Here is a 115,343-nt window from a genome sequence, read left to right on the forward strand (position 1 = left end):
GACAAGCGCAATGGCGGCAATATCGTCAATACAGGTTTCATTGTCGGTGATGCAGGGGTCATCGTTATCGACACTGGGCCGTCCAGGCTCTATGGCGAGGCAATGCGCGCGGCCATCTCCCGCGTCACTGACCTTCCAGTGACCAAGGTTCTGCTCACTCACCATCACCCCGATCACGTACTGGGCAACCAGGCGTTTGCTGATGTGCCGATCGCGGCGCTGGCTGGCACCACCGAGCTGCTGCGCGAGCAGGGCAACGCGATGGCCGAGAACATGTATCGTCTGGTTGGCGACTGGATGCGCGGCACTGAAGTCGTGTTGCCAAGCGAAACCGTTGAGTCGGGCACGCTGGAAGTCGCTGGGCGTTCCCTGCGCTTGCTGGCACTGCGCGGGCATACCGGCGCCGATCTGGCCATTCTCGACGAGCGCAGTGGCGTGCTTTTCGCTGGTGACATTCTCTTCTTCCAGCGCGCCCTGACCACGCCGAACAGCCCCGGCTTGGACGTCTGGCTGGACGATCTGACGACACTCGAGGCGTTGCCCTGGAAACGGCTGGTTGCCGGTCACGGCCCGGTTGCCGACGATGCCGAGCCGTTCCGGCAGATGCGGGATTACCTCGGCTGGCTGGACGGCCTGCTACGCGATGCGGCGAGCAGCGGGGCGGACATGAATGAGGTGATCCAGAGCCCGATACCCGAGCGTTTCGCCGGCATCAGCCTGACTCGTTTCGAGTTGATCCGGAGCGTCAGCCACCTGTATCCGCGCTACGAGGTCGACGCGCTGCAGCGCGTCGACCAGTAACGACGTCACTGCAGCTCCAGCTGATCACCGCGCTCCTGCTGCCAGTCATCCAGGCTCGGGGCAGCCGCTTCGCCGTCCATGCGATGAATGATGGTGAAGTAGTCCTGCTTGAAGCGGTCCTGCATGATTTCGCTGCGATTCCTGACCCGCACCGCATAGATGCTCTGCACGTTCTGGTGGTCGAAGTCGCGCCAGTACTGCTCGTCCTTGAGTAGCTGGTAGCGGTGGTTTTCCACGGCCGCGATCACCGCTTCGGCATCGATGCTGCCGGCGCGTTGGGCAGCGTCCGCCCACTGCCGGACGATGCCATAGGCTGAGGCAGCGGTACTGCCCGGATACGCCTGATGCTGAGCGATGAATCGATCGGCAAACGCCTGGCCTTCGGTGCTGCCGACCAGCTTCGGCACGCGCCAGGTCCAGGCTTCTGTGCCGATTACGTGCTCCATCACCAGCGGGCCGGCCTGTTCGACGATGCTTTGGGTCAGGTTGGGCACGATGATCTGCATGCGTTTGCCGAGTTCCAGGGTATGCGCCAGACGCATGGTCTGCACCAGATCTTCGCCAAGCAGGACGATCACCAGAACATCGGCGTTACTGGCGGCGGCTTTCTGCAGAGCAGCCAGGTAGTCGCCGCGCCGTGCGCCGCGCTCGGCGATCTTCGAGTAGCCATGGCGGGCGCGGTCGCGGCTCTTGGTCGCCTCGCGCAGTGCCTGCTCCATGCTGCGACCCCATGCGTCGTCGAGGCTGACGTAGTGATAGCGCCGGTTGGGCATGTGCCAGCTGAGGTATTCGCCGAGCACGCGAGCGCTCATCCAGGCACTGTTGGACTCGCGGAACAGATGGCGATGCCCGTCGCGCCCGGTGATTTCGTTGGCGTAGCCGAGCGTGGGGAAATAGAGCAGCCCGAGTTCGCGCGCTCGCTGGCCAGCGGCAAGGGCCTCCTCGCTATTGGCGCCGCCGAACACCATCGCCGCGCCCTGGTTGGCGAAGCGCTCGATATTGGCTTGGGCTTTTTCGGGGCGGGCGGCGGAGTTCAGGCTGACCAGCTGCAGCTGCCGGCCAAGCAGGCCGCCACGTCCATTGATTTCATCGACCGCCAGCAGGGCACCGCGGCTCAGCTCCAGTCCTTCGGATTTGTAGTTGCCGGTACTCGGGTAGTTGAGTCCGATGCGGATTGGTTCGGCTGCATGTGCGGTTAGGGCAGTAAGCAAGGCAAGGGCGATAGCGAGGGAATGGCGAAGCATGGCTCGTATCCTTCTGAGCGAGGGGACGTCCGTTTTAGGGGCTGGGCCAGCACAGCGGAATAGTCTTTTCCGGCCGGATGGCTGCGACTTCGGTGCCGCTCTCGACCCATACGGCCCTGAAAAACTGCGGCTTCCGCCGTCCACGGCGGCGTATTGCTACCAAGGGAGTAGGAAAATCGGTACTGCGGGCAATTGTTGCCAAAGCGGGGCAAACCAAGAATCAACCCCAGACCGGGAAAATTTCCCGGCATAACAATGAACCCGCAGAGGTAGCCGCAATGAAGCACACCGGTCTTCGCAAGCCCTTCGCCTTGACGGCGCTATGCGCCGCGGTGGCGATGTCCAGCCTGCACGCCTGGGCCGTAACCGACCAGGAAATCCTCAACGACGCCAAGTCCACCGACCAGATCGTGACCAACGGTATGGGCTTGCAGGGCCAGCGCTACAGCACGCTGGACGCGTTGAACGCCAATAACATCAATCAGTTGCGACCGGTTTGGGGCTTCTCTCTGGGTGGTGAAAAGCAGCGCGGTCAGGAAGCGCAGCCGCTGATCAAGGACGGTGTGATGTACATCACCGGTTCCTACTCCCGCGTGTATGCGGTCGATGCGCGTACCGGCAAGGAACTGTGGCAGTACGATGCTCGCCTGCCGGACGGCATCATGCCGTGCTGTGACGTGATCAACCGTGGCGTGGCGCTGTATGACGATCTGGTGATCTTCGGCACGCTGGACGCCAAGCTGGTCGCGCTGAACAAGGACACCGGCAAGGTCGTCTGGAAGAAAACCGTCGCCGACTACAAGGCCGGTTATTCGCTGACCGCAGCTCCGCTGATCGTCAAAGGCAAGCTGATTACCGGTGTGTCCGGTGGCGAGTTCGGCGTGGTTGGCAAGATCGAAGCCTACAACCCGAAGAACGGCGAACTGCTGTGGACCCGTCCGACGGTCGAAGGCCACATGGGCTACGTGTGGAAGGACGGCAAGAAGGTCGAGAGCGGCATCTCCGGCGGCGAAGCAGGCAAGACCTGGCCGGGCGACCTGTGGAAGACCGGCGGGGCAGCTCCGTGGCTGGGTGGTTACTACGATCCGGACACCGACTCGCTGCTGTTCGGAACCGGCAACCCAGCACCGTGGAACTCGCACCTGCGTCCTGGCGACAACCTGTATTCCTCCTCGCGCCTGGCGCTGGACCCGAACGACGGCTCGATCAAGTGGCATTTCCAGACCACGCCGCATGACGGCTGGGACTACGACGGCGTAAACGAGCTGGTTTCCTTCGACTATCAGGAAGGCGGCAAGACCATCAAGGCTGCCGGTACCGCCGACCGCAACGGCTTCTTCTACGTACTCGATCGCACCAACGGCAAGTTCATCCGTGGCTTCCCGTTCGTCGACAAGATCACCTGGGCCAAAGGCCTGGACAAGAACGGCCGGCCTATCTATGACGATGCCAACCGCCCGGGCTCGCCCAACGACGCTGGTGCACAGGGCAAGACTGTAACCGTGGCGCCGTCGTTCCTTGGTGGCAAGAACTGGATGCCGATGGCATACAGCCAGGACACCGGGCTGTTCTATGTGCCGTCCAACGAGTGGAGCATGGACATCTGGAACGAAGGCACCGCCTACAAGAAGGGCGCGGCTTACCTGGGTGCCGGTTTCACCATCCACCCGCTCAACGACGACTACATCGGCGTGCTGCGCGCCATCGATCCGAAGACCGGCAAGGAAGTCTGGCGCTACAAGAATTACGCACCGCTGTGGGGCGGGGTGCTGGCGACCAAGGGCAACCTGGTGTTCACCGGCAACCCGGAAGGCTACCTGATGGCCTTCGATGCCAAGACCGGCAAGAAACTCTACGAGTTCAACACCGGCTCGGGCGTGATCGGCTCTCCGGTTACCTGGGAAATGGACGGCGAGCAGTACGTCTCCGTTCTCTCCGGCTGGGGCGGTGCAGTCCCGCTGTGGGGCGGCGAGGTCGCCAAGCGGGTGAAGGAATTCAACCAGGGCGGTATGGTCTGGACCTTCAAGCTGCCGAAGGATCAGGTCGCCAAGCGCTGATAGGCCTGTGTGGTGCGGAGCCCGGCAACTGCCGGGCTCCGCAAACGAAGAACCCCGGTCGTCGTGGCCGGGGTTTTTTCGTTTGCGCTTTCAGGCCTGCCGATAGGCGCTCGGCGTGACGCCGACTTCGCGGCGAAACACCTGGGAAAAATGACTCGGGCTCGAATAGCCCACCTCCAGCCCGATGTCGATGACACTGCGTTGCGTTTCGATCAGCAGTTGTCGAGCGCGCGCCATGCGCAGGCCGATGAAGTACTGCGACGGCGAGAGCCCGGTGGCACGTTTGAACATCCGGCTGAAGTGGTACTCGCTCAGCTCGGCGCTGCGGGCCAGCCTGGTGAGGCTGAAATCATCGGCGAGCTGCGCATTCATTTCCTCGACGACACGGCGCAGCTTGTAGGCTGGCAAGGCGTTGCTGCTCCTGATGGCGCCTTGTGGGTCCCGATAGTGGCGCAGCAGATGCATGGCCAGCGTTTGAGCCAGGCCACGCAGGCAAAGTTGGCTGGGCGTGCGTTGATCGAGCAACTCACGGCGCATGCTCTCCATCAGCCAGTGAACCGTTTCGTCCCTTGCGCCGGAAACATCCAGCAGCGCGACCGCTGAGCTCTGTGGTCCGAGCAACTCCCGTGCGGCCTGCTCGATTAACGGTAGGCCGAGATACAGGTGCATCACCTCGAAGCGCTCCCCTTCAAGCGTCTGCCAGCGCATCTCGTATGGCTCTTGGGTATCGGTCAGAAAGAAGTCGCCGGCCCTGACGGTTGCCGCGCTCCAGGGGCCATCCAACACGCGTTCCTCGACGCGGGCCGTACCGGCCAGCACCAGCACCAGTAGCGGCTCTACCACCGCGGGGACCCGAATAGGCTCGGTGATGGTGCGATGGCTGAAGAGCTGCACGACCACATCCTGCAACGGCGGCAGCGCGGTCAAATCAGCATCTCCGGGCAGGTGATCGCGCATCGACTGAGCGGTGGCGCGCCACGTATCAGGCACGGGTGGGGCGTCGGACGACCGAGGCACGGCGTGCTCCCTGGATAACAAGTCGGCGTCGATAGGTTAGCGCAGGCCCTCGCCAGTGGCGGGCAATGCTGCGCGCAAAACTCCGACAGCCAGCGCAAGCGTGCGAAAGCCGGGCCTGCAGCACTGAGGGAGACTGAACCCGTCAATAACGAAGGCGCCCCAGACGTCGCCGTAACGGGAGAAGAACACCATGACCGATTCCAAGCACCCAGTTATCCAGGAAGTCGAAGGCAAGGTTGCGCTGGTCACTGGCGCAGCCAGCGGCATTGGCAGGGCCATCGCCTTGCTGCTGCACGAGCGCGGCGCAAAAGTTGTCGCTGAAGACATCAATCCGGCGGTCGAGGAACTCGCGCGGCCAGGACTGGTGCCGTTGCGTGCAGATATCACCGAAGACGGTGCCGCCGAGCGTGCGGTCGGAATGGCCGTCGAACGCTTCGGGCGTCTGGATATCCTGGTCAACAACGCCGGCATCATCATCAACAAACTGGTGGTGGACATGACCCGCCAGGATTGGGATCGCATCCAGGCGGTCAACGCCACGGCGGCGTTTCTACATTGTCGTGAAGCGGTGAAGGTGATGATGCCCAACCGTTTGGGGGCGATCGTCAATATCGCTTCCTATGCGTCCTATTTCGCCTTCCCGACCATCGCTGCGTACACGGCCTCGAAAGGCGCGCTGGCGCAGCTGACCCGCACGCTGGCGCTGGAGGCGATCGAGCATGGCATTCGAGTCAATGCCATCGGCGTAGGCGATGTGGTGACCAACATCCTCAACGATGTGGTCGAGGACGGCCCGGGCTTTCTCACGCAGCATGGGCAAGCCGCACCCATCGGGCGCGCGGCGCAGCCGGAGGAGATCGCCGAGATCGTCGCCTTTCTCGCCTCGGAGCGGGCCAGCTTCATGGTCGGCTCGGTGGTCATGGCCGATGGCGGCATGACGGTCACGGCCGGCTGAGGCCCAGAAACACGAACCCCGCCATTAGGCGGGGTTCGGTGCTTTACGTAGACAGGCGCGGGATCAGTCTTCCAGCGAGCCCATCGCGGTGGTGTTGAAGCCACCGTCGACGTAGAGGATTTCACCGCTGATACCCGAGGCCAAGTCGGAGCAAAGGAACGCACCGGCGTTGCCGACTTCGTCGATGGTGACGTTGCGGCGCATGGGCGTTTGCTTCTCGTTGGCAGCCAGCATCTTGCGGAAGCTGGCGATGCCGGAGGCGGCGAGGGTACGGATCGGACCGGCGGAGATGCAGTTCACGCGAGTGCCTTCCGGGCCGAGGCTGCCGGCCAGGTAGCGAACGCCGGCTTCCAGGCTGGCCTTGGCCATGCCCATGACGTTGTAGTTCGGCATGGTGCGCTCGGCGCCCAGATAGGAGAGGGTCAGCAGGCTGCCGTTGCGGCCCTTCATCATCTCGCGACCAGCTTTGGCCAGAGCAACGAAGCTGTACGCGCTGATGTCGTGGGCGATCTTGAAGCCTTCACGGGTGGTGACTTCGGTGAAGTCGCCGTTGAGCTGGTCGCCCGGAGCGAAGCCGACCGAGTGCACGATGCAATCCAGGCCGTCCCACTTTTTGCTCAGTTCTTCGAATACGCGGGCGATCTCTTCATCGTTGGCAACGTCGCAGGGAAAGCACAGCTCAGGGCTCGAGCCCCAACCGGAAGCGAATTCCTCGACGCGACCCTTGAGCTTGTCGCCCTGGTAGGTGAAAGCCAGTTCTGCACCTTCGCGATGCATGGCCGCGGCGATGCCCGAGGCAATCGACAGTTTGCTGGCAACGCCGACGATCAGTACGCGCTTACCGGTGAGAAAACCCATGTGCTTGTCCCTCTTCTGGTTGTTCGGCAGTGCCGGGCGCCATGAAGGCGGATTCCAGCAGCTGCTGTGTATACGGATGTTGCGGTGCCGCAAAGATGTCAGCGGCCGCACCTTGTTCCACCACCTGGCCCTGCTTGACCACCATCATCTGGTGGCTCAGCGCCCTGACCACCGCCAGGTCATGGCTGATGAACAGGTAGGTCAGGTTGTACTTGGCCTGCAACGAGCGCAGAAGCTCCACCACCTGTCGTTGTACCGTGCGATCGAGCGCCGAAGTCGGCTCGTCGAGTAGTATCAGCGCCGGCTTCAACACCAGAGCCCGGGCAATGGCAATGCGTTGCCGTTGTCCGCCGGAAAACTCATGGGGGTAGCGATGCCGGGTTTCCGGATCGAGACCAACCTCCACGAGCGCCTCAATGATTGCCTGTTCCTGCTCCTTGGCATTGCCCATCCGGTGGATGTGCAACCCCTCGCCAACGATCTGCCCAACCGACATACGCGGGCTCAGGCTGCCGAAGGGGTCCTGAAAGACCACCTGCATCTGCCGGCGCAACGGCCGTACCTGGCGCTGCGACATGCTTTGCAGGTGCTGGCCCTGGAAGCGTATCTCGCCGCGACTACCCAACAATCGAAGGATAGCCAAACCCAGGGTGGACTTGCCGGAACCGCTTTCGCCAACGATGCCCAGCGTCTGCCCCTTGGGCAGGCTGAAGTTCACACCATCGACTGCCTTGATGTGATCGACGGTGCGTCGCAGCAGGCCCTTCTTGATCGGGAACCACACGCGCAGGTCGTCGACCTCAAGCAATGGCGGCGCTTCCTCGACTGCCACCGGGCCGCCGCTGGGCTCGGCCGCGAGCAACTCCTGGGTGTACGGATGCTGAGGCGCACGGAACAGATCTTCACACAACGCCTGTTCGACGACGCGACCGCGCTGCATGACACATACGCGATGGGCAATGCGTCGAACCAGGTTGAGATCGTGACTGATCAGCAGCAGCGCCATGCCCAGCCGAGCCTGCAATTCCTTCAGCAGTTCGAGGATTTTCAGCTGCACGGTGACGTCCAGCGCCGTGGTCGGCTCGTCGGCGATCAGCAGCTCCGGCTCGTTGGCCAGCGCCATGGCAATCACCACTCGCTGGCGTTGCCCGCCCGACAACTCGTGCGGGTAGGCACGGATGCGCTTGCGCGGCTCGGGGATGCCAACCAGTTCCAGCAACTCCAGCGTGCGGGCGGTCGCCGCCTTGCCACGCAGACCCTTGTGAATCTCCAATACCTCGTTGATCTGCTTGCCCACGGTGTGTAGTGGGTTGAGCGAGGTCATCGGTTCCTGGAAGACCATGGCGATGCGATTGCCGCGGATCTTACGCATGGCCTTTTCGTCGGCTTTGAGCAGATCCTGGCCATGGAACAGGATCTGCCCCTGCGGATGCCGGGCGAGCGGGTAGGGCAGCAGGCGCAGGATGGAATGTGCGGTGACCGACTTGCCCGAGCCGCTTTCGCCGACAAGGGCCAGGGTCTCGCCTTTGCGGATATCGAAGGTGACACCCTCGACGACTCGCTGGACCTGCTCGCCAGTGACGAACTCGACGGCCAGGTCGCGGACCTCGACCAGATTCTCGGCTATCGGTTGTTCGGCCATGTTATTTCCTTGGGTCGAAGGCATCGCGCGCCGCCTCCCCGATGAACACCAGCAGGGTCAGCATGATTGCCAGCACCATGAAGGCGCTAATACCCAGCCAGGGCGCCTGCAGGTTGGCCTTGCCCTGGGCGACCAGTTCACCCAGCGACGGTGAACCGGCCGGCAGGCCAAAGCCAAGGAAGTCCAGAGCGGTGAGCGTGCCGATGGCGCCGGTAAGAATGAACGGCATGAAAGTCATGGTGGAGACCATGGCATTGGGCAGGATGTGGCGGAACATGATCGCGCCGTTCTGCATGCCCAGCGCACGGGCAGCGCGCACGTATTCGAGGTTGCGCCCGCGGAGGAATTCGGCCCGTACCACATCCACCAGGCTCATCCAGGAGAACAGCAGCATGATCCCCAGCAACCACCAGAAGTTCGGCTGCACGAAGCTGGCGAGAATGATCAGTAGATAGAGCACCGGCAGGCCGGACCAGATTTCCAGCAAGCGCTGCCCGACCAGATCGACCCAGCCGCCGTAGAAGCCCTGCAGCGCGCCGGCGATTACGCCGATCACCGAGCTGATCAGGGTCAGCGTCAAGGCGAACAGCACCGAGATGCGGAAACCGTAGATCACCCGGGCCAATACGTCGCGACCCTGGTCATCGGTGCCCAGCCAGTTCTCCAGCGACGGCGGCGCGGGCGCGGGCACCTGAAGCTCGTAGTTGATGCTCGAGTAGTTGAACGGAATGACCGGCCAGACCATCCAGCCGCCCTTTTCGGCGATCAGTTCCTGGATGTACGGGCTTTTGTAGTTTGCCTGCAGCGGAAACTCGCCGCCGAAGGCCGTTTCCGGATAACGCTTGAACACCGGGACAAACCATTCGCCGTCATAACGCACCACGATCGGCTTGTCGTTGGCGATGATTTCCGCGCCAAGGCTGAGTACGAACAGCACGAGGAAAATCCACAGCGACCACCAGCCACGCTTGTGCGCCTTGAACAGTGCCAGTCGACGCTGGTTGAGGGGGGACAACTGCATCTCAGGCCTCCCTGCTTTCGAAATCGATGCGCGGGTCGACCAGGGTGTAGGTCAGGTCGCCGATCAGCTTCACCACCAGGCCGAGCAGGGTGAAGAGGAAGAGGGTGCCGAACACCACCGGATAGTCGCGGTTGATCGCCGCCTCGAAGCTGAGCAGCCCAAGCCCGTCGAGGGAGAAAATTACTTCGATCAGCAGCGAACCGGTAAAGAACATGCCGATGAAGGCAGCCGGAAAGCCGGCGATGATGATCAGCATCGCATTGCGGAACACATGGCCATAAAGCACGCGATTCTTGCTCAAGCCCTTGGCCCGTGCCGTGATCACGTACTGCTTGTTGATCTCGTCGAGAAAGCTGTTCTTGGTCAGCAGTGTCAGGGTGGCGAAGTTGCCGATCACCAGCGCGGTGACGGGCAGGGCCAGGTGCCAGAAATAGTCGATGATCTTGCCGCCGAGGCTCAGGTCGTCGAAGTTGGCCGAGGTCAGCCCGCGTAGCGGGAACCAGTTCCAGTAGCTGCCGCCAGCGAACAGCACGATCAGCAGGATGGCGAAGAGGAACGCCGGAATGGCGTAGCCAACGATGATCGCCGAACTGGTCCAGACGTCGAACTTGCTGCCATGCCGCGTAGCCTTGGCGATACCCAGCGGGATCGACGCCAGGTACATGATCAGCGTGCTCCACAGGCCAAGCGAGATCGAGACCGGCATCTTCTCGATGATCAGGTCGGTCACCTTGGCATCGCGGAAAAAGCTTTCGCCGAAATCCAGCCGCAGGTAGTTGCTGAGCATGATCCAGAAGCGTTCCACCGGCGGCTTGTCGAAGCCGTACAGGCGTTCGATCTCGGCCACCAGCTCGGGGTCCAGGCCCTGCGCACCGCGGTAGCTGGTGCCGGCGACGGCAACTTCCGAACCGCCGCCAGCGATGCGGCTGGTGGCGCCTTCGAAGCCTTCCAGCTTGGCGATTGCCTGTTCAACCGGGCCGCCTGGTGCGGCCTGGATAATGATGAAGTTGATCAGCAGAATGCCGAACAGCGTTGGGATGATCAGCAGCAGGCGGCGAAAAATATAAGCCAGCATGCTTAGCGCTCCGCCTCGCCGTTGTTGGCTGGCGTGCTCGCGCCAGCTTCCTCGGCTTTCTTCGCTTCCACCGGATCGGCGACCGGAGCCTTGGCATCGGGCTTGCGCCACCAGGTCATCAGGCCGATGTCCTGCTTGGGTGTCACCTGCGGATGCGCCAGGTGGTTCCAGTAGGCCACGCGCCAGGTCTTGATATGCCAGTTCGGTACCACGTAGTGGCCCCAGAGCAGCGCGCGATCCAGCGCGCGGGTATGGGTAACCAGTTCCTTGCGTGAGTCGGCACCGATCAGGCCTTCCACGAGGCTGTCGATTGCCGGGTCCTTGAGGCCAATGAAGTTGCGGCTGCCCGGGTTGTCCGCACTCGCCGAGTGCCAGTATTCGCGCTGCTCGTTGCCGGGTGAATTGGACTGGCCGAAGCCGCTGACGATCATGTCGTAGTCGCGCGAACGGAGGCGGTTGATGTATTGCGACACGTCGACCCGACGAATTTCCAGTTCGATGCCGAGATCAGCCAGGTTGCGCTTGTAGGGCAGCAGAACCCGTTCGAACTCCGCCTGCACCAGCAGGAATTCAAGCTTTACCGGCTTGTCCTGGGCATCCAGCATTCGGTCGTTCTCGACCTTCCAGCCTGCTTCGGTCAGCAGTCGGTACGCCTGGCGCTGCTGTTCACGGATCACACCGTTGCCCTCGGTATGCGGCAGTTCGAATGCCTTGTCGAACACCTCGTCCGGAATCTTGCCGCGCAGCGGCTCGAGCACCTTCAGCTCGTCCGCGTCCGGCAGGCCGGATGAGGCCAGCTCGGAGTTGTCGAAATAGCTGCGGGTGCGGGTATAGGCACCGTTGAACAGCTGTCGATTGGTCCATTCGTAATCGAACAGCAGCCCGAGAGCTTCACGTACGCGGCGGTCCTCCAGTTGCGGGCGGCGGATATTGAAGATGAAGCCCTGCATCCCGGTCGGGTTGTAGTTGCGGATCTCGTCCTTGACGATGCGTCCGTCCCGGACCGCGGCGATGTCGTAGGCGGTGGCCCAGTTCTTCGCACTGGTTTCGAACCAGTAGTCGAAATGGCCGGCCTTGAAGGCCTGCAGTGCGACGGTGTTGTCGCGGTAGTAATCGAAGTTGATACGGTCGAAGTTATAGAACCCGCGATTCACCGGCAGATCCTTGCCCCAGTAGTCCTCGACCCGGGCGTAGCGGATCGAACGCCCAGCCTGGATTTTATCGACCCGGTAGGGGCCGCTTCCCAATGGGACCTCCAGGCTGCCGGAGCTGAAATCACGATCCTCCCACCAGTGCTTGGGTAACACCGGCAATTGCCCGAGGATCATCGGCAGTTCACGATTGCCGGCGTGCTTGAAATCAAAGCGAACCCGTCGCGGGCTTTCGGCGACGACCTTCTCCACGTCGGCGTAATAGCCCCGGTAGTGCGGTGCGCCCTTGCTCATCAGGGTTTCGAAGGTGAACACCACGTCCTCGGCCTTCACCGGTTCGCCATCGTGAAAACGGGCTTGCGGCCGGAGATGGAAACGCACCCAGCTATTGTTCGGGCCTTTTTCGATCTTCTCGGCTAGCAGGCCGTAGACGGTAAACGGCTCGTCCAGGCTGTTGGTGGTCAGGGTGTCATAGATCAGGCTGATGTCGTCAGCGGCGACGCCCTTGTTGATGAAGGGATTGAGCGAGTCGAAACTGCCGAAACCGGCCTGTCGCAGCGTGCCGCCTTTCGGCGCGTCGGGATTGACGTACTCGAAATGCTGGAAGTCGGCCGGGTACTTGGGCTTCTCGTCATACAGCGTCAGGGCATGGCGGGGCGCAGCCTCGGCGAGGGTCGCCATGCAGAGCAGGCTCAGCAGGCCGGCGCGAAGCAGCGGAAAGCGCACGCGATTGTTCATTTGGTCTTCTCCAGGCTCTTCAGCCACCAGGCGCGCAGACCCAGGGTATAGGGCGGCGTGGTGACATGGGCGAACCGATTGCGGTACGCCAGGCGGTGGTTACTGATGAACCAGTTCGGAATGGTGTAGTGGTTCCACAGCAGCACCCGGTCGATTGCGCGGGCGGCTGCGACCTGCTCGTCGCGTGTTTGCGCGGCCAGCAGTTTGGCAATCAGGTCGTCGATGATCGGGTTGGCGACACCGGCATAGTTGCGGCCGCCTTTGACGTCGACCTGACTGGAATGAAAATACAGGTGCTGCTCGATGCCTGGGCTCAGGCTCTGCACCAGCGTCATCAGGATCATGTCGTAGTCGTAGTGATCCAGCCGTTGCTTGTACTGCGCGCTGTCGACCGTGCGCAGGTTGGCCTGGATGCCGATGCGCGCGAGATTCTCGACGTAGGGCTGAAGGACGCGCTCGAGCCGCGGGTTGACCAGCAGGATCTCGAAGCGCAGTGGCTGCCCGGCACCATTGAGCAGGCCGGCGTCCGAGGCTTTCCAGCCAGCTTCGGCGAGCAAACCCAGCGCACGACGCAGCGTTTCCCTCGGGATGCCGCGACCGTCGGTTCGCGGCAGTTCGAACGGCTCGGTAAACAGCTTGGCCGGGAGCTGTTTGCGATAGGGGGAGAGCAGTAGCCACTCGCCCCCCTCAGGCTTGCCGGTCGCGGTGAAGTCGCTGTTGGGGTAGTAGCTTTCGCTGCGGCGGTAGGCGCCATAGAACAGCGCGCGGTTGGTCCACTCGAAATCGAACATCAGGCCCAGGGCCTCGCGCACGCGCTGGTCGGCGAACGTCGCGCGGCGGCTGTTCATGAACAGCGCCTGGGTCTGGGTGGGAATCTGGTGGGGAATCTCGGCGCGGATGATGTCGCCTCGCAGCATGGCGGGAAACTCGTACCCGTTGGCCCAGTTCTTCGCCTGGTGCTCGATATAGAAATCGAATTCAGCGACCTTGAATGCCTCGAATGCCACCACGCTGTCGCGATAGAACTCCACGTCGACACGGTTGAAATTGTACTTGCCCTGGTTGACCGGAAGCTTGGCGCCCCACCAGTTGCGCACCCGCTCGAACACCACCTGACGTCCGGGCTGTACATGGGTGATGCGATAGGGGCCGCTGCCCAGCGGCGGTTCGAAGGTGGTGGCCTTGAAGTCGCGGTTCTTCCAGTAATGCTGCGGCAGTACCGGTAGTTCGCCGAGGCGCATGACCAGCAGAGGATTGTCCGGCTGCTCGAAGACGAAGCGGATGCGATGGCGATTGAGGATGTCGACGCGCTTCACGCCTTGCAAATTGGTGCGGTACTGAGGGTGACCGTCCTTGACCAGCAGGCGGTAGGAAAAGGCGACATCGTAGGCGGTGATCGGCTTGCCGTCATGGAAGCGGGCTTGCTTGCGCAGGTTGAAGACCACCCAGCTGTTGTTATCGCTGTACTCAACGGATTCGGCGATCAGCCCGTAGCTCGAGGCGGGCTCGTCTCCGGACGGATCGTAGATACCGGTGCCGACCATCAGCGGCTCGTTCAGCTCGCTGATGCCGTACTGCAGGAAGCCCGGTGTTGCGCTTGGGCTGGTGCCCTTGAAGGTATAGGGATTGAGCGTGTCGAAGGTGCCCGATGCCATCAGTTTGATCCGGCCGCCCTTGGGCGCGCGCGGGTTCACCCAATCGAAGTGGGTGAACGAGGCTGGGTACTTAAGAGTGCCGAACTGCGCATAACCATGGCTTTCGCTGATGGTGGCGAGGGCGGGAAAGCTCAAGGCCAGGCAGGTCAGTAACAGTAGCAGGGCTCGCATCAGACGGGGGATCCGATCCTTGGCGCTTACGGGCTTCTCGGGCCGGTACAGTAACAGCTTGTATGCGCTGGAAAAAGGCCGGGCAACTCGGGCAAACTGCGGGTCATTTCCCGTAATGGCATTGTGGAGCGACGACCTCTTGGATGTACGTGCCCAGGGTCTGCAGGCGTGGGTCGACCGCCTCAATCAATCGGAACTGCCGGCGTTGGCGTCCGTGGTCAAGGATCTGCAACGCCTTGCCGTACATGAGCACGCCTCGGTACAGCAGCTCGCCGACGTTCTACTGCGTGATGCCGCGCTGACTTCCAAAGTGCTCAGAGTCGGCAACAGTAGCTACTACAACCCCTCGCAGGAAACCATCAAGACGATTTCCCGGGCGATCGTGATGATCGGCTTCGAGAATGTGCGCCTGATCAGCCTGTCGGTGACGCTGATCGACAGCCTGCTCGAGCGCGCCCCGCGGGAGCAGTTGCTGGAGCTGCTCGCCCGCTCGTTTCACGCGGCGGTGCAGGCGCGCAATATCGCCGGCTACGTGCTGTCCCGCCATGATGAAGAAGTGTTCATCGCTGCGCTGCTTTACAACATTGGTGAGTTGGCGTTCTGGGGCTGCGGGGGCGAGCAGGTCGATGAGCTGGCCGTCCAGCTGGCGCAACCGGGCGTCAAGGCTGATGAGGCGGTTCAGGCGGTCTTGGGTACGAGTTTTCGGCAGCTCAGTCTTGGCCTGGTTCGGAGTTGGAATCTGGGCGAGCTGACCAGTCTCGCTCATAGCCAGCTGGCCAGCAGCGATCCGGCGGCGCGCGCGGTAGCGTTGGGCGTGCAGATCAGTGAAGCCGCGCTGGGCGGTTGGGAGTGCGAGCGGATGGCGGCACTGACCAAGGCCGTCGCTGACTTCACTGGGGTAGAGGAGGCTGACGCGCTGCAGCAGATTCTCGCCAGCGCCGATGAAACCGTGGAGGTAGCCACGACCTTCGGGGCTAGTCGTCTGGGCAGGCTCATTCCCAGTACCGACCCGGAGCAGATTCGCTTGCAGCAGGCTCAGCGTCAGGCAGCCTTGTTGCAGCCGAATCTGCTACTGCTGCAGCAATCGTTGCAGGATCTTGGCCTGATGGCGATGGGCGGAGGCGATGCCGGGATAATTCTGGATACGCTGCTTAGTGGCTTGCACCACGGCGTCGGGCTGGAGCGAGTCATGGTGGCCGTGCTGGCTGATCAGCAGACACGTTTCAAGGCTCGCTGTGCCATAGGCGAAGGCACTGAGGCCTGGTTGCAGGAGTTCGTGATGCCAGCTGAACAGCCCGAGCAGCCGCATATATTCAGCTATGCGTTGCGCCATAGACAGGCGCTGTGGATGGGCGTGCCGGCCAGTTACAACCTGGCAGATCTGGTGACCCAGCCGCTGCGTCAGTGCTTCGGCAGTGGCATGTTCTTCATCGCGCCGTTGATGGCCGGGCCTCGCGAAATCGGCGTGATCTATGGCGACTGCAGGCTTTCCGGGCGAGCGCTGAAACACGAACAATTCGTTGCGTTCCAGCGCTTTACCCAGTTGACCGGTCGTTGCCTGGAGTCGCTGAGCAAACGGCCGGTCAACTGAGTTTCGTTGTTCAGTTCGGAAGATAGAGCGTCAGCAGCTGGCCAGGTCGCAGCACTTCGGTGCCTTTGGGATTCCAGGTCTTCAGATTGGTCAGCTGCACGTTGAAGCGCTTGGCGATCTGGTAAAGCGAATCGCCTTTCTGGACCTTGTAATAGGTCGGCGAGTTGTCCTTCTTCGCCGGCGTACGGGTTGCCGGACCTTGCAGGAACAACGCCTGGCCAACCTTCAGCTGACTTCCGGAAAGCCTGTTCCAGCGCTGCAGATCGCGTACCGACACCCGTTGCGCCTTGGCGATATCCCAGAGATTGTCACCTGTCTTGACCCGGTAGGTTCGCGGAGTCGACGCGGGCTGTCGCGCGACGGCGTGCAGCAGCTCACGTGAGGCTTTCGCGTCGCTGCTGGTTGGCAGGCTGAGGACCTGGCCGACGCGTAGCGTATCGCTCTTCAAGCGGTTGACGTCGCGAATGATGTTGACCGTCAGGTGATGCCGGTTGGCGATGACACCCAGCGTGTCCCCTGCGCGCACCTGATACTGCTGCCAGTCGACCAGGTCCTGCGGTTTCATCAGTGCCAGGTTGGCTGCCAGCATCTCGGCCTTTTCCATCGGCACCAGAAGCTGTTGCGGGCCGTCTAGCGTGATGCGTCGGGTGAAGGCGGGATTCAGTTGATACAGCTCGTCCTCGTCCAGGTCGGCGAGCTTGGCCACCCGCGCCAGATCCATGCGCTGCTTGAGCGCGATCACCTCGAAGTAGGGTTCGTTGGCGATCGGGTTGAGGTTGATGCCGTAAGCCTCGGGCGCCTGGATCAACTGCGACAGCGCCAGCAATTTGGGCACATAGTCGCGGGTCTCGCGTGGCAGCGGGAGGTTCCAGTAATCGGTTGGCAGTCCCAGCTTCTGATTGCGCTCGATCGCTCGGCTGACCGTGCCTTCGCCTGCGTTATAAGCCGCCAGGGCTAGCAGCCAGTCGCCGTTGAACAGGCCATGCAGGTAGCTCAGGTAGCGTAGCGCAGCATTGGTCGACGCAGTGATATCGCGGCGGCCGTCATACCAGCTGGTTTGACGAAGGTTGAAATGCCGACCTGTCGAGGGGATGAATTGCCAGAGCCCGACCGCATGGGCAGGGGAGTAGGCGAAGGGATCGTAGGAGCTTTCGATGATTGGTAGCAGCGCCAGCTCAAGCGGCATGTCGCGCTCTTCAAGACGCTCGACGATGTAGTGGATAAACGGACTGCTACGCTCGCTGACAACTTCGATGGACTTTGGACGGCTGGAGAGCAGCAGGCGCTGTTGCTCGATGCGCGGGTTGCTGTCCAGATGCTCCTGCAGCTTGTAGCCCTCGCGGATTCGCTCCCAGATATCTTCGTGTTCGGTGATGGCGGTGGTGTCGTTCAGCCAGATGGGTTCTTGTGCGACAGGTGTGGTTGCGCGCCTTGTCTGCTCGCGGGTCTCATCGCGCACGGCATTGCTCTGACAGCCCGCTAGGGCGACGCATATGGCGAGAGCCAACGCCCGACCAGAGGCTGCCAAGGCGTCCGTTTCGTGGCGTTTCTTGGGAGCTGGCGGCATTGGCTGGAATCTTCCCGGGAAACAAAAATTCGGGGGATTCTAGGAACGCACCCTGGTGGGGTCAAGTTTGCAGGCTCCGTTTCGGGAACCTGTCGAGCTTGTCAGAAACGGTCTTTCCACGCCCGCAAAGCCGCGAAAACCGCGACTTCATCCTCTAATCTGCGGCCGCAGTGCTCGCTTGCGGCCTGTTGGACAGCCTCAACGCTGCTGCGCAGAAAAGGGTTGGTAGCGCGCTCGATGTTCATTCGAGTGGGTAGGCTGAAGTGGTTCTCTTCACGCAGAGCGGTTACCTCGCGCACGCGCTGCTGGATCTCCTGGTTATATGGCTCCACCGCTTGGGCGAAGCGCAGATTGCTCAGGGTGTATTCATGGGTGCAGTAAACAAGGGTGTCGTCCGGCAGACTGGCCAGACGTTGCAGCGATGCGAACATTTGCTCGGGTGTGCCTTCGAAAAGTCGGCCACATCCCGCCGCGAACAGCGTGTCGCCACTCAGCAGCCAGGGCTGCTCGGCATCGCTGTGAACGTAAGCGATATGCCCGAGGGTATGCCCCGGAACCGCGATCACCTCCAAATCCTTATCCAGCACGCGGATGCGCTGGCCATCGCTCAGTGCTTCATCGCGTGCGGGAATGTTCTCGGCTGCCGGCCCATAAACGCGGGCACCTGTCTGCGTCTTGAGTCGTTCGACACCGCCAACGTGGTCGTGATGGTGGTGGGTAATCAGGATATCGCTGAGTCGCCAGTCCAGGTGATCCTGCAGCCAGCTCAGTACCGGTGCGGCGTCACCTGGGTCTACGGCGGCACATCGTTGCGTTGCATCGTCTTGCAGCAACCAGATGTAGTTGTCGGTGAAGGCGGGGAGTGCTTCGATCTTCAACATGGGGCGGGTCGCCAAGCGAGGGACAAAGGCGCATCCTAGCAGTCCGATGAAAAAGTTGAACCCGAGCGAACGCTGCGCCGCGCAGAACCGCACCGCGAACGGAGCCGAGCGATGAACGATCAATCGTCCACCCAGGCCAGCGACCATTGGCTGTCCATGATCAATCAGGCATCCGACTGGTTTGCAGGACCGCTGGGCCAGCAGCTGCTGGCTCAGGAAAAGCGTGTGCTGACCGAAGAGCTTGCGCGTTGTTTCGGCAGTTATCTGGTGCATAACGGCCCATTCAGCGGGGAGCCGGTGCAGCCAGAGAGCATCAAACGCAGCGTCCGCCTGGGTGCGCCTTTACCCGGGGTGGAAATTCATTGTGAGGAGCAGGCCTGGCCGCTCGGCGAGCATGCCGCCGATGTCGTGGTGTTGCAGCATGCCCTGGATTTCAGCCTTTCTCCCCACGGGCTGCTGCGCGAAGCGGCACGTGGAGTGCGCCCAGGCGGGCATCTGTTGATCGTCGGGATCAATCCCTGGAGTGCCTGGGGGGTGCGCCATCTGCTGTCACGCGAGGTATTTCGCGAAGCCCGTTGTATTCGCCCATCGCGGGTTGGTGACTGGCTGAACCTGCTGGGATTCGCGCTGGAGAAACGCCGGTTCGGATGCTATTGTCCGCCGCTTTCTTCGAGCGACTGGCAGGCGCGTTTGTCGCGGCTGGAGTCGATTGGACAGCAGTTGCAGGCGCCTACTGGCGGCTTCTATCTACTGGTGGCGCGCAAGCTGATGATCGGCCTGCGACCCTTGCGCCAGGAGCGCCGCGAGCGGATGGGCAAGTTGTTGCCGATGCCAGTGGCCAAGATCAGTCGCCGCGACGCCGAACAGCACCGGCTGCCTTGAAGACCAACTCTGCCGGCAAACCGAGTAAGCGATCGAAATGAGTGACGACTGGGTCGAGATCTATACCGACGGCGCCTGCAAGGGCAATCCTGGCCCCGGCGGCTGGGGCGCACTGCTTATCTATAAAGGCGTCAAGCGCGAGCTCTGGGGCGGCGAGCCGGAGACTACCAACAATCGCATGGAGCTCATGGCCGCCATTAGCGCGCTCGCCGAGCTGAAGCGTTCGTGCAAGGTGCGCCTGGTAACCGACTCACAGTATGTGATGCAGGGCATCAATGACTGGATGCCCAACTGGAAGAAGCGCGGCTGGAAAACGGCAAGCAAGCAGCCAGTCAAGAATGCCGATCTATGGCAGCAGCTCGACGAGCAGGTCAACCGCCATCAGGTGAGCTGGGAGTGGGTTCGCGGTCATACCGGGCACCCCGGTAACGAGCACGCCGACCTGCTGGCCAACCGCGGTGTAGTGCAGGTAAAACGTCAACCGATTGTGTAAGTGAGCGAAGCAACATGCGCAGCGTAGTGCTGGATACCGAAACGACCGGCATGCCGGTGGCCGATGGCCACCGGATCATCGAGATTGGCTGTGTCGAAGTGATTGGCCGCCGCCTGACTGGACGGCATTACCACGTCTATTTGCAGCCTGACCGCGAAGTGGACGAGGGGGCGATCGCCGTTCACGGCATCACCAACGAGTTTCTCGTCGACAAACCGCGTTTCCGTGATGTCGCTGATGAGTTCTTCGAATTCATCAAGGGCGCACAGTTGGTCATCCATAACGCGGCGTTCGACCTTGGCTTCATCAACAATGAGTTTGCTCTGCTCGGTCAGCAGGAGCGCGCCGACATTGCCGAGCATTGCTCGGTACTCGATACCCTGTTGATGGCGCGTGAGCGGCACCCTGGCCAGCGCAACAGTCTCGATGCGCTGTGCAAGCGCTACGGCGTGGACAACTCCGGCCGGGATCTGCACGGCGCTCTGCTCGATGCCGAGATTCTGGCCGACGTCTGGCTGACCATGACCGGCGGGCAGACGAATCTGTCTCTTGCCGGCGACGGCGAAAGCTCCGATGGTGGACGGCAACAACCCACTCCGATTCGTCGGCTGCCGGCGGATCGGCTGCGCACCAGGGTCCTGCGTGCCAGCGAGGAGGAGCTTGCTGCGCACGTTGCGCGCATGGCTGCCATCGAAAAAGCAGCGGGTGCGACCCCGTTGTGGGTTCAGCTGGAAGGCTGATCCGGAGTCCCGTCGTCTTTATGCGCTGTTGCTTTGCTGCGGACCCTTCTACCCTGTAGATGGATCGTCCGCAGAGAGTGCGCATGTACAAAGACCTGAAATTCCCCATCCTCATCGTTCACCGAGACATAAAGGCTGACACCGTCGCCGGTGAGCGAGTACGTGGTATCGCTTCCGAGCTGGAACGCGACGGCTTCAATATCCTGCCCACAGCCAGTTCGAACGAGGGGCGCATCGTCGCCTCGACGCACCACGGGCTGGCCTGCATCCTGGTCGCGGCGGAGGGCGCTGGGGACAACCAGCGTCTTCTGCATGACGTGGTGGAGTTGATCCGCGTCGCCCGTCGCCGTGCCCCGCGCCTGCCAATCTTTGCGCTGGGCGAGCAGGTCACCATCGAAAACGCGCCGGCCGAAGCGATGGCCGACCTCAACGAGTTGCGCGGCCTGCTGTACCTGTATGAAGACACCGTGCCGTTCCTCGCGCGCCAGGTCGCGCGCGCCGCGCGCAGTTACCTGGATGATCTGCTGCCACCATTCTTCAGCGCGTTGGTCCGGCATACCGGTGAGTCGAATTACTCCTGGCATACCCCCGGTCACGGTGGCGGTGTTGCCTACCGCAAGAGTCCGGTTGGCCAGGCCTTTCATCAGTTCTTTGGGGAAAACACGCTGCGCTCGGACCTCTCGGTTTCGGTGCCCGAGCTCGGTTCGTTGCTTGATCACACCGGGCCGGTGGCGGCGGCAGAAGCCCGTGCGGCACGCAATTTTGGCGCTGACCACACCTTCTTCGTGATCAACGGCACCTCGACGGCGAACAAGATCGTCTGGCATTCGATGGTCGCCCGGGACGATCTGGTACTGGTCGATCGCAACTGCCACAAATCGATCCTGCACGCGATCATCATGACCGGAGCGATACCGCTTTACATGAGCCCGACGCGCAATGAGCTAGGCATCATCGGCCCGATTCCGCTGGAGGAGTTCACCCGCGAGTCGATCCAGGCCAAGATCGCCGCCAACCCGCTGGCGCGAGGCCGGCCGCCGAAGGTCAAGCTCGCGGTGGTGACGAACTCGACCTACGACGGGCTTTGCTACAACGCCAACCTGATCAAGCGCACCCTCGCCGACAATGTCGAGGTGCTGCATTTCGACGAGGCCTGGTATGCCTATGCGGCGTTTCACGAGTTCTACGATGGTCGTTACGGCATGGATACCCGCGAGCAGGGGCCGCTGGTCTTCACCACGCATTCCACGCACAAACTGCTGGCGGCGTTCAGCCAGGCGTCGATGATTCATGTGCTCGACAGCCAGACACGGCAGCTCGATCGCGACCGCTTCAATGAAGCCTTCATGATGCACATCTCCACGTCGCCGCAGTACGGGATCCTCGCATCGCTGGACGTAGCGTCGGCGATGATGGAAGGTCCGGCCGGCCGCTCGTTGATTCAGGAGACGTTCGATGAGGCGCTGAGCTTTCGCCGGGCGCTGGCCAATCTGCGCCAGCACATCGATGCGGACGACTGGTGGTTCAGCATCTGGCAGCCGCCACTGGTCGACGGCGCTGAGGCGTTGGTGACTCCGGACTGGCTGTTGGAGCCGACGGCCGACTGGCACGGATTCGGCGAAATCGCCGACGATTACGTGCTGCTCGATCCAATCAAGGTCACGCTCGTCACGCCCGGCCTCACCGCATCCGGCGCGCTGGGCAAAAGTGGCATTCCGGCGGCGGTAGTCAGTAAGTTTCTCTGGGAGCGCGGTCTGGTGGTGGAGAAGACCGGGCTGTACTCGATGCTAGTGCTGTTTTCCATGGGCATCACCAAGGGCAAATGGAGCACGCTGCTTACCGAGCTGCTGGAGTTCAAGCGCCACTATGACGCGAACATACCGTTGGTAGAGGCTCTGCCTTCGATTGCCCGTAAGGGTGCGGCAACCTACGCCGGAATGGGCCTGCGCGACCTCTGCGATGCCCTGCATGCCTGCTATTGCGAGAACGCCACGGCGCGAGCCATGCGCAGAATGTACACCGCATTGCCAGAGCCCGCGATGACCCCGGCACAGGCCTACGACAAGCTGGTTCGCGGCGAGGTGGAGGCGGTGCCGATCGAAGCGCTGGAAGGGCGCATAGCGGCGGTCATGCTGGTGCCGTATCCGCCGGGTATCCCGCTGATCATGCCGGGTGAGCGCTTTACCGGGGAGACCCGCTCGATTCTCGATTACCTTCGCTTCGCCCGTGATTTCGCCGAACGCTTTCCTGGGTTCGATGCGGATGTGCACGGCCTGCAACACGAAGTCGGGGTTGGTGGTAGTTCGTACACCGTTGACTGCATCCGTGAATGAGCGTTGGGTCAGCGACGCGGCCCTCTACCGCGGCATGAGCGGGTCGACTGCCGGCGTGGTCTGTATCACATCGTCTGCATCGACATTCACTCGTTCTGGTGCCAGTTGTTATAGTTGCCCACCGTCGTGCGGCCTGTCCGCCATGACGCCACCCATGCGCCCTTGCTGTCGAGGATGATAGCGTGACCGAATACAAAGCCTTCCGTGTAGAGTTGGCAGACAAGATTGCCCGCGTCGTGATCAACCGACCCGAGAAGATCAATGCGATGGACGCCGCGTTCTGGTCGGAGATCATCGATATCTTCAACTGGGTCGATGCCACCGACGAGGTGCGCGTCGTGGTCCTCAGCGGGGCCGGTGAGCATTTCTCTTCTGGTATCGATCTGCAACTGCTGGCTTCTGTCGGCAGCCAGCTGGGCAACGATGTCGGGCGCAACGCCGAGCGGCTGCGGCGCAAGATCCTTTCTCTGCAGGCCTCGTTCAACGCAGTCGATCACTGCCGCAAGCCGGTCATCGCGGCCATTCAGGGCTACTGTCTGGGCGGCGCCATCGATCTGATCTCGGCCTGCGACATGCGTTACAGCACTGCAAGCGCGAAATTCTCGATCAAGGAAATCGACATGGGCATGGCCGCCGATGTCGGGACCTTGCAGCGTCTGCCGCGCATCATCGGCGATGGCATGATGCGTGAACTTGCCTTTACAGGGCGCACAATCGACGGTGAAGAGGCACGCAGCATCGGTCTGGTCAATCGCACCTATGCCGACCAGCAGGCGCTGATGGACGGCGTTTTGGAGCTGGCTCGCGACATCGCCCGCAAATCACCTGTCGCGATTCGCGGCACCAAGGAAATGATCCGCTATATGCGTGATCATCGTGTCGACGACGGCCTCGAGTACATCGCCACCTGGAATGCGGCCATGCTGCAGTCGGCGGATATCAAGGTCGCCATCGCTGCCCATATGAGCAAACAAAAGCCGGACTTTGCCGACTGATGCGCCATCACACGTTTGCGCGGGAGGCGCACTAGGCATGGTTACTGGAGCTACTTCACTCGGTCTGGTACGTGACGAACTGTTCGCCACCATGGAAGAGGCCGAGCAGAGCCTTGAACACTTCATCATCGATCGCAATAACGGTGGCCTGCTGCAGCAGGCCGTGGAAAACCTCAAGCAGGTGCGCGGCACGCTCAACCTCATCGAGCTGACCGGAGCCGAGTTGCTGGCGCAGGAGATTCTGCAGCTGGCGACCGATATCCCCGTTGGTGCCGGGGAAGATCGCGACGTGCAGTTGGCCGCGCTGAGCAACGCGCTCTATGTCCTGCGACGCTATCTGGAAAGCGTCGACGCCAGCCGGCAAGAAATTCCCGAGCTGCTGCTTCCAGCCATCAACGTGCTGCGACAGGCTTGTGCACAGCCCGCCTTGCCGGAGAGTTTCTTCTTCAGCGTTCGTCTTGATCATGCCCGTCCTGCAGTGGATGTCCCGGCCCGATCCGGTGCTGCGCCAGTTGCCGAGGCACGGCGCTTGCGTCAGATGTATCAGGTTGGATTACTGGGCTTCATCCGTGAAGACAATCTGTCTGCCAGCCTGAAGCTCATGGGTCGTGCACTGACGCGCCTGGATCACCTGTTCATCGAATCACCGGCTAGCCGGCTGTGCTGGATCGGCAGCGCTGCTCTCGAATCGCAACTCGACGGCCAGCTGCTGCCGCGCAAGTCGCGCAAGCAGCTGTTTTCGCGGCTCGACCGCGAACTCAAGCAGGTGCTTGGCAATCCTGCATACGAAGCCCCGCGCAGCCTGCTCAAAGAGCTGCTCTATGTTGTCGCTCTGGCGGATACCCAAGGACCGATCGCCAGCCAGGTTCGCCAGGTTTTCTCGTTAAGCCCGCTGCCATTCACTGACCATCTGCTCGAAGAGGAATCCCAGCGGCTGGCTGGTCCTGGCCAGGCAGTCATGCGTTCGCTGTCTTCGGCAATTCGCGAGGAGCTGGCTAGCCTGAAGGACCTCCTGGATCTGATCGAGCGTGGTACTGCGCAGGCGGAAGCCTATTCGAACCTGCATAACCTGCTCGGCAAGATGGCCAAAACCCTTGGCATGGTTGGTCTTTCGTCTGCGGCCAGTACCTTGCAGGCGCAGCTGGGCGATGTGTCGGGCTGGAGCCTGGCGCATGCGCCCGAGCCGCAGGTTATCCAACGTCTCGCCGACGCTGTGCTCTACGTCGAGAGCATGGTAGCCAGCCTCGAACGTGGCGATCGACGTGAAAGCAAGCCTCAGGTTGCGCGTCCCGGAATGGAGGCGGAAGCCTTCGCCAATCATCAGCTGACCGAGGCGCGTATCGTGGTGATCGACGAAGCGACCGCCGGGCTGGCCCTGGCCAAGCGCGCGATTACTGCCTATCTGGAATCCAACGGTGAAAAGCTGCACCTGGCTAACGTGCCGTTCAGCCTCCAGGCCGTGCGAGGTGGATTACGCTTCCTCGAGCAGGAGCGTGCAGCAGATCTGATAGGCGCCTGCGCTGATTTCATTCAGAAACAGATGCTCGAATCGAATCAGATGCCCCCCGAGCAGCTGCTGGAAACCCTTGCCGACGCCCTGACCAGCCTGGAGTACTACCTCGAAGGCGGGGCGGTATTGCGGCGCGACGATTCGCGCGTAAGCGTGCTTGATCTGGCCAGCGAGAGCGTACGCGCGCTGGGCATGCCGGTAGCGGCCTGATGAGTCTGCGCTGGCAGGCGGCGCTGCTCGACCCCACTTTGCCTGGGGGTTGGGTGGTAGTGCACTGCCGGCAGCAGTTCCTGCTCGACGATAATGGTGCGCTGTTTCCACGGGACTGGCTCAAGCGCCTGGAGCTTCCCGTGTTGAGCGAGCAGGGGCTGGGACATTTTGACGGGCAACCGGTTTTTCTGTTCGAGCTTGAATTCCCAGCCGATGTGCCCGGCGCACGCTGGCAGGGCCTGCGCCAGTTCATGCAGGGCGACGATCGGGACCTGTTTCAGCTCCTTGGATACGCCACGCAGATAGGCACATGGGCGAGTCAGCATCGTTTCTGCGGCAGCTGCGGTTCGCCAATGCAGGCGCGAGCCGGCGAGCGAGCGATGTACTGCCCGGCTTGCGGCGTTCAACACTATCCAAGACTGTCTCCGAGCATGATCGTACTGGTCACGCGCGGCGATGAGCTGCTGCTGGCGCGTTCACCGCGTTTCGCTCCAGGCGTCTACAGCACCCTGGCAGGCTACGTGGAACCTGGCGAGTCAGTGGAACAGTGCGTCGCGCGCGAGGTGCGTGAGGAAGTCGGTGTATCCATTCACCCGCCACAGTATGTCGCGAGCCAGGGCTGGCCGTTTCCGCATTCGCTGATGCTGGGGTTCCATGCCGAATATGCCGGCGGCGAAATCGTGCCTCAGCCCGAGGAGATCGAAGATGCGCGCTGGTTTCCCATCGATAACCTGCCGGCGTTACCCGCTCGCCAATCCATAGCCCGCTACCTGATAGAGCTGTATCTGGCTCGTCGGTTAGGCCGTCCCGACCCAGTGCTGCCAGGCTAGACGCAGGCTCATCGCCAGAACCACCAGAATGAATATCGGGCGGATGAACTGAGAGCCGCCACGGATCGCTGTGCGCGCGCCGAAATAGGCGCCGGCCATCAGTGCCAGGCCCATACCGATGCCAAGTACCCATGCTACGTGCCCGCCGATCACGAACACGCTCAAAGCCACTGCATTGCTGACGAAGTTCATCGTCCGCGCAACGCCGCTGGCCCTGAGCAGGTCGAGCGGGTAGAGCAGCATGCTGCTGACGGTCCAGAAGGCGCCAGTCCCGGGGCCCGCCACTCCATCGTAGAAGCCTAGCGAGAGACTCTGAGGCCACTGGCGCTTGCGTCCGATGACCAACGCATCGCTACTGGGTTTTGCGGGCATGTGGCTGAACAGCAGATATATACCGCAGGCAGAAACCACCAAGGGCAGCAGCTGGTTGAGCCAGCTTGCGGGCATGAATTGGGCGAGTGCTGCACCTAACGCCGCTCCAATTGCAGTGCCCACAAGCGCGCGGCGCCACATCTCAGGCTCGAATAGGCGACGTCGATAAAACGTATAGCTGGCGGTGGCTGAACCGAAGGTGGCGCATAGCTTGTTGGTACCCAGCACCAGGTGCGGAGGCAGTCCGGCAGTCAGCAAGGCCGGGATGGTCAGCAACCCGCCGCCACCGGCAATGGCATCGATGAATCCGGCAGTGAAGGCTACGGCGAACAGAATCACCAGAGTGGAAGGGTCGAGCGCGAGCTCAAGCGCGAAGGGCATGCGGGTCTCGGTGGGCTGAGTGACAGCGGAGGATAATGCGGCTATTACGCTGGCGGAAGGGAAGATTGAATGACTGGCATCCAGCTCTGCGAGAAGAACAACGTCAACCCGTGACCCCCGTCCCATGCCGGCCCTGGCTGTGCTGATGGCAGCTGCGGATAATGTCGCACCCAATGAAAAGGATGCTTGGCTATGCAATATCTCGGGCTCGCGATCGTGATCGCGCTACTGGCTGTGATTGTCCTGCTGGTGGCGCTGCGCTTGCTGCTAGGGGGGAGTTGGCTGATGGGCTGGTTGCGCGGCACCTGTGGCTTCGCGGTTCTCGCGCTGGCCGGGCTGATCGGCCTGATTGGCTACGACATCAGTACCTATGCCTCGCTGCCGAGTGAGCAACCGTTGGTTACGCTGACGTTCCAGGCGCAGGGGCCGCAGCGCTACGAAGTCCGTTTGGATCAGGGCAAGGAGACGCGCACGGCGATTCTGGAAGGCGACCTCTGGCAGCTCGACCTGCATATGTTGCGCTGGAAAAGCCTGGCCGAACTGATCGGCCTTGAATCAGGCTATCGACTGGAGCGGCTATCCGGACGCTATCTCGCAGTCGAGCAGCAGAATCTCGCGCGTTATGGTCGCGTTGAGCTGAGCGAGAAGCCCTTGGGCGTGGATATCTGGCAATCGCTGGAGCTCGGACAGCGTGACATGCACCTGGTCGATGCGCAGATGCTGCGCGTGGATTACATGCCGATTGCCGATGGAGCTGCTTACATTGTAGAGCTTGCGCCGACCGGACTGATCGCGAAGCCGGCAAACGCAGCGGCGACCGAGGCGCTGAAGAACTGGTGAACAAGAAGGGAGCCTTACGGCTCCCTTTTTTCGCTGCATCTTTCTTTTGTCGCAGAGCCTGTCAGGCCAGATAACCGCCATCGACGTTGAGCGAGATTCCCGTCGTATAGCTAGACGCGTCGCTGGCCAGGTAGAGAACTGCACCGGCCATTTCGCTCGGTTGGGCGACACGGCTCAGCGGAATATGCTGAAGTGCCATTTGCAGAATCGAGTCGTTCTTGACCAGCGCCGAGGCGAACTTGGTATCCGTCAGGCCCGGTAGCAGCGCATTGCAGCGAATGCCGAACTGCGCGCATTCCTTGGCGAAGGCCTTGGTCATGTTGATCACGGCGCCCTTGGTGATCGAGTAGATACCCTGGAAGTTGCCCGGTGTGACTCCATTGATGGAAGCGACGTTGATGATGCTGCCACCACCGTTTTCGCGCATCAGCTTGCCGGCCTCGATAGACATATAGAAATAGCCGCGGATATTCACGTCGACAGTCTTCTGAAAGGCCGAGACGTCGGTATCCAGGACGTGGCAGAACTGCGGATTGGTTGCGGCATTGTTGACCAGGATGTCGAGTCGGCCGAACTGCTCGCGGATTTGCGCGAATACCGCCTGAATCTGTTCCATCTCGCCGATATGGCAGGCTACCGGAGTGGCCTTGCCGCCTTCAGCAACAATCGCATCTGCAACTGCCTGGCATCCCTCGATCTTGCGGCTGGATACGATCACGTGGGCCCCTTGCTGCGCGAGCAGCTTGGCGATGGCCTCGCCGATACCGCGGCTGGCGCCGGAAACGAAGGCGATCTTGCCGTCTAGGTCGAACAGGGTGGTTTTGGACATGGTCGTTCCTCTTTTCTTGTTCGTTCCCGTGGTGGAGCACGGGGCTTTGGGTTGGCTTCAGAGCTTCGATTGCCCGATCACTTGCAGTGCCTTTTGCTCGAGCAGCTTGTTCATGTGGATGAACTGGGCAAAACGCTTGTCCTGCGTCTGGCCATGATAAAAGCGGTAGTAAATCTGCTGGACGATTCCGGCCAGCCGGAACAGGCCGTAGGTGTAGTAAAAGTCGATGCAGGGAATCTCGATACCGGCGCGCTGTGCGTAGTAATCGACGAAGCCCTGGCGGGTGTGCATGCCAGGCAGGTGGCTCGGCTGCCGACGCATCGCCTGCATGGGCTGTGGATCATCGGCCTCGATCCAGTAGGCGAGTGTGTTGCCCAGATCCATCAGCGGATCACCAATCGTGGTCATTTCCCAGTCCAGTACGCCAATGATTTCCATCGGGTTGTCCGGGTTCAGGATCACGTTGTCGAAGCGGTAATCGTTGTGAATGATTCCGGGCTTGGGGTGATCGGCTGGCATCTTGTCCTTCAGCCAGGCCTTGACTGGCTCCCAGGCGGGCGCATCCGCGGTCAGCGCACGCTCGTAACGCTCGCTCCAGCCTTCGATCTGGCGCTTCACATAACCGTCCGGTTTGCCCAGATCCCCGAGGCCGCAGGCCTGGTAGTCAACATTGTGCAAATCGACAAACTTATCGATGAAGCTCTCGCAGAGCGCGCGCGTCTGCGCCACATCGAATTTCAACTCTGCAGGTAGTTCCGAGCGCAGGATGATGCCGTTGACCCGCTCCATGACGTAGAACTCGGCACCTATCACCGACTCGTCGGTGCAGTACACGTAGGCCTTCGGGCAGTAGGGGAAACCGTCGTTGAGCTGGTTGAGGATGCGGAATTCACGGCCCATGTCGTGGGCGGACTTCGCCTTGTGGCCAAAGGGCGGGCGGCGCAAAACCAGATCCAGCTCAGGGTACTTCAGCAGATAGGTCAGATTGGAGGCACCACCGGGAAACTGCGAAATCTGCGGCGTACCCTCCAGTCCAGGAATGTGCGCCTTGAGGTAAGTGTCGATCACCTCGACCGGCAGTTCTTCGCCTTCTCGGACTCGCGTGGTTTGATCTGTAAGCGCCATTGTTATCCCTTCTGCTTATGTTCGGTGCCCAAGATGATTCGGTAATCTAATGCTCGCTGTTCCACAGACCAAGCGGCGTTGGCCGTTATTGGCCTGAGTGTTGCCGGTCAATCAAGGTGCCTGATTCGCTCGCGGAAAGTTCGTCTGCATAAAAAAACCGAAGTCTGAGACTTCGGTTTCTGGTGTCACCTGGCAGGCTCGCCTGCGGCTCAGGCTGGGAACAGTTCGCTGAGCTTCAGGGCCAGCATCATGTCGCCTTCAGCGCGCAGCTTGCCGCCCATGAAGGCCTGCATGCCATCGGTTTCACCGCTGACGATGCCCTGCATGGTTTCGCTGTCCATGATCAGGGTGACATTGGCGTCGCTGGATTCGCCTTGCTGCAGATCGCAAGTGCCATCCTTGACTACCAGGTAGTAGTTCTCGGCATCGGTGATATTGAACTGAAACACCAGGTCCAGGCCGGCAGCGGCACTGGGGTTGAACTTCGACTGCATGCCTTTGAAAGTCTCGGCGACGTTGCTCATGAGGGTTTCCTTTTTTGGTCGTTATGGGTACGCAGCTCGAGGCCGCTTGGGGCTGGGCTCATCTATGGGTGACGAGCTCCGGATTCTTCAGAAGTTGCAGGTGCGCATGACTATTGAAGGAGGCGAGCGCGACATCGCGCTCACGAAACTTCAGCAGACTGAGTGAAGTGTTGACGATCTGCCAGTTCATCTCGAACGCCTTGACCGGCGGTACGCCGATGATCAGCTGTAGCAGCGCGGTGATGGTTCCGCCGGATGTGAAGATGGCAATGCGATCCCGCTTGCCGGCGTGCTCGAGTACGCGCTCCAGGCCGCCGCGCACGCGGTCGAGAAAGTGCTGCCAGCTCTCGAGTTCTTCCTTTTCATGTTCACCGGAAATCCAGCGATGCACGACATAGTTGAACAACCGCTGAAACTCGGCCCGATGGTCTGCGGCGTTGCGCAGGATATGCATCGCGTTTGGCTCGACCTTTAGCAGATCGGGCAGGTGGGCGCGGATAACCGCATCGGCATGAAATTCATTGAAGGCCGCGTCGATTTCGAGTTCCGGCTGGGTGCTCAGTCTGGCAATCGTGGTGCGTGCGGTGTCCTGTTGACGCTCAAGTTCGCCACTCAGACAGCGATCGAAGGTCACATCAAGTTGCGCCAGGTAGTCACCAAGCGCTTCGGACTGACGATAACCGAGAGGAGAGAGCACGTCGTAGTTTTCTGCGCCGAATGACGCCTGACCATGTCTGATCAGGTAGATACTGCCCATGCATGCTGCTCCGGCCGGCACTGTTTTTCGCGAGGGTAGGGACATCGTTCCGGAGTGTCAACGATAATTCGAACGTTTGTTTGAATTGCATGCGCTAGCCCAGCCCAAGGCCCATCGGTATGCTGGCGGCTTGCTGCCGAAGGGTGTCTGTCGGCAACCGGAACACACCGAGAGGTAATACGTGGAATTTCTTGTCGATTACGCCAGCTTCCTGGCCAAGACCGTCACGCTGGTGGTCGCAATCGTGATCGTGCTGATCGCTCTCGCTTCGATGCGCCGAGGGCGCAGCAAGCAGGGCGGTGGCCATCTCGAAGTGCACAAGCTCAACGAGTTCTACAAATCGATGCGCGAGCGCCTGGAGCAGGCCGTGCTGGAGAAGGATGCGTTCAAGGCATTGCGCAAGCGCGAAGCCAAGGCTGCCAAGCAGAACAAGAAGCCGGAAACGCCCGCGCGCGTGTTCGTCCTCGATTTCGATGGCGACATCCGCGCTTCGGCCGTCGACAACCTGCGCCACGAGATCACCGCGCTGCTGACGATGGCAACGCCGCAGGACGAAGTGGTCCTGCGCCTGGAGAGCGGTGGCGGCATGGTGCACGGCTATGGCCTGGCCGCGTCACAGCTGGTGCGCATCCGCGATGCCGGCGTACCGCTGACAGTCTGTGTCGACAAGGTGGCAGCGAGCGGCGGCTACATGATGGCGTGCATCGGCAACCGCATTCTTACTGCGCCGTTCGCGATCCTTGGCTCCATTGGTGTGGTAGCCCAGTTGCCGAACGTTCATCGGCTGTTGAAGAAGCATGACGTGGATTTCGAAGTGCTCACCGCGGGCGAGTACAAGCGAACTTTGACCGTTTTCGGTGAGAACACCGAAAAGGGGCGGGAGAAGTTCCAGGAAGACCTGGAAACTACCCATGAGCTGTTCAAGAACTTCGTCGCCCGCTATCGGCAGAACCTCTCGATAGACGATGTTGCAACGGGGGAGGTCTGGCTCGGCATCGCTGCGTTGGGCAAGCACCTGGCGGACGAGCTGAAGACCAGTGATCAGTACCTTGCCGAACGGGCCCAGGAAGCGGAACTGTTCCAGCTGCATTACATACAGAAGAAGAGCCTGCCGGAGCGTTTCGGCATGGCGGCCAGTACGGTTATGGAGCACGGCTTGCTGAAAGGCTGGAGCCGGCTGAACGAACAACGTTTTTGGCAATGACAAGGGGACCGCGATGAGCAGCTTCAAGGCGCTACAAGTCAGCGAGGTGGCCGACGGCCGTTTCGAATCCAAAGTCGTCGAGCGTGGTATCGATGAGCTGCCAGCCGGTGAGGTGCTCATCCGGGTGCGTTATTCCTCGCTGAACTTCAAGGACGCTCTATCTGCGAGCGGCAACCGCGGCGTGACGCGGTCCTACCCCCATACGCCGGGGATCGATGCGGCGGGCGTCGTGGCTTCGTCGAGTGTGGGCGAATTCGCCGAAGGCGATGAGGTGATCGTCACCGGCTACGACCTGGGCATGAACACCGCCGGTGGTTTCGGTCAGTACATCCGCGTTCCGGCTGCCTGGGTGATCAAGCGGCCTCAGGGCCTGTCACTGCGCGATGCGATGATCCTAGGCACAGCTGGACTGACCGCGGCGCTTTGTGTCGACAAGCTCGAACAGGCCGGTTTGGAGCCGGGTGATGCGCCCGTGCTCGTGACCGGAGCCACGGGGGGAGTTGGCAGTATTGCGGTCGCGCTGCTGGCCAGTCTTGGTTATAAGGTCGCGGCAGTAACCGGCAAGGCTGATCAAGCTGCTTTCCTCACTCGCCTGGGTGCCAGTCAGATCGTCGAGCGCTCCGCATTGCAGGCAGGTGTGGAGAAGGCTTTGCTCAAGGAGCAGTGGGGCGGGGCGGTTGATACCGTCGGTGGAGACATCCTGTTCAACGTGGTCAAGTCGCTGCAGCGTGGTGCCAGCGTAGCCTGTTGCGGGCTCACTGCGGGTACTCATTTCCAGGCTAGCGTTCTGCCCTTTATCTTGCGCGGCGTCAATCTGCTGGGTGTGGACTCGGTGGAGATCCCTCTGGTGGTCAAGGCTTCCATGTGGGACAAGCTGTCGCTGCAATGGAAGTTGGTCAATCTCGAGGATCTGACGCACGAGATCGCTCTTGAGCAGCTGCCAGAGGCGATCGAGCGCATCTTGGCCGGGGGCCAGGTAGGTCGGATATTGGTACGTGTCGATTGAGTTGCGCCTGCTAAGCGGTTTATCGACGCGATAGTGGCAATGAATTTCCTCGGAAGCGGCAATTGGCGGAAGCTAGCGCCAGTGCTGTTCGCAACCGAGGAAATCGTTCATGAAGAAGCTTGCCGAGAAAATCAAACAGATCGCTTCTGGAAAAAAGGCCGTAGAGGTTACCGCTCCGGTCGAACACCCTAATTTCTGGATGTATCAATGAAGCAATAAAAAGCCCGCCTATTGGCGGGCTTTTTATTTGCCGGTTCGACTGGGCTGGTATCAGCCCTGACGGCGCCGGAACAGCGGGCGCTCGTCATCCGCCGCAGCCTGATAGGTCACTGAAAAGTCCTTCAACCCTTCCAGCGCGTCGACCGGATCGCGGTCTGCACGAATGGCAAAGGCATCGAAGCCGCAGCGACGCATGTAGAACAGTTGGTCACGCAGCACGTCACCGATGGCGCGAATTTCGCCCTTGTAGCCATAGCGCTCACGCAGCAGACGGGCACTGGAATAGTGGCGGCCATCGGTGAAGCTCGGGAAATTCAAGGCGATGACCTGGAAATGCTGCAGATCGTCGGCGATTTCTTCGACCTGTTCATGCGCATCGAGCCATACGCCGAGGCCGCCATCACGGGCTTTCAACGCATGGGCGTGATCTAGCCACAGATGCAGCGGAACGATCAGGTCGTCGCTATTGCACAGGTCGTCGAGCGTCTGCTCCTTGGGTAGCAGGTGCCAGGTTTCGTCGACCAGCTGATCGTTCTTAATGATTCGCTGCATAGACGCGCTCCTTGAAGGGATCAATGCCGATGCGGCGGTAAGTGTCGATGAACTGTTCATCTTCGGTACGCTGCTCCACGTAAACGTTGATGATCTTTTCGATCACGTCGGGCATCGAGTCCTGGGCGAAGGATGGGCCGAGAATCTGGCCGAGGCTCGCGTCACGGCCGGAACTGCCGCCCAACGAGACCTGATAGAACTCCGCGCCCTTCTTGTCCACACCGAGGATGCCGATATGGCCGATATGGTGGTGGCCACAGGCGTTCATGCAGCCTGAGATGTTCAGGTCAATGTTGCCCAGGTCAAACAGGTAGTCGAGGTTGTCGAAGCGGCGCTGGATGGATTCGGCGATCGGAATCGACTTGGCATTGGCCAGCGAGCAGAAGTCGCCGCCAGGGCAGCAGATGATGTCGGTCAGCAGGCCGATGTTCGGCGTAGCCAGACCCAGCTCGCGCAGTTCGTGCCAGAGCTCGAACAGCTTGGCCTGCTCGACGTCGGCCAGGATCATGTTCTGCTCGTGGGAGTTGCGCACCTCACCGAAGCTATAGCGATCAGCCAGGTCGGCGATGGCGTCGAGCTGCTTGTCGGTGACGTCGCCAGGTGCCACGCCAGTGCTCTTCAGCGAGAGGGTGACTGCCGCGTAACCGGGCTTCTTGTGCGCGACCACGTTGCGCTGGCGCCAGCGGGCGAAGCCCGGATGCTCGACGCCCAGTTGGGCGAGGGCCGCGTCTTGATCTTCCAGCGCCTTGTATGCCGGATCGACGAAGAACTTGCTGACTCGCTGAACTTCAGCTTCGGTCAATGTTGTCGGACCGTCCTTCAGGTGTGCCCATTCGGCATCGACGCGCTCGGCGAACACTTCCGGGGTCAGTGCCTTCACCAGGATCTTGATGCGGGCCTTGAACTTGTTGTCACGACGGCCATAGCGGTTATAGACCCGCAGAATGGCGTCTAGGTAACTCAGCAGGTGCTGCCAAGGCAGGAACTCGTTGATGAAACTGCCGACAATCGGGGTCCGGCCGAGGCCGCCACCAACCGAGACGCGGAAGCCAAGTTCGCCAGCCTCGTTCTTCACTGCTTCCAGGCCGATGTCGTGTACTTCGATGGCGGCGCGGTCGCTGACCGCACCGTTGACGGCGATCTTGAACTTGCGCGGCAGGAAGGCGAATTCGGGGTGGAAGGTCGACCACTGGCGGATGATCTCGCACCATGGTCGTGGATCGATCAGTTCGTCCTTGGCGACACCGGCGAACTGGTCGGTCGTGGTATTGCGGATGCAGTTGCCGCTGGTCTGGATGGCGTGCATCTGCACGGTGGCCAGCTCGGCGAGAATCTCCGGCACGTCTTCCAACTCAGGCCAGTTGAACTGCACATTGGTCCGGGTGCTGATGTGCGCGTAGCCCTTGTCGTAATGACGCGCGATCTCGGCCAGCTTGCGTACCTGGGTGGAGGAGAGCAGGCCATAGGGCACGGCAACGCGCAGCATGGGCGCGTAGCGCTGGATGTACAGGCCATTCTGCAGACGCAGCGGGCGGAATTCTTCATCAGCGAGTTCGCCGGCCAGGAAGCGGCGGGTCTGGTCGCGGAACTGCCGGACCCGATCCTCGATGATGTGTTGGTCGTACTGATCGTAAACGTACATAAATGTCCTGTTTTCAGGCTGTCTACAGCATTCGCGCGCACGGCCGCGCACCCAATTAGGGAGGGCGGCACGATACCAGCTCGTGGTTATGCGCAAAAGTGAAGTTTGGGAATATGTTTAGACTAAACCAGTCGAAATTGGCTTATAGCCGTGTGCGCTTGAGCAACCGCGATACGTGGTCTTAACTCGGTAAATGCAGGCTATCGATGTAATCGAACTGTCAGAGGAGAAGTCCCGTGAGAAACGACCAGCGCGACAGTGTAGTGGACGCTGCGGCGATCTTCAGCTTGATCATGCTTGCGGTAGGGACCGCGATATTCTGGGTCAGCCATCAGTAGCGACCATCAGCCGACTAGGTACAGCACCAGTTTGACCAATCCGAGGATCAGCAGCACGAACAGCGCGGTGAAGCCTACGCCAAGAATGATGAAGTGGCTGGGTTTGCCGTGGCTGAAATCGCGAGCCCTGTTCTTGCCGCTCTGCACGCCCAGCGCAGCCGCCAGTACGCTGCCAAGCATCTCACGTAGCGTCAGGCTTTTTTCCTGCTCATCTTTCATGGCTGCCTCGGATGGGGACTTTTTCGAAGTCTAGCCGAGCGTGGCAAAGGTGATCGGGCGGAAGTGAAAGAGAGGGGGCGCGAAGAGTCGCGCTTGGCGGAAAGCCGGGACCGGCCTGTCGTGTCCGGCCCCGCTATCGTTACTCGGCTTGAACAGCGATGGTTTTCGCACCATCGGCAGAGCCCGGCTGCTTGGGCAACGAAAGGCGCAACACGCCCTTGCCGAATTTCGCATCGATCTTGTCGCGGTCTACGCCTTCAGGCAGCGCAAAGCTGCGCTGGAAGCTGCCGTAGGATCGTTCGGAAAGGTGATAGCCGTCCTTCTCTTCCTTGTGTTCCTGGCGCTTTTCGCCCTTGATGACCAAGCTGTTGCCGACCAGTTTTACCTCGACGTCCTTCTCATCCAGGCCGGGTAGTTCCGCAGTGATCTCGAAGGCGTTTTCCTTCTCGACAACATCCACCACCGGCATGCGGCTGGGACCGCCTTGCCACAGCGGAGTAGTCTCCATGCCATGGCGGCTGAAAGGCAGATGCCAGGGCCGTTCGAAATCGTCGAAAAGTAGGTCTACCTGTCGGCGCAGGGAGTCAAAGGGGCGCCAGGGCTCCTGGGGCGCAGACGTGATCTTCTTTTCGTCCGTTGATACGGGCGGTTTGTTCGAAGCCTCGTTCATTTCGCAAACTCCTGGGAAGCTCGTGAAGTTAACAGCGCATTCAGTTTTCACCCGCTGTACAGAACCCGGTTTGATTCTGATCAACGGCGGCCCCACTAATTTGGCGATGCCGCGCAAGCGGCAAGGACTCCTGGGCACCTTTGCTCAAAGGCTCTGCTTGAACCAGTCCCACAGCCCCAGCGAGAAGCCTGGGAACAGATTGATGCCCAGAGCGGACTTGAGCAGATAAAGAATCACCAGGCCGACCAGGCCGGAGAACAACAGGAATACGGTAGCCAACGCTGCCTTGGCGATCAGCGAGAGGTTTTGTTGCGGGCGCGTCAGGTTTCGCTTGTTGCGCCCAGCAACGATCGCGAAGTAGTAGCGATCGCTCCACAACCGTATGGTGCCGCGCAGATCGACCCGATGCCTGACCCAGGAGCGCGCGCCAAATACGCTGCGTAGTGCGTCGAGCTGCTCTTCGCTGAAGGATTCACGCAGATGTTCCGGCAGGCGCTGTTTCAGCCCCCGAATGAACGGGTCCTGATCAACGGGCAGGTCCGAATAGGGCTTGGGGTAGGGCGTGTGTTCTTCATCTACTTCGGGTGACGGCATTGCGAGGTCGCTCCGGTAAGGCGCGTCAGAGCGCGGCGAGTGTGGTGGCCAGCTGGTGGAAATGGGGGCGGTGTTCCGGTTGCTCGGATAAGCACTGGTTCTGTAGTTCGAGCAGGGTGCCACGGCGCCGGTCGCCATCGAAGCCAGGGCAGCGTTGCAGCAATTCCTCCAGCAGGCAACCGAAGGCGCGGGATTCGATGCGCTGCAGTGCGCGTCCGGTGGTGCTTTCCGGCTCGAAGAAGGATGCCGCCCCGAAATCGCTAAGCAGGCAAGTGCCCTGAGCATTGACCAGCAGGTTGTGGGCGTAAAGGTCGCCGTGCAGGATGCCGCGCTGGTGCAGGTGTGCCACTGCGGATGCCGCTCCGCGGGCGATGCGCAACGCCTGATCGAGGCTGAACGTAAGATCATCGGCATAGCAGTCACGCGTGCAGCTGGCCAGGGAAGGCGGACCAGCCAGTGGCTGGAAGGCCGGCTCGACCAGATCCATCAGTAGCCCCGGCGTTTGACCCGACTGATCAGCCAGCGGCCCGGCAACATCGATCAGGTTTGGATGGGCGCCAGCGGCCACGCAGGCGGCCATCTCGCTATGGGGTAGGCCATCACTGGTGACGTGGCCCTTGAACTGTTTGGCAGCCATCTGCTTGGGCGGCTGTCCGCTCTGCTGCCACTCGGCACGGTAGATGATGCCGGATGCGCCCTGGCCCAGCTGCTCATGCAGGACGACCTGCTCGCGCGGGATCGCCGGTAGTGAGTGGCGAGCGAGGCTGATCGCTTCGTTGGCATCGCTGAAAGAGTTGCCCGCAGCGGCCAGCCAACTGAGTCGTGGCAGCGTCAGCAGCCAGGCGGGCAGCGCTGGCAGGCGGTTGGCGGCGATGCGCAGCAATTCCAGGTTGACGCAATTGGCCAGCGTATCCGGCAGCGAAGACAGCTGATTGCCAGCGAGCATCAGTTTTTGCAAGCGTCGGCAGGTGTCGATCTCGTCAGGTAACGCTTGTAGCTGGTTGTCGGTGAGGATCAGCCAGCGCAACGCCGGCGGCAACGCGGCGGCGGGCAGATGGCGGATCTGGTTGGCCTTGAAGCCGATCATCTCGAGCTGCTCGCAGTCGCCGAGGCAATCCGGCACCTCGGTGAAGAGGTTGTCCGAGCAGAACAGGATGCGCAGCTTGCGCAGGCGAGACAGGTCGGACGGCAGGCTCTTGAGTTGGTTGCCGGAGAGATTGAGTACTTCCAGCGTATCGGCGAGATCGAAGATCGCCTCCGGAAAGCTCTGCAGGCCGGCCGAGAGATCGAGACGGCGGATTCCGGCCAGCTCGCCGCGTTCCAGTTGTTCTAATGTATGCATGCGGATTTGCGCTTTCCTTGCTGTATGAGGCCGAGCGGGCCGTCGATCGTATTGCGCTGGGACAGTGACTCGGGCCTGCGGGTTCAGGCGCCGCGATCAACGCGCCGCTTGCGATCTAGCGCTTGCTCGGCGCGGGCACGGAGCTGGCCGCAACCGCCATCGATGTCCTGGCCGGCCGAATTGCGAACCTTGGTCAACACGCCGCGGCTGTGCAGGTAACGCACGATCTGCACGATGCGCTCGCCATCAGGACGCTGGTATTCGTCGTCTTCCAGACTGTTGTAGGGGATCAGGTTCATCACCGCGTACTTGCCCTTGAGCAGGCGCAGGATGCCATCCATCTCATCCTGGTTGTCGTTGATGCCCTTGAGCAGTGTCCACTGATACTGGATCGGGAATCCGGTCGCGCGGGCGTAGGCTTCGCCGAGGTCGACCAGTTCGTCGGGAGCGATCTGCGGCGCCCGCGGCAGCAGCGCCTGACGCAACGCCGCATCGGTGCTGTGCAGCGACAGGGCCAGCGCCGGCTTTACCCGTTGCTGCGGCAGACGCTCGAACACGCGCATGTCGCCGACGGTGGAGAACACCAGGTTCTTGTGGCCGATGCCGCCGTCGGTGCCGAGCAGGTCGATGGCCTCGAGCACGTTGTCGAGATTGTGGGCGGGCTCGCCCATGCCCATGAACACCACCTTCTTTACCGGGCGGAAGCGTCGGGCGAGGGCGACCTGGGCGACGATTTCGGCGCTGCCCAGCTGACGTAGCAGGCCGCTCTTGCCGGTCATGCAGAACACGCAGCCCACCGCGCAGCCGACCTGGCTGGACACGCACAGGCCGTCGCGCGGCAGCAGGACGCTTTCCACCATCTGCCCATCGGCCAGCTCCACCAGCAGGCGTGCCGAGCCGTCGGCCGCTGGGTGTTCGGAGCGCAGCCGCGCCAGACCATCAATTTCGGCGTTAAGCGCCGGCAGGCCTTCGCGCACGCTCAGCGGCAGGAAGTCCTCGGCCTGTTGCTGGCGGCGGCCCACATCGAGCGGCAGACCCTTGAGCCAGGCACGGGTCATTCGCCCGATATGACGGGGCTTGGCGCCGATGTCGGCGAGGCGTTGCTGCAGGTCTGGGATTCGCATAGGGCGCGCATTCTATCCGGGGTCACGCGGTGAAGCGACGGCAGAACGGCACGATGCCGACCAGCAGGACGGCGAGCAGCGCGAACGCCATGCCCAGCGAGCTGAAATGCGCGACCACGCCCATCATCGCCGGACCGGCGAGGACACCGGCGAAACCGATGGTGGTCGCCACGGTGACGGCCAGTTGCACCGGCATGCCGTCCTGCCGGCTCAAGGAGGAAATCAGCACCGGCGAGACGTTGGCGCAACCCAGCCCGCACAAGCCGTAGCCGATCAGTGCCACGGCCCAGTGCTCGGCAGCAAGGCTCAGGACGATGCCGAAGGCAGCGACCAGACCACCAAAGGCGATGACGCGCGCCGTGCCGAGTGCATTGACCAGCGGGCCGCCAGCGAAACGCGCGATGGTCACCATGAGGGCGAAGGCTGCGTAACCCAGGCCGCCCTTGGCCACTTCGAGGCCTTTCTTTCCGGTCAGGTAAAGCGCGCTCCAGTCCAGCACAGCGCCTTCGGCCAGATACACGACGAAGCACATCAGGCCTACAAGCAGCACGATGGCGGTGGGCCGCACGAACGCAAAGCCGCCGCCCGGCGCACGATTCGGCAGAAAGCCGCGGGCCAGCCCAAGATTCGCCACAACGATCAGCCCGATCATCAGAAAGCTGCCAATCTCCGGCGCCAGGCCGAGGGTCAGCAGGCCGGTGAATATCAGCGCGCCACTGATGGCCCCAAGGCTGTACATGCCATGGAAGTTCGACATCAGCCGGCGACCGACGGCGGTTTCCACCAGCACCGCCTGAATGTTCATGATCACATCGATGACGCCCAGGCTGCCGCCGAAGCAGAACAGTGCAAGGGCCAGCAGCCACATCGATTCGGTCAGTGCCATCCCGGCCAGGGCCAACGCCAGCAGCACGACGCTACACAGCTGCACTGGACGGATGCCCCAGCGGCCTACCAATACGCCGGACAGTGGCATCCAAGTCAGCGAGCCGACGCCAATGCAGAGCAGCAAAAGGCCGAACACCGCATCGGTCATCTCGATGCGTTCGCGCACATAGGGCACCAGTGGCGCCCAGACGGACAGGCCGAAGCCGGCCATGAAGAAACCGCAACGGGTTGCGTTGCGCACGATGGGGGTATCGATCTGAACGGTGTTACGGACCGCAGACATGGGCGGCATTCCTCGATTGACTGATTGACAGCGTGGATGGCAGCGCGACGAGCTGCGTATCACCACAGGGCCAGCAATCCGGTATCGAAGAGAAACAGCAGTCGGCTTCCCGCGGGCAGGCATGAAGAGCAGGGAAATGACGTGCTGGGCATGGACGAGGCAGTTATTGAGCAGACGGGGCAGAGGATACACAAGCCAGCCTGCGGCACAACACAACCCGCCCGCAAGAGCACCCATCAGCATGCCGCTCCGACTTCATCGGGCGCGATTCGCGGGATACGCATGCTATCGTTGTCCGCTTTGTTGCCATGTGCGCTGCCGGAGCAGTCGATGAAGTTCATACACCAGCGCGAGCACCTCAACGAGGACGATATCGTCGTCATCGAATGCTCGCAGACCTGCAACATCCGCCTGATGAACGATGCGAATTTCCGCAGTTTCAAGAACGGCGGGCGCCACACCTACCACGGTGGTGCGTTCGATAAATTCCCGGCGAAGATCGTGGTGCCGAGCACCGGCTTCTGGAACATCACGATCGATACGGTTACCCGGCGGCCGATCAGCGTGACGCGCAAACCGAACCTCAGCCACTCGATCAGGGTCATTCGACGGTCCCCCTCGCGTCTGTAATCGCCAAACTGGACTGTGAGGACAACGAACAGGAAGCGACGTTTTGAACCGCAGCCATCACCCTCATGTTCATGCCGCCAACACCAGTCTCGATAACCGCGCAGCCGAAACACACAAGGGTGAAAGCGGCGGAACCACCCGCGCGCATCTCGGCATGCTGCTCTGGGCGCTTTTTGTCGGCTTGTCGTTTCCGGCGGTGGGCTTGCTCAGTGATGACTTGCCGCCGCTGCTGCTGACCGCCATGCGCTTCGCCATCGCCGCGCTGGTCTTGGCACCGCTGGCCTGGAGCCAGAGCGAAGGGCGGCCGGGTTGGCGCACGATGCTGCTCTACGCTGGCATGGGGCTATGTCTGGCGGGCTTTTTCGGAACCATGTTCTGGGCGGCCCATCGGGTCAGTGCACTGTCGATGGCGACGCTGTTCGTCAGCGTGCCGCTGCTGGCTTACTGCCTGGGCCGCGGGCTGGGTGTCGAACAGCCCGCCGGTCGCCTGCTGGCTATCCTGGCGCTTGGTGCGAGCGGGGCGCTTGGGCTGGCATGGGCCGAGAACGGCGGCGATTTCTCCGGCATGCAGTTTGGCCTGGGCGAGTTGGGTTTCTTCTTTGGCTGTGTCGCTTCGGCGTTGTACCCGGTGCTCAGCAAATGGGGGCTGGCGAACGGTACTTTGCCGCGACAGGCAGGGTTGCGCACCTTCTGGAGTCTGATCGCGGGTGCTGTCCTGATCGGCCTGATGGGCTTTATCTGGGAGCGCCCTGCGGCCTTGCTGCGCATGAACCTGCTGGATCTGCTGCTGGTGTCCTACCTCGGCGTTTTCTCCAGCGCCATGACCTTCTTCCTGCAACAGCGAGCGACATCCGTTCTCACGCCCGGTGCGGTCACGGCCTACAGCTACCTGGTGCCTTTCGTCTCGATGTTGCTGCTGTTCTTCGATCAGCCGGCCCGCATGGGTGTGCACTGGTTGCCAGGCAGCTTGCTGGTTGTGCTTGCCATCGGCCTGCTGCTCCGTCGCGACCGTCAGTCCTAGGGCTTTTCGCCTAGCAGCGCGCGGGTGTGTGCAATCGCCTGGCGCTCGCGCTCGGTCCAGCTGCCACCGATCTCGACGAAGGGCTGATCCCGTTGCACCAGCCAGCTGCGACATGCCTCGAAGAAGTCCAGTCGTTCGCTGATATCCGGTTGGCAGCGCTGGCCGTCGGCATGCCACTCGATCTTTTCCGGCGAGAGCAGCAGATGCTGGTGGTAATCCCTCGCCAGTAGCTCCTCCTCGAGCCAGGCGGGGCAGTCGCCGAACAGCGTATGACTCCAGAGCATGTTGCTCAGCAGGTGCGTGTCCAGAATCAGCAGGTGCGGTGCCTGAGTTCTCGCGGTGTCTTCGCGGGCCAGCTGACCACGGGCGATGGCCGGAATATCGGCAAACGTCGTGTCGCGTTGCGTCTGCTCGATGTAGTCACGCACGTATTCGCCGACCAGCACACCGCCGAACGTCTGCAGCAGCCTTTCGGCAAGCCAGCTTTTGCCGGTGGACTCCGGGCCGGTAAGCACCAAGACCTTCATCGAGTGGCCACCTGCGCCGTTCGCCACTCTCGCAGCCCCATGACGGCAAGCCCGGTGAACAGCGCGTAGAGGCCGGCAGTCAGCCAGTAGCCCTGATAGCTGAAGAAGCCAATGAACAGCACATCCAGGACGATCCACAAAACCCAGCACTGTAGGCGCTTGAGTGCCATCCACAGCTGTGCGAGCAGGCTAAATGCAGTCAGGGTGGCGTCGATCCAGGGGAAGGCAGCCGCGGTGAAGTTCGCCATGGCGCTGCCAAGCAGCAGACTGACGAGTATTGCACCGGCAATGCCAATGTACGCTTCGCGACTGCTTGCCCGTGTTACGGGCCGGCCTCCCTCGCCAGTCGCGCCGCGTGTCCAGGTCCACCATCCGTAAAGCTGCATGGCGGCGAAAACACTGTGCAGCAGCACCTGCGAATACAGCCTGGCGTCGAAGAAGAACCAGGCGTACAGCGACACCATGCCCAGGCCGATGGGCCAGCACCATGGGTTCTGACGTACCGTCAGCCATACGGCGATCAGGCCAAGCAGCGAGGCGATCAGTTCTAGCGACGACATGGCGTTACCGGTAGGGCCAAACGAGGGGCGCGATCATAGCGGACGTCGAAGCCCGTTGCTGCAGGCTGCAAAGCGCTTGCGATTGAACAACACGGGTATCGACTGGTCTTGCTAGAGGCAAGGTGCGGCGGGAGGCCGACCAGACCTGAACCAAGCCCCGAGGAGAGGGAATCGATCCTGAATGACCCAGGCAATGGCTGGAAGTCGCGGCGGCTGGCGAATATCGGACTGCTTATGAGTGATGCCGGAGCGCGGCAAGGCAAGAATCGCAATATTCAATTTCTTCGCGGGCTAGCGATCATGTTGGTGCTGCTGGCCCATGCCTCGGTGATGCTGGTCGGCGCGGAGGCGGACTGGTGGGACGGCTTGCTGCAGCGCTTTCTGCCGGGTATTGGCGTCGATCTGTTTTTTCTCATTTCCGGCTACCTGATGGGCGCGACCTTTCTGCGCAAGCAGCAGGGCTTCGAAGCTGAGGCGGTGTATGCCTTCTACAAGAAACGCATTCGCCGTGTGTTGCTGCCGACCTGGTTCTGGGCGGCCGTGGTGTTGATGTTCAGCGTCGTCGAGCCGCCGCGTGGGGCGCCGGCTTACTCGCTGGACACGCTGCTCGGCGTGACGGCGAGCGCGGCGTTCTTTCTCGCCAATGTCTTCAACGGCCTGCACGAGACGGATTTTGGCTATTTCTGGTCAATCGCTCTTGAGGTGCAGTTCTACCTGCTGTTTCCGCTGCTGCTCCTGCTACGCCGGGCGTTCTGGCCGGCGGTGATAGGCATCGTACTGTGGTTCAGCTTCGCCAACCCGTTCGCGCCAGAGTGGCTGTTCCGGGTGAACGGTTTGTTCATGGGGTTGCTGCTATGGAAGCTGTCGTCGCTGGATCAGTTTCGCGTCGTCGAGCGCGACATCGAGGCGATGACCGCCACCGCCAAAGTGCTGGTGACCGGTCTGGCGGTGGTCTCGGCGAGCATTCTGGCCATCGCCCTGGAGCCGCTCGCCTCGTTTCGCTGGGCGGCGGCGACGCTGGTGCTGGCCGTGCCATTCATGCTGGCGGTCTGTTCCAGCGAGGCGATCTTCGGCGCCTTGTCGCGCCCGTTGGAGACAATCGGGCAGCTGTCGTTCTCCCTGTACCTGTGCCATATCCCGGTCTGGCTGCTGTGCATGAGTTTGCTCGATGACCAGCCGCTGCTGCCGCGCGTGGCGCTTTGCGTAACCATGTCGCTGATCGTTGCTGGCCTGAGCTATCGCTATATCGAACGGCCGCTGATGGAGGGTGCGAAGTCAGCGGCAGCCGCCGGAGAGGGGGCGACTGCGAGTTCAATAGCCGTCGCCCGCGCAGGGCGAGGCGGCTAGAGACGCGTTACTCGTCCTCGTCCTCGCCGCCGATGGCGCTGAGGCACCGCAGGCGGTGCGGGCCTTCCAGCAGCCAGCTTTCGCCGTCGGGTTGGCGCTGGGCTTCCATGATCTGGTTGTAACTGAACTGCCACTGGCGGCGCGTGCGGCCGTCGACCAGATCGATGGTCAGCAGGATGTCTTCACTGGCGAATGGCTGATTGGCCTCCGCGGCGGCGTCGGCATCATCGAGCAACGCCTCGTTCAGTGCGAACTGCCAGGCATGCAGGTCGTCGATGATCAGCATGTCGGCCGTTTCGAGTTCGTCGATCAGCAGCGGTGTTTCGGATGACATGGTGCAAGCTCCATTGAGCGGAACGACGGCGGGCGCTCACAGGCGCCCGCCGCGGGATCAGTTGTCGTAACCCAGGTTCGGCATCAGCCAGCGTTCGCTGACGGCGATGTCTTCGCCCTTGCGCTGGCTGTAGCTTTCCACTTGATCCTTGTCGATCTTGCCTACCGCGAAGTACTGCGCCTCCGGGTGAGCGAAGTACCAACCGCTGACGGCCGCGGTAGGCAGCATGGCGTAGTGCTCGGTGAGCGTGACCTGGCTGATACCGTCAGCATCCAGCAGCTGGAACAGCGTGCCTTTTTCGGTGTGGTCCGGGCACGCGGGGTAGCCCGGGGCAGGGCGGATGCCCTTGTACTGCTCGCGGATCAGCTCCTCGTTGCTCAGCTGCTCATCCTTGGCGTAGCCCCAGTATTGCTTGCGCACCTGTTGATGCAGCCACTCGGCGCAGGCTTCGGCGAGACGGTCTGCAAGCGCCTTGACCATGATCGAGTTGTAGTCGTCGCCCTTGTCCTGATAGGCCTTTGCCAGCTCCTCGGCACCGATGCCGGCGGTGCAGATGAAGCCACCCACATAGTCTGTGATGCCGCTATCTTTCGGCGCGACGAAGTCGGCCAGGGAGAGGTTAGGCTTGGCGTCCGGCTTGATGATCTGCTGGCGCAGATGGTGCAGGGTGGCCAGCTTTTCGCCGCCGTCGCCATACACTTCCAGATCATCGTCCTGCACCTGGTTGGCTGGCCAGAAACCGAACACGGCGCGCGCGCGGATCAGCTTCTCGTCGATCAGCTTGTTCAGCATGGCCTGGGCATCGCTGAACAGCGCGGTGGCCGCTTCGCCGACCACTTCGTCCTCGAGAATGCGCGGGTACTTGCCGGCCAGGTCCCAGGCGATGAAGAACGGCGTCCAGTCGATGTACTCGGCCAGCGTGCGCAGGTCGATATCTTCCAGCAGCTGGCGGCCGGTAAAGCTCGGCTTGACCGGCGTGTAGCTGGCCCAGTCGAACTGCGGCTTGTTGGCGACGGCCTGGGCATAGCTCAGGCGCTCGGTGCGCGCACTGCGGTTGGCGGTGCGCTCGCGGATCATGGCGTACTCTTCGCGGGTCTTCTCGACGAAGGCCGGCTTGAGTTCCTTGGACAGCAAAGTAGTGGCGACACCCACCGCGCGTGAGGCGTCGGTGACGTAGACCACCGCATCGTTGTGGTACTGCGGGTCGATCTTCACCGCGGTGTGGGCCTTGGACGTGGTGGCGCCGCCGATCATCAGCGGCAGGCTGAAGCCCTGGCGCTGCATTTCCTTGGCAACGTGGACCATCTCGTCCAGCGAAGGCGTGATCAGGCCGGAGAGGCCGATGATGTCGCACTTCTCCGCGATGGCGGTCTGCAGAATCTTCTCCGCCGGCACCATCACGCCCATGTCGACAACGTCGTAACCGTTACAGCCGAGCACCACGCCGACGATGTTCTTGCCGATGTCGTGCACGTCGCCTTTCACCGTGGCCATGAGGATCTTGCCCTTGGCTTCCGGCTTGTCGCCTTTTTCCGCCTCGATGAACGGGATCAGGTGCGCGACGGCCTGCTTCATCACGCGCGCCGACTTGACCACCTGGGGCAGGAACATCTTGCCGGCGCCGAACAGGTCGCCAACCACGTTCATACCGCTCATCAGCGGGCCTTCGATCACCTCGATGGGTCGCTTGCATTGCTGGCGGCATTCCTCGGTGTCTTCGACGATAAAGGCGGTGATGCCCTTGACCAGTGCGTGCTCGAGGCGCTTGTCCACCGGCAGGCTGCGCCATTCTTCGGTTTCGGCCTCCTTGACCGAGCCGTCGCCCTTGTACTTGTCAGCGAGCTCCAGCAAGCCTTCGGTGCCGTTGGCGCTGCGGTTGAGAACTACGTCCTCGACTGCGTCGCGCAACTCCTTTGGAATCTCGTCGTAGATCTCCAGCTGACCGGCGTTGACGATGCCCATGGTCAGGCCTGCCTTGATCGCATGGAACAGGAATACCGAGTGGATCGCTTCGCGCACCGGGTTGTTGCCGCGGAACGAGAACGACACGTTGGAGACGCCGCCCGAAGTCAGTGCATAGGGAAGGTTGTCGCGGATGTAGGCGCAGGCCTCGATGAAGTCGACTGCGTAGTTGTTGTGTTCCTCGATGCCGGTGGCGATGGCAAAGATGTTCGGGTCGAAGATGATGTCTTCCGGTGGGAAGCCCACTTCGTTGACCAGGATGTCGTAGCTGCGTTTGCAGATTTCGCGCTTGCGTGCGGCGGTATCGGCCTGACCGGCCTCGTCGAAGGCCATGACCACCACGGCGGCACCGTAGCGCTTGCACAGGTGGGCCTGCTGCTTGAACTGCTCGACGCCTTCCTTCATCGAGATCGAGTTGACGATGCCCTTGCCCTGGATGCACTTGAGGCCTGCCTCGATCACTTCCCACTTCGACGAGTCGATCATGATCGGCACGCGGGAAATATCCGGCTCGCCGGCGATCAGGTTGAGGAAGGTGACCATGGCCGCCTTCGAATCCAGCATGCCCTCGTCCATGTTGATGTCGATCACCTGGGCGCCGGCTTCGACCTGCTGCAGGGCGACTTCCAAAGCCTCGGTGTAGTTTTCTTCGCGGATCAGGCGGGCGAACTTGGCGGAACCGGTGATGTTGGTGCGCTCACCGACGTTGACGAACAGCGAGCTGCGGTCGATGGTGAACGGCTCCAGGCCCGACAGGCGGCAGGCCTTGGGAATGTCCGGAATGGCGCGCGGCGGGTATTTGCTGACCGCCTCGGCAATTGCCTGGATATGCGCCGGCGTGGTGCCGCAGCAGCCGCCGATGATGTTGAGAAAGCCCGAGGCGGCGAACTCTTCGACCACCGCGGCCATTTCTGCCGGGCTTTCGTCGTATTCGCCGAAGGCGTTCGGCAGGCCCGCATTGGGGTGCGCGGAGACGAAGGTCTCGGCCTTGCTGGAGAGTTCTTCCAGATACGGACGCAGATCCTTAGCGCCGAGGGCGCAGTTCAGGCCAACGGAGATCGGCTTGGCGTGGCGCACCGAGTTCCAGAAGGCCTCGGTGGTCTGCCCGGACAGGGTGCGGCCGGATGCATCGGTAATGGTGCCGGAGATCATGATCGGCAGCTCGACGCCTTCGTCCTCGAACACCTGCTGCACGGCGAAGATCGCCGCCTTGGCGTTCAGCGTGTCGAAGATCGTTTCGATCAAAATCAGGTCGGCACCGCCCTCGATCAGGCCGCGGGTGGCTTCGACATAGTTCTCCACCAGCAGGTCGAAGGTGACGTTGCGATAGCCGGGGTTGTTGACGTCCGGGGAGATCGAGCAGGTGCGGCTGGTCGGGCCGAGTACGCCGGCGACGAAGCGCGGACGGTCCGGCGTTTCGGCGGTCTTGGCGTCCGCCACTTCACGGGCCAGGCGTGCGCCTTCGACGTTCAGTTCGTAGACCAGCTCTTCCATACCGTAGTCGGCCTGGGAGACGCGGGTCGCGTTGAAGGTGTTGGTTTCGAGGATGTCTGCGCCGGCGTCGAGGTAGGCCTTCTCGATGGCCTGAATGATATCCGGGCGGCTCAGCAGCAGCAGGTCGTTATTGCCTTTGACGTCCTGCGGCCAGTCGGCGAAGCGCGTGCCACGGTAGTCCTCTTCTTCCAGCTTGTAGCTCTGGATCATCGTTCCCATGCCACCATCCAGAATCAGAATGCGCTCTTTGAGCGCTTGCTGGAGGGCCTGAAGACGGGAGCTGCGAGTGGACATGGGAACTACCTGAAAAAGCTGAGACAAAAGAGCGCGAATGATAGCAAAGCTGCATGCTTTTTTAGCTTCCGCGCTTTTGCATGAAGATTATTCAGGTTGAGCGAACAAGCGGCTGTCGCCTGAGGCGAATAGAATGCAGGTTCACTCCAAGGTATTCGTTTCATGTCCCTCCGTTTGTGGCTCGGCTGCCTGCTGCTCCTGATTGGCAGCGCTGTGCAGGCCGAAGCTGTTTCCTATCAGCGCGATATCCAGCCGATCTTTACCGCCAAGTGTGTCGCCTGCCATGCCTGTTATGACTCGCCTTGCCAGCTCAATCTGGGCAGCGGCGAGGGGGCGTCAAGAGGTGGCCACAAGCTCCCGGTCTACAACGGTGTTCGGGTCAAGGCGCAACAGCCGACCCGGCTATTTCTCGACGCCGAAGGGGAAGCGGCGTGGCGACGCAAGGGCTTTCACTCGGTGCTGGAAGCCGAGGGCAATCAGGCAGCGCTGATGGCGCGCATGCTGGAACTGGGGCGCAGTCAACCGTTGGTGCCGAATGCCAAGCTGCCGCCGGGGCTGGATATTGGCATCGGCCGGGAGAACAGTTGCCCATTACCCGGTGAATTCGACGGCTATGCGCGCAAGAACGCCCATGGCGGCATGCCGTTTGCCGTTACCGGTCTTAGCGACGAAGAGTACACAGTCGTTCAGCGCTGGCTCGAGCAGGGCGCGCCGGTCGAGCATCGGCAGCTGAAGCCGACACCTGCGGAAGCGTTGCAGATTGAGCAGTGGGAGCGCTTATTCAACACTCCCGGCGCTCGGGGCAATCTGGTTGGCCGCTGGCTGTATGAGCACCTTTTTATTGCGCATCTGCATTTCGAAGGGGGGGAGAGCGGCCACTTCTACCAGCTGGTGCGTTCGCGCACTCCCAGTGGCGAGCCCGTCGACCCTATCGCGGCACGTCGGCCCAACAATGATCCGGGCACCCGCTTCAGTTATCGGCTGCGACCAATTCCAGATGTGATCGTGCACAAGACGCACATTACCTATCCGTTGAGTGCTCAGAAGCTGGCGCGAGTCACGGCGCTGTTTTTCGAGGATGATTGGCCCGTCGATAGCATTCCTGGCTACGGCGCCGCTCATCGGGCCAACCCATTCAAGACCTTCCAGGCGATTCCGGCCCAGGCGCGCTATCAGTTCATGCTGGATAACGCCGAGTATTTCGTGCGTACGTTCATCAGGGGGCCCGTATGTCGCGGGCAGATCGCAACCGACGTGATTCGCGACAACTTCTGGGTTTTCTTCCAGGATCCGCAGCACGATCTGTATCTGACGGACCGCCGCTACCGTGAGCAGACCACACCGCTGCTGGCAATGCCGGGGCAGTTCGATGAGATGGGCAATCTGCTGGCGTTCTGGAAGACCTACCGCGTCAAGCGAAACCAGTACGAGCACCTACGCACGCAGGCTTATGCCAACAAGCCAGCAGACTGGGCGCATATCTGGTCCGGCAATGACAACGCCTTGTTGAGCATCTTCCGCCAGCATGACAGCGCCTCGGTGCGCAAAGGGCTGATCGGAGAAATCCCGCAAACACTCTGGTGGATGGACTATCCGCTGCTCGAGCGCACCTATTACCAGCTTGTGGTCAACTTCGACGTGTTCGGCAACGTTTCCCATCAAGGGCAGACACGGTTGTACTTCGATCTGATCCGCAATGGTGCGGAGCTGAATTTCCTCCGCCTGCTGCCGGCTTCGTCCCGCCAGGGGATTCTAAATGGCTGGTACGAGAAAGGCGGGCAGCTGAAGCTGCTACTGGCCTATACCTCGATCGACGCTACAACGCCGTCGCTGCTCGATCTGGGCAAGGCCGACGCCAAGCGAGCGTTTGCCCGTCAGCTGCTCGCGCGCTATGCCGGCATCAATGCAACGCCGGATCCGATCAACCGTTGCCAGGGCAGCCATTGCTTCCGCGCGGGTCAGCCAGCGCTGCTGCAGCGAGCCGAGCAGGCGCTCAGCCGCCTTACCAACCGGCTGGGTGCCGGGTTGCCCGCCATCCAGTATTTGCCAGAAGCCACGCTGCTGCGCGTCGAGGCTGGTGACGGCCGGCGTGAGCTCTACAGCCTGTTGCGCAATCGTGCCCACAGTAATGTGGCCTTCATGTATGGCGAGTCGCTGCGTTGGCAGCCGAGACTGGACACCCTGACGGTATATCCCGGCATCCTCAGCAGTTACCCGAACTTCCTGTTCAACATGCCTGCGGCGGATGTGCCGGCCTTTGTCTCCGCGCTTGAGCAGGTCCGGGATAACCGTGACTTCGAACGCCTGGTCGAGCGCTGGGGCGTACGCCGCAGCCATCCGCGTTTTTGGGACTACTTCACCGATCTGACTCGCTACCTTGAAGAAACCGAGCCAGTTGAAGCAGGCGTGCTCGATATGAACCGCTACGAGAATCTGTGATTTCCGGATTGCGGACCGTTCGGATGGCGCAGGGAACTTGAAAATCGATAGTCCGACTAAAATACTAGGACTTAACCGCGGCAGTGGTTTGGCGTACACTGCGGCGCATGTCTGCGAGGAGTTCTCATGAGCGCGATCACTATTACCGAAGCTGCACACGATTATCTGGCTGACCTGCTTGAGAAGCAGAACACCACGGGCATCGGCATTCGCATCTTTATCACCCAGCCGGGCACTCCTTATGCCGAAACCTGCATTGCCTACTGCAAGCCGGGCGAAGAGAAGCCGGACGACACTGCGTTGGCTCTGAAGAGCTTCACCGCCTGGATCGATGGCACCAGCGAGCCGTTTCTGGAAGATGCACTGGTCGACTATGCGACCGACCGCATGGGTGGCCAGCTGACGATCAAGGCGCCGAACGCCAAAGTGCCGATGGTCAGTGAAGACAGTCCGTTGAACGAGCGCATCAACTATTACCTGCAGACCGAAATCAATCCCGGCCTGGCCAGCCATGGCGGGCAGGTCACTCTGATCGATGTGGTTGACGAAGGCATCGCGGTGCTGCAGTTCGGCGGTGGTTGCCAGGGCTGTGGCCAAGCTGACGTTACCCTCAAGGAAGGCATCGAGAAGACCCTGCTGGCCCGTATTCCGGAGCTCAAGGGCGTGCGCGACGTGACCGACCATACCAATCGCGAAAACGCTTACTACTGATCCAGCGAGCCGTCGAACCCGGCTCGCCGGGCCCTCCAGTGGCATTTCGGACGAAATGCCACTATTTTGCCTCCATGGTGCACACAGCAGCTCTGTCCTGCGATAAGCTCTCGCCCTTCGGTTGATCGGGCAACGAGAGCTCGCACCAGATGTCTGCCATTTCCCTCCTGATCTGTGATGATTCCAGCCTGGCGCGCAAGCAGCTACTGCATGCGCTGCCTGCTGGCTGGCCGGTTACGGTCAGCCAGGCTGCTACTGGCGTCGAGGCGTTGGACCGGATCCGTCAGGGCGATATCGATGTCCTGTTGCTCGATCTGACCATGCCGGAAATGGACGGATATCAGGTCCTCGCTCAGCTGCGCGAAGAGCAGCTCGAGTGCAAGACCATCGTGATATCCGCCGATATCCAGGAAGAGGCCGTACGCCGCGTGCTGGCGCTTGGCGCACGCGCCTTCATCAAGAAGCCGGCCGATCCGGTCCACCTGCGGCAGACGCTGGCCAGCCTCGGGTTGCTGGACGATGTATCCGCATTGATCACCCGGGTCGACGGCGAACGTATCAGCTTTCGCGACACCTTCCGCGAAGTCGTCAATATCGCCATGGGCCGCGCCGCGGCTCTGCTGGCCAGAGTGCTCGGCGTGTTCATCCAGCTGCCGATTCCCAACGTCAACATCCTCGAGGTCGGCGAGCTGCACATGGCGTTGGCCGATGCAGCGCGCGGCGAAAAGCTTACTGCCGTCTGCCAGGGTTACATCGGCGGCGGGATCGCCGGCGAAGCACTGCTGCTGTTCCATGATTCGGAAGTAGCCGACATGGCGCGTCTTATGCGCCGTCAGGATTACCTTGAGATGGAAATGCTGCTGGATCTCTCGAGCCTGCTGATCAGCGCCTGCCTGAGCGGCATCGCTGAGCAGATCGAGGTGGTTTTTTCCCAGGGGCACCCACAGGTACTCGGTCAGCACGCCTCGATCGAAGAACTGATAAGGATCAACAGCGGTCGGTGGAAGAAGACGCTGGCGGTGGAGATCAGCTACAGCCTGGAAGGTCACGATATCCATTTCGACCTGCTGCTGTTGTTCACGGAAGATTCGGTCGAGCTGCTGACCCGCAAGCTCGCCCACCTAATGGATTGAGCATGAGCGATACCCACGAGTTGAACGAGCTTCACTGGTTGCTGGCGATCGTCCAGAGCATCGATGTGGGGGTGGTGGTGCTGGACCGCGACTACCGCGTCGAAGTCTGGAACACCTTCATGGAAAACCGCTCCGGGCTGCAGCCGGAGACTGCGCGCAACCAGAGTTTCTTTACGCTTTTCCCCGAGGTGGATGAGGATTGGTTCCGCCGCAAGGTCGAGAGCGTGATGACCCTGGGCACGCCGTCATTCACCATCTGGGAGCAGCGGCCGTACCTGCTGCGCTTCAAGAACTACCAGCCGATCACCGGGCTGGAAGACTTCATGTATCAGAACACCACGCTGCTGCCGCTCAAGGGCATCAACGGCAGCATCGATCAGGTATGCCTGATCATCTACGACGTCACCGACGTAGCGGTGAACCGGCGCCAGTTGCAGGCGGCCAATGCCGAGCTGCAGCGCCTGTCCAGCACCGATCGCCTGACGGGCCTCTACAACCGCGGGCACTGGGAAGAAATGCTGCGGCTGGATTACGCTCGGCATCGCCGCTATGACAGCCAGGCGGCTTTGGTCATGTTCGATATCGACCATTTCAAGGCAATCAATGACAGCTATGGTCATCAGGTGGGCGACAGCGTCATTCAGCAGGTCGCGGATCTGATCCGGGAGAATCTGCGCGACTCGGATGTGGCTGGGCGTTACGGCGGTGAAGAGTTTGTGGTGCTGTTGCCAGATACTGACAAGCAAGGCGCGCTGATCTTCGCCGAACGGCTCCGGCAGGCGGTCGAGGCGCGCGAGGTTCGCCATGAGCAGTACCGCATTCGCTTCACCATCAGCCTGGGGGTGGCCGATCTCAGCATGCCAACCACCAGCCATGCCCAGTTGATCGAATGGGCCGATTCGGCGCTGTATGTCTCGAAAGCCTGCGGGCGCAATCGCGTTACGCTGCATGAGCATTGACGTCGCTGCGCGGAATCGCTCGGCGCGCTAAGCGGTTCGTTGTTGCTGCAGAAAGTTGAGCAATGCGACTTCTTCAGCACTGAGCCATTTGCGCTTGCGCGCAGCCCTTGGCTTGGCCAGATCGCCTGCGCTGAAGGCGTCCAGGATTGCCGGATGGATATAGCACTGGCGGCAGACCGCAGGGGTGTTTCCCAGCTGGCTGGCGACCTGCTTGACCGTCTCCACGAGGTTTTGCTTGGCAACACTATCAGGCGCGCTATCCAGTTTGCGCAGCCTTTCCAACGCCAGCGCGCTGCCGGCCCAGGTGCGGTAGTCCTTGGCGGTAAAGTCGCTGCCGGTCATTTCTCGTAGATAGAGATTCACATCGTTGGAACTGACGGCGCGCCGTTGGCCATCTTCGTCCAGATATTGAAACAGCTGCTGACCTGGCAGCTCCATGCAGCGGCGCATCAGCCTGGCCAAGCGGCGGTCGCGCAGAGTAACTTCATGCTCAACGCCGCTCTTGCCGCGAAAATGAAAACGGATCGAGGTGCCGCTGATATCGACATGCCGTGTACGCAAGGTCGTCAGCCCATAGGAGCGGTTGTCCCGGGCGTAGCGGGAGTTGCCGATTCGGATCAGTGTGGATTCGAGTAGCGTTACCACCAGCGCCATGACCTTCTCACGTGAGAGCTCCGGGGCGGCCAGGTGCTTTTCCAGCTTCTGGCGCAGTTTCGGTAGCGCCTCGCCGAACTGGAGCATGCGGTCGTACTTGTTGCCGTCACGGATTTCCCGCCAGCGGCTGTGGTAGCGATACTGTTTTCGGCCGCGTGCGTCACGTCCGGTGGCCTGCAAATGTCCCTGCGGATCAGGACAGATCCATACGTCACGATAGGCCGGTGGTATCACCAGCTTGTTGATCCGCTGTATCGCGGCGTCGTCGCGGATGCGCTCGCCGTTCGGCCCGAAGTAAACGAACTTGCCGCGCTGCAATTTGCGCCTGATGCCCGGCTGTGAATCATCGACGTAATGCAGGTCATCAGGCAGGTCAGGTCAGGGCAGAGCAGGGTGCCGGTGTCGCTGCTTTCGTCGGCGGGAACAGGGCGGGTACCTTCGGCCAGTCGCGGAGGCTCGTCCAGCACGGTGTCATTGCGCATGTCGGCGATTTCCCGCTATGGCCTTGCCGGCAGTGCGCCGGCAAGGCGCCTGGATGGGCTAGTTATCCTTTTCGTTGCTGTTGCGCATCAGCAAGCGGATGGCTGCAACCAGCTCATCCACGGCTTCACGATAAAGCTCCGGTTTGGCTTCGGTTTCCGCCTGGTCGGCGTGCTTGCGCGCTGTTTCGAGGTGGTCATTGATCGATGAGTAGTCGCCAAGCATGGTTTGCTCCTGCTGCTGGATCGGAAGGAAAGGGCGCTCGAAATGCTTGTTTCGGCGGCCTTGTAACAACTGACCGGCGACAGTCGTGGCGGTTCGTACCGTGTATCAGCGCGACCTGAGCGTCGAAAGCGCCTTCGACCACGTGGGATTGGAGCAGCGTGGGCATGACTGCGCTTGCTGGCTTTCGAGTGCCTGAGGAAAGCCACAGCGGCTACAGGCATACATTCCGGCCGCGGGGACCTGATGGAAAACCGGCCGGTACTCCGGTGGCAGCACAGATAGTCCGGGGCGCACCGCTTCGGGCTCATGGAAGAACAGGCTGACGTTGCCATCGTTCTCCAGAATGCCGAGCCTGACCTGCCCGAGATGTTCGACGCCTTGCTGGCGCAGCTCCATGAAGAACTCGTCGGCGGAAATGTTCAGGCCATCCAGACTGCGCAATTCATAGATGCCGTCGCGAATGATGGTGACCGGCTTGCCTTCCAGCCAGACGCCGAAGCGCGGGCTGCGGTTCATGAAGAACACGGTCAGGCGATACAGCACCAGTAACGTGGCGAATACCGCCGCCACCGGCAGCAGCGGAACATCGTCGTAGAAGGAGACGTCGCCCGCAGCCGAGCCGAGGGTCAGGATGATCACCAGTTCGAACACGGATAGCTGGCGAATCCCGCGCCGTCCGCTGACCTTGAGGAAGACGAAAACCGCGATGAACGCCAATAGCGCCCTTAGCGAGACCTCCGCAACGAACATCAGCGGAAATTCGTGCAGAAGCATGCGCTGCAGGTCAAAGGGGGTCATTGCGGTTCATCCTTCCGATAGAGCGGGCGCAGACGCAGCAAAGCGCCTCTCCCGGCTCATTCTAGAGCGCTTCGCTACACAAGGCAGGTTGCCAGCCGGTTCAGCTTGCTGGCGTTACGTCGAACTCCAAGTCAATTCCGTCACCGCTGCCGTCGCCTACCACCGAGCCGACCACGGGCTTGTGCGTGACGGTGCGTCCTTCATAGAACTCGCTCAGATGTCGCAGTGCGACTTCGTTGATGTGGTTGATCAGGCCGGGCATCTGGGCGTCTCGCGGCACGATGAAATGCAGTTTGACTGCATGGGCACCAGGCCCCCGTGGAAGGTCGGCGAGACCACAGCTGTGCCATTGATCGTTGACGTACGCTTCTGCGCCTTTCATGAGCTTCTCCTGTTTCGCTTGTTGATGTTGTGACCTTCAAACAGGCGATTGGATCAGTCAGCTTCGGGCTGCATAGAGAACGTCGAGCAAGAAAAAAGGCCTGGAGCGCGCCGCTGCAGGCCTTGGTTCGAGCAACTCATGCTTACTCGGGCATGTGCCACGGCGAGAAATGAGCGCCGTTGCGGCTCAGTTGTTCGCGGGTTTGTTCCAGGGTTTCGCCAAGCTTCACCGGGTCGGTGAACACGCTGCTGGACATCTTGCAGCGGCCGAGCAGACGGGCTTCGTCGCGATCGACGACGGTGATGCTGACTTCGCCATTCCCTTCGGGAAGGGTCCAGGCGACGCACTGGAAGGGTTTGAATGCGCGATCGGTGATCAGAAGGGCTTCATTGATACGCAGCGGGGTGTGCATGGGGCATGTCTCTCTGTGTGATACCCAAAATACCTGCAGCCAAGCTCGTTGGCGTTGGCCTTACATTGCAGTTGATGTACCCAGAGGACTGGCAAGTCACATGCGAGTTCGAAAAAATTTGAAGGCCTTTGCAATTAGCCAAAAGTATAAGGCTGGCGGTTCTCCGGCAGTGGCTCCAAAGGCCTACTTAAGTCGCTGGAAATATTGGAAAAATCGATTTAGGTCGGACGGGTTAGCTCACCGCCGGCGAGTCACGAAAATATTTCGGTGCGACAACCTGTCGCGAGCTGAAACCGCCGTCTGCCGAGTGCCTCGGCTTCACCATGGTGCCGATGCAGGAGAGTAGTGCCTGTTAATGGCACCTTGCGACTCGCCCATGCCGGGCGAGTCGCAGAGGCGATCAAACGCGGAACTGGCTCAGCAGCCGGTTCAGCTGACCGGCAAGCTCGCCAAGCTGCTTGCCGGCTTCACTGGATTGCTCGGCAGCCAGCGTGCTTTCCTGGGCCAGCCCTGCAGCCTGCGTGACGTTCTGGTTGATGTCTTCAACCACGTGAGATTGCTGCAGCGTTGCGCTGGCAATCGAAGCGTTCAAGCCGGAGAGGTTGCGCAGGGCCTGAGCAATTTCACCAAGGCTCTCGCCCGCCTGGCTCGCCTGCTCGACAGTCAGCTGCGAAGCGCGATTGCTTTCCATGATCACATTGACCGCAGCCCCTGAGTTCTTCTGCAGGCGCTCGATCATGCCGTGGATCTCGGCCGTCGATTGCTGGGTACGCTGGGCAAGCAGGCGGACTTCGTCGGCGACGACGGCGAAACCACGGCCCTGCTCGCCAGCGCGGGCGGCTTCGATCGCAGCGTTGAGCGCCAGCAGGTTCGTCTGTTCCGCAATCGAGCCGATGACCTCGAGTACCGAGCCGATCTTGGTCGTTTCGTCAGCCAGCGACTGGATGACGTCAACTGCCTGGCCGATGGTTGCCGAAAGCTCATCGATCTGCTGCAGGCTTGTCTCGATGTTGCGCTGGCCCTGGCCCGCCTGATTCTCGGCGCTGCCTACTTCGCTGGAGGCATGTTCCGCATTCTTCGCCACTTCCTGTACGGCGTAGGTAACTTCATTGATCGCTGTCGCCACCTGCTCCATCTGCAGCATCTGCTGCTGACTCTGCTCGTGCGCCTGGCCGGACAGCTGGCTGAGCGAACGGGAGGATTGGTCCAGTGCCCCTGCAGTCTCGAACAGCTGGCCGACTACGGTGCGCAGCTTCTGCGTGAATCGATTGAAATCACGACCAAGGGTGGTCAGCTCGTCGTTGCCGGAAACGTCCAGGGTGCGGGTCAGGTCGGCTTCACCGCTGGCGATGTTGGCCATGGCCGCCATCGTGTGACGAAGCGGACGGACAATGCTGCGGATCAGAATCGCCACCAGGACGGCCATGATTGCCGAGATCAGCAGGCCGATCAGGGAGAAGCGGGTCAGGTAGTTCCAGAATTCCTGCTCGACATCATCCACATAGATGCCCGAACCGATGATCCAGCCCCACGGCTTGAACAGCTGCACATAGGAGATCTTCGGGACCGGGTTCTCCTCGCCGGGCTTGGCCCACATGTAATCGACCAGTCCGGCGCCGTCGCGCTGGGCGATCCGGACCATCTCGTTGAAGAGTTCCTTGCCTTCGGGGTCCTTGATCTTCGACAGATCCTGTCCATCGAGCTTCGGCTGCATCGGGTGCATGATCATGGTCGGGCCGAGATCGTTGATCCAGTAGTAGTCCTGACCGTCGTAGCGCAGCAGGCGGATCTGTTCGATGGCTGCCTTTTGGGCTTCGGCAGTCGTCATGGCCCCACTCAGTTCGAGCTTGCGGTAGTGCTCGAACACGCCGGAGGCCGCTTCCACCACATGCCTTGTGGACTCCTGCTTGCCACGATACAAGTCGGAGCGCACCTGCTGGATCATCAGCAGGCCAAGGATGAACAGCATGACCACGGCGACCACGGGGATCAGCCAGAGGCGCTTGCTTATGGGAACATTGCGCAGCAGATTCATGAGTACGGCTCCTGAGGTTACTTTTCTTATCGTTCTTTACTGGTTGGTCGGTGGTAAGCGCTTCACCCGACCGCACCGGTCGTGCCGTGGCACTCTGAGTAGCTTTTCGGCCGCGCGTGGCTAAAAATGAGCCCCCTCGTCGTCCTGCCGAGGAATTTAATTCTCCGGGGCGAGTCAGAACAGCCGGCCAGATGGCTGTCCGACATATACCTTGGTTGCATTGAGTCGCGATGGACTGCATCGCTTTAGGGGAATAGATGGATCTTTGGGTTGCGATTCAGGCGCTGATTCTGGGTGTGGTTGAGGGTATAACCGAGTTTCTGCCGGTATCCAGCACGGGCCACCAGATCATCGTGGCGGATCTGATCGGTTTCGGCGGCGAGCGGGCGCTGGCCTTTAACATCATCATCCAGCTGGGTGCGATTCTCGCGGTGATCTGGGAGTACCGGCGCAAGATCATCGATGTGGTAGTAGGTCTGCCTAAGGAACGTCAGGCGCAGAAGTTCACCACCAACTTGCTGATTGCCTTCCTTCCAGCCGTGGTGCTCGGCGTCGCCTTTGCCGATCTGATTCACGAGTATCTGTTCAATCCGATCACCGTGGCTACCGCACTGGTCATCGGTGGCATCGTGATGCTCTGGGCCGAGCGCCGCGATCATGCGATTCGCGCCGAGACTGTCGATGACATGACCTGGACGCTGGCCTTGAAGGTGGGCTTCGCCCAGTGTCTGGCGCTGGTGCCGGGCACCTCGCGGTCGGGCTCGACCATCATCGGCGGGCTGCTGTTCGGGCTGTCGCGCAAGGCCGCCACCGAGTTCTCGTTCTTCCTGGCGATGCCCACCATGGTCGGCGCTGCGGTCTATTCCGGTTACAAGTACCGCGATCTGTTCCAGCCCGGCGACTTCGCCGTGTTCGCCATCGGCTTCGTGACTTCGTTCATCTTCGCGATGCTCGCGGTGCGGGCGTTGCTCAAGTTCATCGGCAACCACAGCTATGCGGCATTTGCCTGGTACCGGATCGGCTTCGGTCTGCTGATTCTGGCCACCTGGCAGCTCGGGCTGATTGACTGGACCAGCGTCCAGGCCTGATCCGTCAGCTCGATGGCCTGGCCTTCGTTCGGCTGATAACGCGTACAAGTGCGGCTGGCTTTGCCATAGTGGGCTCTCCATCAGGAGGCCCTATGACCGCGACCGCCGACCATTTCCAGCTCGACCTCAACGGCATTTCCCTCAGCCTGTATTGCTTCGGCCCCGAAGAGGGCCGGCCGGTATGGCTGCTGCACGGGTTTCCCGAGTGCTGGCATTCCTGGCGTAATCAGATTGATCCTCTGGTGGCGGCTGGGTACCGCGTGTTCGTTCCCGAGATGCGCGGCTACGGAAATAGCAGCGCACCGGCTGAGGTGACGGCCTATGACGTGCTGACGCTGTGTGGTGATATTCGGGCGGCCATGGATCACTTCGGTCACGGGCAGGTGGCGGTGGTCGGCCACGACTGGGGGGCGATGGTCTCTTGGTATCTGGCATTGCTCGAGCCCGAACGAGTCGCCGCGCTGGTCACCATGTCGGTGCCTTTCGCCGGCCGGCCGCGACGGCCCGCCATCGAGATCATGCGCGAAACCAGCGCTGGCCGATTCAACTACATCCTCTATTTCCAGGAGCCTGGGCGCGCTGAGCGAGAGTTGGATGTGGACGTCGATCGGACTCTGCGCCTGCTCATGTACTACCAGGGGCGAAACCTGCTGCTGCAGGACAAGCCCGCCGACGGCACGCTATTCGAAGACGACATGCAGGCGGGGCCGCTGCCGCAATGGTGTACGGAAGAGGATCTGTCCATATACCGGCGGACCTTCGCCGGGCACGGCTTTCGCGGTGCGCTGAACTGGTACCGCAACTTCGAGCGCAACTGGCAGCTGACCGAGCCGCTGCAGGGACAGAAGATCGTCCAACCGACGATGTTCCTGATCGGCAATCATGACCCGGTTGCCGAACTGGAGGCTTACACGCTGAAGAAGATGCCGGACTGGGTACCGGACCTGGAGCAGCGCGTACTGGCGCCGTGCGGTCACTGGATTCAGAACGAGCAGGCAGGGCGGGTAAACGAGCTGCTGCTGGGCTTTCTAGCGCGGCGTTATCCTGGCTGATGCGTTGAAGGCGCACCTTTGCGGTCTGCGACCGTGCGGGTGCCCGTCGAAGACTGCCGTTGCCGATTCGCCACAGCGGGTGAGGGCGCTGCGACGGTCAGGCTCGCCTGATGATCAGACAATCACGCCCTGGCTTCGCAGGTAATCATCGTAGCTACCGCTGAAGTCCGTCACGCCATTCGCGGACAACTCGATGATTCGCGTTGCCAGCGAGCTGACGAACTCGCGGTCGTGGCTGACGAAGATCAGCGTGCCCGGGTAGTTCTCCAGCGCCAGGTTGAGTGCCTCGATGGATTCCATGTCGAGGTGGTTGGTCGGTTCGTCCATGACCAGCACGTTGGGCTTCTGCAGGATCAGCTTGCCGAACAGCATGCGGCCCTGCTCGCCACCGGAGATCACCTTCACCGACTTGAGGATCTCGTCGTTGGAGAACAGCATGCGGCCGAGGGTGCCGCGCACCAGCTGCTCGCCGCCCTGGGTCCACTGACCCATCCAGTCGAACAGGCTGACATCGTCCTCGAAGTCGTGGGCATGGTCCTGAGCGTAATAGCCGTAGTCGGCGCTTTCGGTCCACTTGACGCTACCGCTGTCCGGAGTCAGCTCGCCGACCAGGGTACGCAGCAGGGTGGTCTTGCCGATGCCGTTGGGGCCGATGATCGCCACGCGCTCGCCGGCTTCGACGGTGAAGCTGAAGTTCTTGAACAGCTCCTTGTCATCGAACGCCTTGGACAGGCGCTCCACGGTCACCGCCTGACGGTGCAGCTTCTTGGTCTGCTCGAAGCGGATGAACGGACTGATACGGCTGGAAGGCTTGACCTCAGCCAGCTGAATCTTGTCGATCTGCTTGGCGCGGCTGGTGGCCTGCTTGGCCTTGGAGGCGTTAGCCGAGAAGCGGCTGACGAAGGTCTGCAGTTCGGCGATCTGTGCCTTCTTCTTGGCGTTGTCCGACAGCAGCTGCTCGCGCGACTGGGTGGCGGCGGTCATGTACTCGTCGTAGTTGCCCGGGAACAGGCGCAGCTCGCCGTAGTCGAGGTCGGCCATGTGGGTGCAGACCGAGTTCAGGAAGTGGCGGTCGTGGGAAATGATGATCATGGTGCTGTTACGCGCCGTCAGAATCGTTTCCAGCCAGCGGATGGTGTTGATGTCCAGGTGGTTGGTCGGTTCGTCCAGCAGCAGCACATCCGGATCGGAGAACAGCGCCTGCGCCAGCAGCACACGCAGCTTCCAGCCCGGTGCGACTTCGCTCATCGGGCCGAAATGCTGCTCCAGCGGAATACCCAGGCCAAGCAGCAGTTCACCGGCGCGGGATTCGGCGGTGTAGCCATCCATCTCGGCGAACTCACCTTCGAGCTCGCCGACCTTCATGCCGTCCTCTTCGCTCATTTCCGGCAGCGAGTAGATGCGGTCGCGCTCAGCCTTGACCTTCCACAGGTCCTCATGGCCCATGATCACCGTGTCGATGACATTGAATTCCTCGTAGGCGAACTGATCCTGGCGCAGCTTGCCCAGGCGCACGTTCGGCTCGAGCATCACCTGACCCGCAGATGGCTCCAGATCGCCGCCGAGAATCTTCATGAAGGTCGACTTGCCGCAGCCATTGGCGCCGATCAGGCCATAGCGGTTGCCACCGCCGAATTTGACGGAAACGTTTTCGAACAGCGGCTTGGCACCGAACTGCATGGTGATGTTGGCGGTGGAGATCAAGGGCTTACCTATCAATGACGTGTGGCTGCGTGAATCAGGCTGATACCGATCCGATACCAATACTCAGCGGTCCAGCTCGCTCCGACAGGGAGCTGGTCGATCCAGCGATTTTTGAGGTGAATGACAACGGTGGGCGTTTGCGCCTGCTGCCGGATGAATGCGGGGTGGCTACCGAGTTCAGCCGCGCATTGTCGCATAGCTACACTGCCGGCGTAAGGACGCCCTGACGAGGCAACCAGGAAACGCCCGGTAGGGCCCACCAGTGCGCGCGGATGCGAATCGTTTCATTGACAGGCGTGTGCCAAACAGACAGCATTGTTACGATATAACATCGGTGTCTGAGTTAAAGCATGAATAACGCAAGTGCGGTATTGAAATGGGTTGGTTGCGGAGCGGCGTTGATCCTGGCTGGTGCGCCGCTGGCTATAGCAAAGGAGGCGGCGGTACTCGATTCGGTCACCATCACGGCGGACCAGGAACGCGCCGATGGACCGGTTCAGGGATATCGCGCCAAACGCACGCGCAGTGCGACCAAGACCGACACACCCATCGAGGAAATACCCCAGTCGATCAGCGTGATCCCAGCATCCGTATTGCAGGATCTGGACAGCCCGCGTGCAGAGAAGGCGCTGGATTTCGCCGGCGGCGTCGCCAGGCAGAATGACTTTGGCGGCTTGACGATGTACGAGTACAGCGTGCGCGGGCTGACCACCGGGGAGTTCTACAAGGACGGTTTCAGCGTCAACCGTGGCTTCATGAACCCGCCGGACGCTTCCAATATCGAGCGGGTCGAAGTGCTCAAGGGGCCTTCGGCCAGCCTTTACGGGCGCGGCGACCCTGGCGGCACCATCAATATCGTCAGCAAGCGGCCGCAACTGGACAGCTTTGCCCGTCTCGATCTCAGCGCCGGTCGCTGGGATCGCTATCGCACCGCGCTGGACGTGAACACGCCACTCGATGAAGACGGCAACATGCTCTATCGCATGAATATCGCCGTCGAAGACGGCAATAGCTTCCGCGATCATCGCGAGGCTGAGCGCCAGTTCGTCGCGCCTTCCTTTAGCTGGGAATTGAGCCCGGACACGCGATTACTGGTGCAGGCTGAGGTGGTGCGCAACCGCCAGACCTTCGATCGCGGTGTGGTCGCACCGGGCGGCGACCTGGGCAAGGTGTCCCGCTCAGCGTTCTATGGCGAGCCCTCGGATGGACCGATCAGCAACGACAACGAAACGCTGCAGGCCGAACTCGAACACGACCTGAACGAGGTCTGGACCCTGCGCCTGGCCAGCCACTACAAGCAGGGCCGGATGGACGGTTACGCCACCGAAGCGGCTGCGGTTGCCGACGATGACCGCACCCTGACACGCAACCTGCGCTATCGCGACTACGATTGGCAGGACGCAATCACCCAGCTGGAGCTGCGCGGGCGTTTCGATACCGGCTCGATCGAGCATCAGCTGTTGATCGGCACCGAGTACGAGCGCTACGCCCTGAGCGAATTCATGCTGCGCTCCAACAACCTGCGCAACATCGATCTCTATAACCCGGTCTACGGCGCGCCGCGTCCGGCTTTCAATCCCGCCCGTACGGTCGACCGTAATGAGCTGGTGCACAGCCGCGCACTGAACCTGCAGGACCAGATTCGCTTTACCGACAAGCTCTTTGGCGTCATCGGCGCCCGCTATGACCACTATGAGCAACGCCTGGACAATGAGGTTGCCGGCCGGCGCACCGAGCAGACCCATGAAAAGGTCACGCCGCGTGTTGGCGTGCTCTATCAGCTGGTTCCGGAGGTCGGGTTGTTCGCCAACGCTTCGCAGTCCTTCAAGCCGAACAATGGTGCGGACTTCAGCGGCGCGACGTTCGATCCAGAAGAGGGCGTGGGTTATGAGGCTGGCGTCAAGCTCGACCTGTTCGATGGCCGTTTGGGGCTGACCGCCGCCGCCTTCCATCTGACCAAGGAAAACGTGCTGACTAGCGATCCGGCGAACGACGGTTTTCAGATAGCCGCGGGTGAGGTGCGCAGCCGCGGGATTGACCTGCAGCTGGCCGGGCAGCTGACCGATGCGATTCGCGTGATCGGTGGTTACGCCTACGTGGATGCCGAGGTGACTCGGGACAACACCCTGGCCAGCGGCAGCCGGCTGCTCAACGTACCGCGCCACAGCGGCAGCCTGCTGACCACCTACGAATTCCTCGATGGCGATCTCAGCGGACTCTCCCTTGGCGGCGCCGTGAACTACGTGGGTGATCGGGCAGGGCAGGCCGATAGCGACTTCGAGTTGCCGTCGTACACCACCGTGGATCTGTTGGCGCGCTACAAGGCGACGGAAAAGCTGACCCTTGGCATGAACCTGAACAACGCCTTCGACCGGACCTACTACGAGCGTTCCTACAGCAATGTCTGGGTCATGCCGGGTGAGCCGCGCAACCTGAGCGTTAGCCTGTCCGTGGAACTCTGAGCCTGTACTCAGCGGGCGGTGACGCCCGCTGATCTCGTTGTCCTACAGCCAGCCCTTCTCCTTGTAATAGCGCTCGGCGCCCTCGTGCAGCGGCGCAGTCAGGCCGACGCGAATCATGTCTTCGGCCTTGAGATCGGCAAAGGCCGGATGCAGGCGCTTGAACCGGTCGAGGTTGTCGAACACCGACTTGACCAGCTGATAGACCACCTCCGGATCGGTCTTGCTGGTGGTCGCCAGCACGGCCTTGCCACCGATCGACGGAATGGCGCCGTCCACGCCTGGGTAGAGCCCGGCGGGGATTTCCACGGCGCTGTAGTAATCGGCCTTGGCCAGCAGACTGTCGATCTCGGCGCCCTGCACGGGAATGATCCTGCCCTTCACGTTGGTCAAGGCTTCCTGGATCGCACCGCTCGGATGGCCGACCACATAGGTGATGGCGTCCAGGTTGTTGTCACCCAGGGCTGAAGCCATTTCCGCCGGTTTGAGTTCCGCGGCCAGAGCGAAGCTGGCGTTCGTCCAGCCTTTTGCCTGCATGACTTCCTCGAAGGTGTCGCGACTGCCCGAGCCGGGCACGCCGATGTTCACCCGCTTGCCTTCGAGCCCGGCCAGATCGGTGATGCCGCTGTCGTTGCGAACGACCACGGTGAGAATCTCCGATTGCAGTGAGAACACAGCGCGCAGTTCGACGGCGCCTTCCTTGTCGAAGGGCGCCAGGCCCTGCAGCGCCTTGTGCTGATGGTCGGACTGGATGAAGCCGAAGTCGTACTCGCCTTTGTGCAACGACACGATGTTGGTCACGCTGCCCGCAGTCGAGGGTGCGTTGCATTTGATGGCGGGCTTCACCTCGGCACGATTGAGGAAGCGGCACACCGACTGGCCTGCGGTGTAGTACACGCCGGTCTGCCCTCCGGTGCCGATGGTGACGAAGCGCTCCTGCGCCAGCACGCTGGTGCTGGCCAAGACGCTGGCGAGTGCGCCGGCCAGGGTGATGCCGAACAGGCCGTTACGGATCTGATGGTTCATTGCGGTTCCCTCTTGTTTGTATTGTGGGTGGTTGCAACTGTGGTTGGCCGGCGCAGGAACGATAGACCGCTGTGGTCAGGTGCGCGCAGCGATCACCATGATCTCGACCAGCACCTCGGGTAAGGCCAGACGCGCCTGCACCGTCGCCCGTGCCGGTGCGCAGCCTGCTGGCAGCCAGTCGCTCCATATCTCGTTCATGGCGGCGAAGTCGGCATCGATGTCCTTCAGCCAGATCTGCGCGCTGAGCAGGTGCTCGCGACTGGAGCCGGCGGCGGTCAACAGCCGGTCGATCTTCGCCAGCACCTCGCGGGTCTGTCCGGCGGTATCCAGGCTGCGGTCGTCCGGCACCTGGCCGGCGAAGGAACACAAGATCTGCATGAACGACTGCGGCGGACATGCGTGGATTGCTCTCGATGCGTTGCAAGGTCATATCGGTTTCCTCTTTGAGTGGTCAGGCGGGCAGGCTCAAGCCGTCCAGAGAAACAGCGGGTGGCGATCCGCCGATTACGCTGGTGAGCAGGTCGGCGCTGCCACAGGCCAGGGTGAAGCCGAGGCTGCCGTGGCCGACGTTGAGCCAGAGATTGTCGAAGCCGCTGCGGCCAAGCAGTGGCGTGCCCTGGGGCGTCGCCGGGCGCAGCCCCGCCCATTGCCGCGCGCGTTGGTAGTCGCCGGCGCCGGGGAAGGTGGCACCAGCCAGACGCTGCAGGGTGGCGATGCGCTGCTGGTCGAGCCCGGCATCCCAGCCGGCGATATCCACCATTGCCGCCACGCGCAGCTGGTCATCAAGGCGGGCGTAGACGACCTTGTTGTCGTAGTCGGTGACGTTGGTTTGCGGCACGCCGTCCTGGTCGGCCAGCCCAACGGTCAGGCTGTAGCCCTTGAGCGGGTAGATTGGCAGGTCGATACCCAGTGGTTTGAGCAGCCCGACGCTGCCGGTGCCGGCCGCGACTACCAGATGGTCGATGGCGATGTCATCGCGCCCGAGCACGACCGCGCGGACGCGCTTGCCTTCGGTGCGCAATGCGCTCACCGATTGGCCGGTATGCAGACGAAACCGAGGTGATGCGCCTAGTCGCTGCAGCAGTTCTGTGCAGAACAGATGGCAGTCGGCAACCTCGTCGCCGGGCGAATAGATGCCGCCGTGCAGCGATGCCGCCAACGGCGCCAGCGCTGGCTCGACGTCGACGCATTGCGCGGCGTCCAGCAGCCGCTGCCCGGAATCGTCGTCGATGGCCGCCGCGCCCTTGTGCAGGCTGTGTTGATCGCGATAGATCACCAGCTTGCCGTTGGCGCGCCAGGCAAAGCCGTCCAGCCGGTCCTGCTCGCGCCAGCTGCGCAGGATCTGCTGGCTGTGCAGGGCGAGCCGTAGCAAGTGAGCCGCGTTGCGCCGATTGACCGAGCGCCGGCATGCCAGCAGGAACTGCAGGCACCAGCGCCACTGGTGCAGGCTCGCCTGCGGTCGGAAGCGCAGCGGGGCATCGGCTCCGCGCAGCATCCAGCCAATCGCCTGCAGCGGCACGCCGGCATCGGCCAGGGGCGAAACGTAGCGGTAGCTGAGCTGCCCGCCATTGGCGAAGCTGGTTTCCAGGGCAACATCGTCGCGCCGTTCGATCAGCTCCACGCTGTGCCCCTGGCGCACCAATGAATAGGCCGTGGCAAGCCCGATGACCCCTGCGCCGATGACTGCTACCCGCATACAACCGCTCCTCCGACTCGATCAGCGCAGCCTAAGACGCCGGCCAGCGGGGCGGCCAATGAAAGGATGGAGCGCTCCCATAACCTGCGGTTATGCTCGATCGACTGAAGGAGGGACATGCATGCGGCTGCGTCATATCGAACTGTTCCAGGCGATCCTGCAAACCGGCAGCCTGACGGCCGCGGCCGAGCTGCTGCATATCTCCCAGCCGGCGGCGAGCAAGATTCTCAAGCATGCCGAGCAGCAACTGGGTTTTGCACTGTTCGACCGAGTGCGCGGCAAGCTGCAGCCCACCGCCGAGGCGCGGGTGCTGCAGCAGCAGACCGAACGCCTGGCTATCGACCTGCAGAATCTGCGGCGCCTTGCAGACAGCCTCGGCCGGGGCGAGGAGTGCGCACTGCGGCTGGTCTGCACACCGGCCTTGGCTCAGGCGCTGCTGCCACAGGCGCTGTACGCCTGGCGCGAGCGATTTCCACGTACGGTCTGTCAGCTCGCGACGCAGCACACGGCGGAAATCGTCGAGGCGCTGTTGCTGCGTGAAGCCGATCTCGGGCTGACGTCACAGGCCGTGGAGCATCCGGGACTGCGCAGCCAATTGTTGACCGAGGGCCGTATGCGTGTGATCGCGCCGCCTGGCTGGTGGCAGCCGGATGAACTGCATCGTCCTCTGCGGCTGCAGGCGTTAGCGGGTAAAACGCTGATCGGTATCGACGCCCGCGATGCCCTGGGCAGCCTGTTGCGCGGCCACATCGAGGAGCTCGATCCGCCGCCGCGCGTGGTTACCTGGGTGCAGACTTATCAGTTGGCGCGACAGTTGGTGTCGTCGGGACAGGGCGTGGCGCTGGTCGATCCGTTCACCGCACTGGCGGCCACTGGCGGCGAGGTGCAGACCCGTCTGCTCGAGCCGGCCATCAGCGTGCCGGTCTACGCAGTGACCCGTGTTCACGAGCAGCCGCTGCCAGCGCAGGCGATGCTGATGGAGCAGCTTGGCGCCCAAGCCGAGCGACTGCTGCAGGACGGGCACAACTGAGCGGTCGTGCGCAGGCGTGCGCTACCATGGCGGCTTTTGCGCCGGACGATCATGCACGCCGACTCGCCCCTTGAACGTTATCAGCAGGCCATTGCGCAAGACGGGTTCGTACCCGATGCGGCTCAACAGCGCGCTGTCGCGCGGCTCCAGGCCTGTCATGAGGCACTGGTTTCATGTGCGGACCTGCCGCTTGGTGTCTATCTCTGGGGCCCGGTCGGGCGTGGCAAGACCTGGCTGATGGATCTGTTTCACGCAAGCCTGACGGTTCCGTCGCGGCGGCAGCATTTCCACCATTTCATGCGCTGGGTGCATATCCGACTGTTCCAGCTCAACGGCACGGCGGATCCGCTGCAGGCTTTGGCCAGAGAACTATCTGAAGAGATTCGCGTGCTCTGCTTCGACGAGCTGTTCGTCGGCGACATCGGCGACGCGATCATCCTGGGGCGCCTGTTCCAAGTGCTCTTCGAGCACGGCGTGGTGATCGTCGCCACCTCCAATCAGCCGCCGGAGCAGTTGTATGCCGACGGCTTCAATCGCGAGCGCTTTCTGCCGGCCATCGATGCCATCGTGGAGCACATGCATGTGGTGGCTGTGGATGGCGGCGCCGATCACCGCCTGCGTCCCGGCGCTGCGCTGCAGCGCTACTGGATCGCCCAGCCCGATAGTGGCAGCGCGCTGGTCGCGACGTTCGAGGCGCTCGCCGCTGGAGCAGTCAGCACCGAGCCATTGGCCCTCAGCCGCCGCCACCTCGACGTCGTGCGGCGTAGCGAATTGGTGCTCTGGTGCCGCTTCGCCGATTTGTGCGAGCAGCCGTTTTCAGCGCTGGACTTCATCGAGCTGTGCGACCGTTTCACGGCGATCCTGATTGGTGACCTGCCCAGGCTGGGCGGCAGGCAGCGCGATGGGCGCATTGCCCGCGGCACCGAGGATGGAGCCGCGCGGGTCGAGGCGGGCGACCGCCAGCTGCCCAGGCTCGCCGCGCGTGACGATGCCGTGCGACGCTTTATCGCGCTGGTGGACGAGTGCTATGACCGGCGGATTCCGCTCTATATCGAGGCACAAGTGGCGCTGGATGAGCTGTACACCGAGGGCTATCTGGCGTTTCCATTCCGCCGCACATTGAGTCGTCTGCGGGAAATGCAGCTGCAGCGCTTTGGCTGAGCGCTGGCTCAGTCGCGGTAGAACACCTGCACCAGGTGATAGCCGAACTGGCTTTTCACCGGGCCGTGCACTTCGCGCAGCGGCTTCTTGAAGATCACCTGATCGATGCTGCGCACCATCTGCCCCGGGCGCACTTCGCCGAGATCGCCACCTTTCTTGCCGGACGGGCAGGTCGAGTATTTGCGCGCCAGCACGTCGAATGCTTCGCCATTGGCGATGCGCTTTTTCAGCTGCGCGGCTTCGGCCTCGGTCTTGACCAGAATGTGGCGGCACATGGCTTTGGGCATGCTCGGTGTCCTTGATTGCACAGGGGCGCGATTGTAGTCGTGCCGCGGCGAATGTCGAACGGGATAGCGCTTCGATGCAGCTGTTTTGTGACTTATCGGTCGACGAGCGGTAGTTTTATCGTGCTGTTTGATAGCGCTAACATCCGGCCAAACAAGCAAAACAATGGATTCCTCGCATGCCTTCAGTGCATACCTCAAAGGCTTCCGCGCTTCCGGTGCTGGTCGTCATGGGCGTCAGCGGTTCCGGCAAGACGGAGACCAGCCACGCCGTAGCCGACGCGCTCGGCCTGCCGCATATCGAAGCGGACAACTTTCACCCGGCAGAGAACGTGGCGCGCATGCGTGCCGGCACTCCGCTGTCCGACGCCGACCGCATGGAGTGGCTGCACGCGCTGATCGCCGAAATGCAGAGGACCCTGGCAGCGGGCAGCGGCTTCGTGCTGGCTTGCTCGGCGCTCAAGCGCAGCTACCGGGAGTTGCTGCGCAGTGCTGTTCCGGAGCTGCGTTTCGCCCATCTGGCCATCGATTACGAAACCGCCGTGCAGCGAGTGGGCGGCAGGGCGGGGCATTTCATGCCGATTTCCCTGGTGGACAGCCAATTCGCCACCCTCGAATCACCCGAGGGCGAACCCGGCGTATTGACGGTGGATGCCAGTCAACCGCGCGAAGGCGTCTTGCGCCAGATTGTCGAATGGATGCAGGGCAGCGGACTGGATGAGCTGATCGAAACCCGGGTCGATCTTTCTTCGCGTCCGTTTGATAGCGCTACCACGGCGCCGCCACTGACCAACGAGCCGATCTACAGCGGCAGGGTCGCGCAGCACTTCGACCGCCTGACCGACTGGCTGATGGCCGCACTGATGGCCTTCATGGTCATCGTGGTGTTCTCCAGCGTGGTGCTGCGCTACGCCTTCGGCACTGGCTGGACCGGCGCTGAGGAGCTGTCCCGGCTGGCGTTCGTCTGGCTGGTGTTCGTCGGCGTTGCTTCGAGCATGCGCCGCGGCGAGCTGATGAGCTTTTCCATGCTGCGCGACCGTTTCCCGCGGCTGTTCCGCCGCGTCGTCGACTCCCTCAGCTGGCTGCTGGTGGCAGCTGCGAGCTGCCTGGCGGCCTGGGGCGGCTGGAACCAGATGCAGTTCGGCTGGACCATCAACAGCCCGGTAGTCGGCTATCCGCTCGGCCTGGCGATGCTGCCCGTGGCGGCCAGCATGGTGGCGCTGGCGGTGCTCGCGCTGCTGCAGCTGGTCAATGTCTGGCGGCGCGACCAGCCATCGGCCACTGCCGCTGCGAATGTCACCGCGGACTGAAGCGACGCCGCATTCAGAACAATACGGGCACTGCCCAACCGAGGAACTTGTATGACCGTCGTCGTCTTCCTTTCATCGCTGCTGGGTTTCATGACGCTTGGCATGCCCATCGCTTTCGCGCTGCTGCTCACCGGCTCGGTGCTGATGTGGTACCTGGATTTCTGGGACGTGCAGCTGCTGGCGCAGAATCTTCAGGCCGGTGCCGACAGCTTCCCGCTGCTCGCGGTGCCGTTCTTCATTCTTGCCGGCGAGCTGATGAACGCCGGCGGCATCTCGCGGCGCATCATCGCCATGGCACAGGCCTATTTCGGCCACAAGCGCGGCGGCCTGGGTTACGTGGCGATTGCCGCTTCGGTGCTGCTGGCCAGCATGTCCGGCTCGGCGTTGGCCGATACCGCCGCGCTGGCGACGCTGCTGCTGCCGATGATGCGTGAGCGCGGTTATCCGCTGAGTTCGTCGTCGGGCCTGGTGGCGGCGGGCGGGATCATCGCGCCGATCATCCCGCCGTCGATGCCTTTCGTGATCTACGGCGTGGTGACCGGCACTTCGATCAGCCAGCTGTTTCTCGCCGGCATGGTGCCGGGGCTGATCATGGGCATGGGCCTGATCGTTGCCTGGACGCTGATCGCCCGGCGGATCGACGAACCCAAACAGGAAAAGGCCAGCGCTGCAGAGCGCCGCCGTGTGCTGGTCGACGGCGCCGCCGCGCTGATGCTGCCTGTGATCATCGTTGGCGGGCTGCGTGGCGGCCTGTTCACCCCGACCGAAGCGGCGGTGGTCGCCGCCGTCTATGCCCTGGCCGTTTCGACATTGCTCTATCGCGAGCTGAACTGGGCCGGGTTGGTCGAGGTGCTGACCCGCGCCAGTCGCACCACCGCCTCGGTGATGTTCCTCTGCGCCGCCGCGACGGTGTCCGCGTACATGATCACCCTGGCGCAACTGCCCGACGAGATCGCCGCGATGCTCGGCCCGCTGGCGCAGGATCCGAAGCTGCTGATGGTCGCCATCATGCTGCTGATGATCGCCGTCGGCATGGTGCTCGACCTGACGCCGACCATCCTGATCCTCGGTCCGGTGCTGGCGCCGATCGCGATCAAGGCCGGCATCGACCCGGTGTACTTCGGAGTGATGTTCGTGCTGATCGGCTCCATCGGGCTGATCACGCCGCCGGTGGGCACGGTGCTCAACGTGGTCGGCGGTATCGGCCGGCTGCGCATGGAAACCCTGGTGCGCGGCGTCATGCCGTTCTTCCTTATCTATCTGGTGATCGTCGGGCTGCTCATCGCCGTGCCCTCGATCATCACCGTACCCCTGGCCTGGCTGCGGTAACGCCGGTCGTGCAACCAAGCGTTCAACAACCCAACGTCCAACAACAAGAAGGTAACGCGACATGAAACGACTTCTCATCAGCACCCTGGCTGCCGCCTTGCTTGGCAGCACACTCAGCCTCGGTTACGCGCAGGCGGCGGACGACATCCGCCCACGCATGATCCGCTTCGGTTACGGCCTCAACGAAGACAGCAATCAGGGCAGGGCGGCCAAGCTGCTGGCCGAGGAAGTGGCCAAGGCCTCGGGCGGCAAGTTGAAGGTTCGTACCTTCGCCTCCGCCAGCCTCGGCTCGGACGACCAGATGCAGAACGCCCTTATCGGCGGCGCGCAGGAGATGATGGTCGGCTCGACCGCGACGCTGGTCGGCATCAGCAAGGAGATGGCAGTGTGGGATACGCCGTTCCTGTTCACCGACCCGCGCCAGGCCGATCAGGTACTGGACGGCCCGGTAGGTCGGCAGGTGATGGACAAGCTCGAGGAAAAAGGCCTGGTCGGGCTGGTGTATTGGGAGAACGGTTTTCGCAACGTGACCAATAGTGCCCGGCCGATCGAGAAGCTCGAGGACTTCAATGGCGTCAAGCTGCGCGTGATGCCCAATCCGGTGTTCATCGACACCTTCAAGCGCATGGGCGCCAACGCGGTGCCGCTGCCGTTCTCCGAGCTGTTCACGGCGCTGGAAACCAAGGCCGTGGACGGCCAGGAAAACCCGTTCAATACCATCCTCTCGTCCAAGTTCTATGAAGTGCAGAAGTACCTGAGCGTGACCAATCACGTCTACAGCCCCTGGATCGTCACGGTTTCCAAGCGCTGGTGGGACGGGCTGTCCGCTACCGAGCAGGGCATCCTCATGGAAGCCGCGGAAAAGGCACGCGATGCCGAGCGCGAGGACACCCGTCGCGAGGCCAGCCAGGCGTTGGCAGCATTGAAGGAGCGCGGCATGCAGATCAACGAAGTCAGTCCCGATGAGATCCAGCGCATGCGCGAGAAGGCGCAGCCGGCGATCCAGACGGTGATCGATGCGGTCGGCCAGGAGCTGTTCGACCAGGTGCAGGCCGAAGTGGAAAAGGCCGCACCTTAGGAGGCGCCCCCAGAATGCCCGCTGCTAGAATCCGCCGTTTTCGACCCATGGAACGCGCATGACCACACGCCGCAGACGCTCTGCCGAGCGAGTTACTCTGTCCGATGTCGCGCGCAGTGCCGGCTGCTCGCTGATGTCGGCCTCGCGCGCGCTGTCGCAACCGGACCTGGTATCCGATGCATTGCGTGAGCGTGTTGAACTGGCGGTCAAGGCGCTCGGCTACGTGCCGCATCCCGCGGCGCGCAGCCTGGCCAGTTCGCGCTCCAATCTGGTCGCGGTGATCATCCCTTCGCTGTCCAACGCGGTGTTCGTCGACACGGTCGAGGCCATCCAGCGCGTGCTGATGCCGGCGGGCTACGAAATGATGATCGGCGTCAGCCACTACCGGCCGGAAGAAGACGAGCGATTGCTGCGCGCCTACCTGGCGCACCAGCCGGCCGGGCTGCTGCTTACCGGGTTCGAGCGCAGCGACGCCGCGCGTGCGGTGCTGGCCAACTACACCGCACCGATGGTCACGCTGATGGAGCTGAGCGAGCGGCCGGACGACTACTGCGTCGGTTTCTCGCAACTGGAAGCCGGCGTGGCCATGACCCGCACGCTCCTTGAGCGCGGCTACCGCCATGTCGCATTCGCCGCGGCGCAGCTCGATCCACGGACCTTGCAACGCGCCGAAGGCTACCGTCAGGCCATGCGTCAGGCCGGACGCTACGAGCCAACACTGGAACTGCTGACGCCGCAGCTGTCGTCCATCGGTCTTGGCGCAGAGTTGCTGGATCGGCTTCTGGCGCAGCATCCGCAGATCGACGCAGTGTTCTTCAACAACGACGACCTGGCCCTCGGGGCGCTGTTCCGCGCCCATCAGCTGGGGCTCGAAGTACCTGGACGGCTGGCGATCGCCGGTTTCAACGACCTGCCGGCCGCGGCCTGGATGCATCCAGCGCTGAGCACGGTGCGCACCCGGCGCGGCGAGATCGGTGAGTTGGCGGCACAGATGCTGCTGAGCCTGATGCGGGGTCAGCAGCCTGCCGAGCGCTGTATCGACGTGGGCTTCGAAGTGGTGATGCGCGACAGCGCCTGAGGCGGGCTTTCACCCGCCCGGCCCTCAGAGATCCTGCTGGGCGGTGACCTGCTGGGCGATCTCGATCATCTGCTCGCGCATCCAGCGGTTGGCCGGATCCTGATCGGTGCTTTCATGCCAATAGATGTGGGTTTCCAGCGGCTGGATATCCACCGGCAGGTCCACCTGATGCAGGTTATGGCGGCGGGCGAAACGCTCGGGGACAGTCACCGCCATGTCGGTCTGGTCGATCACCTGGGTCGCCATCAGATAGTGCTGTGAGCGCAAGGCGATCTTGCGCTGCAGACCCATCTTGCCCAACGCCAGGTCCACCAGACCGAGCCCGCTGCGGCGGCTGGAAATATGGATGTGCGACAGCGACAGGTACTGCTCCAATGTCAACTTGTCCTTGGCCAGTGGATGGCCACGGCGCATGGCGCAGATGTAGCGATCCTCCAGCAGCTTGACGTGACGCACCTGCGGATCGGTGTTGAGCGGCGCATCCATGGCGAAGTCCAGGCGGCCGGCGGCCAGTTCCTTGGTGGTTTCGCGGCGCTTGGCCAGCATGCTCTCGATCTTCACGTTCGGTGCCAGGCGGCGCAGGCGCTGGAACAGCGGCGGCAGCATCACCGCTTCGGTGAGGTCGGTCATGCTGATGCGGAAGGTCTTGTTCGCCTGCGCCGGGCTGAAGGTCCGGCTTTCCTGCACCGAAACCCGTAACAGCTGCAGCGCATTACGCACCGGGCCGATGATGTTCTGCGCCATCGGCGTCGGCACCATGCCCTGCGCGGTGCGCACGAACAACGGATCGTTGAAGGTTTCGCGCAGCCGGGCGAGGGCGTTGGAAACGGCGGGCTGAGTGATGCCGACGATCTGCCCGGCACGGGTCAGGTTGGCCTCGGTGTAGATGGCGTCGAAGACGATGAATAGATTCAGATCGACCTTGTTCAGGTTCATTGTTGTGCTCTCCGGCGTGTATCGGAATTCGCCGATCATATATCGGTGATGAATGTTTATACACGAGGAAAATAGCTTAGATAAATCACCAGGCCTCCTCTAGCATTCAAAACTACAAAACATTACCTGCCAGAAGGTTGTCGCCCATGAATTTCGCCTACTCCCCGAAGGTTCAAGAGCTGAGAGAGCGCGTGCAAGCGTTCATGGATGCTCACGTCTATCCCGCCGAAAAGGTGTTCCACCAGCAGGTCGCCGAGGGTGATCGCTGGCAGCCGACCGCCATCGTCGAGGAGCTCAAGGCCAAGGCCAAGGCAGAGGGGCTGTGGAATCTGTTCCTGCCGGAGTCGGAACTGGGCGCCGGCCTGACCAACACCGAATACGCGCCGCTGGCCGAAATCATGGGCAGCTCTGGCCTCGGCCCGGAAGCGTTCAACTGCTCGGCGCCGGATACCGGCAACATGGAAGTGCTGGTGCGCTACGGCAGCGAGGCGCAGAAGCGCGAGTGGCTGGAACCGTTGCTGCGCGGCGAAATCCGTTCGGCCTTCGGCATGACCGAACCGGGTGTGGCCTCGTCGGATGCTACCAACATGGAAGCCCGGGCGGTGCGCGAGGGCGACGAGTGGGTCATCAACGGTCGCAAGTGGTGGACCTCCGGTGCCTGCGATCCGCGCTGCAAGATCATGATCTTCATGGGCCTGACCAACCCGGATGCGCCGCGGCATGCCCAGCATTCGATGATCCTGGTGCCGATGGATACCCCCGGCGTGAAGGTGCTGCGCCCGCTGCCGGTGTTCGGCTACGACGACGCGCCGCACGGCCACGCGGAAGTGTTGCTGGAAAACGTGCGGGTACCGTACGAGAACGTCATCCTCGGTGAAGGCCGCGGCTTCGAGATCGCCCAGGGCCGTCTTGGCCCAGGTCGCATTCACCACTGCATGCGCTCGATCGGCGTTGCCGAACGTGCACTGAAGCTGATGTGCGAACGCGCCGTTAGCCGTACTGCCTTCGGCAAGCCGCTGGCCCGCCTGGGTGCCAACTTCGATTACATCGCCGAGTGCCGCATCGAGATCAACATGGCGCGCCTGTTGACGCTGAACGCGGCGTACATGATGGACACCGTCGGCAACAAGATCGCTGCCAGCGAGATCGCGCAGATCAAGGTGGTCGCGCCCAACGTCGCGCTGAAGGTCATCGACCGCGCCATTCAGATTCACGGTGGCGCCGGCGTATCCGAAGACTTCCCGCTGGCGCACTGGTGGGCAATGCAGCGCACGCTGCGCCTGGCTGATGGCCCGGACGAGGTGCATCGGGTGGCGATTGCTCGCCACGAGCTGGGCAAGTACGTGCCGCGCGAGGCGCTGCGCAGCCGCTGAGGCGTCGTCCGAGGCGCGCAGGACCAAAGGCAAAGCCACACAGTGGCTTTGCCTTTTTTTTATCGCTTCAGTACACCCAGACTTCCACCCGACGGTTCTTAACTCGGCCGCTGCCCGCATCGTTAGAGGCGACTGGAAGTTCGGAACCCATTCCATTGATTTCCTTGAGGAACACGCCACGTTTGTTGAGCTCGCGACGTACCGTCATCGCGCGCAGCTTGGAGAGGAGTGCGGCACGTGCCGGATCGCCCGTCGCGTCGCCGAAGCCCACCAGCGCGGCGCTGTCGGTGAGCTTGCCATTGACGCGCAGGTATTCAGCCACCCGCGCGAGGTCACGCTGGGCCTTGTTGTCCAGCTGGGCGCTGCCTTCCTCGAAGCGGAAGTTGACCGTCAGGCGCTGGGCTTCGCTCGCCAGCTGCTGATAGAAAACGGGCATGTCGACGAGTGCCGTTTGCCGAATCGCCTCGACGTGCTGGGCGACGTAGCCGGATCGCTCGACGATGCTTTGGCCAGCCCTGCTATGGATGAACTCGATGTAGGCCTCGGTCCAGGGCGACTGCTTGCGCGGATGGGCATAGAGGAACAGTCGGCGCGATAGCGGATAGTCCTCGGTCGCGACCAAGGCTCGGGAGGGCAGCATCGGTTGCGAGTCGCCGTCGGCGATGGCCAACGCCTTGGCCTTGCCCAGCGAGGCCAAGCCGGTGAAGCCGATGGCACCTGCGTCGAGGGTGACCGCGCGGGACAGTTCGTCGTTGGATTCATAGCGGCGTGCGTCGCTCCAGAGCGCCTTGCCCTGACGCGCCAGTACCAGCTCGTTGAAGGTGTCATAGGTGCCCGAGCGATCATCGCGAGCGTGCAGCCGCACCGGCAGGTCCGGACCGCCCAGTTCGCGCCAGTTGCGGATTTCACCCGCGAACAGCCCGGCCAGTTGTGCGGTGGTCAACGAATCGACAGCGTTGTTCGGGTGCACGACGATGGCCAGGCCGTCGATGGCAATGACCTGTTCCGCCTTGGCACTGCGCATGTCGCCAAGATCGACCAACTCGGCGCGCTCGCCGGTCTTGATCGGCCGGGAGGCTGCAGCCAGGTCGCCCTGGCCGTTCTTCAGGCCGGCGAAGCCGGTGCCGGTTCCGTGTGCAGCCACCGTGGCATACACCTGCTTGCCCTGAGGCGTGCGGGCACTGACGCGTTGTTCGTTCTCCACCTCGGTCGGGTGAATGCCGATGTCCTGAAAGCCTTCGGCCTCGAACAGCCCAGCGATGAGCATCGGCGCCAGCTTGGCGCCGACGGTATTGGAGCCATGGACGCGCAATACGGCAGCAGCGTCTGTGGGAACCGGCAGGGCAGCGAAACTGCCGTTGGCCGCAGCGAGCAGCAGCAGGGGCAGCGCCCGTTTCCTTAACCGTCCAATCAAGCCTGGCTTCATCTTGCGACCTCCTTGTAGAAGGCCGCGAGATTAAGACGATTCGGTTACCGAAAGATGACAGGCGAAACGCCGGAAGTAGGCAGGGTAGACGCCTTCAACGCAGCTCGATCCAGACCGGGCAGTGGTCGGATGGCTTTTCCATCGCGCGGATGTCGTAATCCACGCCGCAGTCGGTCACGCGTTCATGCAGTGCATGAGTGGTGAGGATGTAGTCGATACGCAGCCCTCGGCGTGGGTCGTCCTCGAAGCCGCGGCTGCGATAGTCGAACCAGCTGAAGCGATCGACGACCTCAGGGTTGAGGGTACGGAAGCTGTCCTGCAGGCCCCAGCCTTTGATCCGCTCGAGCCACTCGCGCTCCTCTGGCAGGAAGCTGCACTTGCCGGTACGCAGCCAGCGCTTGGCGTTCACCTCGCCGATGCCGATGTCGCAGTCCTGCGGGGAAATGTTGAAGTCACCCATCAGCGCCAGCGCTTCGTCCGGGCTGAAGCGCTGTTCGAGCAAGGCCTGCAGATCGGCGTAGAACTTGGTCTTGGCGGGGAACTTCACCGGATGCGCGCGGCTTTCGCCCTGAGGGAAGTAGCCATTCATGACGGTGACCGGCTGACCATTTGCATCGGCAAAGCGACCCCAGATGAAACGCTTCTGCGACTCCTCGCCATCGCTGGGAAAGCCCTTGTGAATCTCCAGCGGTGCCTGGCGCGAGAGCAGGGCGACCCCGTAGTGACCTTTCTGCCCGTGATAGTGGACGTGATAGCCGAGCGCCTCGATCTCCGCCTGGGGAAACTGTTCGTCAGAAACCTTGGTTTCCTGCAGGCCGATGACGTCCGGTTGGTGCTTTTCAATAATTGCAGAAAGTTGATGAGGTCTTGCGCGCAACCCGTTGATATTGAAAGAAACGATTTTCATGAGAGTCCGTGAAGGCTGTAATTGGCCGCAGGTCAGTGCAAGCATCAGCGCTGCTGACAAGCCAATCTGTCGTGGGCGGAAAACGCTGATTCTAGAGAGCTGCCGTCAGGCTTACCAACTGCTAGACGTCCGCCGCGTGGCGGGGCGGACGAAGCGCTGCTAAGTTGCAATCAATCTTCCTGAAAAAAGCCGAGAAGTTGCCATGCCGATGTCTGCCGAGGTTCGCACGCTCGATAGTGGTTATGACCGCGAAACACGCTCGCTGCTGTATCACGCCTACCGCCACGAACCGACCTTCGCCTACCTGTTCGAAGCCGACCGTCCCGGCTACCAGCAGCGTGTGCGTGCCACCGTGCGGGAACTGGTGAATCAGCATTTTTTACAACAACAACCAGCGCTCGGCCTGCTGCTGGATGATCGATTGATCGCCGTCGCTCTGATCGCGCCACCGCAACGCCGGCTGGATATCACCGAAAGCTGGGCCTGGCGCGCGCGCATGCTGCTGACTGCGGGGTTCCGCTGCACGCGCCGCTATCTGGATTATCACGCTGCGGTGCTGGCCTGCCTGCCCTCTGGCGCGGTGCATCTGCTGCCGCTGCTGGGTGTACATCCGCAGTTTCAGGGGCAGCATTACGGCGAGCAGCTGCTCCACGCCGTCCACGAATGGTGTGCCGAGGATGAAACCTCCCAGGGCTTGGTAATCGATACCGGCAACCCGCGTTACCTGAACTTCTACCAGCGACAGGGTTACGAGGAAATCGGCCAGATTGCTGTCGGGCCGGTGGTGGAGCACATCTTTTTCCATCCTGCGCCAAGGCGGATGGAAGCGGCGCGTTAGGTGTGGGCGAATTTTATCCGGGTGGGCCAGTCTGACTGGTCTGAAGCCACGCGATGTCAGCCGATGCCCGTCCCCCCGCAAAGCCACCTTACAGACTGTCTAACCAGCGGGTTCCGGCATCCCCGCGAGCCCGTGTTAGCATTGCGCGCCATGTGCAAATCGAACCGAATCGGCCCGCTGGTAGCCGCAGTCCTGATGTTGAGCGGCATTTCTGCCGGCGCCGCCGAACTGGACGTTCGTATCGAGCCACAGAGCCGGGCGCTTCGCGAGAATATCGAGAACTACATAGGTGACCTGGGCGATCGCGATGCCAACGAGCTGCTGCGCTACAGCCGGGTCGCGCAGCGCCAAGCCGAAAAAGCCCTGCAAGCGCTGGGCTACTATCGCAGCCGAATCCGAACCGATGTGCGTGAAGGCGATGAGCCGACTCTGGTGCTGCGCGTCCAGACTGGTGAGCCGGTGCGCCTGCGCAACATCACGGTCCGCCTGGACGGACCGGCAGCGGAGTTCTCGGGCTTTCGAGTCGCTCAGCGCACCCTGCGCCAGGGCGATGTGCTCAATCACGGCCGTTACGAGGACGTGAAACAGCAATTTCTCAACCAGGCTTCGCGCTATGGCTATTTCGATGGCCGCTTCACTCGCCAGCGGCTCGCGGTCGACCCGCGGGAAAACACTGCAGATGTCGAACTGGTTTTCGACAGTGGGCCACGCTACCGCCTGGGTGACGTGCGATTCGAAGGCGATGCGCCGTTCGACGACGACCTGCTCAGGCGCATGGTGCCGTTCGATGCCGATACCCCCTATGACTCCGAACTGATCGCCGAGCTTAGCCAGGCATTGCAGTCGAGTGGCTATTTCGAAGGTGTGCGCGTCGATGCCAACCCGACCAGCGCCAGTGAGCAGCGCATTCCCGTAGCGGTAGCGCTCACAACGCGCAAGCCGCGCACGTTCGGTCTTGGTCTGGGCTATTCCACCGATGTCGGGCCACGGGTTCGGCTGAACTGGACGCGCCACTGGGTAAATCCCCAGGGCCACAGCTATGGCGCCGAAACCGAGCTGTCCGCGCCGCGGCAGAACGTCGGACTCTGGTACGACATTCCGCTCGACCCGCCGCTGACCGACAAGCTGCGTTTCGTTGGCGGCTACCAGTACGAGGAAATTGCCGGTACCGATACGCTGAGCCGTCTGCTCAAGGTCGGCCCGGAATGGCACAGTCGGCTGCCCAGCGGTTGGCTGCGCGTGGTTTCGCTGAAGTGGCAGCACGAGGAATACAAGCTGGGCGATGACTCGGGGATCAGTACCTTGCTGATGCCTGGCATCGCTTACAGCTATCTGCGCAGTGACAATCGCATCGATCCAAGCAATGGCTACCGCCTGCAATTCGAAGTGGCGGCGGCCAAATCCGGCGTGCTGTCCGATGCTGATCTGGTTCACGCCAACGTGCTGCTGCGCGGGCTTACCACGCTCGGCCAGCGCCATCGTTTTCTCGGCAGGGTGCAGCTTGGTGGCAACTGGACGGATGAATACGTCAACGTGCCGCCATCGCTGCGCTATTTCGCCGGTGGCGATCAGAGCGTGCGTGGCTACGACTATCAGAGCCTGTCGCCAACCAACTCCGACGGCGACAAGATCGGCGGCCGCTACCAGTTCGCCGTGAGCGCGGAATACCAGTATTCGATCGCCGAAAAATGGCGCGTCGCGACCTTCGTCGACCAGGGCAACGCCTTCAACTCGCTGGAGATTCCCACCCTCAAAAGCGCCGTCGGTGTTGGTGTGCGCTGGGTTTCACCGGTCGGTCCGATTCGCGTCGACCTCGCTCATCCGCTGGACAGCGAAGGCGGCGTCCGCCTGCACTTTTCCATGGGGCCTGAGCTGTGAGGCGGATATTGCGTGGCCTAGGCTGGACATTGCTTGGGCTGGTCTTGTTGCTGGCCATCGCGCTCGGCACGTTGCTTGGTACGTCAGCCGGCAGTCGCTGGTTGCTGACACAGGTACCTGGTCTGACGGTCGAGGCGTTCGAAGGGCGCCTCGGCCAACGCTGGCAGGCCGATCGACTGATTTGGGAACAGGATGGCAGCCGCGTGGAGGTTCAGCAGCCCCGACTCGCCTGGTCGCCGGCTTGCCTGCTCAAGCGCACCCTGTGTATCGATGAGCTGGTGACGGGAAGTATCGAGCTCAATTTTCCTCCGAGCGAACCGGACCCCAACGCCGAGCCTTTCAGCCTGCCGGATATCAACTTGCCGTTGGCTTTGCAGGTAGAGCGCATCGAGATCGGGCAGGTAACGCTCAATGACGCCGAGCAATTGCGGCGCCTGCAGCTGCAGGCGAACTGGCGTGCTGACGGCCTGGATATACAGCGCCTGGATGTGCGCCGGGATGATCTCGATCTGACGCTGACCGGCCGTCTGCAGCCCAGCGGTAACTGGCCGCTGCAGCTGCAAGGGCAGGCTGCGCTGCAGTCCCCGGACGAACAGCCCTGGGCGCTGATGATCGCCATCGAAGGGGATCTGCGCGAACAGCTGCAGTTGCAGGTCGAGAGTCAGGGCTACCTGCAGGGCAGCCTCAGCGGTCATGTGCGTGCGCTGGACGAGCAGCTGCCTGCGACCGTCAGGCTCAATGCCGACGGTTTCAAGGCGCTGCCTGATCTGCCGGAAACCTTGCGCCTGGATGATCTGGAGCTGACGGCAAGCGGCAACATGCAGGACGGCTATCGTCTGCTCGGCACCACCCAGTTACCGGGAGAGGGCGGCGCCGTGCGGGTCGCGCTCGAAGGTGTCGTCAGTACCACCGGCGCGCAGATCGCCACGCTGGAACTGGACGCCGGCCAACAGCGTCACGTACGCCTGAGTGGAGATGTCGACTGGCAGGACGGCTTGGCCGCGAACGCCGATCTGCTCTGGCGTGATTTTCCCTGGCGACGGTTCTATCCAGAGATCGAAGAGCCACCGGTAACGTTGCGCGAACTCAAGGCACAAATTCAGTACCAGGATGGCAACTACCTCGGTAACTTCGAATCAGCCATGACCGGTCCCGCTGGGGACTTCACGCTGAACAGCCCGGTCAGCGGTAATCTCGAGGCGGTGCACCTGCCGCAACTGGAACTGCGAGCCGGGCAGGGAAGTGCCACGGGGTCGGTCAGTGTCGGCTTCGCCGATGGCATCGACTGGAAAGCCGATCTGGCCCTGAGCGATCTTGATCCGGCGTACTGGCTGGCAGAATTGCCGGGCAACCTCGGCGGCACCTTGCAAAGCCAGGGCGCCTTGCGTGATGAGCGCCTGCAGGCCGAGGCCAGCCTGGATATCAACGGACGGTTGCGTGGGCAGAACACCAGCCTTCAGCTGCAGGCCAGCGGCGAGGGCGAGCGCTGGAATCTGCCTGTCATTGATCTGCGCATGGGCGACAACCGTGTGCACGGTGAGGGCACCTGGGCGCAAACACTGGACGGGCGCGTACAGCTGGAACTGCGTCGCCTGGCGCAACTGTGGCCGGATCTTCGCGGGCAACTGAGCGGTGAGGTGACGTTGGGTGGCACCGCTGCGGCGCCGAGCGGAAAGATTGAGCTCAGCGGTCGCAATCTCGCCTACCAGGACAATCGATTGCGCCGGCTCAACCTTCAGGGTCAGCTATCGGATGGCGAGCGTGGCCGACTGGTGCTCAACGCCGAAAGTATTCGAGCAGGTGAAACCGATCTCGGCGCGCTACAGGTCAATGCCGACGGCAGCGCAGACAAGCATCAGGCAGACCTGCGCTTGCAGGGCCCATTGCTTGACCTGGCGCTGGCCGTCGACGGCGGACTAAGTGGCGAGGACTGGCTGGGGCGGCTGACACGCGGCGAACTCAGTGCCGAACAGCAGAACTGGGCATTGCAACGGCCAGCCACGTTGCAGCGCTTCGCCGACGGCCGACTAGAGCTCGGCGCGCATTGCTGGCTCTCCGGTCCTGCCAGTCTTTGCGCCGTGGATCAGCGCATCATGCCTGATCCACGGATTCGTTACCGGCTGCGCGACTTTGCCTTGCAGTCCCTGGCCGAGTACCTGCCCGAGGACTTTCGCTGGCAAGGCGAACTGAATGCCGATATCGAACTGGACTTGCCTGCCAGTGGCCCCAATGGACGGGTTCAGGTCGATGCAGGTCCGGGCGTGCTGCGGATTCGTGATGCGGATGAATGGCACGACTTTCCCTACCAGACTCTTGTGCTCAACAGCCGGCTGCTGCCGGAGCGGATCGACAGTGAGCTGCGCTTCCAGGGCGGAGAACTTGGCGAACTCGATGTGCAGGTCCGCATCGATCCGCGCCCGGAGAACAAGCCAATCTATGGCGAGTTTCGTCTGAGCGGTCTCGATCTTGCCGTGGCGCGTCCGTTCGTGCCGATGGTCGAGCGCTTGCGCGGTCAGCTGAACGGCAGTGGACAGCTCTCCGGCAGCCTTCGGCAACCCACGCTCAATGGGCAACTGCTGCTCAGTGGTGGCGAAATAGCCGGTAGCGAGCTGCCTACCACGTTCGAGGATCTGCGCGTTCGCATGCTGATCGAGGGCGAGCGGCTGAGCATCGATGGCGATTGGCGGGCCGGCGATCAAGGGCGCGGCAATCTGAGCGGCACGCTGGACTGGCGCGATGCAGTGGACCTGGACCTGGCCATAAAAGGCAGTCGCTTGCCCGTGGTGGTCGAGCCCTACGCGGATCTTGAAGTCGAGCCCGATCTGCGTATCGTGCTGAGCGGCCAGGACCTCGCCGTCAGTGGACGGGTTGCGGTGCCGCGGGGTGCAATCACCGTCCGCGAGCTGCCGCCGACGACGGTCAGAGTTTCCGAAGACACGGTCATCGTTGGCCGCGAGGCCGAAGAACCGGCTACGCCGCTGGCGGTGAAAATGGATATCGATGTCGAGGTGGGGCAGGATCGTCTGCGCTTCACCGGTTTCGGCCTGACTGCCGATCTCGCCGGATATCTGCACATCGGCGACAACCTCGATGCACGGGGCGAGCTGCAGCTGAAGAACGGCCGCTACCGCGCCTATGGCCAGCGGCTGACCATCCGCCGTGCCGAGCTGCTGTTCACCGGTCTGATCAGCCAGCCGTTCCTCAATATCGAAGCGATACGTCGAATCGAGGCGGAGAACGTCGTCGCCGGCCTGCGCATTACCGGCAGTGCCGAGCAGCCGCGGATCGATGTGTTTTCCGAGCCGGCCATGAGTCAGGAGCAGGCGCTGGCCTATCTGGTGCTAGGCAGGCCGTTGGGTGCGGACACTGGCGATAGCAATCTGTTGGCGCAGGCGGCGCTGGGTCTCGGCCTCGCCGGCAGTTCATCCATAACCGGTGGGCTGGCGCAACGCCTGGGGATCCAGGATTTCCAGCTGGACACCGAGGGCACCGGAGCCGGTACCAGCGTGGTCGCCACCGGACGTCTGACCGAACGGCTGGCGTTGCGCTACGGCGTCGGCGTATTCGAGCCAACCAATACCATCGCGCTGCGCTACCAACTGACTCGCCGAATCTTCCTCGAAGCTGCCAGCGGTCTGGCCAGCTCGCTGGACGTGTTCTATCGCCGCGATTTCTGATCAGCTGCTGCGCCGCGCATGGATGCACCACCCCGACGCAGGTAACTCCTGCAGCAGCGTGAGTCGCACCAAAGCGCATCAAACACGACTGGCAGGCGCACCAGAGTGGGCTACGCTGATTTTCGCTTTCCGTGCCATTCGTACTTGCTGGACGGAATCGTGCGGATCTTGACCGGTCGGTCTGCTTTGCAGGTCGATTCGATCACCTAATCTGGCGCGATTGCCCCAAGCCCAACGAGCGAATGCAGTGGTAGCATCCACGCTTCCGACCGTCGCGGTTATAACCGCGCGACGCTCTAGCACGAGTCTTGCAAAGCGCCTGCCGCCTCAGCGCTTACAAGCTCCAGAGGCGGACCGGAATCGTCGTTACCTGGTCGCTGAAAAACCACCGCCACAAGCGTCATGTTTTTCAACGGCTCCACGGTAGCGCGACCCTAACGCGAGGGAACTCGCTTATAAGAAATAAGGTGCTCGAATGGAATTTCTGAACAACCTCGTAAATAGCGTCAATGGCCTCGTCTGGGGCCCGCCCATGCTGGTGCTGATCCTTGGTACCGGTCTGTTCCTGATGATCTTCCTCAAGTTCATGCCATTGACACGCATCCCGACCGGCTTTGCGCTGATGTGGCGTGGACGTACCAAGGGTGACGAAGCGACGGGCGAGATCAGTCCGTTTCAGGCACTGATGACCTCGCTGGCGGCAACCGTGGGTACCGGCAACATTGCCGGTGTGGCCACCGCCATCTTCCTCGGCGGCCCGGGTGCGTTGTTCTGGATGTGGTGCACTGCGTTGGTCGGTATGGCCACTAAGTATTGCGAAGTCGTACTGGCAGTCCACTACCGCGAGAAGGACGACCGAGGCGAGCATGTCGGCGGTCCGATGTATGCCATCAAGAACGGTCTGGGCAAGAAGTGGATCTGGCTGGGAACAGCCTTCGCCATCTTCGGCGGCCTGGCGGGCTTCGGCATCGGCAACATGGTGCAGGTCAACAGCATGGCCCATGCCCTGGAAACCACCTTCGCGGTACCGTTGTGGGCAACCGGCCTGGTCACCATGGTGATCGTCGGGCTGGTGATCCTTGGTGGTATCCGCCGCATCGGGGTGGTGGCTGCATCGCTCGTTCCGTTCATGTGCCTGGCCTACCTGATTGCCGCTGCGGTGGTACTGGTAGTCAATGTCTCGGCGATTCCGGCAGCATTCGACCTGATCTTCACCCACGCCTTCACCCCGATCGCTGCCACCGGTGGCTTTGCCGGCGCTGCGGTCATGGCGGCAATTCGCTTTGGTGTCGCCCGCGGCATCTTCTCCAACGAGGCGGGCCTTGGCACCGCCGGTATCGCCCAGGCAGCCGGCACCACCACCAGTTCGGTACGCTCGGGCATGATCGGCATGCTGGGGACGTTCATCGACACCATCATCGTCTGCTCGATGACCGGTCTGGCGATCATCTGCACTGGCGTCTGGACCAGCGGCGAAAGTGGTGCGGCACTGTCCGCAGCGGCCTTCGAATCAGCCATGCCAGGTATCGGCGGCATCATCCTGACCATCGCCCTGGTGGTCTTCGCCTTCACTACCATCCTCGGCTGGAGCTATTTCGGCGAGAAGTGCTGGGAGTTCCTGGTCGGCACCCGGGCCATCTGGCCGTTCCGGGTGATCTGGGTACTGGCCGTGCCGTTCGGTGCGATCGCCCAGCTCGACTTCGCCTGGCTGCTGGCCGATACGCTCAACGGTCTGATGGCGATCCCCAACCTGATCTCGCTGCTGCTGCTGAGTCCGGTGGTGGTCAAGCTGACCAAGGAATATTTCGCACGTAGTTGATGTCCGATATCGGCCATCTTTCAAAGCCGTGGGGCTGACTGAGGTTCCACGGCTTTTTTCTGCCTCTGTGCATCAAGGAGCCAAGCAATGTCTGAAATCACTCTGAAAGGCGCGCCCGTCCAGGTAGCCGGTGAATTCCCGCAAGTCGGTCAGCAGGCCAAGGCATTCAGCCTGGTTGGTGCTGATCTCGCCAATGTCGAACTCTCGGCGTTCGCCGGCAAGCGCAAGATCCTCAATATTTTCCCGAGCGTTGATACCCCGACCTGTGCCACTTCGGTGCGCAAGTTCAATACGCAGGCCAATGCGCTGGCGAATACCGTGGTGCTCTGTATCTCCGCAGATCTGCCGTTCGCGCAGAAGCGCTTCTGCGGCGCTGAGGGGCTGGAAAATGTGGTCAACCTGTCGACCATGCGTGGCGCCGAGTTTCTCGTGAACTATGGCGTGGCGATTGCCAGTGGGCCTCTGGCGGGCGTTGCAGCGCGGGCAGTTGTCGTGTTGGACGAGCAGGATCGCGTGCTGCATAGCGAACTGGTCGGCGAGATCGGCAGCGAGCCGAACTACGAGGCGGCCATCGCTTCGCTCGCCTGATTTCGTCGCTTAGCGACACGCAAACGGCGAGGCGCTCTACTACGAGGCCTCGCCGTTTCGTTTCTGACGGCGGAAAACCATCGCCGGATGCCGAACCGCTTGTCGTCGTCAATTAGCGCAAACGTCCACGGGCTACTAATTTCTCTCACGCCACCCGGCTCAGGAGTTCCGGGTGTGGAGAAGTCTGCAAAAGTCGCAAATAGGCAGCTTTTCAAAAATCTTTTCGCTCGGCTGCTGTCATAGCGCTGATGCCCATTGAATGGATTCATTTATGCCTACTTCAGAGATCAAGAGAATCGGTGTTTCCGGAACCGGAATGATCGCCCGCGGCTTTATCCGGTTGATCAGAAATCACTATCCGGACATGCAAATCTCCCGCGTTCTGACACGCCGCCCGCTTTCTTCGATGGCTGACTTTCCGCTAGCGGATGCGCTCACCAATTCACTGGACGAGCTGATCGACCATTCCGATCTGGTCGTTGAGTGCAGCGGTGACGTGTTCCACGGAACGTCGGTCATCGAACGTGCATTCGAGGCCGGGCTGAAAGTGGTTACCGTCAATGCCGAGCTGCAGGTAACCACCGGTTCCTATCTGGCAGGTAAAGGCTTCCTGACCGAAGCGGAGGGCGACCAGCCTGGCTCTCTTGCTGCGTTGCGCGAAGATGCTCTGCAGATGGGTTTCGAGCCGCTGGTCTACGGCAATATGAAAGGCTACCTGAACCATGATCCTTCGCCGGAGGACATGGCTTACTGGGCCAATCGCCAGGGAATCAGCATCGACCAGACCACTTCGTTTACCGACGGCACCAAGGTGCAGATCGAGCAGGTGATCATCGGCAACGGTCTCGGCGCGACCATCACCCGCCAGGGCATGGAAGGGCTGGCCTCGACCAACCTGGACGATAGCGCCAGTCTGCTCGGCATGCTGGCCGAGCGGGCAGGGCAGCCGATCGTCGATTACGTCATTCCTTCCGGCTATCCGGCCGGTGGCGTGTTTCTGGTCGGCAAGCACGACGAGGATCAGGCGCGCGCCATCGAGTACTTCAAGCTAGGTCGTGGGCCGTTCTACACCCTGGTGCGTCCGTTCCACCTGTGTTCACTGGAAGTCGGCAAGACCGTGCGCCGCGTGCTGAATGGAGGCGGCGTGCTGCTCAATAATTCCACTGAGCCGACCCTGGGCGTTGCCGCGATCGCCAAGCGTGCGATGAAACCGGGCGAGTTGATCGAACGCGGTATCGGTGGTTTCCAGTTCCGTGGCGAGGCCATCAAGCTGGCTCAGCATCCGGACCACGTACCGATCGGCCTGCTGCGCAAGACTGCTCTCAAGCGCGCCGTCGAGCCGGGCCAGATCATCACCTTCGACGACATCGACATCCTGCCGAGTCGTGCGCTGGATATCGTCATGGAACAGCGCAAACCGCGTCTGGTGGAAGTCGAGAGCAAGGCCGACGCCTGGACTACACCGAGCATCAACACGATGGGTATGCTGGCCTTCGGTGGCTGAGCGTTACCCTTTCGAGAAAAAGGCCGCTGTCATCCGACAGCGGCCTTTTTGTTTCTGCGTGACTTCTCTGCGTGACCTCGACGAAACGATGAGCTGCAATGCAGCGGCACTCAGGCCTTGTGCATGGACCAGTAACGAAGCCGGAACAGGTCACGCTCGCCAAGCAGTGTCACGCCGGCGGCGAATGCTGCGAGCACCAGCCCGATATACAGGCACAGCTCAATCAGCCCATGTGGCTGCGGCACGAAATGCAGCGCAGCGGCCACCACGACTGCTGTCGCCAGCCAGCGGGCCAGTACCGCGACGCCAGCCCCTTTCGGCGAGGCGCGATAGACGAACAGTCCCATGAACATCGCCTGCAATGCTGCGCCACTGGAGAAGGCCAATGCCAGGCCGGCGGCCCCGTAATGCCGGTAAAGCGCAGCATCCAGACCGATCGTCATGGCTGAGCTGATCAGCGTGATCACCAGAAACAGGCGGACCTGATGCTGAGCGAGCAATGCGCGCCCCCAGAGCAGGGCGAGACCCATCGCCGGCAGGCCAAGCGCGTAGATGACCATCAACGATGCCGTGGCCTGGGTCTGGGCGGCGCCGAACTCGCCACGCTCCAGCAGCACCGAAACCACGGCTTCCGGAAAGGAGCAAAGCACCACGGTCGCCGGGACCAGGAACAGAAGCGTTGCCAGCAGGCCCTTGCGGATCACTGCGGCATGGCCGGTGTGATCCTGGTCGTTCCAGCTGGCCGAGAACTGCGGGAACAGCACTGACAGCACCGACATCGCATACAGCGTCAGCGGTATGGTTACGATGCGGAACGCAAACGACAGCATGGTAATGCTGCCTTCCTCAAGAAACGAGGCGAACATCCGCTCTGCCAGTATGCAGGCCTGCTGTGCGCCGGCGGCCAGCAGCACGGGGGCGAAGGCCAGGCCGAACTGGCTGCCGTGGCCTTTCTCCAGTGCTTGTGCTTCTCCTCTCAGGTAGCGAATGCGGCGGTGCTGCACAACGATCAGGACGAGCTGAGGCAACAGCATGCCAAGGAAGATCGCCATGCCGCTGGGTTCGAACAGGAGGATGCCGATGATCGCTCCGGCATTGAGCAGCAGCGTCCGGGTCATCGGCAGGATGAACACGTTGTCCATGTTCAACAATGCGCCCTGGCAGTACAGCGCTGCCTGCACCCCGATCAGCAGTGCGCCGACGCAGAAGACCAGTTGGCCGTTGGCGACCTGTTCCGGGGTCCAGCCCGGCGCGAGTGCATTCAGCACCCAATAGCTGGTCAGCAATATCACGAGGCAGACTGCGCCACCGAGCAGCATGATGCGCCAGTAAAGCCAGCGCGCCACCGCCTCGAACAGCGATTGCGACTGGCTGCGCAGCTTTTGCAGGTACGGGATCAAGGCGTCGCGCAACGCCAGGCCAAGGAAATTTTCGAAGAAGAGCGGAAGTATCAGCGCTACGAAGATGAGATCCGCTTCCCAGCTGAGGCCGAAGGAGCGGGCGATGAACAGATCGCGCAGGAAACCGAGAAGAAAACTGGCGACAGTGAGCGCCAGGATGACCAGCGATACATTCATTCCTTGATCCTTTGCGGCCATCGATGCGATGGCCCGTTAACGACACGACAATGTCCGATTCGACGTGCTGGCAGACGCCTGGCCTGCTCACAGCTTTTCTTCACGTGCAAACCCGGTGCAGCGAGAAGAACGGTAAATAGACTTAAGACCTGCTGCATGGTTCCGGGGCGACGCGGTCAAACCGGGCTGACATACATGTCGATACGTAAAAATGCCGTAAAGGCACTTTGCGAGCGGTTCGCGACTGCTTATGGTTCACGCTCCTTTTCAAGCGAACGCCGTTCATGTCCGAGGCTCACTCCAATCCCGCTCGTTTCAGCCCTCGCTGGCTGCTCCTCATCCTTGCCGTGGCCGCCATCGGCCTGCTGGTCTGGTGGCTATGGCCGGCGCCGCAGGAAACGCCGCAGCGTCCCGGCGGCCGGCCAGGCTTTGGTGCGTTTGGCGGACCGGTTCCCGTGCGCGTCGCCAAGGTGGAGCAGGGCGAGTTCGAGGTGTTCAACAAGGCGCTTGGCAGCGTAACGCCGCTCAATACCGTGAATCTGCGCAGCCGCGTAGGCGGGGAGCTGGTTGAACTGCGTTTCGAGGAAGGTCAACGCGTGAAGAAGGGCGACCTGCTGGCGGTGATCGATCCACGCCCTTACAAGGTGGCGTTGCAGCAGGCCGAGGGGACCTTGCAGCAGAACCGTGCCCAGCTGAAGAACGCCCAGGTCGACTTCGAGCGCTATCGCGGGCTCTTCGCCGATGACAGCATCGCCAAGCAGACCCTCGATACCCAAGAAGCGCTGGTCAGCCAGTATCAGGGCACGCTGGCAGCCAACCAGGCATCGGTCAACGAGGCACGGCTGAACCTGGAGTTCACCCAGATTCGCTCACCCATCGATGGCCGCGTCGGCCTGCGCCAGCTCGATGTCGGCAACCTGGTCGCGGCCAATGACACCACGCCGCTGGTGGTGATCACCCAGACCCAGCCGATGTCGATCAGCTTCACGCTCCCTGAAGGCGATCTGTTGCCGGTGCTGACCCGCTACCGTCAGGGTGACAAGCTGGCCGTGCAGATCTGGGATCGCGGTGAAAAGCTCATGTTCGGTGAAGGCTTGCTGGAAAGCATCGACAACCAGATCGACGCCACCACTGGCACCCTGCGGCTGAAGGCGCGTTTTGACAATGAGCAGGAACTGCTCATCCCCAACCAGTTCGTCAATGTTCGCCTGCGCGTGGAAACCCTGAGCGATGCGGTACTGATTCCCTCGGCTGCGTTGCAGTTCGGCTCGCGCGGCACATTCGCCTATGTCGTTGGCGAGGACAACAAGGTGCAGCTGCGCCTGCTCAAGGCCGGGCCGAGCAATGGCGAAACGACCGTGGTGCTGGAGGGGTTGGAGGTCGGTGAACGCGTGGTGATGGAAGGTACCGACCGACTGCGCGACGGTGCCGAGGTGGAAGTGGTCGGCAGTCGTCGCATGGCCGAAGAGGCCGCCGAGAATCCCGTGCTCGGGGGTGACGAGGCCGCGGAGCGCGAGGCGCAATGAACATCTCCCGCCTGTTCATCCTGCGCCCGGTCGCGACCACGCTGAGCATGGTCGCGATCCTGCTGGCCGGCTTGATCGCCTACAAGTTGCTGCCGGTGGCTGCGCTGCCACAGGTGGATTACCCGACCATCCGCGTGATGACACTCTATCCAGGCGCCAGCCCGGAAGTGATGACCAGCGCGGTGACCGCACCGCTGGAGCGTCAGTTCGGGCAGATGCCGGGCCTGGCGCAGATGTCGTCGACCAGTTCCGGCGGTGCCTCGGTGATCACCTTGCGCTTTTCGCTGGACGTCGCCCTGGATGTGGCTGAGCAGGAGGTGCAGGCGGCGATCAACGGGGCGAACAACCTGTTGCCCAACGACCTGCCGGCACCGCCGGTGTACAACAAGGTCAACCCGGCCGACACGCCGGTACTGACCCTGGCGGTGACCTCCGAATCGCTGCCGTTGCCCAAGCTGCACGATCTGGTCGATACACGGATGGCGCAGAAACTGGCGCAGATCAACGGCGTCGGCATGGTCAGCATCGCCGGCGGGCAGCGACCGGCGGTGCGTATTCGCACCAATCCCGAGGCGCTGGCGGCCTATGGGCTGTCGCTGGCCGACGTGCGTTCGCTGATCACCAGCTCCAACGTCAACCAGCCCAAGGGCAACTTCGACGGTCCGACCCGGGTGTCGATGCTCGATGCCAATGACCAGCTGAAGACGCCGGAGGAATACGCCGAGCTAATCCTGACCTATCAGGATGGCGCAGCCCTGCGGCTGAAGGATGTCGCCGATATCGTCGACGGCGCCGAAAACGAGCGCCTCGCGGCCTGGGCCAACGAGAGCCAGGCGGTGCTGCTGAATGTCCAGCGTCAGCCGGGCGCCAATGTCATCGATGTGGTCGAACGCATCCAGGCGCTGCTACCGGAAGTGACCGCCAGCATGCCGGCCGGGCTCGATGTGGTTGTCCTAACCGACCGCACCCAGACCATCCGTGCCGCGGTTACCGATGTACAGCATGAGCTGATGCTCGCCACCTTCCTGGTGGTGATGGTGACCTTCGTCTTCCTCAAGAAGCTCTCGGCCACGGTGATTCCATCGATTGCCGTGCCGCTGTCGCTGGTCGGCACCTTTGCGGTGATGTACGTCTGCGGCTTCTCCCTGAACAACCTGACATTGATGGCGCTGACCATCGCCACGGGCTTCGTGGTGGACGACGCCATCGTCATGCTGGAGAACATCGCGCGGCATCTGGAGGAGGGCGAGACACCGCTCAATGCGGCGCTCAAGGGCGCACGGCAGATTGGTTTTACGCTGATCTCGCTGACCTTCTCGCTGATCGCCGTGCTGATTCCGCTGCTATTCATGCAGGACGTCGTCGGCCGGCTGTTCCGCGAATTCGCCATTACCCTGGCGGTGGCGATTCTGATCTCGCTGGTGGTCTCGCTGACGCTGACGCCGATGATGTGCGCCAAGCTGCTCAAGCCGCACAGTGTCGCCGAGGCCAAGCCGGACTGGGTCGAGCGGCTGATCGGCGGCTACTCGCGCTGGCTGACCTGGGTGCTGCGTCACCAGACGCTGACCCTGCTGGTAGCGGTGGCCACGCTCGGCCTGACCGTTGTGCTCTATCTCGCTGTGCCCAAGGGCTTCTTCCCGGTGCAGGACACCGGTGTCATTCAGGGCATCAGCGAAGCGCCGCAGTCGATTTCCTTCCGCGCCATGAGCGAGCGTCAGCAGGCGCTGGCCCGGGTGATCCTCGCCGACCCGTCGGTGCAAAGCCTGTCGTCCTATATCGGCGTGGATGGCGACAACGTCACGCTCAACAGTGGTCGTCTGCTGATCAACCTCAAGCCCCACGGCGAGCGCGACCTGACCGCTAGCCAGATCATCGATCGGCTTCGACCGGAGCTGGCCAAGGTGCCGGGCATCGAGCTGTATCTGCAGCCGGTACAGGATCTATCCATCGAGGATCGCGTCAGCCGCACGCAGTTCCAGTTCAGCCTGGAAACGCCGGACAGCGAGCTGCTGCAGGAGTGGACGCCGCGCCTGGTCGAGGCCCTGCGTGAGCGGCCGGAACTGACCGATGTGGCGAGCGACCTGCAGAGCAATGGCCTGCAGATCTACCTGGATATCGATCGCGACGCGGCGGCGCGATTGGGCATTCAGGTGGCGGACATCACCGATGCGCTGTACGACGCCTTCGGCCAACGGCAGATATCCACCATCTTCACCCAGGCCAGCCAGTATCGCGTGGTGCTGGAGGCGGAGGCGGGCAATCGCCTCGGCCCGCAGGCGCTGGAGCAGCTGTTCGTGCAGAGCGAAGGTGGCACACCGGTGCGCCTTTCGAGCCTGGCAACCTTTGAGCAGCGCAACGCGCCGCTGCTGATCAACCATATCGGCCAGTTCCCGGCGGTGACCCTTTCGTTCAACCTGGCCAGCGGCGTGTCGCTGGGCAAGGCGGTGGAGGTGATCGAGGCGGTGGAGCAGCAGATCGGTCTGCCCGCCGGCATCCAGACGCGCTTCCAGGGCGCTGCCGAGGCGTTCCGCGCCTCGCTGTCGAGCACGCTGCTGCTGATTTTCGCCGCGGTGGTGACCATGTACATCGTGCTCGGCGTGCTCTACGAGAGCTACATCCATCCGATTACCATCCTCTCGACGCTGCCCTCGGCGGCGGTAGGCGCCTTGCTCGCGCTGCTGCTGACCGGCAACGATCTGGGCCTGATCGCGATCATTGGCATCATCCTCTTGATCGGCATCGTCAAGAAGAACGCAATCATGATGATCGACTTCGCCCTGGAGGCCGAACGGCACCAGGGCATGAGCCCGCAGGATGCGATCTACCGCGCGGCACTGCTGCGTTTCCGGCCGATCCTGATGACCACCCTGGCGGCGCTTTTCGGTGCGATTCCGCTGATGCTGGCGTCCGGTTCCGGCGCCGAGTTGCGCCAGCCGCTGGGCCTGGTGTTGGTTGGCGGGCTGCTACTGAGTCAATTGCTGACGCTGTTCACCACACCGGTGATCTACCTGTTCTTCGACCGCCTCGGCCAGCGCTTCGGGCGTCGACGCGAGCCGCTGCTGGAGGCTGAAGCGTGAGCCAGCCTGTGACCGTGCGGGGGCGGGCATGAACCTTTCCGCGCCCTTTATTGCCCGCCCCGTGGCGACCATGTTGCTCAGCCTGGCGATCCTGCTGCTCGGCGGGGTCAGCTTCGGCCTGCTGCCGGTATCGCCGCTGCCGAACATGGACTTCCCGGTGATCACCGTGCAGGCCAGCCTGCCCGGCGCCAGCCCGGAGATCATGGCCTCCAGCGTGGCGACACCGCTGGAACGCTCGCTGGGCAGCATCGCCGGGGTCAGCCAGATGACCAGCCGCAGCAGCCAGGGCTCGACCCGGATCATCATCCAGTTCGATCTGGATCGCGACATCAATGGCGCTGCCCGCGACGTGCAGGCGGCCATCAATGCCTCGCGCAACCTGTTGCCCAGCGGCATGCGCAGCATGCCCACCTACCGCAAGATCAATCCGTCGCAGGCACCGATCATGGTGCTTTCGCTGACTTCCGAGGTACTGGACAAGGCCGAGCTGTACGACATCGGCTCCACCATCCTGGCGCAGAAGCTGTCGCAGGTCTCCGGCGTTGGCGAGATCCAGGTCGGCGGCAGCTCGCTGCCGGCGGTGCGTGTCGAATTGCAGCCGCAGCAGCTGGAGCAGTACGGTGTGTCGCTGGATGAAGTGCGCCAGACCATCGCCAACGGCAACGTGCGCCGGCCCAAAGGCATGGTCGAGGACGCCGACCAGCACTGGCAGGTGCGCGCCAATGACCAGCTGCACCAGGCCGCCGACTACACACCACTGATCATCCGCTATCAGGATGGCGCCGCACTGCGCCTGGGTGACGTGGCGCGAGTGCGCGATTCGGTGGAGGACCGCTACAACAGTGGCTTCTTCAATAACGAACAGGCCGTGCTGCTGATCGTCAACCGCCAGGCCGGCGCCAACATCATCGAGACCATCGAGGGCATCCGCCGCGAGCTACCAGCACTGCAGGCGATCATGCCGGGCAGCGTCGACCTGAACATCGCCATGGACCGCTCACCGGTGATCCGCGCCACGCTGCACGAGGCCGAGCGCACCCTGCTGATCGCGGTAGGCCTGGTCATCGTGCTGGTGTTCCTGTTCCTCGGCCGCCTGCGCACCGCACTGATCCCGGCACTGGCGGTGCCGGTGTCGCTGGTCGGCACCTTTGCCGTGATGTACATGTTCGGCTTCTCGCTCAACGTGCTGTCGCTGATGGCACTGATCCTCGCCGCCGGCCTGGTGGTGGACGACGCCATCGTGGTGCTGGAGAACATCGCCCGGCATATCGACGATGGCATGCCACCGCTGAAGGCGGCCTACGTCGGCACCCGCGAGGTCGGTTTCACGCTGCTGTCGATGAACCTGTCGCTGGTGGTGGTGTTCGTCTCCATCCTCTATATGGGCGGCATCGTCGAACGGCTGTTCCGCGAGTTCTCCATCACCCTGGCGGCGGCAATCCTGGTGTCGCTGCTGGTCTCGCTGACCCTGACGCCAATGCTTTGCGCGCGCTGGCTCAAGCCGCATGAGCCGGAGAAGGAAGGGCGCCTGCAGCGCTGGAGCCACGATGCTCATCAGTGGCTGCTGCGCTACTACGATCGTTCGCTGAGCTGGGCGCTGCGTCATCGGCGCATCACCTTGCTCAGCCTGCTGGCGACCATTGCGCTGAACGTGGTGCTCTACGTGCAGGTGCCCAAGACATTTCTGCCGCAGCAGGACACTGGGCAGATCACCGGCTTTATCCGCGGCGACGACGGCATGTCGTTCCAGGTCATGCAGCCGAAGATGGAGATCTTCCGCAAGGCAGTCCTCGCCGACCCGGCGGTGGAAAGCGTGGCCGGCTTCATCGGCGGGCAGGGCGGCATCAACAACGCGTTCATGATCGTGCGGCTGAAACCGTTGAATGAGCGCGGTATTTCGGCGCAAAAGGTCATCGAGCGCATCCGCAAGAATCAGCCGAAGGTGCCCGGTGGACGGATGTTCCTCATGGCCGACCAGGACCTGCAATTCGGCGGTGGCCGGCAGAGCAGCTCGGCCTATGCCTATACGCTGTTGGCGAGCGACCTCAACGACCTGCGTACCTGGGTGCCACAGGTGACCCGGGCGCTATCCGACCTGCCGGAGCTCACCAGCATCGACGCCAACGACGGCGAGGGTGCGCAGCAGATCAGCCTGAAGATCGACCGTGATGCGGCCAAGCGTCTGGGCATCGACATGAGCACCGTGACCACGCTGCTCAACAATGCTTTCAGCCAGCGCCAGATTTCGACCATTTACGAATCGCTCAATCAGTACCAGGTGGTGATGGAGATCGATCCGAGCTACGCGCAGTACCCGGAGGTGTTGGAGCAGATTCACGTGGTGACCAGTGACGGCCGCCGCGTGCCGCTGGCCGCATTTGCCCGCTACGAGCGCAGCCTGGAGGAAGATCGCGTCAGCCACGATGGCCAGTTCGCCGCCGAGAACATCGACTTCGACCTGGCCCCCGGCGTCAGTCTCGACCAGGCGACCCTGGCCATCGAGCGGGCGGTGGCGGCCATCGGCATGCCCAGTGAGGTGCAGGGCCGTCTCGGCGGCACCGGCAGCGCCTTCCAGACCACCCAGGAAGGCCAGCCGCTGATGATTCTCGGCGCCTTGCTGCTGGTCTATATCGTGCTGGGCATTCTGTACGAGAGCTACATCCACCCGCTGACCATCCTTTCCACCTTGCCCTCGGCGGGTGTGGGCGCCTTGCTGGCGATCATCCTCACCGGCGACCAGTTCAGCCTGATCTCGCTGCTCGGGTTGTTCCTGCTGATCGGCGTGGTGAAGAAGAACGCCATCCTGATGATCGACCTGGCGTTGCAGTTCGAGCGTCAGGACAAGCTGTCGCCCGCCGACTCGATCCATCGTGCTTGCCTGCTGCGTTTCCGGCCGATCCTGATGACCACCATGGCGGCGATCCTCGGTGCGTTGCCGCTGCTGCTCGGCGGTGCGGAAGGGGCCGAAATGCGCCAGCCGCTGGGTCTGACCATCATTGGCGGGCTGCTGCTGAGCCAGATCCTCACGCTCTACACCACGCCGGTGGTCTATCTGTACCTGGATCGTCTGCGTCATCGTTTCAACAGCTGGCGCGGTGTCCGCACCGATGCCGCCCTGGAAAACTCGCTATGAATTCGCCGTCGCTGAACCCCTCATCGCTGAAGCATGCCCTACGCCCCCTCGCGGTTGCCGTGCTCGCCCTGTCATTGGGAGCCTGCACGCTGGGGCCCGACTACCAACGGCCGGACCTGCCGGTGGCCAGCGAATTCAAGCAGGCCGAAGGCTGGAAACCCGCCACGCCAGCCGATGCGCTGCAGCGTGGCGAGTGGTGGCGGCTGTACGGCGATGCCGAGCTGGATGCATTGGTGAGCCGGCTGAATGTCTCCAACCAGAACATTGCCGCGGCCGAGGCGCAGTTCCGCCAGGCACGGGCGCTGGTTCGCGGCGCGCGCTCGCAGCTGTTTCCGATCCTGTCCGGCAGCGCTGGCGTCAGTCGTTCGGCCCAAGGCAGCGGTAGCACCAGCAGCACCGGTAGTACTTTCAATGGTGGGGTGGGTGAAAGCTACGAAGCGGGCCTGAGCGCATCCTGGGAGGCCGATATCTGGGGCCGCTTGCGCCGCAACCTGGAAGCCAATCGCGCCAATATGCAGGCCAGCGCCGCTGACCTCGCTGCTGCTCGGCTCAGTCTGCAGGCGGAACTGGTGCAGACCTATCTGCAACTGCGGGTGATCGACGAACACCAGCGGCTGCTCGACCAGACGGTAGAGGCCTATGCGCGCTCGCTGCGCCTGACCGAGAACCAGTATCGCGCCGGCATCGTGCCCCGGTCCGATGTCAGCCAAGCGCAGACGCAGCTCAAGAGCACCCAGGCGCAGGCCATCGACCTCAAGTGGCAACGGGCGCAGATGGAGCATGCAATCGCGGTGCTGGTGGGCGTGGCGCCGTCGGAACTGGGCATCGCCGTGCGCGAGGATATCCCGCCGTTGCCGGCGATACCGCTCGCCGTGCCGTCGCAGTTGCTCGAGCGTCGTCCGGATATCGCCTCGGCCGAGCGTCAGGTGATGGCGGCCAATGCCAACATCGGCGTGGCGGAGGCCGCCTGGTATCCCGAGCTGACACTGTCGGCCAGCGGCGGCTATCGCAACAGTAGCTTCAGCGACCTGTTCAGCGTACCCAATCGGTTCTGGTCACTGGGGCCGCAACTGGCACTGACGCTGCTCGATTTCGGTGGACGGCGTGCCGAACTGGAGCGGGCCGAGGCCAGTTACGATCAGACCGTGGCCAGTTACCGGCAGACGGTGCTGAACAGCTTCCGCGAGGTGGAGGACTACCTGGTGCAGCTGCGCGTGCTGGAAGAGGAGGCAGTGGTTCAGCGTGAGGCGCTGGAGGCTGCACAGGAATCCCTGCGGCTGATCGAGAACCAGTATCGCGCCGGTACGGTGGACTTCCTCAGCGTGGCAACGGTGCAGACCACAGCGCTGAACAACCAGCGCACCAACCTGACGTTGCTTGGCGACCGGCTGACCGCCAGTGTGCTGCTGATCGCGGCGCTGGGTGGTGGCTGGGATGCTCAACAACTGGAGCTGGCGCCGGTACTTTCGACCACCGAACGCTGAGTGCACGGGCATAAAAAAGCCCCGCCAACAGGCAGGGCTTTTTGCATTGCAGGTCTGGTCAGTTGCGCTGCTTGCGGTTGACCGTTTCGGCAGCCTTGATGATGTCCGCGCCGATCACCGGCTCGAACTGCTGCCACACCGGACGCATCGCTTCACGCCAGCGCTCACGCTCTTCCGGGGACAGGGCGACGATTTCCGATGTGCCGGCCTGGCGAATCCGCTCGCGGTCGGCCCGGTTCAGCTCGTCGGCCTCACGGTTCACCATGAAGCTGACCTCATCGAGGATCGCTTCGAGTTCGAAGCGGATCTTGTGCGGCATGCCCATCCAGAAGCGCGTGTTGCTCACCACCATATAGTCGAGCACGCCGTGATCGGTCTCGATGATATAGGGCTGCACGGTGTGCATTTTCTTGCTGTAGATGTTCGACCAGGGATTTTCAGCGCCTTGTACGGTACCGGCGCGTAGGGCGTCGTAGACATCGGCGAAGGGAATCTTCTGGGTAGATGCGCCAACAGTGCCGAACTGCGCTTCCAGAACGGCGGACGGCTGGATTCGGAAACTCAGGCCCGAAGCATCGCTCGGCTGGCGCAGCATGCGCGTTGCCGACAGCTGCTTCATGCCGTTGTGCCAATAGGCCAGACCGGTAATGTTCTTGTCTTCCATGGAGCGCAGCAGTTGTTTGCCCTTGGCGCGCTTCTGAAAGCGATTGACTGCCTCGATGTCGTCGAACAGGAAGGGCAGGTCGAATACCTGCAGCTGCTTGGTGTACTGCTCGAACTTGGCCAGTGACGGCGCGAGCAACTGAACCTCGTCGTTGCGCAGCGCTTCGAGCTCGGTGGCATCGCCAAACAACGTCGAGTTGGGATAGACCTCGACGCGTACCTGACCGGCCAAGCGCTCTTCGGCGAGGCGCTTGAACATCAATGCACCCTTGCCTTTGGGGGTGTCGTCGGCCACTACGTGGGAGAACTTGATGACGATGGGCTCCGCCTGGGCACAGGCGCTGGCGAGCGCCAGCAAGACCCCGGCAAGAGTAATGATCGGCTTCATGAAAGACTCTTTATTCTGGTTGGTTGGCAGTGCATCCATGCGGACCGACCGCTAGGACACGTCTAGGCTTTCAGCCGCCCCTTATGCCAAAGATAGATGACGACTGAAAGCGCTTTCCCGAACCAACCCGACGGGAGTGGCAGCGTGTCACAGTTTTGCCTGGTGTCCCTCCGCTGGCGCCATCGCCGCGTTGCTGGTCCGCAGTGACTTATCGGTCACTTCCCAGCCGCCGCCAAGCGCCTTGTACAGCGCGACCACCCCGCGATAGAGCTCCACTTCGGCCTGCGCCTGAGCATCCTCGGCCGTCAGGCGTTCGCGTTCGGCATCCAGCAACACCAGAAAATCGGCTGTGCCTTCGCGATAGCGTATTTCCGCTTGCCGGGCAGCGGCACGGCTGGCGGTGGACTGGCGCAGCAGAGAAAGCAGGCGCTGCTGGGCATTGGCGTAATCACTGAAGGCGTTCTCCGACTCTTCCAGTGCCAGCAGGACCTGGTGCTCATAGCTGGCCAGCGCCGCGTCGGCATCGGCTTCGGCACCACGCAGGCGCGCCCGCACGCTGCCTAGATCGAACGCCGCCCAGCTGATACTCGGTGCCACCCCCCAGGCCTGAGCGGCGCTGGAACCGATCTGCGAACCGCGCCCGGCGATGAAGCCGAGGAAGCCGGAAAGGCTGACCCTCGGAAACAGATCAGCAGTGGCGACGCCGACATCGGCAGTGGCCGCGGCCAGCTGACGCTCGGCTGCACGAATGTCCGGGCGCCGGCGCAGCAGCTCGCCGGGATCGCCAATCGGTAGCGCCTTGGCAATTGCCGGCAGGTCGCGCGGGGCGAGGTCGACGGCAAGCTGATCGGCGCGCTGGCCGAGCAGGGTAGCGATGCGATTGCGCGCACGTGCCTGTTGCGCCCTGAGCTGCGGCAGGCTGGCTTCGGTCGCCGCCAGCCTCGCGTCGGCGCGCAGCACGTCGAGCTCGCTGCCGACGCCCGCTTCGCGCAGCTGTTCGGTCAGTTCATGGGAATTGCGCTGGTTGGCCAGGTTGTCGCGGGCGATGCGCTCGCGCAACTGGGCACCGCGCAACTGGCCGTAGGCATCCACCAGCTCGGCAATCAGGCTGACCTGCAGCTGATAGAGCTCGGCTTCGACGGCATCGGCCTGCGCCTCGCTGGATTCCAGACGGCGCTGGATGCGGCCGAACAGGTCCAGCTCCCAGGCCATGTCCAGCCCCAGATCATAGCGTTCTGCATTCACGCGCTGCTCGGTCACGCCCGGTTGCTGGGCCTTGCCGATATCGGCGCTGGCACCGGCAGTGACGGTGGGCAGACGATCATTGCTGACGTCATCGCGGATCGCCCGGGCGGCACGCAGGCGGGCATAGGCGATGCGCAGTTCGCGGTTCTCGGCCAGCGCTTCGCCGACCAGGGCATCCAGCGTCGGGTCTTCGAACTGTTGCCACCAGGCTGCCTCGAAGCGCGAGCGGTCGTAATCGCCACTCGCTGCTTGGCTGATGCGCGCCGGTTCAGGTTGCGGTGCCCGGTAATCCGGGCCGACCGCGCAGGCGCTCAGTGCCAGAGAGAGCAGTGAAAGGGCGAAGAACTTCATGCCTGAACCTCCTTGTAAACCGCCTTGCGGGCTTCGCGTTTCTCGACGAAGGCGCGAATCACCAGATAGAACACCGGGGTCAGCAGGAGCCCGAAGAAGGTCACCCCGAGCATGCCGCTGAACACCGCGACACCCATGGCATGACGCATCTCGGCACCGGCCCCGCTGGAAAGCACCAGCGGCACCACGCCCATGATGAAGGCGAAGCTGGTCATCAGGATCGGCCGCAGACGCAGGCGGCAGGCTTCGAGGATGGCCGCCAGCCGGTCCATGCCTTCCTCCTGCTTGTCCTTGGCGAACTCGACGATGAGGATGGCGTTCTTGCACGCCAGGCCCACCAGCACGATCAGGCCGATCTGGGTGAACACGTTGTTGTCGCTACCGGCGAGGATCACCCCGGTGATGGCCGAGAGCAGTGTCATCGGTACGATCAGAATCACCGCCAGCGGCAGGCTCCAGCTCTCGTATTGCGCAGCGAGCACCAGGAAGGCCAGCAGCACGCAGAGCGGGAAAACGAAGATTGCGGTATTGCCAGCGAGGATCTGCTGATAGGTCAGCTCGGTCCATTCGTAGCTCATGCCGTTCGGCAGTTCAGCCTTGAGCAGGCGCTCCATGGCCGCCTCGGCCTGACCGGAGCTGTAGCCCGGCGCGGCCGCGCCGTTGATCTCGGCGGTGAGGAAGCCGTTGTAGTGCATGACCCGATCCGGGCCGGCGCTGTCGGTGACGTTGACGAAGGTCGACAGCGGGACCATCTCGCCGCGGTTGTTGCGCACCTTCAGCTGACCGATCTGCTCCGGTGCCAGGCGGAACTTCTGGTCCGCCTGGACGTTGACCTGATAGGTACGGCCGAAGCGGTTGAAGTCGTTGGCGTACAGCGAGCCGAGGTAGACCTGCATGGTGTCGAAGATCTCGTCGATCGGCACACCGTGGGTCTTGGCTTTTTCCCGGTCGATGTCGGCATCCACCTGCGGCACGTTCACCTGATAGCTGGTGAACAGGCCGGCCAGCTCCGGATAGTCCGCGCTCTTGGCAATGACGTTCTGCACCTGGCTGTACAGCTCCTCGTAGCCGAGGTTGCCGCGGTCCTGCACCTGCACACGGAAACCGCCGATGGTGCCCAACCCCTGTACCGGTGGCGGCGGGAAGATGGCGATAAAGGCATCCTGGATCTGCGCGAACTGGCCGTTCAGGTCCGCCGCGATGGCGTTGGCCGAGAGCGATGGGTCCTTGCGCTCATCGAAGGGTTTGAGCGGAGTGAAGACGATGCCGCTGTTCGGGCTGTTGGTGAAGCCGTTGATCGACAGGCCCGGGAAGGCCACGGTGTTTTCCACGCCCGGGTGCTTGCCGGCAATTTCCGACATGCGCTTGATCACGTCCTCGGTGCGGTCCAGCGTGGCGGCGTCCGGCAGCTGGGCGAAGGCGACCAGATACTGCTTGTCCTGCGGCGGCACGAAACCGGTCGGCGTGCTGGCGAAGCCCATGTAGCCGAGGCCGACCAGTCCGACATAGACCACCAGTGCAATGCCGCTGCCGCGCAGGATGCGCCGCACCAGACCGACGTAGCCGTGGCTGGCGCGGTCGAACATGCGGTTGAACGGTGCGAACAGCCAGCCGCCAAAAATCCGATCGAGCAGCCGCGAGAAGCCGTCTTTGGGCGCGTCGTGCGACCTGAGGAGCGCAGCGGCCAGTGCCGGCGACAGAGTCAGCGAGTTGAACGCCGAGATCACGGTGGAGATGGCGATGGTCAGCGCGAACTGCTGGTAGAACTGCCCGGTGAGGCCGGAAATGAATGCAGTCGGGATAAACACCGCGCAGAGCACCAGCGCCGTTGCGATGATCGGCCCGGTCACTTCCTTCATGGCCTGACGGGTCGCTTCCTCCGGCGACTTGCCGAGGCCGATGTTGCGCTCGACGTTTTCCACCACGACGATGGCGTCGTCCACCACGATGCCGATGGCCAGCACCAGGCCGAACAGCGACAGCGCGTTGAGCGAGAAACCGAGCAGGTGCATGACCGCGAAGGTGCCGATCAGCGACACCGGCACGGCGGCCAGTGGAATGATCGAGGCGCGCCAGGTCTGCAGGAACAGAATCACCACCAGCACTACCAGCACGATGGCTTCGAGCAGCGTATGTACCACCGCCTCGATGGAGCCGCGCACGAAGATGGTCGGGTCGTAGACGATCTCGTAGTCCACGCCTTCCGGGAAGTCGCGTTTCAGTTCCGCCATGCGTGCGCGCACCGAGTCGGAGATCTCGATGGCGTTCGACCCCGGGCGCTGGAATACCGGAATGGCGACGGCGGGCTGGTTGTTCAGCAGCGAACGCAGCGCGTACTGGCTGGAGCCCAGTTCGACGCGGGCGATGTCCCGCAGGCGGGTGATCGAGCCATCTTCACCAGCGCGGATGATGATGTTCTCGAATTCTTCCTCGGTGACCAGGCGGCCCTGGGTGTTGATCGACAGCTGGAAGTCCGTCGCACCCGGTGCCGGCGGCGCACCCAAGGAGCCCGCGGCGACCTGGCGGTTCTGCTCGCGGATCGCGTTGACCACGTCCGATGCGGTGAGGTTGCGCGAGGCGACCTTCTCCGGGTCGAGCCAGACGCGCAGGGAGTAATCGCCCATGCCGAACAGCTGCACGTCACCGATGCCATCCAGCCGCGCCAGTTCGTCCTTGACGTTGAGCGCGGCGTAGTTGGACAGGTAGAGCATGTCGTAGCGCTGATCCGGCGAGGTCAGGTGCACCACCATGGTCAGGTCGGGCGAGGCCTTGTCCACGGTCACGCCGAGGCGCTGCACCTCGGTGGGCAAGGTCGGCATGGTGCGCGTGACGCGGTTCTGCACCTGCACCTGGGCGTTGTCCAGGTCAGTGCCCAGGCCGAAGGTGATAGTCAGCGTCAGCTTGCCGTCGGCGGTCGCCTGGGACGACATGTAGAGCATGCCCTCGACGCCGGTGATGGCCTGCTCCAGCGGCGAGGCGACGGTTTCGCCAATCACCTTGGGGTTGGCGCCGGGGAAGTTGGCGCGTACCACCACGGTGGGCGGGACGACTTCGGGGTATTCGCTGATCGGCAGCTGGAACAGCGAGATGGCCCCGCCGATGAGGATCACCAGCGACAGCACGGCGGCGAAAATCGGCCGCCTGATGAAGAATTGCGAGAAATTCATGGCGCACTCCGGGGTAGGGCGCGCATCTGGCGGCGCCCTGGCGGATCGATCGGATTGGCGCGGCATGCGCGCCGGAGTTCAGGTGAGTTGTGTCGGTATTTAGCTGCTTGGGCGCTGAGCCAGGGTGCGCTCGACCACCTGTGGCTTCATCGCCTCGCTGATCGCACGGTTCTGCTGGCGGAGCGTGGCCAGCGTTTCGGCGTCGGCCATGGGCACCGACTCCGGCTGCACCGGGCTGCCCGGGCGCACGCGCTGCAGGCCATTGACCACGATGCTCTCGCCCTTCGCCAGACCGCTGCGGACGATGCGCAGCCCTTCGAGCTTGGGGCCGAGCTCGACCGGCCGGTAGGCGACGGTGCCGTCTTCGGCCAGCACCAGGACGAATTTCTTGCCGAGGTCGGTACCAACGGCGACGTCCTTGATCAGCACGGCGTCGTAGGTGGCGCTGCCGACCAGCTTCAGCCGCGCATACAGGCCGGGGGTGAAGCTGCCGTCACGGTTGTCGAACACCGCGCGACCGCGAATGGTACCGGTGCGCGGGTCGACCTGATTGTCGACGAAGTCCATGTGGCCCAGGTGCGGGTGACCGTCCTCGCTGGAAAGGCCGAGGTAGACCGGCGTCGTCTCGCCACGGTCACCGTTGCGCGCCAGCTCACGGTATTTGAGGTAGGTGCGCTCGTCCGCTTCGAAATAGGCATAGACCTTGTCGGTGGAGACCAGCGTGGTCAGCAGCGCCTCGCTGGCGTTGACCAGATTGCCGGAGGTGATCAGCGCGCGGCCGACGCGTCCGTCGATGGGCGCCGTCACGCGGGTGAAGGACAGATCCAGTTGCGCGCGATCCAGTTGTGCCTGAATCGCCGCCGTCGCCGAACGGGCTTCGCTGGCGGCACTGACGCGGGCATCGGCCAGCTCGGCGGAAATCGCATTCTTCTGCCGCAGGCGCTCGCCGCGTTCGGCCTCGGCAACAGTGCGCTGCTGGATGGCACGGGCCTGTTGCAGCTGGGCCTGCAGGCGCTTGACCTCGGCCTGGAACGGCCGCGGATCGATCTGGAACAAGAGGTCGCCTTTCTTCACCAGCGCACCTTCCTCGAAGGCCGCCTTGTCGATGAAGCCGGACACGCGCGGGCGGATCTCCACCGATTCTGGCGCTTCCAGGCGGCCAGTGAGTTCGTCCCACTCGGTCACCTGCTGTTCGATGACTTCCGCGACGCTGACGGCGGGCGGCGGCATGCCCGACTGGGTGGCCTCCGGTGCCTTGCCACAAGCGGCGGTGATCAGCACCGTCAGGGCGATAAGGGGAAAACGCAAGGCGTTGAACGAACGTTCCATGCTTGACTCCGCAAGTCGGATTTGTTGATGGCAGGAGTCTGCGTGGTCAAGTCGTTCAGCAGAAATCGAACAAGGCGAAGGTGAATATCATTGGCGGTGATGGTTAACGATTCGGAATCAGCGCCGGGCGAGGTGCGCTGTGCGGCAGACGCCGCTCCGGCGGAACACTGGCTAGTGCCTCGCCAGCGGTTCAGGACACCGAAACACAGAAGTGAAACGTGAAGCGGTTTTATGGGCTGTCCGGATCGCCAACGAACATCTGGATACGCGAGCGCAGCCAGCGTTCGGCGGGGTCGTTGTCCTGGGCGCCGCGCCAAGCCATGGACAGCTCGAAGTCCTGGCTGGTCTGGAACGGCAGCGGTTCGGCGCGCACGCCGCCGTTGGCGGCCAGCGCGGCGGCGGCGTAATCCGGAACGGTGGCGATGATGTCGGTTCCGGCGAGCAAGCTAGCCAGGCCGTTGAACTGCGGCACCGCCAGGACCACCTTGCGCTTGCAGCCGTGCAGCGCCAGTTCCTCGTCGATATAGCCGTTAAGATCGCCGGCAAAGGAGACCATCGCATGCGGACGGCTGCAGTAGTCCTCCATGCTCAGCCGGCCGGGAATGCTGTCGGCGCGCAGCAGCATCGGCTTGGGTCGACGCAGTACCTTGCGCTTGGAGTTCGCCGGCAGCTCCTCTGTGTAGCAGACGCCCACGGATATCTCCCCGGACGCCAGCAGGCCGGGCATCAACAGGTAGTTGGCGCGGCGCACCACCAGCACCACGTCCGGCGCTTCGGCGCGCAGGCGGCGCAGCAGCGGTGGCAGCAGGGCGAACTCGACTTCATCGGTCAGGCCGATGCGAAACACCTGGCTGCTGGTCGCCGGGTCGAAGGTCGAGGCACTACTGACGGCAGTAGAGATCGAATCCAGTGCCGGCGATAGCAGCTTCGCGATCTCCAATGCGCGAGCCGTAGGCTCCATGCTGCGGCCGGTACGCACGAACAGCGGGTCGTCGAACAGGGTGCGCAGGCGTGCCAGCGCCGCGCTGATCGCCGGCTGGCCTAGAAACAGCTTTTCTGCAGCGCGGGTCACGCTGCGCTCGTGCATCAGCGTTTCGAAAACGATCAGCAGATTGAGGTCAACACGGCGAAGGTCGTTGCGATTCATACCTGGTTCACGTCGAGCCTGCAGCCGGGCCAGGAGGCATCCGGCTCTGGAGGGTGGTATGCATTCTAGACAGCTTCGGTAGCCAGCGGCATGCCCGATCCCGCTTTCGAAATGCACAAAGCTGCAATGCCTGGCAGGGATACATACGCAGTTCCATCATTACGGCGCATGGGGACTATCAATGGGAATCCACGCCGTTCGCTGGAGTTGTGACGATACTGACGATAAAGTCCGTTTGCACAGTAGTAAGTGAGGGGTCGAAATGTCCCGCATCATCCGTTTTCATCAGTTCGGTCCGGCCGACGTGTTGCGCCACGAGGAGCGCGCGGTGCCGGTTGCCGGCCCCGGCGAGGTGCTGATCGGCGTTCGTGCCATCGGCGTCAGCTGGAATGACGTGCTCTGGCGCCAGGATCTTGCGCCACGACACGCGCGTCTGCCTGCCGGGCTCGGCAGCGAAGTGGCAGGCGAGGTGCTGGCGGTGGGTGAGGGCGTCCAGGGTTTCAGCGTCGGCGATCAGGTTGCCGGCTTCCCGGCCCACGATCTCAATCAATATCCGCTTTATGCCGAGCACGCCCTGTTGCCGCAACAGGCGCTGGTGCACTACCCGGACATGCTCGACGCCAGCGAGGCAGCCATTCATTACACGCCGATGCTGGTCAGCTATTTCGCGCTGGTGGAACTGGCCCAGCTGGAACCCGGCCAGTACGTGCTGATCAACCAGGCCGCACATTGCACCGGCCCGGCGGCGGTACAGCTGGCCAAGGCGCTGGGCGGGCGGGTGATCGCCACCTGTGATACCAGCGAAGACCGCGACTACCTGCGCGAGCTGGGCGCGGAAACCGTCATCGTCACCGAAGAGGAAGATCTGGTCGGCCGCCTGCAGAAGCTGACTGAAGGCCGTGGCGTCGAGGTGGTGCTGGATGCCTGCGGCGGCTCGCAGATGAAGCTGCTGGGCGATGTCATGGCGCCGTTGGGCAAGCTGATTCTCTACGGCATGAACGGTGGCAACGAGACCGCGCTGCCGGTCTGCGCGGCGTTCAAGAAGAACTTCAAGTTCTTCCTGCACTGCCTGTGCGACTTCACCGGGCAACCGGAGCTGGGCATCGAGCAGAACCGCGAGGCGGTCGAGCGCGCGCTGCAGCATATCAATCAGCTTACCGCCGACCGCCTGCTACGCCCGCAGGTCGATCGGCTGTTTCCGTTCGAGCAGGCCGTCGAAGCCCATCGGTATGTTGAAAGTGGCATCCCCCGCGGTCGTGTCGTGCTGACCTTGGGCTGAGCCTTCAAGGGCCCTGTACAGGGCCCTCTCATCGCCCCGCAGAAACTTTTCTCGCGCCGTTCCAGTCCTCCGAAGACAGGCTCACAACCTAGACGGAGGATTTTCCATGGCCGAAGACAACCAGACCCTACCGCCCCAGGAGCAGCCCGAGCCCGGTAAAGAGGGGCTGATGAACCCCCGCCCGGAATACCGTGGCGAAGACTACAAGGCGGCGGGCAAGCTCGAAGGCAAGACCGCCATCATCACCGGCGGTGACAGCGGCATCGGTCGTTCGGTGGCCGTGCTGTTCGCTCGTGAAGGGGCCGACGTGGCGATCCTCTATCTCGATCAGCATCAGGACGCTGAAGAAACCCGCACCGTCGTCGAACAGTACGGCCGCCGCTGCCTGACTTTCGCCGGCGACGTCGCCGACCGCGACGTTTGCCGCAAGGTCATCGACGAAACCCTCGCCGCATTCGGCAAGCTCGACATCCTGGTCAACAATGCCGCCGAACAGCACCCGCAGGAAAAGCTCGAGGACATCAGCGAAGAACAGTGGGAGAAGACCTTCCGCACCAACATCTTCGGCATGTTCCAGATGACCAAGGCGGTGCTACCGCATCTCGGCAAGGGTGCTTCGATCATCAACACCACATCGGTGACCGCCTACAAGGGCAGCCCGCAGCTGCTGGACTATTCGGCCACCAAGGGCGCGATCACGGCCTTCACCCGTTCGCTATCGATGAACCTCGCCGAGCGTGGCATTCGCGTCAACGGCGTCGCGCCGGGGCCGATCTGGACGCCGCTGATTTCGTCGACCTTCGATGCCGACGAGGTCGCCGAATTCGGCTCCAACACGCCGATGAAGCGCCCCGGCCAGCCCGATGAAGTGGCGCCGGCGTATGTCTACCTGGCCAGCAGCGATGCAGCCTACGTGAGCGGCCAGGTGATCCACGTCAACGGCGGCACCGTGGTCAACGGCTGACCCATTGCCGGGCCAACGAATGGCTCGGCCACATCAACGCTTGGAGAACGACCATGCCACGCACGATCTGGAAAGGCGCAGTCAGTTTCGGACTGGTACACATCCCGGTGGCGCTGGTGCCGGCCACCACCCGCCAGGGCATCGACTTCGACTGGCTGGACAAACGCAGCATGGACCGGGTCGGCTACAAGCGCATCAACAAGACCACCGGCGAGGACATCGACAGCGAAAACATCGTCAAGGGCGTGGAATACGAGAAGGGCAGCTACGTCGTGATCAGCGATGACGAGATCAAGTCGGCGCACCCCAAGGCAACCCAGACCGTCGACATCGTTGCCTTCGTCGACGCCAAGGACATCTCCTTTCTGTATATCGACACACCGTATTACCTGACGCCGGACCGCCGCGGCGAAAAGGTCTACGCCTTGCTGCGCGAGACGCTGATCCAGACCGGCAAGGTCGGCATCGCCAACGTCGTGCTACGTAACAAGCAGCACCTGGCGGTGGTGATGCCGCTGGGCAAGGCCTTGGTGATGAACACGCTGCGCTGGGCCGACGAGGTGCGCGGCGTCGAGTACCTGGAACTGAAGGATGAAGCTCTCGATCCGGACCTGGCCGAGCGTGAGCTGGACATGGCCAAACGGCTGGTCGAGGACATGACCGAGAAGTGGAAGCCGGAACAGTACAAGGACACCTTCCAGGATCAGATCATGGAGCTGGTGGAGAAAAAGGCCCGCGAAGGCAAGCTGGAAGCCGTCGGCGGACCGGAGGAGGCGGTGGATCGGCGTTCGGCCGATGTCATCGACCTTACCGAGCTGCTCAAGCGGAGCCTTGCCGCCAAGCCTGGCAAGGCCCGCGCTGCCAGCGAAGACGACGAGGCGGACGATGCGCCGAAAAAGGCGCCGGCCAAACCGAAAACCACGAGCAAGGCCTAAGCAGCCAAATCGACTGCATCGTCGTCTACGCGAGCGCGCAAGGCGCCGGCCACCGATAGCAAATCCAGCAAGAAGGCCAGCTGACCGAGGGCGCCATGCCAGCAAAGCGCAAAAGCACCGAACGGCCATTGGTTGGCGGCATCGGCATCAGCAACCCGCAGCGGGTGATCGACGCGGCGACCGGCACCACCAAGTTCGCCCTCGCCGAATATTACCTGTCGGTCGCCGACTGGCTGGTGCCACAGCTTGCCGGGCGGCCGCTGTCCATTGTTCGCGCCCCGGAGGGCATCGGCGGTGAGAGCTTCTTCCAGCGCCATTGCGGCCGGCTGAAGATGCCGCATATGCGCGCGCTGCCGAAGGATCTGGACCCGGAGCATGCGCGGCTGATCCAGGCCGACAACATCACGGCGGTGCTCGAAGCGGTACAGATGGGCAGCGTGGAGTTCCACACCTGGAATGCCCGCAGCGACCGTATCGAACGGCCGGACCGGGTGATCTTCGATCTCGATCCCGACCCTGCGTTGCCCTGGTCGCGGATGATCGACACCACCGAACTGACGTTGGCGCTGCTCGACGAGCTCGGGCTGCGAGCATTTCTGAAGACCAGCGGCGGCCGCGGCATGCATGTGGTCGTGCCTATCGAGCGACGGCACGACTGGGATTGCGTGCGCAGCTTCGCCCAGGGCGTCACTCAAAGGCTCGGCCGTCAGCACCCGGAGCGCATCGCCTGCAAGATGGGCGCACAGAATCGGGTCGGACGCATCTTCGTCGATTACCTGCGCAACCAGCGTGGCGCCAGCACGGTGGCGGCGTTCTCTGTGCGCGCACGGCCGGGGCTCGGCGTTTCGCTGCCGGTGAGCCTGGATGAGATGCGTCAGCTGGAAGGAGCGGATCAGTGGCGGCTGGGCAATGCCAGGGCGTACCTGAGCGAGCGAGGCGCCGATCCGTGGGCCGAGTACGGCAGCACCCGCCAGCGGCTCACGAGCACGTTGCTCGAGACGTTGCGCAAAGAAGGCTGAGGGAGCTTATGGGCGGGCTTTCCGCGGCACGCCATCGCGACAAAGCTCGATCCCACATCAGGGCGAGGATATTGGCATCCAGTTGCTAGACCAGCGCTCTGGGTCCTGATCGCGAATGGCCGCGGGGCGACCATTTCACGGTCAGCGTCGCCGCCTTTCACCGCCGTGAAACAGCTTGATGCCAGGCCGAAATCCCCGGCGGTAGAGCCGCCCGTCATGCCATCGGAACCCGCTCGCTCGAGCAAAGTCGACCTTCTAGTTGGCCGAGCATTGATGACAGGAGATACCGATGACGGTACGAGTATCCCGGCGGCAGTTCCTAAAGTTCGGCGCGGCCGGATTGGGTGCTTCCAGCATGGCGATGATGGGGTTCGCCCCGGAGGAGGCGCTGGCCTCGGTGCGGCATTTCAAGCTCACCGGCGCCAAGGTCACCCGCAATATCTGTACCTACTGTTCGGTGGGCTGCGGCATGTTGCTCTATGCGCGTGGCGACGGCGCGATCAACAGCCATGACCACATCTTCCATGTCGAGGGTGACCCGGATCACCCGGTCAGCCGCGGTTCGCTCTGCCCACGCGGTGCCGGCGTGCTCGACTTCATCAAGAGCGATTCGCGGGTGCGCTATCCGCAGGTGCGCGAACCGGGCACCGATGAGTGGAAGCGCATCAGCTGGGACGAAGCCCTCGATCGCATCGCACGCCTGATGAAGGATGATCGTGACCGCAACTTCGAGACCCATGATGACGAGGGCCAGCTGGTTAACCGCTGGATGACCACGTCGATGGTGGCGGCTTCGGCGTGCACCAACGAAACGGCCTATCTCACGCAGAAGATCACCCGCGCGCTGGGCATCCTCAAACTCGACAACCAGGCGCGCGTCTGACACGGACCGACGGTGGCAGGTCTTGCCCCTTCATTTGGTCGCGGTGCCATGACGAACAGCTGGGTCGACATTCGCAATGCAAACATCATCCTGTCCATGGGCGGAAATTCGGCCGAAGCGCATCCGGTGGGCTTCCGCTGGGTCATGCAGGCCAAGGAACGCAGCGATGCGATCCTGATCTCCATCGATCCGCGCTACAACCGCACCACCGC

The 115,343-nt window shown here is 62.4% G+C and carries 91 protein-coding genes and 2 pseudogenes (2 of these 93 only partly in view); 46 read left to right on the forward strand and 47 right to left on the reverse strand.

Features of this window, described 5'->3' with window-relative positions:
• On the forward strand, positions 1–801 hold the 3' portion of the coding sequence (locus PSEST_RS10045; protein WP_015276881.1) for a quinoprotein relay system zinc metallohydrolase 1. The gene continues 129 nt to the left of window position 1, outside the view; 801 of the gene's 930 nt are visible here — the last part of the coding sequence; its start codon lies off the left edge, out of view; the stop codon is at positions 799–801.
• Between the two features lie 5 nt (positions 802–806).
• Here the strand turns inward: PSEST_RS10045 and PSEST_RS10050 are convergent, their stop codons facing one another.
• Positions 807–2,045, reverse strand: coding sequence for a substrate-binding protein (locus PSEST_RS10050; RefSeq protein WP_015276882.1), 1,239 nt, complete (start codon positions 2,043–2,045; stop codon positions 807–809).
• A gap of 278 nt (positions 2,046–2,323) precedes the next feature.
• On the opposite strand from PSEST_RS10050, the gene PSEST_RS10055 reads away from it, so the two are divergent.
• Positions 2,324–4,102: a PQQ-dependent methanol/ethanol family dehydrogenase gene (locus PSEST_RS10055; RefSeq protein WP_015276883.1), complete on the forward strand. Its 1,779-nt coding sequence runs from the start codon at positions 2,324–2,326 to the stop codon at positions 4,100–4,102.
• A 90-nt stretch (positions 4,103–4,192) separates the two neighbouring features.
• Here PSEST_RS10055 and PSEST_RS10060 read toward each other — a convergent pair whose 3' ends face one another.
• Positions 4,193–5,059 carry a helix-turn-helix domain-containing protein gene (locus tag PSEST_RS10060; protein WP_041756600.1) on the reverse strand — a complete coding sequence of 289 codons (867 nt, stop codon included), beginning with the start codon at positions 5,057–5,059 and terminating at the stop codon, positions 4,193–4,195.
• Positions 5,060–5,309: 250 nt separating this feature from the next.
• On the opposite strand from PSEST_RS10060, the gene PSEST_RS10065 reads away from it, so the two are divergent.
• Positions 5,310–6,074 carry an SDR family NAD(P)-dependent oxidoreductase gene (locus PSEST_RS10065; RefSeq protein ID WP_015276885.1) on the forward strand — a complete coding sequence of 255 codons (765 nt, stop codon included), beginning with the start codon at positions 5,310–5,312 and terminating at the stop codon, positions 6,072–6,074.
• Between the two features lie 63 nt (positions 6,075–6,137).
• Here PSEST_RS10065 and fabI read toward each other — a convergent pair whose 3' ends face one another.
• Genes fabI through PSEST_RS10095 form a run of 6 tightly spaced genes read right to left on the reverse strand, consistent with a single transcriptional unit; the run spans position 6,138 to position 14,385 of the window.
• The gene (fabI, locus tag PSEST_RS10070) at positions 6,138–6,932 is read right to left on the reverse strand and encodes an enoyl-ACP reductase FabI (protein WP_003282073.1); all 795 of its coding nucleotides are present in this window, start codon (positions 6,930–6,932) and stop codon (positions 6,138–6,140) included.
• Positions 6,913–8,574 (reverse strand): ABC transporter ATP-binding protein, encoded by a 1,662-nt coding sequence (locus tag PSEST_RS10075; protein ID WP_015276886.1) that lies wholly within the window; start codon positions 8,572–8,574, stop codon positions 6,913–6,915. The genes fabI and PSEST_RS10075 overlap by 20 nt, the downstream gene beginning before the upstream one ends.
• A 1-nt stretch (position 8,575) precedes the next feature.
• Positions 8,576–9,595: an ABC transporter permease gene (locus PSEST_RS10080; RefSeq protein ID WP_015276887.1), complete on the reverse strand. Its 1,020-nt coding sequence runs from the start codon at positions 9,593–9,595 to the stop codon at positions 8,576–8,578.
• Position 9,596: 1 nt separating this feature from the next.
• Positions 9,597–10,670 carry a microcin C ABC transporter permease YejB gene (locus tag PSEST_RS10085; protein ID WP_015276888.1) on the reverse strand — a complete coding sequence of 358 codons (1,074 nt, stop codon included), beginning with the start codon at positions 10,668–10,670 and terminating at the stop codon, positions 9,597–9,599.
• 2 nt (positions 10,671–10,672) lie between these two features.
• Positions 10,673–12,559: an extracellular solute-binding protein gene (locus PSEST_RS10090; protein WP_015276889.1), complete on the reverse strand. Its 1,887-nt coding sequence runs from the start codon at positions 12,557–12,559 to the stop codon at positions 10,673–10,675.
• Positions 12,556–14,385, reverse strand: coding sequence for an extracellular solute-binding protein (locus PSEST_RS10095; RefSeq protein ID WP_015276890.1), 1,830 nt, complete (start codon positions 14,383–14,385; stop codon positions 12,556–12,558). The genes PSEST_RS10090 and PSEST_RS10095 overlap by 4 nt, the downstream gene beginning before the upstream one ends.
• A gap of 139 nt (positions 14,386–14,524) precedes the next feature.
• Between PSEST_RS10095 and PSEST_RS10100 the strand changes: the two genes are divergently transcribed.
• Positions 14,525–15,976 (forward strand): HDOD domain-containing protein, encoded by a 1,452-nt coding sequence (locus tag PSEST_RS10100; protein ID WP_041756602.1) that lies wholly within the window; start codon positions 14,525–14,527, stop codon positions 15,974–15,976.
• Between the two features lie 10 nt (positions 15,977–15,986).
• Here PSEST_RS10100 and PSEST_RS10105 read toward each other — a convergent pair whose 3' ends face one another.
• Positions 15,987–17,543, reverse strand: a complete 1,557-nt coding sequence (locus PSEST_RS10105; protein WP_198286396.1) for a lytic transglycosylase domain-containing protein — start codon at positions 17,541–17,543, stop codon at positions 15,987–15,989.
• A 101-nt stretch (positions 17,544–17,644) separates the two neighbouring features.
• Positions 17,645–18,424 (reverse strand): hydroxyacylglutathione hydrolase, encoded by a 780-nt coding sequence (gene gloB, locus PSEST_RS10110; RefSeq protein WP_015276893.1) that lies wholly within the window; start codon positions 18,422–18,424, stop codon positions 17,645–17,647.
• Between the two features lie 111 nt (positions 18,425–18,535).
• On the opposite strand from gloB, the gene PSEST_RS10115 reads away from it, so the two are divergent.
• The 7 genes from PSEST_RS10115 (at position 18,536) to nudC (ending at position 26,417) form a co-directional block, all read left to right on the forward strand.
• Positions 18,536–19,306, forward strand: coding sequence for a class I SAM-dependent methyltransferase (locus PSEST_RS10115; RefSeq protein WP_015276894.1), 771 nt, complete (start codon positions 18,536–18,538; stop codon positions 19,304–19,306).
• A gap of 37 nt (positions 19,307–19,343) precedes the next feature.
• Entirely contained in the window at positions 19,344–19,799 is a 456-nt protein-coding gene (gene rnhA, locus PSEST_RS10120) for a ribonuclease HI (RefSeq protein ID WP_015276895.1), read from the forward strand.
• 14 nt (positions 19,800–19,813) lie between these two features.
• Positions 19,814–20,539 carry a DNA polymerase III subunit epsilon gene (gene dnaQ / locus PSEST_RS10125; RefSeq protein WP_015276896.1) on the forward strand — a complete coding sequence of 242 codons (726 nt, stop codon included), beginning with the start codon at positions 19,814–19,816 and terminating at the stop codon, positions 20,537–20,539.
• An 83-nt stretch (positions 20,540–20,622) separates the two neighbouring features.
• The gene (locus PSEST_RS10130) at positions 20,623–22,872 is read left to right on the forward strand and encodes an Orn/Lys/Arg decarboxylase N-terminal domain-containing protein (protein ID WP_015276897.1); all 2,250 of its coding nucleotides are present in this window, start codon (positions 20,623–20,625) and stop codon (positions 22,870–22,872) included.
• Between the two features lie 182 nt (positions 22,873–23,054).
• On the forward strand, positions 23,055–23,867 hold the full coding sequence (locus PSEST_RS10135) for a crotonase/enoyl-CoA hydratase family protein (protein ID WP_015276898.1): 813 nt from the start codon (positions 23,055–23,057) through the stop codon (positions 23,865–23,867).
• Positions 23,868–23,904: 37 nt separating this feature from the next.
• Entirely contained in the window at positions 23,905–25,587 is a 1,683-nt protein-coding gene (locus PSEST_RS10140; protein WP_015276899.1) for a hypothetical protein, read from the forward strand.
• A complete protein-coding gene (nudC, locus tag PSEST_RS10145) occupies positions 25,587–26,417 on the forward strand; it encodes an NAD(+) diphosphatase (RefSeq protein WP_015276900.1) in 831 nt (276 codons plus the stop codon). Before PSEST_RS10140 ends, nudC begins: the two co-directional genes overlap by 1 nt.
• Here nudC and PSEST_RS10150 read toward each other — a convergent pair.
• Complete coding sequence (locus PSEST_RS10150) at positions 26,385–27,170, reverse strand: TSUP family transporter (protein WP_015276901.1); 786 nt, start codon at positions 27,168–27,170, stop codon at positions 26,385–26,387. The two genes, nudC and PSEST_RS10150, sit on opposite strands and share 33 nt — an antisense overlap.
• Positions 27,171–27,362: 192 nt before the next feature.
• On the opposite strand from PSEST_RS10150, the gene PSEST_RS10155 reads away from it, so the two are divergent.
• Positions 27,363–28,010 carry a hypothetical protein gene (locus PSEST_RS10155; RefSeq protein WP_015276902.1) on the forward strand — a complete coding sequence of 216 codons (648 nt, stop codon included), beginning with the start codon at positions 27,363–27,365 and terminating at the stop codon, positions 28,008–28,010.
• 61 nt (positions 28,011–28,071) lie between these two features.
• On the opposite strand, the gene PSEST_RS10160 is transcribed toward PSEST_RS10155, so the two are convergent.
• The 4 genes from PSEST_RS10160 to PSEST_RS10175 form a co-directional block, all read right to left on the reverse strand.
• Positions 28,072–28,839, reverse strand: a complete 768-nt coding sequence (locus PSEST_RS10160; RefSeq protein WP_015276903.1) for an SDR family oxidoreductase — start codon at positions 28,837–28,839, stop codon at positions 28,072–28,074.
• 57 nt (positions 28,840–28,896) lie between these two features.
• The gene (locus tag PSEST_RS10165) at positions 28,897–29,964 is read right to left on the reverse strand and encodes a phosphotransferase family protein (protein WP_015276904.1); all 1,068 of its coding nucleotides are present in this window, start codon (positions 29,962–29,964) and stop codon (positions 28,897–28,899) included.
• Between the two features lie 209 nt (positions 29,965–30,173).
• Positions 30,174–30,488, reverse strand: a complete 315-nt coding sequence (locus tag PSEST_RS10170) for an SCP2 sterol-binding domain-containing protein (RefSeq protein WP_003296758.1) — start codon at positions 30,486–30,488, stop codon at positions 30,174–30,176.
• 58 nt (positions 30,489–30,546) lie between these two features.
• A complete protein-coding gene (locus PSEST_RS10175; protein ID WP_015276905.1) occupies positions 30,547–31,245 on the reverse strand; it encodes a histidine phosphatase family protein in 699 nt (232 codons plus the stop codon).
• Positions 31,246–31,426: 181 nt separating this feature from the next.
• On the opposite strand from PSEST_RS10175, the gene sohB reads away from it, so the two are divergent.
• On the forward strand, positions 31,427–32,449 hold the full coding sequence (gene sohB / locus PSEST_RS10180; protein ID WP_015276906.1) for a protease SohB: 1,023 nt from the start codon (positions 31,427–31,429) through the stop codon (positions 32,447–32,449).
• Between the two features lie 13 nt (positions 32,450–32,462).
• Positions 32,463–33,455: a YhdH/YhfP family quinone oxidoreductase gene (locus tag PSEST_RS10185; RefSeq protein WP_015276907.1), complete on the forward strand. Its 993-nt coding sequence runs from the start codon at positions 32,463–32,465 to the stop codon at positions 33,453–33,455.
• Positions 33,456–33,725: 270 nt separating this feature from the next.
• On the opposite strand, the gene PSEST_RS10190 is transcribed toward PSEST_RS10185, so the two are convergent.
• The 8 genes from PSEST_RS10190 to PSEST_RS10225 form a co-directional block, all read right to left on the reverse strand.
• Complete coding sequence (locus PSEST_RS10190; RefSeq protein WP_015276909.1) at positions 33,726–34,226, reverse strand: DUF934 domain-containing protein; 501 nt, start codon at positions 34,224–34,226, stop codon at positions 33,726–33,728.
• Positions 34,210–35,868: a nitrite/sulfite reductase gene (locus PSEST_RS10195; protein ID WP_015276910.1), complete on the reverse strand. Its 1,659-nt coding sequence runs from the start codon at positions 35,866–35,868 to the stop codon at positions 34,210–34,212. Before PSEST_RS10195 ends, PSEST_RS10190 begins: the two co-directional genes overlap by 17 nt.
• Before the next feature lie 344 nt (positions 35,869–36,212).
• Positions 36,213–36,425 (reverse strand): DUF2970 domain-containing protein, encoded by a 213-nt coding sequence (locus PSEST_RS10200; RefSeq protein WP_015276911.1) that lies wholly within the window; start codon positions 36,423–36,425, stop codon positions 36,213–36,215.
• A 139-nt stretch (positions 36,426–36,564) separates the two neighbouring features.
• Positions 36,565–37,095, reverse strand: a complete 531-nt coding sequence (locus PSEST_RS10205) for an Hsp20/alpha crystallin family protein (RefSeq protein WP_015276912.1) — start codon at positions 37,093–37,095, stop codon at positions 36,565–36,567.
• Positions 37,096–37,239: 144 nt separating this feature from the next.
• Positions 37,240–37,689 carry a hypothetical protein gene (locus PSEST_RS10210; protein WP_015276913.1) on the reverse strand — a complete coding sequence of 150 codons (450 nt, stop codon included), beginning with the start codon at positions 37,687–37,689 and terminating at the stop codon, positions 37,240–37,242.
• A gap of 25 nt (positions 37,690–37,714) precedes the next feature.
• The gene (locus PSEST_RS10215) at positions 37,715–39,031 is read right to left on the reverse strand and encodes a protein kinase (protein ID WP_015276914.1); all 1,317 of its coding nucleotides are present in this window, start codon (positions 39,029–39,031) and stop codon (positions 37,715–37,717) included.
• A gap of 83 nt (positions 39,032–39,114) precedes the next feature.
• Positions 39,115–40,155: an RNA methyltransferase gene (locus tag PSEST_RS10220; RefSeq protein WP_015276915.1), complete on the reverse strand. Its 1,041-nt coding sequence runs from the start codon at positions 40,153–40,155 to the stop codon at positions 39,115–39,117.
• Between the two features lie 22 nt (positions 40,156–40,177).
• The gene (locus PSEST_RS10225) at positions 40,178–41,326 is read right to left on the reverse strand and encodes an MFS transporter (RefSeq protein WP_015276916.1); all 1,149 of its coding nucleotides are present in this window, start codon (positions 41,324–41,326) and stop codon (positions 40,178–40,180) included.
• Positions 41,327–41,656: 330 nt separating this feature from the next.
• Here PSEST_RS10225 and PSEST_RS10230 point away from each other — a divergent pair, with 330 nt between their 5' ends.
• Together PSEST_RS10230 and PSEST_RS10235 are read left to right on the forward strand one after the other, a co-directional pair.
• On the forward strand, positions 41,657–41,956 hold the full coding sequence (locus tag PSEST_RS10230) for a DUF1883 domain-containing protein (protein ID WP_003279791.1): 300 nt from the start codon (positions 41,657–41,659) through the stop codon (positions 41,954–41,956).
• 43 nt (positions 41,957–41,999) lie between these two features.
• Positions 42,000–42,977: a DMT family transporter gene (locus PSEST_RS10235; RefSeq protein WP_015276917.1), complete on the forward strand. Its 978-nt coding sequence runs from the start codon at positions 42,000–42,002 to the stop codon at positions 42,975–42,977.
• Here PSEST_RS10235 and PSEST_RS10240 read toward each other — a convergent pair.
• Together PSEST_RS10240 and pnuC are read right to left on the reverse strand one after the other, a co-directional pair.
• The gene (locus tag PSEST_RS10240) at positions 42,974–43,504 is read right to left on the reverse strand and encodes an AAA family ATPase (protein WP_015276918.1); all 531 of its coding nucleotides are present in this window, start codon (positions 43,502–43,504) and stop codon (positions 42,974–42,976) included. The genes PSEST_RS10235 and PSEST_RS10240 overlap by 4 nt on opposite strands.
• Complete coding sequence (gene pnuC, locus PSEST_RS10245) at positions 43,501–44,064, reverse strand: nicotinamide riboside transporter PnuC (RefSeq protein WP_015276919.1); 564 nt, start codon at positions 44,062–44,064, stop codon at positions 43,501–43,503. The genes PSEST_RS10240 and pnuC overlap by 4 nt, the downstream gene beginning before the upstream one ends.
• A 234-nt stretch (positions 44,065–44,298) precedes the next feature.
• Here pnuC and PSEST_RS10250 point away from each other — a divergent pair, with 234 nt between their 5' ends.
• The gene (locus PSEST_RS10250) at positions 44,299–45,411 is read left to right on the forward strand and encodes an acyltransferase family protein (RefSeq protein WP_015276920.1); all 1,113 of its coding nucleotides are present in this window, start codon (positions 44,299–44,301) and stop codon (positions 45,409–45,411) included.
• Between the two features lie 7 nt (positions 45,412–45,418).
• On the opposite strand, the gene PSEST_RS10255 is transcribed toward PSEST_RS10250, so the two are convergent.
• Together PSEST_RS10255 and metH are read right to left on the reverse strand one after the other, a co-directional pair.
• Entirely contained in the window at positions 45,419–45,745 is a 327-nt protein-coding gene (locus tag PSEST_RS10255) for a DUF5629 family protein (RefSeq protein ID WP_015276921.1), read from the reverse strand.
• Positions 45,746–45,802: 57 nt separating this feature from the next.
• Positions 45,803–49,495: a methionine synthase gene (gene metH / locus PSEST_RS10260; protein WP_015276922.1), complete on the reverse strand. Its 3,693-nt coding sequence runs from the start codon at positions 49,493–49,495 to the stop codon at positions 45,803–45,805.
• Positions 49,496–49,657: 162 nt separating this feature from the next.
• On the opposite strand from metH, the gene PSEST_RS10265 reads away from it, so the two are divergent.
• The 4 genes from PSEST_RS10265 (at position 49,658) to PSEST_RS10280 (ending at position 54,737) form a co-directional block, all read left to right on the forward strand.
• The gene (locus PSEST_RS10265) at positions 49,658–51,934 is read left to right on the forward strand and encodes a fatty acid cis/trans isomerase (RefSeq protein WP_015276923.1); all 2,277 of its coding nucleotides are present in this window, start codon (positions 49,658–49,660) and stop codon (positions 51,932–51,934) included.
• A gap of 126 nt (positions 51,935–52,060) precedes the next feature.
• Positions 52,061–52,645 (forward strand): Fe-S biogenesis protein NfuA, encoded by a 585-nt coding sequence (nfuA, locus tag PSEST_RS10270; RefSeq protein WP_015276924.1) that lies wholly within the window; start codon positions 52,061–52,063, stop codon positions 52,643–52,645.
• A gap of 149 nt (positions 52,646–52,794) precedes the next feature.
• Positions 52,795–53,778: a response regulator gene (locus tag PSEST_RS10275; protein WP_015276925.1), complete on the forward strand. Its 984-nt coding sequence runs from the start codon at positions 52,795–52,797 to the stop codon at positions 53,776–53,778.
• 2 nt (positions 53,779–53,780) lie between these two features.
• Positions 53,781–54,737 (forward strand): sensor domain-containing diguanylate cyclase, encoded by a 957-nt coding sequence (locus tag PSEST_RS10280; RefSeq protein ID WP_015276926.1) that lies wholly within the window; start codon positions 53,781–53,783, stop codon positions 54,735–54,737.
• Between the two features lie 27 nt (positions 54,738–54,764).
• Here the strand turns inward: PSEST_RS10280 and PSEST_RS10285 are convergent.
• The 6 genes and pseudogenes from PSEST_RS10285 to PSEST_RS10305 form a co-directional block, all read right to left on the reverse strand.
• A pseudogene (locus PSEST_RS10285) lies at positions 54,765–55,873 on the reverse strand (DNA topoisomerase IB).
• 58 nt (positions 55,874–55,931) lie between these two features.
• A complete protein-coding gene (locus PSEST_RS22295) occupies positions 55,932–56,096 on the reverse strand; it encodes a hypothetical protein (protein ID WP_015276928.1) in 165 nt (54 codons plus the stop codon).
• A gap of 105 nt (positions 56,097–56,201) precedes the next feature.
• Entirely contained in the window at positions 56,202–56,894 is a 693-nt protein-coding gene (locus PSEST_RS10290) for a DUF421 domain-containing protein (RefSeq protein WP_015276929.1), read from the reverse strand.
• A gap of 100 nt (positions 56,895–56,994) precedes the next feature.
• Positions 56,995–57,276, reverse strand: coding sequence for a hypothetical protein (locus PSEST_RS10295; protein ID WP_015276930.1), 282 nt, complete (start codon positions 57,274–57,276; stop codon positions 56,995–56,997).
• A gap of 142 nt (positions 57,277–57,418) precedes the next feature.
• Positions 57,419–57,688: a hypothetical protein gene (locus PSEST_RS10300; protein WP_015276931.1), complete on the reverse strand. Its 270-nt coding sequence runs from the start codon at positions 57,686–57,688 to the stop codon at positions 57,419–57,421.
• 400 nt (positions 57,689–58,088) lie between these two features.
• Positions 58,089–59,723 carry a methyl-accepting chemotaxis protein gene (locus PSEST_RS10305; protein WP_015276932.1) on the reverse strand — a complete coding sequence of 545 codons (1,635 nt, stop codon included), beginning with the start codon at positions 59,721–59,723 and terminating at the stop codon, positions 58,089–58,091.
• A 257-nt stretch (positions 59,724–59,980) separates the two neighbouring features.
• On the opposite strand from PSEST_RS10305, the gene PSEST_RS10310 reads away from it, so the two are divergent.
• Together PSEST_RS10310 and PSEST_RS10315 are read left to right on the forward strand one after the other, a co-directional pair.
• Complete coding sequence (locus PSEST_RS10310) at positions 59,981–60,811, forward strand: undecaprenyl-diphosphate phosphatase (RefSeq protein WP_015276933.1); 831 nt, start codon at positions 59,981–59,983, stop codon at positions 60,809–60,811.
• Between the two features lie 92 nt (positions 60,812–60,903).
• A complete protein-coding gene (locus PSEST_RS10315; RefSeq protein WP_015276934.1) occupies positions 60,904–61,863 on the forward strand; it encodes an alpha/beta fold hydrolase in 960 nt (319 codons plus the stop codon).
• 114 nt (positions 61,864–61,977) lie between these two features.
• On the opposite strand, the gene PSEST_RS10320 is transcribed toward PSEST_RS10315, so the two are convergent.
• Positions 61,978–63,567 carry an ABC-F family ATPase gene (locus PSEST_RS10320; protein WP_015276935.1) on the reverse strand — a complete coding sequence of 530 codons (1,590 nt, stop codon included), beginning with the start codon at positions 63,565–63,567 and terminating at the stop codon, positions 61,978–61,980.
• A 350-nt stretch (positions 63,568–63,917) separates the two neighbouring features.
• On the opposite strand from PSEST_RS10320, the gene PSEST_RS10325 reads away from it, so the two are divergent.
• Positions 63,918–66,029, forward strand: a complete 2,112-nt coding sequence (locus PSEST_RS10325; RefSeq protein ID WP_015276936.1) for a TonB-dependent siderophore receptor — start codon at positions 63,918–63,920, stop codon at positions 66,027–66,029.
• A gap of 42 nt (positions 66,030–66,071) precedes the next feature.
• Here PSEST_RS10325 and PSEST_RS10330 read toward each other — a convergent pair whose 3' ends face one another.
• From PSEST_RS10330 to PSEST_RS10340, 3 genes and pseudogenes are all read right to left on the reverse strand, one after another.
• Entirely contained in the window at positions 66,072–67,052 is a 981-nt protein-coding gene (locus tag PSEST_RS10330) for a TAXI family TRAP transporter solute-binding subunit (protein ID WP_015276937.1), read from the reverse strand.
• A gap of 75 nt (positions 67,053–67,127) precedes the next feature.
• Positions 67,128–67,482: pseudogene (locus tag PSEST_RS10335) on the reverse strand (RidA family protein).
• 21 nt (positions 67,483–67,503) lie between these two features.
• Complete coding sequence (locus PSEST_RS10340) at positions 67,504–68,748, reverse strand: D-amino acid dehydrogenase (RefSeq protein ID WP_015276939.1); 1,245 nt, start codon at positions 68,746–68,748, stop codon at positions 67,504–67,506.
• 121 nt (positions 68,749–68,869) lie between these two features.
• On the opposite strand from PSEST_RS10340, the gene PSEST_RS10345 reads away from it, so the two are divergent.
• Both PSEST_RS10345 and zapE read left to right on the forward strand, forming a co-directional pair.
• Positions 68,870–69,778, forward strand: coding sequence for a LysR family transcriptional regulator (locus PSEST_RS10345; RefSeq protein WP_015276940.1), 909 nt, complete (start codon positions 68,870–68,872; stop codon positions 69,776–69,778).
• Positions 69,779–69,829: 51 nt separating this feature from the next.
• Positions 69,830–70,939: a cell division protein ZapE gene (gene zapE / locus PSEST_RS10350; protein ID WP_015276941.1), complete on the forward strand. Its 1,110-nt coding sequence runs from the start codon at positions 69,830–69,832 to the stop codon at positions 70,937–70,939.
• Between the two features lie 8 nt (positions 70,940–70,947).
• Here zapE and PSEST_RS10355 read toward each other — a convergent pair whose 3' ends face one another.
• On the reverse strand, positions 70,948–71,226 hold the full coding sequence (locus PSEST_RS10355) for a peptidylprolyl isomerase (protein WP_003285081.1): 279 nt from the start codon (positions 71,224–71,226) through the stop codon (positions 70,948–70,950).
• A gap of 176 nt (positions 71,227–71,402) precedes the next feature.
• Between PSEST_RS10355 and PSEST_RS10360 the strand changes: the two genes are divergently transcribed.
• The 4 genes from PSEST_RS10360 (at position 71,403) to PSEST_RS10375 (ending at position 76,018) form a co-directional block, all read left to right on the forward strand.
• Complete coding sequence (locus PSEST_RS10360) at positions 71,403–72,533, forward strand: gluconokinase, GntK/IdnK-type (RefSeq protein WP_015276942.1); 1,131 nt, start codon at positions 71,403–71,405, stop codon at positions 72,531–72,533.
• A gap of 51 nt (positions 72,534–72,584) precedes the next feature.
• Positions 72,585–73,862, forward strand: a complete 1,278-nt coding sequence (locus PSEST_RS10365; RefSeq protein ID WP_014820165.1) for a TRAP transporter large permease — start codon at positions 72,585–72,587, stop codon at positions 73,860–73,862.
• A gap of 61 nt (positions 73,863–73,923) precedes the next feature.
• Positions 73,924–74,940, forward strand: coding sequence for a TRAP transporter substrate-binding protein (locus PSEST_RS10370; protein WP_015276943.1), 1,017 nt, complete (start codon positions 73,924–73,926; stop codon positions 74,938–74,940).
• Between the two features lie 58 nt (positions 74,941–74,998).
• The gene (locus PSEST_RS10375; RefSeq protein ID WP_015276944.1) at positions 74,999–76,018 is read left to right on the forward strand and encodes a LacI family DNA-binding transcriptional regulator; all 1,020 of its coding nucleotides are present in this window, start codon (positions 74,999–75,001) and stop codon (positions 76,016–76,018) included.
• Between the two features lie 24 nt (positions 76,019–76,042).
• Here PSEST_RS10375 and PSEST_RS10380 read toward each other — a convergent pair whose 3' ends face one another.
• On the reverse strand, positions 76,043–76,954 hold the full coding sequence (locus PSEST_RS10380) for a LysR family transcriptional regulator (protein ID WP_015276945.1): 912 nt from the start codon (positions 76,952–76,954) through the stop codon (positions 76,043–76,045).
• A gap of 146 nt (positions 76,955–77,100) precedes the next feature.
• Between PSEST_RS10380 and PSEST_RS10385 the strand changes: the two genes are divergently transcribed.
• Positions 77,101–78,327: an acyl-CoA dehydrogenase gene (locus PSEST_RS10385; protein ID WP_015276946.1), complete on the forward strand. Its 1,227-nt coding sequence runs from the start codon at positions 77,101–77,103 to the stop codon at positions 78,325–78,327.
• Between the two features lie 67 nt (positions 78,328–78,394).
• Here PSEST_RS10385 and PSEST_RS10390 read toward each other — a convergent pair whose 3' ends face one another.
• On the reverse strand, positions 78,395–79,753 hold the full coding sequence (locus PSEST_RS10390; RefSeq protein WP_015276947.1) for a substrate-binding domain-containing protein: 1,359 nt from the start codon (positions 79,751–79,753) through the stop codon (positions 78,395–78,397).
• A 94-nt stretch (positions 79,754–79,847) separates the two neighbouring features.
• On the reverse strand, positions 79,848–80,660 hold the full coding sequence (xthA, locus tag PSEST_RS10395; RefSeq protein ID WP_015276948.1) for an exodeoxyribonuclease III: 813 nt from the start codon (positions 80,658–80,660) through the stop codon (positions 79,848–79,850).
• Positions 80,661–80,862: 202 nt separating this feature from the next.
• On the opposite strand from xthA, the gene PSEST_RS10400 reads away from it, so the two are divergent.
• The 6 genes from PSEST_RS10400 (at position 80,863) to PSEST_RS10425 (ending at position 90,964) form a co-directional block, all read left to right on the forward strand.
• Entirely contained in the window at positions 80,863–81,498 is a 636-nt protein-coding gene (locus PSEST_RS10400; RefSeq protein WP_015276949.1) for a GNAT family N-acetyltransferase, read from the forward strand.
• A gap of 195 nt (positions 81,499–81,693) precedes the next feature.
• A complete protein-coding gene (locus PSEST_RS10405) occupies positions 81,694–83,376 on the forward strand; it encodes an autotransporter assembly complex protein TamA (RefSeq protein ID WP_232422580.1) in 1,683 nt (560 codons plus the stop codon).
• Positions 83,373–87,053 carry a translocation/assembly module TamB domain-containing protein gene (locus PSEST_RS10410; RefSeq protein ID WP_041756607.1) on the forward strand — a complete coding sequence of 1,227 codons (3,681 nt, stop codon included), beginning with the start codon at positions 83,373–83,375 and terminating at the stop codon, positions 87,051–87,053. The genes PSEST_RS10405 and PSEST_RS10410 overlap by 4 nt, the downstream gene beginning before the upstream one ends.
• Positions 87,054–87,528: 475 nt before the next feature.
• Complete coding sequence (locus PSEST_RS10415; RefSeq protein WP_015276952.1) at positions 87,529–88,872, forward strand: alanine/glycine:cation symporter family protein; 1,344 nt, start codon at positions 87,529–87,531, stop codon at positions 88,870–88,872.
• 87 nt (positions 88,873–88,959) lie between these two features.
• Complete coding sequence (gene tpx / locus PSEST_RS10420; protein WP_015276953.1) at positions 88,960–89,460, forward strand: thiol peroxidase; 501 nt, start codon at positions 88,960–88,962, stop codon at positions 89,458–89,460.
• A 316-nt stretch (positions 89,461–89,776) separates the two neighbouring features.
• Positions 89,777–90,964, forward strand: coding sequence for an NAD(P)-dependent oxidoreductase (locus PSEST_RS10425; protein WP_041756609.1), 1,188 nt, complete (start codon positions 89,777–89,779; stop codon positions 90,962–90,964).
• A gap of 110 nt (positions 90,965–91,074) precedes the next feature.
• Here the strand turns inward: PSEST_RS10425 and PSEST_RS10430 are convergent, their stop codons facing one another.
• Positions 91,075–92,541: a lipid II flippase MurJ gene (locus tag PSEST_RS10430; RefSeq protein ID WP_015276955.1), complete on the reverse strand. Its 1,467-nt coding sequence runs from the start codon at positions 92,539–92,541 to the stop codon at positions 91,075–91,077.
• A 284-nt stretch (positions 92,542–92,825) separates the two neighbouring features.
• Between PSEST_RS10430 and PSEST_RS10435 the strand changes: the two genes are divergently transcribed.
• From PSEST_RS10435 to PSEST_RS10450, 4 genes are read left to right on the forward strand one after another with little or no spacing between them, the layout of a single operon-like run.
• The gene (locus PSEST_RS10435; protein WP_015276956.1) at positions 92,826–94,067 is read left to right on the forward strand and encodes an MdtA/MuxA family multidrug efflux RND transporter periplasmic adaptor subunit; all 1,242 of its coding nucleotides are present in this window, start codon (positions 92,826–92,828) and stop codon (positions 94,065–94,067) included.
• Complete coding sequence (locus tag PSEST_RS10440; protein ID WP_015276957.1) at positions 94,064–97,144, forward strand: MdtB/MuxB family multidrug efflux RND transporter permease subunit; 3,081 nt, start codon at positions 94,064–94,066, stop codon at positions 97,142–97,144. The genes PSEST_RS10435 and PSEST_RS10440 overlap by 4 nt, the downstream gene beginning before the upstream one ends.
• A 28-nt stretch (positions 97,145–97,172) precedes the next feature.
• A complete protein-coding gene (locus PSEST_RS10445; protein ID WP_015276958.1) occupies positions 97,173–100,277 on the forward strand; it encodes an efflux RND transporter permease subunit in 3,105 nt (1,034 codons plus the stop codon).
• Positions 100,274–101,761 (forward strand): efflux transporter outer membrane subunit, encoded by a 1,488-nt coding sequence (locus tag PSEST_RS10450; RefSeq protein ID WP_015276959.1) that lies wholly within the window; start codon positions 100,274–100,276, stop codon positions 101,759–101,761. The genes PSEST_RS10445 and PSEST_RS10450 overlap by 4 nt, the downstream gene beginning before the upstream one ends.
• Before the next feature lie 58 nt (positions 101,762–101,819).
• Here the strand turns inward: PSEST_RS10450 and PSEST_RS10455 are convergent, their stop codons facing one another.
• The 5 genes from PSEST_RS10455 to PSEST_RS10475 all read right to left on the reverse strand — a co-directional run bounded on the left by PSEST_RS10455 (position 101,820) and on the right by PSEST_RS10475 (position 110,051).
• Positions 101,820–102,812 (reverse strand): TRAP transporter substrate-binding protein, encoded by a 993-nt coding sequence (locus tag PSEST_RS10455; RefSeq protein WP_015276960.1) that lies wholly within the window; start codon positions 102,810–102,812, stop codon positions 101,820–101,822.
• Positions 102,813–102,959: 147 nt separating this feature from the next.
• Positions 102,960–104,408 carry an efflux transporter outer membrane subunit gene (locus tag PSEST_RS10460; RefSeq protein WP_015276961.1) on the reverse strand — a complete coding sequence of 483 codons (1,449 nt, stop codon included), beginning with the start codon at positions 104,406–104,408 and terminating at the stop codon, positions 102,960–102,962.
• Positions 104,405–107,575 carry an efflux RND transporter permease subunit gene (locus PSEST_RS10465; protein ID WP_015276962.1) on the reverse strand — a complete coding sequence of 1,057 codons (3,171 nt, stop codon included), beginning with the start codon at positions 107,573–107,575 and terminating at the stop codon, positions 104,405–104,407. Before PSEST_RS10465 ends, PSEST_RS10460 begins: the two co-directional genes overlap by 4 nt.
• A gap of 99 nt (positions 107,576–107,674) precedes the next feature.
• The gene (gene mexE / locus PSEST_RS10470) at positions 107,675–108,904 is read right to left on the reverse strand and encodes a multidrug efflux RND transporter periplasmic adaptor subunit MexE (protein ID WP_015276963.1); all 1,230 of its coding nucleotides are present in this window, start codon (positions 108,902–108,904) and stop codon (positions 107,675–107,677) included.
• A gap of 229 nt (positions 108,905–109,133) precedes the next feature.
• Complete coding sequence (locus PSEST_RS10475) at positions 109,134–110,051, reverse strand: LysR substrate-binding domain-containing protein (protein ID WP_015276964.1); 918 nt, start codon at positions 110,049–110,051, stop codon at positions 109,134–109,136.
• A 262-nt stretch (positions 110,052–110,313) separates the two neighbouring features.
• Here PSEST_RS10475 and PSEST_RS10480 point away from each other — a divergent pair, with 262 nt between their 5' ends.
• From PSEST_RS10480 to fdnG, 5 genes are all read left to right on the forward strand, one after another.
• A complete protein-coding gene (locus PSEST_RS10480; protein ID WP_015276965.1) occupies positions 110,314–111,330 on the forward strand; it encodes a zinc-dependent alcohol dehydrogenase family protein in 1,017 nt (338 codons plus the stop codon).
• 106 nt (positions 111,331–111,436) lie between these two features.
• Positions 111,437–112,294, forward strand: coding sequence for an SDR family oxidoreductase (locus tag PSEST_RS10485; RefSeq protein WP_015276966.1), 858 nt, complete (start codon positions 111,437–111,439; stop codon positions 112,292–112,294).
• Between the two features lie 53 nt (positions 112,295–112,347).
• Complete coding sequence (locus tag PSEST_RS10490) at positions 112,348–113,229, forward strand: Ku protein (RefSeq protein WP_015276967.1); 882 nt, start codon at positions 112,348–112,350, stop codon at positions 113,227–113,229.
• A gap of 95 nt (positions 113,230–113,324) precedes the next feature.
• On the forward strand, positions 113,325–114,248 hold the full coding sequence (gene ligD / locus PSEST_RS10495) for a non-homologous end-joining DNA ligase (protein ID WP_015276968.1): 924 nt from the start codon (positions 113,325–113,327) through the stop codon (positions 114,246–114,248).
• Positions 114,249–114,537: 289 nt separating this feature from the next.
• Positions 114,538–115,343, forward strand: partial view of a formate dehydrogenase-N subunit alpha gene (gene fdnG / locus PSEST_RS10505; protein ID WP_015276969.1) — the start only. 2,260 nt of this gene lie beyond the right edge of the window; 806 of the gene's 3,066 nt are visible here — the first part of the coding sequence; its start codon is at positions 114,538–114,540; its stop codon lies off the right edge, out of view.

The organism is Stutzerimonas stutzeri RCH2, assembly GCF_000327065.1.
Taxonomy (GTDB): Bacteria; Pseudomonadota; Gammaproteobacteria; order Pseudomonadales; family Pseudomonadaceae; genus Stutzerimonas; species Stutzerimonas stutzeri_AE.

What these genes read in the sequence shown, in the direction of transcription:
- fabI (WP_003282073.1), bottom strand. Translation starts at nt 6,932, where the DNA reads ATGGGTTTTCTCACCGGTAAGCGCGTACTGATCGTCGGCGTTGCCAGC.
- PSEST_RS10170 (WP_003296758.1), bottom strand. Translation starts at nt 30,488, where the DNA reads ATGAGCAACGTCGCCGAGACTTTCAAAGGCATGCAGTCGAAGTTCAAC.
- PSEST_RS10390 (WP_015276947.1), bottom strand. Translation starts at nt 79,753, where the DNA reads ATGAAGCCAGGCTTGATTGGACGGTTAAGGAAACGGGCGCTGCCCCTG.
- PSEST_RS10365 (WP_014820165.1), top strand. Translation starts at nt 72,585, where the DNA reads ATGACCGTCGTCGTCTTCCTTTCATCGCTGCTGGGTTTCATGACGCTT.
- PSEST_RS10415 (WP_015276952.1), top strand. Translation starts at nt 87,529, where the DNA reads ATGGAATTTCTGAACAACCTCGTAAATAGCGTCAATGGCCTCGTCTGG.
- PSEST_RS10265 (WP_015276923.1), top strand. Translation starts at nt 49,658, where the DNA reads ATGTCCCTCCGTTTGTGGCTCGGCTGCCTGCTGCTCCTGATTGGCAGC.
- PSEST_RS10215 (WP_015276914.1), bottom strand. Translation starts at nt 39,031, where the DNA reads ATGCATACATTAGAACAACTGGAACGCGGCGAGCTGGCCGGAATCCGC.
- PSEST_RS10115 (WP_015276894.1), top strand. Translation starts at nt 18,536, where the DNA reads ATGAACGATCAATCGTCCACCCAGGCCAGCGACCATTGGCTGTCCATG.
- PSEST_RS10255 (WP_015276921.1), bottom strand. Translation starts at nt 45,745, where the DNA reads ATGTCATCCGAAACACCGCTGCTGATCGACGAACTCGAAACGGCCGAC.
- PSEST_RS10130 (WP_015276897.1), top strand. Translation starts at nt 20,623, where the DNA reads ATGTACAAAGACCTGAAATTCCCCATCCTCATCGTTCACCGAGACATA.
- PSEST_RS10090 (WP_015276889.1), bottom strand. Translation starts at nt 12,559, where the DNA reads ATGAACAATCGCGTGCGCTTTCCGCTGCTTCGCGCCGGCCTGCTGAGC.
- ligD (WP_015276968.1), top strand. Translation starts at nt 113,325, where the DNA reads ATGCCAGCAAAGCGCAAAAGCACCGAACGGCCATTGGTTGGCGGCATC.
- PSEST_RS10065 (WP_015276885.1), top strand. Translation starts at nt 5,310, where the DNA reads ATGACCGATTCCAAGCACCCAGTTATCCAGGAAGTCGAAGGCAAGGTT.
- PSEST_RS10475 (WP_015276964.1), bottom strand. Translation starts at nt 110,051, where the DNA reads ATGAATCGCAACGACCTTCGCCGTGTTGACCTCAATCTGCTGATCGTT.
- gloB (WP_015276893.1), bottom strand. Translation starts at nt 18,424, where the DNA reads ATGTTGAAGATCGAAGCACTCCCCGCCTTCACCGACAACTACATCTGG.
- PSEST_RS10315 (WP_015276934.1), top strand. Translation starts at nt 60,904, where the DNA reads ATGACCGCGACCGCCGACCATTTCCAGCTCGACCTCAACGGCATTTCC.
- PSEST_RS10200 (WP_015276911.1), bottom strand. Translation starts at nt 36,425, where the DNA reads ATGAAAGATGAGCAGGAAAAAAGCCTGACGCTACGTGAGATGCTTGGC.
- PSEST_RS10085 (WP_015276888.1), bottom strand. Translation starts at nt 10,670, where the DNA reads ATGCTGGCTTATATTTTTCGCCGCCTGCTGCTGATCATCCCAACGCTG.
- PSEST_RS10370 (WP_015276943.1), top strand. Translation starts at nt 73,924, where the DNA reads ATGAAACGACTTCTCATCAGCACCCTGGCTGCCGCCTTGCTTGGCAGC.
- PSEST_RS10275 (WP_015276925.1), top strand. Translation starts at nt 52,795, where the DNA reads ATGTCTGCCATTTCCCTCCTGATCTGTGATGATTCCAGCCTGGCGCGC.
- PSEST_RS10250 (WP_015276920.1), top strand. Translation starts at nt 44,299, where the DNA reads ATGAGTGATGCCGGAGCGCGGCAAGGCAAGAATCGCAATATTCAATTT.
- PSEST_RS10440 (WP_015276957.1), top strand. Translation starts at nt 94,064, where the DNA reads ATGAACATCTCCCGCCTGTTCATCCTGCGCCCGGTCGCGACCACGCTG.
- pnuC (WP_015276919.1), bottom strand. Translation starts at nt 44,064, where the DNA reads ATGTCGTCGCTAGAACTGATCGCCTCGCTGCTTGGCCTGATCGCCGTA.
- PSEST_RS10185 (WP_015276907.1), top strand. Translation starts at nt 32,463, where the DNA reads ATGAGCAGCTTCAAGGCGCTACAAGTCAGCGAGGTGGCCGACGGCCGT.
- metH (WP_015276922.1), bottom strand. Translation starts at nt 49,495, where the DNA reads ATGTCCACTCGCAGCTCCCGTCTTCAGGCCCTCCAGCAAGCGCTCAAA.
- PSEST_RS10220 (WP_015276915.1), bottom strand. Translation starts at nt 40,155, where the DNA reads ATGCGAATCCCAGACCTGCAGCAACGCCTCGCCGACATCGGCGCCAAG.
- PSEST_RS10165 (WP_015276904.1), bottom strand. Translation starts at nt 29,964, where the DNA reads ATGGCGCTTACAGATCAAACCACGCGAGTCCGAGAAGGCGAAGAACTG.
- PSEST_RS10160 (WP_015276903.1), bottom strand. Translation starts at nt 28,839, where the DNA reads ATGTCCAAAACCACCCTGTTCGACCTAGACGGCAAGATCGCCTTCGTT.
- PSEST_RS10460 (WP_015276961.1), bottom strand. Translation starts at nt 104,408, where the DNA reads ATGAAGTTCTTCGCCCTTTCACTGCTCTCTCTGGCACTGAGCGCCTGC.
- PSEST_RS10300 (WP_015276931.1), bottom strand. Translation starts at nt 57,688, where the DNA reads ATGCACACCCCGCTGCGTATCAATGAAGCCCTTCTGATCACCGATCGC.
- PSEST_RS10485 (WP_015276966.1), top strand. Translation starts at nt 111,437, where the DNA reads ATGGCCGAAGACAACCAGACCCTACCGCCCCAGGAGCAGCCCGAGCCC.
- zapE (WP_015276941.1), top strand. Translation starts at nt 69,830, where the DNA reads ATGCACGCCGACTCGCCCCTTGAACGTTATCAGCAGGCCATTGCGCAA.
- PSEST_RS10405 (WP_232422580.1), top strand. Translation starts at nt 81,694, where the DNA reads ATGTTGAGCGGCATTTCTGCCGGCGCCGCCGAACTGGACGTTCGTATC.
- PSEST_RS10095 (WP_015276890.1), bottom strand. Translation starts at nt 14,385, where the DNA reads ATGCGAGCCCTGCTACTGTTACTGACCTGCCTGGCCTTGAGCTTTCCC.
- PSEST_RS10325 (WP_015276936.1), top strand. Translation starts at nt 63,918, where the DNA reads ATGAATAACGCAAGTGCGGTATTGAAATGGGTTGGTTGCGGAGCGGCG.
- PSEST_RS10230 (WP_003279791.1), top strand. Translation starts at nt 41,657, where the DNA reads ATGAAGTTCATACACCAGCGCGAGCACCTCAACGAGGACGATATCGTC.
- PSEST_RS10375 (WP_015276944.1), top strand. Translation starts at nt 74,999, where the DNA reads ATGACCACACGCCGCAGACGCTCTGCCGAGCGAGTTACTCTGTCCGAT.
- PSEST_RS10140 (WP_015276899.1), top strand. Translation starts at nt 23,905, where the DNA reads ATGGTTACTGGAGCTACTTCACTCGGTCTGGTACGTGACGAACTGTTC.
- PSEST_RS22295 (WP_015276928.1), bottom strand. Translation starts at nt 56,096, where the DNA reads ATGCTTGGCGACTACTCATCGATCAATGACCACCTCGAAACAGCGCGC.
- PSEST_RS10355 (WP_003285081.1), bottom strand. Translation starts at nt 71,226, where the DNA reads ATGCCCAAAGCCATGTGCCGCCACATTCTGGTCAAGACCGAGGCCGAA.
- PSEST_RS10290 (WP_015276929.1), bottom strand. Translation starts at nt 56,894, where the DNA reads ATGACCCCCTTTGACCTGCAGCGCATGCTTCTGCACGAATTTCCGCTG.
- PSEST_RS10190 (WP_015276909.1), bottom strand. Translation starts at nt 34,226, where the DNA reads ATGCAGCGAATCATTAAGAACGATCAGCTGGTCGACGAAACCTGGCAC.
- nudC (WP_015276900.1), top strand. Translation starts at nt 25,587, where the DNA reads ATGAGTCTGCGCTGGCAGGCGGCGCTGCTCGACCCCACTTTGCCTGGG.
- PSEST_RS10055 (WP_015276883.1), top strand. Translation starts at nt 2,324, where the DNA reads ATGAAGCACACCGGTCTTCGCAAGCCCTTCGCCTTGACGGCGCTATGC.
- PSEST_RS10360 (WP_015276942.1), top strand. Translation starts at nt 71,403, where the DNA reads ATGCCTTCAGTGCATACCTCAAAGGCTTCCGCGCTTCCGGTGCTGGTC.
- PSEST_RS10155 (WP_015276902.1), top strand. Translation starts at nt 27,363, where the DNA reads ATGCAATATCTCGGGCTCGCGATCGTGATCGCGCTACTGGCTGTGATT.
- PSEST_RS10075 (WP_015276886.1), bottom strand. Translation starts at nt 8,574, where the DNA reads ATGGCCGAACAACCGATAGCCGAGAATCTGGTCGAGGTCCGCGACCTG.
- PSEST_RS10330 (WP_015276937.1), bottom strand. Translation starts at nt 67,052, where the DNA reads ATGAACCATCAGATCCGTAACGGCCTGTTCGGCATCACCCTGGCCGGC.
- nfuA (WP_015276924.1), top strand. Translation starts at nt 52,061, where the DNA reads ATGAGCGCGATCACTATTACCGAAGCTGCACACGATTATCTGGCTGAC.
- PSEST_RS10105 (WP_198286396.1), bottom strand. Translation starts at nt 17,543, where the DNA reads ATGCCGCCAGCTCCCAAGAAACGCCACGAAACGGACGCCTTGGCAGCC.
- PSEST_RS10385 (WP_015276946.1), top strand. Translation starts at nt 77,101, where the DNA reads ATGAATTTCGCCTACTCCCCGAAGGTTCAAGAGCTGAGAGAGCGCGTG.
- PSEST_RS10380 (WP_015276945.1), bottom strand. Translation starts at nt 76,954, where the DNA reads ATGAACCTGAACAAGGTCGATCTGAATCTATTCATCGTCTTCGACGCC.
- PSEST_RS10480 (WP_015276965.1), top strand. Translation starts at nt 110,314, where the DNA reads ATGTCCCGCATCATCCGTTTTCATCAGTTCGGTCCGGCCGACGTGTTG.
- PSEST_RS10465 (WP_015276962.1), bottom strand. Translation starts at nt 107,575, where the DNA reads ATGAATTTCTCGCAATTCTTCATCAGGCGGCCGATTTTCGCCGCCGTG.
- PSEST_RS10340 (WP_015276939.1), bottom strand. Translation starts at nt 68,748, where the DNA reads ATGCGGGTAGCAGTCATCGGCGCAGGGGTCATCGGGCTTGCCACGGCC.
- PSEST_RS10445 (WP_015276958.1), top strand. Translation starts at nt 97,173, where the DNA reads ATGAACCTTTCCGCGCCCTTTATTGCCCGCCCCGTGGCGACCATGTTG.
- PSEST_RS10050 (WP_015276882.1), bottom strand. Translation starts at nt 2,045, where the DNA reads ATGCTTCGCCATTCCCTCGCTATCGCCCTTGCCTTGCTTACTGCCCTA.
- PSEST_RS10175 (WP_015276905.1), bottom strand. Translation starts at nt 31,245, where the DNA reads ATGGGCAGTATCTACCTGATCAGACATGGTCAGGCGTCATTCGGCGCA.
- PSEST_RS10210 (WP_015276913.1), bottom strand. Translation starts at nt 37,689, where the DNA reads ATGCCGTCACCCGAAGTAGATGAAGAACACACGCCCTACCCCAAGCCC.
- PSEST_RS10240 (WP_015276918.1), bottom strand. Translation starts at nt 43,504, where the DNA reads ATGAAGGTCTTGGTGCTTACCGGCCCGGAGTCCACCGGCAAAAGCTGG.
- PSEST_RS10345 (WP_015276940.1), top strand. Translation starts at nt 68,870, where the DNA reads ATGCGGCTGCGTCATATCGAACTGTTCCAGGCGATCCTGCAAACCGGC.
- tpx (WP_015276953.1), top strand. Translation starts at nt 88,960, where the DNA reads ATGTCTGAAATCACTCTGAAAGGCGCGCCCGTCCAGGTAGCCGGTGAA.
- PSEST_RS10430 (WP_015276955.1), bottom strand. Translation starts at nt 92,541, where the DNA reads ATGAATGTATCGCTGGTCATCCTGGCGCTCACTGTCGCCAGTTTTCTT.
- mexE (WP_015276963.1), bottom strand. Translation starts at nt 108,904, where the DNA reads ATGGAACGTTCGTTCAACGCCTTGCGTTTTCCCCTTATCGCCCTGACG.
- PSEST_RS10195 (WP_015276910.1), bottom strand. Translation starts at nt 35,868, where the DNA reads ATGTACGTTTACGATCAGTACGACCAACACATCATCGAGGATCGGGTC.
- PSEST_RS10425 (WP_041756609.1), top strand. Translation starts at nt 89,777, where the DNA reads ATGATCGCCCGCGGCTTTATCCGGTTGATCAGAAATCACTATCCGGAC.
- PSEST_RS10080 (WP_015276887.1), bottom strand. Translation starts at nt 9,595, where the DNA reads ATGCAGTTGTCCCCCCTCAACCAGCGTCGACTGGCACTGTTCAAGGCG.
- PSEST_RS10295 (WP_015276930.1), bottom strand. Translation starts at nt 57,276, where the DNA reads ATGAAAGGCGCAGAAGCGTACGTCAACGATCAATGGCACAGCTGTGGT.
- rnhA (WP_015276895.1), top strand. Translation starts at nt 19,344, where the DNA reads ATGAGTGACGACTGGGTCGAGATCTATACCGACGGCGCCTGCAAGGGC.
- PSEST_RS10450 (WP_015276959.1), top strand. Translation starts at nt 100,274, where the DNA reads ATGAATTCGCCGTCGCTGAACCCCTCATCGCTGAAGCATGCCCTACGC.
- PSEST_RS10455 (WP_015276960.1), bottom strand. Translation starts at nt 102,812, where the DNA reads ATGAAGCCGATCATTACTCTTGCCGGGGTCTTGCTGGCGCTCGCCAGC.
- PSEST_RS10150 (WP_015276901.1), bottom strand. Translation starts at nt 27,170, where the DNA reads ATGCCCTTCGCGCTTGAGCTCGCGCTCGACCCTTCCACTCTGGTGATT.
- xthA (WP_015276948.1), bottom strand. Translation starts at nt 80,660, where the DNA reads ATGAAAATCGTTTCTTTCAATATCAACGGGTTGCGCGCAAGACCTCAT.
- PSEST_RS10310 (WP_015276933.1), top strand. Translation starts at nt 59,981, where the DNA reads ATGGATCTTTGGGTTGCGATTCAGGCGCTGATTCTGGGTGTGGTTGAG.
- PSEST_RS10435 (WP_015276956.1), top strand. Translation starts at nt 92,826, where the DNA reads ATGTCCGAGGCTCACTCCAATCCCGCTCGTTTCAGCCCTCGCTGGCTG.
- PSEST_RS10280 (WP_015276926.1), top strand. Translation starts at nt 53,781, where the DNA reads ATGAGCGATACCCACGAGTTGAACGAGCTTCACTGGTTGCTGGCGATC.
- PSEST_RS10400 (WP_015276949.1), top strand. Translation starts at nt 80,863, where the DNA reads ATGCCGATGTCTGCCGAGGTTCGCACGCTCGATAGTGGTTATGACCGC.
- dnaQ (WP_015276896.1), top strand. Translation starts at nt 19,814, where the DNA reads ATGCGCAGCGTAGTGCTGGATACCGAAACGACCGGCATGCCGGTGGCC.
- PSEST_RS10225 (WP_015276916.1), bottom strand. Translation starts at nt 41,326, where the DNA reads ATGTCTGCGGTCCGTAACACCGTTCAGATCGATACCCCCATCGTGCGC.
- PSEST_RS10305 (WP_015276932.1), bottom strand. Translation starts at nt 59,723, where the DNA reads ATGAATCTGCTGCGCAATGTTCCCATAAGCAAGCGCCTCTGGCTGATC.
- PSEST_RS10060 (WP_041756600.1), bottom strand. Translation starts at nt 5,059, where the DNA reads ATGCGCGATCACCTGCCCGGAGATGCTGATTTGACCGCGCTGCCGCCG.
- PSEST_RS10205 (WP_015276912.1), bottom strand. Translation starts at nt 37,095, where the DNA reads ATGAACGAGGCTTCGAACAAACCGCCCGTATCAACGGACGAAAAGAAG.
- PSEST_RS10490 (WP_015276967.1), top strand. Translation starts at nt 112,348, where the DNA reads ATGCCACGCACGATCTGGAAAGGCGCAGTCAGTTTCGGACTGGTACAC.